At 64.9% G+C, this 115,343-nt stretch carries 94 protein-coding genes, 1 other RNA gene and 1 pseudogene (2 of these 96 only partly in view); 28 read left to right on the plus strand and 68 right to left on the minus strand.

Annotated features, from left to right (window positions below):
• The 3 genes in view from catA to ACA097_RS02395 are tightly spaced (at most 52 nt apart) and all read right to left on the minus strand, a layout consistent with a single transcriptional unit that may run on beyond the window.
• On the minus strand, positions 1-342 hold the 5' end (the start) of the coding sequence (gene catA / locus ACA097_RS02385) for a catechol 1,2-dioxygenase (protein ID WP_371368266.1). It extends 591 nt beyond the left edge of the window; the window shows 342 of its 933 coding nt (coding positions 1-342); its start codon is at positions 340-342; the stop codon falls past the left edge of the window.
• Positions 343-394: 52 nt separating this feature from the next.
• On the minus strand, positions 395-685 hold the full coding sequence (gene catC / locus ACA097_RS02390) for a muconolactone Delta-isomerase (protein ID WP_043251437.1): 291 nt from the start codon (positions 683-685) through the stop codon (positions 395-397).
• Positions 686-710: 25 nt separating this feature from the next.
• Positions 711-1,832, minus strand: coding sequence for a muconate cycloisomerase family protein (locus ACA097_RS02395; protein WP_371368268.1), 1,122 nt, complete (start codon positions 1,830-1,832; stop codon positions 711-713).
• A 153-nt stretch (positions 1,833-1,985) separates the two neighbouring features.
• Between ACA097_RS02395 and ACA097_RS02400 the strand changes: the two genes are divergently transcribed.
• Positions 1,986-2,858 carry a LysR family transcriptional regulator gene (locus ACA097_RS02400; RefSeq protein ID WP_160286640.1) on the plus strand — a complete coding sequence of 291 codons (873 nt, stop codon included), beginning with the start codon at positions 1,986-1,988 and terminating at the stop codon, positions 2,856-2,858.
• Between the two features lie 14 nt (positions 2,859-2,872).
• Here the strand turns inward: ACA097_RS02400 and ACA097_RS02405 are convergent, their stop codons facing one another.
• The 9 genes from ACA097_RS02405 to ACA097_RS02445 form a co-directional block, all read right to left on the minus strand.
• Positions 2,873-3,646, minus strand: coding sequence for a 1,6-dihydroxycyclohexa-2,4-diene-1-carboxylate dehydrogenase (locus tag ACA097_RS02405; RefSeq protein WP_371368271.1), 774 nt, complete (start codon positions 3,644-3,646; stop codon positions 2,873-2,875).
• A gap of 152 nt (positions 3,647-3,798) precedes the next feature.
• Positions 3,799-4,812 (minus strand): benzoate 1,2-dioxygenase electron transfer component BenC, encoded by a 1,014-nt coding sequence (benC, locus tag ACA097_RS02410; protein WP_371368273.1) that lies wholly within the window; start codon positions 4,810-4,812, stop codon positions 3,799-3,801.
• 10 nt (positions 4,813-4,822) lie between these two features.
• Positions 4,823-5,308 (minus strand): benzoate 1,2-dioxygenase small subunit, encoded by a 486-nt coding sequence (benB, locus tag ACA097_RS02415; protein WP_043251430.1) that lies wholly within the window; start codon positions 5,306-5,308, stop codon positions 4,823-4,825.
• Positions 5,308-6,675, minus strand: a complete 1,368-nt coding sequence (gene benA, locus ACA097_RS02420; protein WP_043251427.1) for a benzoate 1,2-dioxygenase large subunit — start codon at positions 6,673-6,675, stop codon at positions 5,308-5,310. The genes benB and benA overlap by 1 nt, the downstream gene beginning before the upstream one ends.
• A gap of 150 nt (positions 6,676-6,825) precedes the next feature.
• The gene (locus tag ACA097_RS02425) at positions 6,826-7,269 is read right to left on the minus strand and encodes a cupin domain-containing protein (RefSeq protein ID WP_371368276.1); all 444 of its coding nucleotides are present in this window, start codon (positions 7,267-7,269) and stop codon (positions 6,826-6,828) included.
• A 405-nt stretch (positions 7,270-7,674) separates the two neighbouring features.
• Entirely contained in the window at positions 7,675-8,628 is a 954-nt protein-coding gene (locus ACA097_RS02430) for an AraC family transcriptional regulator (protein WP_160286635.1), read from the minus strand.
• A gap of 235 nt (positions 8,629-8,863) precedes the next feature.
• Positions 8,864-10,213 (minus strand): MFS transporter, encoded by a 1,350-nt coding sequence (locus ACA097_RS02435; RefSeq protein WP_160286634.1) that lies wholly within the window; start codon positions 10,211-10,213, stop codon positions 8,864-8,866.
• Between the two features lie 182 nt (positions 10,214-10,395).
• The gene (locus tag ACA097_RS02440; protein ID WP_043251417.1) at positions 10,396-11,811 is read right to left on the minus strand and encodes a sigma-54 dependent transcriptional regulator; all 1,416 of its coding nucleotides are present in this window, start codon (positions 11,809-11,811) and stop codon (positions 10,396-10,398) included.
• Positions 11,801-13,288: a sensor histidine kinase gene (locus ACA097_RS02445; RefSeq protein ID WP_371368279.1), complete on the minus strand. Its 1,488-nt coding sequence runs from the start codon at positions 13,286-13,288 to the stop codon at positions 11,801-11,803. Before ACA097_RS02445 ends, ACA097_RS02440 begins: the two co-directional genes overlap by 11 nt.
• A gap of 441 nt (positions 13,289-13,729) precedes the next feature.
• Between ACA097_RS02445 and ACA097_RS02450 the strand changes: the two genes are divergently transcribed.
• The 4 genes from ACA097_RS02450 to ACA097_RS02465 are packed head-to-tail and all read left to right on the plus strand — an operon-like array spanning position 13,730 to position 19,353.
• Entirely contained in the window at positions 13,730-15,070 is a 1,341-nt protein-coding gene (locus ACA097_RS02450) for a hypothetical protein (RefSeq protein ID WP_371368281.1), read from the plus strand.
• 31 nt (positions 15,071-15,101) lie between these two features.
• Positions 15,102-17,333 carry an Ig-like domain-containing protein gene (locus ACA097_RS02455; RefSeq protein WP_371368283.1) on the plus strand — a complete coding sequence of 744 codons (2,232 nt, stop codon included), beginning with the start codon at positions 15,102-15,104 and terminating at the stop codon, positions 17,331-17,333.
• Between the two features lie 51 nt (positions 17,334-17,384).
• Positions 17,385-17,849, plus strand: a complete 465-nt coding sequence (locus ACA097_RS02460; protein WP_371368285.1) for a curlin — start codon at positions 17,385-17,387, stop codon at positions 17,847-17,849.
• A gap of 34 nt (positions 17,850-17,883) precedes the next feature.
• A complete protein-coding gene (locus ACA097_RS02465; protein WP_371368287.1) occupies positions 17,884-19,353 on the plus strand; it encodes a curlin in 1,470 nt (489 codons plus the stop codon).
• A 1,358-nt stretch (positions 19,354-20,711) separates the two neighbouring features.
• Here the strand turns inward: ACA097_RS02465 and ACA097_RS02470 are convergent.
• From ACA097_RS02470 to mnxG, 19 genes are all read right to left on the minus strand, one after another.
• Positions 20,712-21,578 carry a CsgG/HfaB family protein gene (locus ACA097_RS02470; protein ID WP_371368289.1) on the minus strand — a complete coding sequence of 289 codons (867 nt, stop codon included), beginning with the start codon at positions 21,576-21,578 and terminating at the stop codon, positions 20,712-20,714.
• Between the two features lie 37 nt (positions 21,579-21,615).
• Positions 21,616-22,026, minus strand: coding sequence for a curli assembly protein CsgF (locus ACA097_RS02475; RefSeq protein WP_043251406.1), 411 nt, complete (start codon positions 22,024-22,026; stop codon positions 21,616-21,618).
• Positions 22,023-22,415, minus strand: a complete 393-nt coding sequence (gene csgE / locus ACA097_RS02480) for a curli production assembly/transport protein CsgE (RefSeq protein ID WP_371368292.1) — start codon at positions 22,413-22,415, stop codon at positions 22,023-22,025. Before csgE ends, ACA097_RS02475 begins: the two co-directional genes overlap by 4 nt.
• Positions 22,412-22,927: a type II secretion system protein gene (locus ACA097_RS02485; RefSeq protein WP_371368294.1), complete on the minus strand. Its 516-nt coding sequence runs from the start codon at positions 22,925-22,927 to the stop codon at positions 22,412-22,414. The genes csgE and ACA097_RS02485 overlap by 4 nt, the downstream gene beginning before the upstream one ends.
• Complete coding sequence (locus ACA097_RS02490) at positions 22,902-23,276, minus strand: type II secretion system protein (RefSeq protein ID WP_160286628.1); 375 nt, start codon at positions 23,274-23,276, stop codon at positions 22,902-22,904. Before ACA097_RS02490 ends, ACA097_RS02485 begins: the two co-directional genes overlap by 26 nt.
• 2 nt (positions 23,277-23,278) lie before the next feature.
• Complete coding sequence (locus ACA097_RS02495; protein ID WP_371368297.1) at positions 23,279-23,755, minus strand: type II secretion system protein; 477 nt, start codon at positions 23,753-23,755, stop codon at positions 23,279-23,281.
• Positions 23,752-25,578, minus strand: a complete 1,827-nt coding sequence (locus tag ACA097_RS02500; RefSeq protein ID WP_043251398.1) for a type II secretion system protein GspD — start codon at positions 25,576-25,578, stop codon at positions 23,752-23,754. The genes ACA097_RS02495 and ACA097_RS02500 overlap by 4 nt, the downstream gene beginning before the upstream one ends.
• The gene (locus tag ACA097_RS02505) at positions 25,575-26,096 is read right to left on the minus strand and encodes a secretion system X translation initiation factor (protein WP_371368299.1); all 522 of its coding nucleotides are present in this window, start codon (positions 26,094-26,096) and stop codon (positions 25,575-25,577) included. The genes ACA097_RS02500 and ACA097_RS02505 overlap by 4 nt, the downstream gene beginning before the upstream one ends.
• The gene (locus ACA097_RS02510; protein ID WP_371368301.1) at positions 26,096-26,650 is read right to left on the minus strand and encodes a GspMb/PilO family protein; all 555 of its coding nucleotides are present in this window, start codon (positions 26,648-26,650) and stop codon (positions 26,096-26,098) included. The genes ACA097_RS02505 and ACA097_RS02510 overlap by 1 nt, the downstream gene beginning before the upstream one ends.
• A complete protein-coding gene (locus ACA097_RS02515) occupies positions 26,637-27,179 on the minus strand; it encodes a pilus assembly protein (protein WP_371368303.1) in 543 nt (180 codons plus the stop codon). Before ACA097_RS02515 ends, ACA097_RS02510 begins: the two co-directional genes overlap by 14 nt.
• A 1-nt stretch (position 27,180) precedes the next feature.
• Positions 27,181-27,966: a hypothetical protein gene (locus ACA097_RS02520; RefSeq protein ID WP_371368305.1), complete on the minus strand. Its 786-nt coding sequence runs from the start codon at positions 27,964-27,966 to the stop codon at positions 27,181-27,183.
• Entirely contained in the window at positions 27,947-29,659 is a 1,713-nt protein-coding gene (locus tag ACA097_RS02525) for a GspE/PulE family protein (protein ID WP_371368307.1), read from the minus strand. Before ACA097_RS02525 ends, ACA097_RS02520 begins: the two co-directional genes overlap by 20 nt.
• 75 nt (positions 29,660-29,734) lie before the next feature.
• A complete protein-coding gene (locus ACA097_RS02530; protein ID WP_371368309.1) occupies positions 29,735-30,277 on the minus strand; it encodes a response regulator in 543 nt (180 codons plus the stop codon).
• 109 nt (positions 30,278-30,386) lie between these two features.
• Positions 30,387-31,418, minus strand: a complete 1,032-nt coding sequence (locus ACA097_RS02535; protein WP_371368311.1) for a peptidylprolyl isomerase — start codon at positions 31,416-31,418, stop codon at positions 30,387-30,389.
• Positions 31,415-32,965: an ABC transporter substrate-binding protein gene (locus tag ACA097_RS02540; RefSeq protein WP_371368313.1), complete on the minus strand. Its 1,551-nt coding sequence runs from the start codon at positions 32,963-32,965 to the stop codon at positions 31,415-31,417. The genes ACA097_RS02535 and ACA097_RS02540 overlap by 4 nt, the downstream gene beginning before the upstream one ends.
• 2 nt (positions 32,966-32,967) lie before the next feature.
• Complete coding sequence (locus tag ACA097_RS02545; protein ID WP_371368315.1) at positions 32,968-33,603, minus strand: SCO family protein; 636 nt, start codon at positions 33,601-33,603, stop codon at positions 32,968-32,970.
• Entirely contained in the window at positions 33,600-34,238 is a 639-nt protein-coding gene (locus tag ACA097_RS02550) for an SCO family protein (RefSeq protein WP_043251382.1), read from the minus strand. The genes ACA097_RS02545 and ACA097_RS02550 overlap by 4 nt, the downstream gene beginning before the upstream one ends.
• 33 nt (positions 34,239-34,271) lie before the next feature.
• The gene (locus ACA097_RS02555; RefSeq protein ID WP_371368318.1) at positions 34,272-36,161 is read right to left on the minus strand and encodes a cytochrome D1 domain-containing protein; all 1,890 of its coding nucleotides are present in this window, start codon (positions 36,159-36,161) and stop codon (positions 34,272-34,274) included.
• A 17-nt stretch (positions 36,162-36,178) separates the two neighbouring features.
• Positions 36,179-42,046 carry a manganese-oxidizing multicopper oxidase MnxG gene (gene mnxG / locus ACA097_RS02560; protein WP_371368320.1) on the minus strand — a complete coding sequence of 1,956 codons (5,868 nt, stop codon included), beginning with the start codon at positions 42,044-42,046 and terminating at the stop codon, positions 36,179-36,181.
• 528 nt (positions 42,047-42,574) lie between these two features.
• Here mnxG and ACA097_RS02565 point away from each other — a divergent pair.
• On the plus strand, positions 42,575-43,504 hold the full coding sequence (locus ACA097_RS02565; RefSeq protein WP_371365817.1) for an IS110 family transposase: 930 nt from the start codon (positions 42,575-42,577) through the stop codon (positions 43,502-43,504).
• A gap of 411 nt (positions 43,505-43,915) precedes the next feature.
• On the opposite strand, the gene ACA097_RS02570 is transcribed toward ACA097_RS02565, so the two are convergent.
• Positions 43,916-44,536, minus strand: coding sequence for a lytic transglycosylase domain-containing protein (locus ACA097_RS02570; RefSeq protein ID WP_371368322.1), 621 nt, complete (start codon positions 44,534-44,536; stop codon positions 43,916-43,918).
• Between the two features lie 193 nt (positions 44,537-44,729).
• Here ACA097_RS02570 and gspG point away from each other — a divergent pair, with 193 nt between their 5' ends.
• Both gspG and ACA097_RS02580 read left to right on the plus strand, forming a co-directional pair.
• A complete protein-coding gene (gene gspG / locus ACA097_RS02575) occupies positions 44,730-45,164 on the plus strand; it encodes a type II secretion system major pseudopilin GspG (RefSeq protein WP_160286617.1) in 435 nt (144 codons plus the stop codon).
• A gap of 6 nt (positions 45,165-45,170) precedes the next feature.
• Positions 45,171-46,361: a type II secretion system F family protein gene (locus tag ACA097_RS02580; protein ID WP_371368325.1), complete on the plus strand. Its 1,191-nt coding sequence runs from the start codon at positions 45,171-45,173 to the stop codon at positions 46,359-46,361.
• Positions 46,362-46,363: 2 nt separating this feature from the next.
• Here ACA097_RS02580 and ACA097_RS02585 read toward each other — a convergent pair whose 3' ends face one another.
• A complete protein-coding gene (locus ACA097_RS02585) occupies positions 46,364-46,633 on the minus strand; it encodes a hypothetical protein (protein ID WP_160286615.1) in 270 nt (89 codons plus the stop codon).
• 105 nt (positions 46,634-46,738) lie between these two features.
• On the minus strand, positions 46,739-47,581 hold the full coding sequence (locus ACA097_RS02590) for an IclR family transcriptional regulator C-terminal domain-containing protein (RefSeq protein ID WP_043251368.1): 843 nt from the start codon (positions 47,579-47,581) through the stop codon (positions 46,739-46,741).
• Between the two features lie 190 nt (positions 47,582-47,771).
• On the opposite strand from ACA097_RS02590, the gene ACA097_RS02595 reads away from it, so the two are divergent.
• A complete protein-coding gene (locus tag ACA097_RS02595; protein ID WP_371368328.1) occupies positions 47,772-48,317 on the plus strand; it encodes a transposase in 546 nt (181 codons plus the stop codon).
• Between the two features lie 336 nt (positions 48,318-48,653).
• On the opposite strand, the gene zapE is transcribed toward ACA097_RS02595, so the two are convergent.
• Positions 48,654-49,724, minus strand: a complete 1,071-nt coding sequence (zapE, locus tag ACA097_RS02600; protein WP_371368330.1) for a cell division protein ZapE — start codon at positions 49,722-49,724, stop codon at positions 48,654-48,656.
• A 177-nt stretch (positions 49,725-49,901) separates the two neighbouring features.
• On the opposite strand from zapE, the gene ACA097_RS02605 reads away from it, so the two are divergent.
• The 5 genes from ACA097_RS02605 (at position 49,902) to ACA097_RS02625 (ending at position 57,972) form a co-directional block, all read left to right on the plus strand.
• Positions 49,902-51,797 carry a di-heme-cytochrome C peroxidase gene (locus ACA097_RS02605; protein WP_371368332.1) on the plus strand — a complete coding sequence of 632 codons (1,896 nt, stop codon included), beginning with the start codon at positions 49,902-49,904 and terminating at the stop codon, positions 51,795-51,797.
• A gap of 147 nt (positions 51,798-51,944) precedes the next feature.
• Positions 51,945-53,099, plus strand: coding sequence for a catalase family protein (locus ACA097_RS02610; protein ID WP_371368334.1), 1,155 nt, complete (start codon positions 51,945-51,947; stop codon positions 53,097-53,099).
• A gap of 273 nt (positions 53,100-53,372) precedes the next feature.
• Positions 53,373-55,691, plus strand: a complete 2,319-nt coding sequence (locus ACA097_RS02615; RefSeq protein ID WP_371368336.1) for an AAA family ATPase — start codon at positions 53,373-53,375, stop codon at positions 55,689-55,691.
• A gap of 195 nt (positions 55,692-55,886) precedes the next feature.
• The gene (locus ACA097_RS02620; protein ID WP_371368338.1) at positions 55,887-57,086 is read left to right on the plus strand and encodes a DUF4365 domain-containing protein; all 1,200 of its coding nucleotides are present in this window, start codon (positions 55,887-55,889) and stop codon (positions 57,084-57,086) included.
• Between the two features lie 382 nt (positions 57,087-57,468).
• Positions 57,469-57,972 (plus strand): Bro-N domain-containing protein, encoded by a 504-nt coding sequence (locus ACA097_RS02625; protein WP_371368340.1) that lies wholly within the window; start codon positions 57,469-57,471, stop codon positions 57,970-57,972.
• Between the two features lie 210 nt (positions 57,973-58,182).
• On the opposite strand, the gene ACA097_RS02630 is transcribed toward ACA097_RS02625, so the two are convergent.
• The 6 genes from ACA097_RS02630 to ACA097_RS02655 all read right to left on the minus strand — a co-directional run bounded on the left by ACA097_RS02630 (position 58,183) and on the right by ACA097_RS02655 (position 63,603).
• Positions 58,183-58,341 (minus strand): hypothetical protein, encoded by a 159-nt coding sequence (locus ACA097_RS02630; protein ID WP_371370468.1) that lies wholly within the window; start codon positions 58,339-58,341, stop codon positions 58,183-58,185.
• Positions 58,342-58,874: 533 nt separating this feature from the next.
• Positions 58,875-59,285: a DUF943 family protein gene (locus ACA097_RS02635; protein ID WP_371368342.1), complete on the minus strand. Its 411-nt coding sequence runs from the start codon at positions 59,283-59,285 to the stop codon at positions 58,875-58,877.
• A gap of 131 nt (positions 59,286-59,416) precedes the next feature.
• Entirely contained in the window at positions 59,417-59,929 is a 513-nt protein-coding gene (locus ACA097_RS02640) for a DUF943 family protein (RefSeq protein ID WP_371368344.1), read from the minus strand.
• Between the two features lie 134 nt (positions 59,930-60,063).
• Positions 60,064-60,579, minus strand: coding sequence for a DUF943 family protein (locus ACA097_RS02645; RefSeq protein WP_371368346.1), 516 nt, complete (start codon positions 60,577-60,579; stop codon positions 60,064-60,066).
• 2 nt (positions 60,580-60,581) lie between these two features.
• Positions 60,582-61,823, minus strand: coding sequence for a PAAR domain-containing protein (locus ACA097_RS02650; protein ID WP_371368348.1), 1,242 nt, complete (start codon positions 61,821-61,823; stop codon positions 60,582-60,584).
• Positions 61,824-62,331: 508 nt separating this feature from the next.
• Entirely contained in the window at positions 62,332-63,603 is a 1,272-nt protein-coding gene (locus ACA097_RS02655; protein WP_371368350.1) for a Rid family detoxifying hydrolase, read from the minus strand.
• 762 nt (positions 63,604-64,365) lie between these two features.
• Here ACA097_RS02655 and ACA097_RS02660 point away from each other — a divergent pair.
• Together ACA097_RS02660 and ACA097_RS02665 are read left to right on the plus strand one after the other, a co-directional pair.
• Entirely contained in the window at positions 64,366-65,169 is an 804-nt protein-coding gene (locus ACA097_RS02660; protein WP_371368352.1) for a transcriptional regulator, read from the plus strand.
• Positions 65,166-65,648, plus strand: a complete 483-nt coding sequence (locus ACA097_RS02665) for a hypothetical protein (RefSeq protein WP_371368354.1) — start codon at positions 65,166-65,168, stop codon at positions 65,646-65,648. The genes ACA097_RS02660 and ACA097_RS02665 overlap by 4 nt, the downstream gene beginning before the upstream one ends.
• A 17-nt stretch (positions 65,649-65,665) precedes the next feature.
• Here the strand turns inward: ACA097_RS02665 and ACA097_RS02670 are convergent, their stop codons facing one another.
• From ACA097_RS02670 to sdhC, 16 genes are all read right to left on the minus strand, one after another.
• A complete protein-coding gene (locus tag ACA097_RS02670; protein WP_371368356.1) occupies positions 65,666-66,640 on the minus strand; it encodes a fimbrial protein in 975 nt (324 codons plus the stop codon).
• A gap of 62 nt (positions 66,641-66,702) precedes the next feature.
• Positions 66,703-69,207 carry a fimbria/pilus outer membrane usher protein gene (locus ACA097_RS02675; RefSeq protein ID WP_371368358.1) on the minus strand — a complete coding sequence of 835 codons (2,505 nt, stop codon included), beginning with the start codon at positions 69,205-69,207 and terminating at the stop codon, positions 66,703-66,705.
• A 77-nt stretch (positions 69,208-69,284) separates the two neighbouring features.
• Positions 69,285-70,028: a molecular chaperone gene (locus tag ACA097_RS02680; RefSeq protein WP_371368360.1), complete on the minus strand. Its 744-nt coding sequence runs from the start codon at positions 70,026-70,028 to the stop codon at positions 69,285-69,287.
• Positions 70,029-70,097: 69 nt separating this feature from the next.
• Positions 70,098-70,667 (minus strand): fimbrial protein, encoded by a 570-nt coding sequence (locus ACA097_RS02685; protein WP_371368362.1) that lies wholly within the window; start codon positions 70,665-70,667, stop codon positions 70,098-70,100.
• A 293-nt stretch (positions 70,668-70,960) separates the two neighbouring features.
• Positions 70,961-71,626, minus strand: a complete 666-nt coding sequence (locus ACA097_RS02690; RefSeq protein WP_371368364.1) for a TIGR04211 family SH3 domain-containing protein — start codon at positions 71,624-71,626, stop codon at positions 70,961-70,963.
• A 236-nt stretch (positions 71,627-71,862) separates the two neighbouring features.
• Positions 71,863-72,960 (minus strand): GGDEF domain-containing protein, encoded by a 1,098-nt coding sequence (locus ACA097_RS02695; protein ID WP_052355227.1) that lies wholly within the window; start codon positions 72,958-72,960, stop codon positions 71,863-71,865.
• Positions 72,961-73,186: 226 nt separating this feature from the next.
• Complete coding sequence (gene brnQ, locus ACA097_RS02700) at positions 73,187-74,494, minus strand: branched-chain amino acid transport system II carrier protein (RefSeq protein WP_043251342.1); 1,308 nt, start codon at positions 74,492-74,494, stop codon at positions 73,187-73,189.
• A gap of 477 nt (positions 74,495-74,971) precedes the next feature.
• A complete protein-coding gene (gene sucD, locus ACA097_RS02705) occupies positions 74,972-75,853 on the minus strand; it encodes a succinate--CoA ligase subunit alpha (protein ID WP_043251341.1) in 882 nt (293 codons plus the stop codon).
• Positions 75,853-77,019, minus strand: a complete 1,167-nt coding sequence (sucC, locus tag ACA097_RS02710) for an ADP-forming succinate--CoA ligase subunit beta (RefSeq protein ID WP_043251340.1) — start codon at positions 77,017-77,019, stop codon at positions 75,853-75,855. Before sucC ends, sucD begins: the two co-directional genes overlap by 1 nt.
• Before the next feature lie 161 nt (positions 77,020-77,180).
• The gene (gene lpdA / locus ACA097_RS02715) at positions 77,181-78,617 is read right to left on the minus strand and encodes a dihydrolipoyl dehydrogenase (RefSeq protein ID WP_043251339.1); all 1,437 of its coding nucleotides are present in this window, start codon (positions 78,615-78,617) and stop codon (positions 77,181-77,183) included.
• Between the two features lie 81 nt (positions 78,618-78,698).
• Complete coding sequence (odhB, locus tag ACA097_RS02720) at positions 78,699-79,928, minus strand: 2-oxoglutarate dehydrogenase complex dihydrolipoyllysine-residue succinyltransferase (RefSeq protein WP_160286595.1); 1,230 nt, start codon at positions 79,926-79,928, stop codon at positions 78,699-78,701.
• A 42-nt stretch (positions 79,929-79,970) separates the two neighbouring features.
• Positions 79,971-82,802 carry a 2-oxoglutarate dehydrogenase E1 component gene (locus ACA097_RS02725; protein ID WP_371368368.1) on the minus strand — a complete coding sequence of 944 codons (2,832 nt, stop codon included), beginning with the start codon at positions 82,800-82,802 and terminating at the stop codon, positions 79,971-79,973.
• A 249-nt stretch (positions 82,803-83,051) separates the two neighbouring features.
• A complete protein-coding gene (locus ACA097_RS02730; RefSeq protein ID WP_043251336.1) occupies positions 83,052-83,759 on the minus strand; it encodes a succinate dehydrogenase iron-sulfur subunit in 708 nt (235 codons plus the stop codon).
• An 11-nt stretch (positions 83,760-83,770) separates the two neighbouring features.
• Complete coding sequence (sdhA, locus tag ACA097_RS02735; protein ID WP_371368370.1) at positions 83,771-85,546, minus strand: succinate dehydrogenase flavoprotein subunit; 1,776 nt, start codon at positions 85,544-85,546, stop codon at positions 83,771-83,773.
• A gap of 3 nt (positions 85,547-85,549) precedes the next feature.
• Entirely contained in the window at positions 85,550-85,918 is a 369-nt protein-coding gene (gene sdhD, locus ACA097_RS02740) for a succinate dehydrogenase, hydrophobic membrane anchor protein (protein WP_043251334.1), read from the minus strand.
• Positions 85,912-86,298 carry a succinate dehydrogenase, cytochrome b556 subunit gene (gene sdhC / locus ACA097_RS02745; protein ID WP_197539248.1) on the minus strand — a complete coding sequence of 129 codons (387 nt, stop codon included), beginning with the start codon at positions 86,296-86,298 and terminating at the stop codon, positions 85,912-85,914. Before sdhC ends, sdhD begins: the two co-directional genes overlap by 7 nt.
• A 355-nt stretch (positions 86,299-86,653) precedes the next feature.
• On the opposite strand from sdhC, the gene gltA reads away from it, so the two are divergent.
• Positions 86,654-87,940: a citrate synthase gene (gltA, locus tag ACA097_RS02750; RefSeq protein ID WP_043251331.1), complete on the plus strand. Its 1,287-nt coding sequence runs from the start codon at positions 86,654-86,656 to the stop codon at positions 87,938-87,940.
• Positions 87,941-88,165: 225 nt separating this feature from the next.
• Here gltA and ffs read toward each other — a convergent pair.
• The 7 genes from ffs to ACA097_RS02785 all read right to left on the minus strand — a co-directional run bounded on the left by ffs (position 88,166) and on the right by ACA097_RS02785 (position 96,937).
• Positions 88,166-88,262, minus strand: an RNA gene (gene ffs / locus ACA097_RS02755) — signal recognition particle sRNA small type.
• A gap of 118 nt (positions 88,263-88,380) precedes the next feature.
• Positions 88,381-88,758 carry a hypothetical protein gene (locus tag ACA097_RS02760; RefSeq protein ID WP_371368373.1) on the minus strand — a complete coding sequence of 126 codons (378 nt, stop codon included), beginning with the start codon at positions 88,756-88,758 and terminating at the stop codon, positions 88,381-88,383.
• Positions 88,759-88,770: 12 nt separating this feature from the next.
• Positions 88,771-89,049 carry an HU family DNA-binding protein gene (locus ACA097_RS02765; RefSeq protein ID WP_160286593.1) on the minus strand — a complete coding sequence of 93 codons (279 nt, stop codon included), beginning with the start codon at positions 89,047-89,049 and terminating at the stop codon, positions 88,771-88,773.
• A gap of 38 nt (positions 89,050-89,087) precedes the next feature.
• Positions 89,088-91,475 (minus strand): NAD-dependent DNA ligase LigA, encoded by a 2,388-nt coding sequence (ligA, locus tag ACA097_RS02770; protein WP_371368375.1) that lies wholly within the window; start codon positions 91,473-91,475, stop codon positions 89,088-89,090.
• A gap of 102 nt (positions 91,476-91,577) precedes the next feature.
• Positions 91,578-92,477 carry a cell division protein ZipA gene (gene zipA, locus ACA097_RS02775; protein ID WP_371368377.1) on the minus strand — a complete coding sequence of 300 codons (900 nt, stop codon included), beginning with the start codon at positions 92,475-92,477 and terminating at the stop codon, positions 91,578-91,580.
• 301 nt (positions 92,478-92,778) lie between these two features.
• The gene (gene smc, locus ACA097_RS02780; RefSeq protein WP_371368379.1) at positions 92,779-96,267 is read right to left on the minus strand and encodes a chromosome segregation protein SMC; all 3,489 of its coding nucleotides are present in this window, start codon (positions 96,265-96,267) and stop codon (positions 92,779-92,781) included.
• A 10-nt stretch (positions 96,268-96,277) separates the two neighbouring features.
• Positions 96,278-96,937 (minus strand): GntR family transcriptional regulator, encoded by a 660-nt coding sequence (locus ACA097_RS02785; RefSeq protein ID WP_160286590.1) that lies wholly within the window; start codon positions 96,935-96,937, stop codon positions 96,278-96,280.
• A 176-nt stretch (positions 96,938-97,113) separates the two neighbouring features.
• On the opposite strand from ACA097_RS02785, the gene ACA097_RS02790 reads away from it, so the two are divergent.
• The 5 genes from ACA097_RS02790 (at position 97,114) to guaD (ending at position 104,858) form a co-directional block, all read left to right on the plus strand.
• A complete protein-coding gene (locus ACA097_RS02790; RefSeq protein WP_043251315.1) occupies positions 97,114-98,247 on the plus strand; it encodes an alkane 1-monooxygenase in 1,134 nt (377 codons plus the stop codon).
• A 431-nt stretch (positions 98,248-98,678) separates the two neighbouring features.
• Positions 98,679-100,142 carry a xanthine dehydrogenase small subunit gene (gene xdhA, locus ACA097_RS02795; protein ID WP_371368382.1) on the plus strand — a complete coding sequence of 488 codons (1,464 nt, stop codon included), beginning with the start codon at positions 98,679-98,681 and terminating at the stop codon, positions 100,140-100,142.
• On the plus strand, positions 100,135-102,525 hold the full coding sequence (xdhB, locus tag ACA097_RS02800; protein ID WP_371368384.1) for a xanthine dehydrogenase molybdopterin binding subunit: 2,391 nt from the start codon (positions 100,135-100,137) through the stop codon (positions 102,523-102,525). The genes xdhA and xdhB overlap by 8 nt, the downstream gene beginning before the upstream one ends.
• Positions 102,526-102,627: 102 nt before the next feature.
• Positions 102,628-103,479, plus strand: a complete 852-nt coding sequence (xdhC, locus tag ACA097_RS02805; protein ID WP_371368386.1) for a xanthine dehydrogenase accessory protein XdhC — start codon at positions 102,628-102,630, stop codon at positions 103,477-103,479.
• Between the two features lie 80 nt (positions 103,480-103,559).
• Positions 103,560-104,858: a guanine deaminase gene (guaD, locus tag ACA097_RS02810; RefSeq protein ID WP_371368389.1), complete on the plus strand. Its 1,299-nt coding sequence runs from the start codon at positions 103,560-103,562 to the stop codon at positions 104,856-104,858.
• Between the two features lie 276 nt (positions 104,859-105,134).
• On the opposite strand, the gene ACA097_RS02815 is transcribed toward guaD, so the two are convergent.
• Both ACA097_RS02815 and ACA097_RS02820 read right to left on the minus strand, forming a co-directional pair.
• Positions 105,135-106,505 (minus strand): DUF1329 domain-containing protein, encoded by a 1,371-nt coding sequence (locus tag ACA097_RS02815; protein WP_371368391.1) that lies wholly within the window; start codon positions 106,503-106,505, stop codon positions 105,135-105,137.
• Between the two features lie 23 nt (positions 106,506-106,528).
• Positions 106,529-108,502: a DUF1302 domain-containing protein gene (locus tag ACA097_RS02820; RefSeq protein WP_371368393.1), complete on the minus strand. Its 1,974-nt coding sequence runs from the start codon at positions 108,500-108,502 to the stop codon at positions 106,529-106,531.
• 650 nt (positions 108,503-109,152) lie between these two features.
• Between ACA097_RS02820 and ACA097_RS02825 the strand changes: the two are divergent.
• The 4 genes and pseudogenes from ACA097_RS02825 to ACA097_RS02840 form a co-directional block, all read left to right on the plus strand.
• Positions 109,153-109,830: pseudogene (locus ACA097_RS02825) on the plus strand (methyl-accepting chemotaxis protein); the annotation flags it as partial.
• A gap of 312 nt (positions 109,831-110,142) precedes the next feature.
• Entirely contained in the window at positions 110,143-110,394 is a 252-nt protein-coding gene (locus tag ACA097_RS02830; protein ID WP_371370469.1) for a PDC sensor domain-containing protein, read from the plus strand.
• 62 nt (positions 110,395-110,456) lie between these two features.
• Positions 110,457-111,323, plus strand: coding sequence for a pirin family protein (locus ACA097_RS02835; RefSeq protein WP_160286581.1), 867 nt, complete (start codon positions 110,457-110,459; stop codon positions 111,321-111,323).
• A 39-nt stretch (positions 111,324-111,362) separates the two neighbouring features.
• Complete coding sequence (locus tag ACA097_RS02840; RefSeq protein WP_371368395.1) at positions 111,363-112,613, plus strand: sugar MFS transporter; 1,251 nt, start codon at positions 111,363-111,365, stop codon at positions 112,611-112,613.
• 45 nt (positions 112,614-112,658) lie between these two features.
• Here the strand turns inward: ACA097_RS02840 and ACA097_RS02845 are convergent, their stop codons facing one another.
• On the minus strand, positions 112,659-113,237 hold the full coding sequence (locus ACA097_RS02845; RefSeq protein ID WP_043251294.1) for a TetR/AcrR family transcriptional regulator: 579 nt from the start codon (positions 113,235-113,237) through the stop codon (positions 112,659-112,661).
• 111 nt (positions 113,238-113,348) lie between these two features.
• Here ACA097_RS02845 and ACA097_RS02850 point away from each other — a divergent pair, with 111 nt between their 5' ends.
• Together ACA097_RS02850 and ACA097_RS02855 are read left to right on the plus strand one after the other, a co-directional pair.
• Positions 113,349-113,786, plus strand: coding sequence for a hotdog fold domain-containing protein (locus tag ACA097_RS02850; RefSeq protein WP_371368397.1), 438 nt, complete (start codon positions 113,349-113,351; stop codon positions 113,784-113,786).
• A 32-nt stretch (positions 113,787-113,818) separates the two neighbouring features.
• Positions 113,819-114,670 (plus strand): alpha/beta fold hydrolase, encoded by an 852-nt coding sequence (locus tag ACA097_RS02855; protein WP_371368399.1) that lies wholly within the window; start codon positions 113,819-113,821, stop codon positions 114,668-114,670.
• A 22-nt stretch (positions 114,671-114,692) separates the two neighbouring features.
• Here ACA097_RS02855 and ACA097_RS02860 read toward each other — a convergent pair whose 3' ends face one another.
• On the minus strand, positions 114,693-115,343 hold the 3' portion of the coding sequence (locus ACA097_RS02860) for a YhdH/YhfP family quinone oxidoreductase (protein WP_043251288.1). 342 nt of this gene lie beyond the right edge of the window; the window shows 651 of its 993 coding nt (coding positions 343-993); its start codon lies beyond the right edge, outside the window — the gene reads right to left on this strand; it ends in the stop codon at positions 114,693-114,695.

Here is a 115,343-nt window from a genome sequence, read left to right on the forward strand (position 1 = left end):
CGCGCCGGCCACGTACAGCGGGCCTTCGATGGTGCGCGGGGTGCCGCCGGTCTTGCCGATCTCGGCATCCTTGGCTTCGTTGAGCAGGTCGAGGAAGTGCTCGATGCCCAGGCCCGGCACCAGCAGGCCGGCTTCACTGCTCGCACCCAGGCGGTTCAGGTAGTCGATGGCGGTCCAGAACTCGTCATCGGTGATTTCCAGGTCTTCGATCAGCCGGGCGGTGTCCTGCAATACGCGCAGCACGATCTGCTTCAGGCGCGGGTTGCCGTCGTCGTTGCCGTAGCCGGCGGCCTGTTCGAAGAACTTCTGGATTTCAGCAGTCTGGGAAATTTTCACGGTCATGGCGTTCACCTCATCTTGTTCTTGTACAAGGAATCTATGGGAGGTTCAGGGTTCAACGATCATCGGCATGGATCGACGAGGGATGGCGGCAGAGCCCGTCGATCTCGATATCCATGTAGGGGAACAGCGGCAGCTGCATCAGGGTGTCGTGCAGTTCCTCGACGCTGGCGAGGTCGAACACGCTGAAGTTGGCGTAATGCCCAGCGATGCGCCATAGGTGTCGCCACTTACCCTCGCGCTGCAGGCGCTGGGCCAGTTCCTTCTCGTCGGCCTTGAGTTGCGCGGCCTTGGCCGGGTCCATGTCGACGGGCAGTTTCACCGTCATCTTCACGTGGAAGAGCATCGAAGTTCTCCTCTTGCGGCAGGTATCAGGGGCGGCGGAAGCGCTTGACGCGCTCCTCGTCCAGGGTCAGGCCGAGGCCGGGCAGGTTCGGCACCATCAGTTGGAAGTCGCGGTAGACCGGCGCCTGGGTAACGATTTCTTCGGTCAGCAGCAGCGGGCCGAACAGTTCGGTGTGCCAGGTCAGCTGCTTCAGGGTCAGGAAGGCGTGGGCCGAGGCCAGGGTGCCGACGGCGCCTTCGAGCATGGTCCCGCCGTACAGGGCGATGCCGGCGGCCTCGGCGATCTGCGCGGTGCGCAGCACGGCACGCGGGCCACCGTTCTTGGCGATCTTCAGGGCGAAGATGCTGGCGGCGCCGTCGGCGGCCAGGCTGAAGGCGTCCTCGACGCTCTCGATGGATTCGTCGGCCATGATCGGCGCCGGGCTGCGCTGGTTCAGGCGTACCTGGCCGGAGCGGTTGATCCGCGAGATGGGCTGTTCGATCAGGTCGATGCCGTTCTCGCCGAGCACCTGGCAACCGCGGATGGCCTGGGACTCGTCCCAGTACTGGTTGACGTCGACACGCACGCTGGCGCGGTCGCCCAGGGCCTTCTTGATCGCCACCACGTGCTTGAGATCCTGCTCCAGCGGGTTGGCGCCGATTTTCAGCTTGAAGATGCGGTGGCGGCGCAAGTCGAGCATGCGCTCGGCCTCTTCGATGTCCCGGGCGGTGTCGCCGCTGGCCAGGGTCCAGGCCACTTCCAGGCTGTCGCGCACACGGCCGCCGAGCAGTTCGCTGACCGCAAGACCGAGGCGCTTGCCCTGGGCGTCGAGCAGCGCGGTTTCCACCGCCGAGCGGGCGAAGGTGTTGCCCTTGATGGCCTTGTCCAGGCGCTGCATGGCAGCGTTGATGTTGCTGGCGTCCTGGCCGATCAGCAGGGGCGCGAAATGCGCGTCCAGGTTGGCCTTGATGCTTTCCGGGCTCTCGTTGCCGTAGGCCAGGCCGCCGATGGTGGTGGCCTCGCCGAGGCCCTCGATGCCGTCGCTGCAGCGCAGGCGCAGGATCACCAGGGTCTGCTTCTGCATGGTGTGCATCGCCAGCTTGTGCGGACGGATGGTCGGCAGGTCGACGATGATCGCCTCTAGGCTTTCGATCAGGACTTGGGTCATGTCAGGTTCCATTCACGCGGGGCTTGTTCCGGAGGACCTTCCGCCGCCTGCGGCCGATACCTTCCGGGTCTGTTCTTGTCTGACGAAGGATTGCGCCAGCGTATGTATTGAGTCCAATATCATTGCCCTCTCATTCCATACTCTGGAGGTATCATGGAGCTTCGCCATCTGCGGTACTTCCAGGCGGTCGCGGAAACCCTCAACTTCACCCGCGCCGCCGAGCGCCTGCACATCGCCCAGCCACCGCTGAGCCGGCAGATCCAGCAGCTGGAAGAGCTGCTCGGCGTCGAGCTGCTGGAGCGCGGCCGGCCGCTGCGCCTGACCGAGGCCGGGCGCTTCTTCTACGAGCAGAGCGGCACCCTGCTCAAACAGCTGGAGAACATCTGCGACAACACCCGGCGCATCGGCCTCGGCCAGCGCCAGTGGCTGGGCATCGGCTTCGCCCCTTCCACTCTTTATGCGGTGCTGCCCGAACTGATCCGCGAACTGCGCGCCGACAGCGAACTCGAACTGGGCCTGCAGGAAATGACCACCCTGCAGCAGGTCGAGGCGCTGAAGGCCGGGCGCATCGACATCGGCTTCGGCCGCATCCGCATCGACGACCCGGCGATCCACCAGCAAGTCCTGCGCGAGGACCCGCTGGTGGCCGTGCTGCCCACCGGGCACCCTTTGCTGGGCGCACCGGTCAGCCTTGAGCAACTGTCCCGCGAGCCCTTCATTCTGTACCCGGCCAATCCGCGGCCGAGCTATGCCGACCACGTGCTGGCGCTGTTCGCCAACCACGGCCTGAGCATCCGCGTGGCGCAGTGGAGCAACGAGCTGCAGACCGCCATCGGCCTGGTCGCCGCCGGCCTGGGCGTGGCGCTGGTGCCGGCTTCGGTGCAACAGCAGCATCGTCCGGATATCGGCTACACAAGCCTTCTTGAACCCGAGGCGGTATCGCCCATCGTGCTCAGCCGCCGCGCCGGCGACGTCAGCGCCATGGTCCAGCGCTGCCTGGCGCTGATCGACCAGGTAAACCGCTGACACGGTCGCGTTCCTCAGCCCAGGTCGCCGCCACCCACCGGCAGCGTCACGCCGGTGATGTAGCTGGCGTCGTCGGAAGCCAGGAAGAGGATCGCCCCGGCCTGTTCGTCGATGGTCCCGTAGCGCTTCATCAGGCTGCTCTGCACGGTCTGGTCGACGATCTGCTGGTACCAGACCTTCTCTTCAGGACTCTGCTCGGCAGCGTTGCGCGGGATGCGCCGGGGCGGCGCCTCGGTGCCGCCGGGTGCAGTGGCGTTGACGCGGATGCCGCGCTCGGCGGTCTCGAAGGCCAGGCATGCGGTGAGTGCATTCACACCGCCCTTGGCCGCGCCATAAGGCACGCGATTGACCCCGCGGGTAGCGACTGAGGAGACGTTGACGATGGCGCCCGCACCTTGCTCCAGCATCGGCACCAGCGCGGCGCGGCAGCACCACAGCGTGGGGAACAGCGAGCGGCGCACTTCCGCCTCGATCTCGTGCTCGGCGTAGTGCTCGAACGGCTTGGCCCAGATGGTGCCGCCGACGTTGTTGACCAGGATGTCCAGGCGGCCGAATCGGGTCACGCCTTCGTGGACCACACGCTGGGCCTCGGCGAACTGCTCGAGGTCGGCGGTGAGGGTCAGCACCTCGCCGCGCTGGCCCAGTTCGTCCTGCAGTTCGTGGACCAGATCGGAGCGGTCGACAGCGACCAGGCGCGCCCCTTCGGCGACCAGGCGCTCGGCGACGCGGCGGCCGATGCCCTGGGCGGCGCCGGTGACGAGGGCGACTTTGTGGGTGAATCTGTTCATGACTACCTCACGGAATCGGGAAAGCTTTTTGTAGGAGCGCGCCATGCGCGCGATCGCGGGCATGGCCCGCTCCTACAGGGGGCTTCGATCAGCCGGCGGATAACCGTTCCGGTTATTCGTCCTACGTAACAGGACCAGCCTCCGAAGTGTGTTCAGGCCGCGCTGGCCGCGAACTTCTCGTAGTAGAAGTTCGCCGGCGTGATCCCCTGCTCGCGGATGTAGGCGCTCACCGCCTCGACCATCGGCGGCGGGCCGCACAGGTAGATGTCCACTTCGCCCTCGTTGAGGTGCTTGGGCTCGATGTGCTGGGTGACGTAGCCCTTCTGCGGATAGCTGCTTTCCGGGTTCGCCACGCAGGCGCTGTAGGTGAGGTTGGGGATGCGCGCGGCCAGGTCGGCGAGCTTGTCCATCTCCACCAGGTCGAAGTCGTTGGTCACCCCGTAGATCAGGTGCAGCGGGTGCTCGCTGCCCTGCGCGGCGATCTTCTCGAGCATCGCGGTGAAAGGCGCCAGGCCGGTTCCGCCGGCGAGCAGCAGCAGCGGACGCTTGATCTCACGGAGGTAGAAGCTGCCCAGCGGGCCGGTCAGGTTCAGGCTGTCACCGGCTTTTGCCAGGCCCGTGAGGAAGCTGCTCATCAGCCCGCCCGGCACGTTGCGGATCAGGAAGCTGACCTCGCCGTCCTTCTGCAGCGAGCTGAAGGAATAGGCGCGAGTCTGGTCGCTGCCCGGCACCTGCAGGTTGACGTACTGCCCCGGAAGGAACGCCAGCTTGCTCAGCGACTCGCCCTTGATCGACAGCGCGATGGTGCTTTCGGAGAGCTGGCGGACCGAGCTGATGGCCGCCTGGTAGCTGGCCTGCTGGGTCTTGCAGACATCGGACGAAGCCGGCACGCGCACCACGCAATCGCTCTGGGCGCGCATCTGGCAGGTCAGCACATAGCCCTGTTCGGCTTCTTCCTCGGTCAGTGCGTCTTCGATGTACTCCTGGCCCAGGTCATAGCGACCGGCCTCGGCGAAGCACTTGCAGGTGCCGCAGGCGCCGTCGCGGCAGTCCAGCGGGATGTTCACGCCCTGGCGGTAGGCCGCGTCGGCCACGGTTTCGCCGGCGTTGGCGTCGATGAAACGGGTGACGCCGTCTTCGAAGTTCAGTGCGATCGAATAGCTCATGGCTGCCACCTCAGATGTGATAGACGTCGATGACCTGGCGGACGTAGTCGTTCTTCAGAACCACCTTCTTCGCCAGGATCAGCGGGTTCTCGCCGCGCAGGTCCAGGGTGTAGAAGCTGGTGCCGAAGTAACTGTCGGTGGTCTTGTAGCGGAAGCTCAGGGTGTGCCAGTTGAAGCGCACGCGCAGCAGGCCGTCTTCCTCGCCCAGCAGCTCGATGTTGCTGATGTTGTGCGAGGTGCGGGTGTCCGGCATGGTCGCGCTGGAGCGCTCGGTCTTGATGCGGAACACGCGGTCTTCCAGGCCGCCACGGCTGCCGTACCAGATCAGCGAGATTTCCCGCTGCGGGTCTTCGGTCAGCTCGTCGCGGTCGTCCCAGGCCGGCATCCAGAAGGTGGCGTCGTGGGCGTACAGCTCCAGCCAGGAGTCCCAGTCCTTGTCGTCGAGGTAGCGCGCTTCGCGGTAGAGGAAGTCGCGCACGGTTTCGTAGCGGCTCATCACACGGTCTCCTCTTGCAGCGGAATGCGCTTGGCTTGCTCGGCGCGCAGGGCGGCGATCATCGCGTCCTGCCAGTACTTGTGCTGCAGGACGAAGAGACCTTCATCCTCGGTGCGCACACCGGAAAGAGCCGGTTTGAGATCGATCTCCTGCGCGGCTTCGTCGGCGCCCTGGATCCAGTGCGCGGCCCCGCGCGACATGTCGTTCCAGGCGCCGGCGCTGCCCTGGTAGGCCTGCTGGCAGGAGCGGAACTCCTCCAGGTCGTCCGGGGTGGCCATGCCGCTGACGTTGAAGAAGTCCTCGTACTGGCGGATGCGCTGGGCACGGGCCTCGGCGCTCTCGCCCTTGGGCGCGATGCAGTAGATGGTGATCTCGGTGCGGTTGACGTCGATCGGCCGGGCGATGCGGATCTGCGAGCTGAACTGGTCCATCAGGTACACGTTCGGGTACAGGCAGAGGTTGCGCGAGTTCTGGATCATCCAGTCGGCGCGGGCCTGGCCGAAGTCGGCGGCGAGCTGCTCGCGACGCTCGAAGGCCGGGCGGTCCTCGGGGTTGGCCCAGCGGGTCCAGAGCAGCATGTGGCCGTGCTCGAAGGAGTAGAAACCGCCGCCATGCTTGGCCCAGCCGCCGGCGCTCATGGTCTTCACTTCCTCGCCGGCCTCGCGCTGCTTGCGCTGGTTCTGGGTGGCGGCGTAGTTCCAGTGCACGGAGCTGACGTGGTAGCCGTCGGCGCCGTTCTCGGCGGTCAGCTTCCAGTTGCCCTCGTAAATGTAGGTGGAGGAGCCGCGCAGCACTTCCAGGCCCTCGGGGGACTGGTCGACGATCATGTCGATGATCTTCGCCGACTCGCCCAGGTGCTCGACCAGCGGCTTGACGTCTGCGTTCAGGCTGCCGAAGAGGAAGCCGCGGTAGGACTCGAAGCGCGCGACCTTGGTCAGGTCGTGGGAGCCGTCGCAGTTGAAGCCTTCGGGGTAGCCGGCTTCGGCCGGGTCCTTGACCTTGAGCAGCTTGCCGGAGTTGTTGAAGGTCCAGCCGTGGAACGGGCAGGTGTAGCTGGAGCGGTTGCCCGACTTGTGCCGGCAGAGCATGGCGCCCTTGTGGCTGCAGGCGTTGAGGAAGGCATTGAGCACGCCGTCCTTGTTGCGCGCGATGAAGATCGACTGGCGGCCGATCATGGTCGTCAGGAAGTCGTTCTTCTCGGGAATCTGGCTTTCGTGGGCGAGGTAGACCCAGTTGCCTTCGAAGATGTGCTTCATCTCCAGTTCGAACAGGCGCGGGTCGGTGAACATTTCCCGCTTGCAGCGGTAGACGCCCTTGGCGGGGTCTTCTTCAAGCAGCGAATGCAGGTAGTCGATACCCAGGGTCATGGCCGGGGCCTCCGTTGTTTTTGTTCAGGCAGGCTCAGGTTATGGCTGGGTGCGCGGGCGCAATATCCGCTTTGTGCAGAGCGCTATCCGCTTTTTGCAGAAGTGCGAATCGAAGGCTGGACGGCCCGGCTGGCGGGCCGTCGGCAGGGATCAGCGGCGGAAGATCAGGCCGTAGCCGTTCGCGACCTGGATGGTCTTCTCGACATCCACGGGGCCGGGCGGGATCTCCCGGTCGAGCGCGCGGAACATCTCGATGGCGCGGCTGCCGGCGCCCGTCACTTCGAGCATCTCACCGCCGCCAGGCCCGAAGCTGAAGGCGTGCACGGTGCCGGCGGGAACGTGCACCAGGGTGCCCGCCTCGCAGACGGAAGTCTGCCCGTCGCAGGTAAACAGGAGCTGGCCGCGGGTGACGTAGAAGGACTCGTCCCAGTCATGGCAATGCGGCGGCGGTCCGGCCCCCTCTTCGCCCGTCTGCAAGGTGATGCGCTGGGATTGGGAATCGGTGTCGGAGACGAGCACGTTGATGCGGATGCCGACGACATTCAGCGGCGGACTGCGGTCGTTGGGCTTGAGGACGAACGAGGTGGAGCTCATGGGCGTGGCCTCCCGCGGTGCGGCTTTCCCACAAGTAGAGCCCAAGCGGGTACGCACGGCGGGGAATCCGAAGAACGGCAGAGGCGCCTTCGCGTGATGCAGGTAGGTTTTCCGTAGGAGCGGACCTTGTCCGCGATTTCGCGGGCGTGGCCCGCTCCTACAAAGGGTCGCGGAGTTCGCCCAAACGCCGGCGCAAGGCCTGACGCCGTTCCCCCTCCCTAACCCTCCCCCGCAAGCGGGAGAGGGGACTGTTCGGCGTGGGCGAGGACGATCGGCGCAATCCTGTAGGAGCGGATTCATCCGCGAAAATACCCGCACCGATTCCCACCTGTAGGAGCGCGCCATGCGCGCGATTCGCGGCCATGGGCCGCTCCTACAGGGACAGACCATGCATGGAATTTGCCCCTACCCCCTTCGCTTGAAGGTCTCCGACGGCAGCTCGCCGAACTGCTGGCGGTAGCTCTCGGAGAACCGCCCCAGGTGCAGGAAGCCGTAGTCCAGCGCCAGCTCGGTGACGTTGCGGACGTTGCAGGTGGGGTCGGCGAGGCTCGCGCGGATGCGCTCCAGCTTGCGCTGGCGGATGTACTGGCGCGGCGTGCTCTGGGCGTGGCGCTCGAACAGCGCGTAGAGCGAGCGCAGGCTCATCTTCGATTGCCGGGCCAGTTCCTCGATGTCGATGTCCAGCTTGAGGTTGCGCTCGATGTAGTCGTCGATGCGCTCGAAGGCGGCCAGCGGCGAGGCCAGGCATTCGCGGCTGACGTTGGTGCTGAGCAGGGTCAGCAGCTTGCTCGCGACTATCTGCTGGTAGTGCTCCTCGACGCGCGGCAGGCGCTCGCTGGCTTCGGCCTCCATGCAGACCATGCCCAGCAGGTTGACGAAGCCTTCCAGCTCGCCCAGGCGGTAGCGGTTTTCGGTGAAGCGCACGCCCTGGCGCGGGTGCAGCCAGCGCTGCTCGGCGCAGATGCCTTCGAGCACCGCGGTGGGAATCTTGAGGATGAACTTCTCGCAGTCGGCCGAGTAGGTCAGGTCGACCTCGTCGTCCGGGTTGATCAGCAGCAGCTCGCCCGGCTCCAGGTAGTGCTCCTGCCCTGCCCCGCGCCAGAGGCAGTGGCCGTTGAGCAGCACCTGCAGGTGGAAGATGCTCTCCAGCGCCGGCGAGGTGACGCGCACGGCACCGCCGTAGCTGATGCGGCAGAGGTCGAGGCTGGCGAACTTGCGGTGGTTGAGGCTGGCCTCGGGGTGGCCGTGGCTGGGCATGCGCAGGCAGTGGTTGCCGACGTGCAGGTTCACGTAGCCGGAAACCGCATGGGGATCGGCGCGCTCGAAAACGCGGCTGCGCTCGCTCAGCAGGATCTGCATACAGGCATTCACTCTTGTAGTTGTCGGCCACGCTCTGCGGCGTGGCTCATGCGTGCAGTCTATGCCGTAGCGTTTCAGGCAAGGCCCGGCAAAGACAGACGGTCGCGCGGGCCTCCCTACGTGGAGGGACTGCAGACCCGCGTACCGTTGGGCCAACCCTAGGGGGGGCTGGCCGGCAGCGCAATTCGACCTGTGGCGGAGTGTGCGCCTATCGCACGCTTTCCATACCGGCGCCTCAGGTGGCGTCGGCGTGGCTGACCAGGCCCTTGATCACCACCGCCGTGCTGGCGATGGCCGCCGGCAGCACCAGCGCGGTGAGCACCTGCTCGAAGCTCCAGCCCAGGCCCAGCAGGGTCGCACCGATCCAGGCGCCGAGGATGGCGCCGAAGCGGCCGATGCCGAGCATCCAGGACACCCCGGTCGCGCGGCCCTGGGTCGGATAGAAGCGCGCCGCCAGCGAAGGCATCGCCGACTGCGCGCCGTTCACGCACATGCCGGCTGCCAGCACCAGCGTTGCCAGCAGGCCGAGGGTGCCCAGGCTCTGGCCCACGCAATAGGCGAAGACGCCTGCCAGGGCGTAGAAGATGCCGATCACCTTGTGCGGGTTGAAACGATCCATGGCCCAGCCGACGGCCACCGAGCTGAGCACCCCGCCAAGCTGGAAGAGCGCGCCGATGAAGGCGGCCTGCTCCAGGCTCGCGCCGCCTTCACGCATCAGCGTCGGCAGCCAACTGGTCAGCAGGTAGACGATCACCAGGCCCATGAAATAGGTCAGCCAAAGCAGCACGGTGCCGGCGCTGTAGTTGGCCGAGAACACCACGCGCAGGACGTTGCCGGACTGCACCGTCTTCTGCTCCGGTACGCTGAAACCGCCGGCCAGCGCGACTTCCGCCGGGGCGATGGGCGCCAGCGCCTTGCGCACGCTTTCGTCACCGCGATTGCGCACGACGAGGAAGCGCGCCGACTCCGGCAGCCAGACCAGCAGCACCAGCGCCAGCACCAGCGGCAGCACGCCGCCCAGAAGCAACAGGCTGTGCCAGCCGAACGCCGGGATCAGCTTGGCGGAGATGAAGCCGCCGCCAGCCATGCCCAGGTTGAAGCCGCAGAACATGCTGGTCACCAGCAGCGACTTGAGGCGTTCGGGGGTGTACTCGGCGAGCAGCGTGGTGGCGTTGGGCATGGCCGCGCCCAGGCCGATGCCGGTGAGCAGGCGCAGGGCCATGAGTTGGTCGAGGTTGCCGCTGAAGGCGGACAGCACGCTGAACACGCCGAACAAGGTGACCGCGCACACCAGCACGACCTTGCGGCCGAAGCGGTCGGCCAGCGGCCCGGAGCCGAGGGCGCCGAAGACCATGCCGATCAGCGCGGCGCTCATCACCGGGCCGAGGCTGGCGCGGTCGATGCCCCAGTCCTGGGTCAGCGCCGGGGCGATGAAGCCCATGGCCGCGGTATCCAGGCCGTCGAGGAAAACGATGAGGAAGCACAGCAGGACGATGCGCAACTGGTAGCGCGAAAGCGGCTGGGCATTGATGAAGGACTGGACGTCCAGGGTGCCGGTGGACGGCAGGGGGGTAGAGCTGGTCATGGGCAATTCCTGTAGGCGGACAGGAATGAGGCACGAACCGGCGCTTGGGCCGGGCGTTGTCACTCATTGTTGTTATGGACCACCTGGTTAGGGCGGCCGGCCCACAGTACGAATTGTCCTACAGGGCTTCAATTCGATAATCGACTATGCGGGCGATTACCGAACCAAAACCGCCGTCCGGCTCAACGCTCCGGGCGCACCAGGCCGAGCTTCTCGATCTTGTAGCGCAGCATGTCGCGGGTCAGGCCGAGCAGGCGCGCGGACTTGGTGACGTTCCAGTCGGTGCGGTCGAGCATCTTCACCACCGCCTCGCGTTCGATTTCCGGCAGGCTCATGCTGTGCGCGTCGCCCAGCATGGACGTGGCGGCTGGTGCCGGAGAGCCGGCGTGCAAGCCCGGCTCGCCCAGCCCCATGCAGATGTTCAGCTGGTGCGGCGCGATCAGCGGCTGCTGCGCGAGCAGCACGGTCTGTTCGAGCATGTTGCGCAGTTCGCGGACGTTGCCCGGCCAGCTGTAGCTTTTCAGCAGCGCCTCGGCATCGACGTTGAACCTCAGGTCCGGCTTGCCGTAGCGCTTGCCATGCTGCGCGAGGAAATGCCGCGCCAGCAGCAGCACGTCGTCGCCACGCTGGTACAGGCGCGGCATCTGGATGGCGATGATGCGCAGGCGGAAGAACAGGTCGCGGCGGAACTTGCCCTGCTGGACCATCTGTTCGAGGTTGCAGTTGGTCGCGCTGATGATGCGCAGGTCGACCTTGCGCTCCTTCACCGAACCCACGCGGCGAATGCTGCGGTCCTCCAGCAGCTTGAGCAGCTTGGCCTGCAGCACCAGGTCCATCTCGCCGACCTCGTCGAGGAACAGGGTGCCGCCATCGGCCGCCTCGACCAGGCCGACCCGACGCTCCTTGGCATCGGTGAAGGCGCCCTTTTCATGACCGAACAGCTCGGCCTCCAGCAGGTGCGCGGGAATCGAGGCGCAGTTGAATTCGACGAAAGGCCCCTTGGCGCGCGGACCGTCGAAATGCAGGGCGCGGGCGACCAGTTCCTTGCCGGTGCCGGTCTCGCCTTCGATCAGCACCGGCGGCAGGTCGCTGCTGGTCATGCGCCGCTCGGCGTCGAGAATCTGCCGGATCACGCCTTTCACCGCCTGCATCGCCGGCGATTCGCCGATCAGGTTCTGCAGGCCGGCGTCATGCGCGGCGCGCTCCTGGAAGAACGACAGCTTGCGTTCCAGGCGCTCGGCGTCCAGCGCCTTGTCCAGCAGCAACTTGAGCTCGGGCAACGCCACCGGCTTGGTCAGGTAGTGGAAGGCGCCCTCCTTCATCGCGGTAACCGCGTCTTCGACATTGCCGTAGCCGGTCATCATGATCAGCTTGATGTCCGGGGTCTCCACGCTCAGGCGCTTGAGCAGCTCATGGCCGCTCATGCCCGGCAGCGAGTTGTCGGTCAGCAGCACGTCAGGCTGGTAGCTGCGCAGGGTCTGCAGGGCCTCTTCGGCCGAATGGCAGACCTGCACCTCGAAATCCTTGCGCTCCAGGTACGTCTGGATATTGCTGGCCAGCAGCTCGTCGTCCTCAACCAGCAGAACACTATGCTCCATAGCTGCCGCCCTCCGCGACGCTCGCCACTTTGAACACCAGGTTCACGCTGGTGCCTTCCTGCTCCCGGCTGCTGAGGCCGACCTCGCCGCCGAAGCGCTCCATGATCCGCTTGACCATCACCAGCCCCACGCCCAGGCCGCCCTGCTTGGTGGTGAAGAACGGCTTGAACGCGTTCGCCTCCTGCTGCGGGCTCATGCCCCGGCCGCTGTCGGTGATGGTCAGGCGCACCCGCGCAGCTTTCTCGTCGGGTTGCACCGCCAGCGCCAGGCGTCCGCCGCCGGGCATGGCCTCCACTGCGTTGGCCAGCAGGCTGTTGAGCACCTGCGACAGCAGCACCGGCTGGCACACCACGTTCGGTGCGTTGACCGGGTCGAACTCCAGGCTGACGTTGTTGGCGCGCATCTGCTGTTCGTAACCGGCCACGGCTTCTTGCAAGGCCGCCAGCAGGTCTACCGCTTCGGCATCGCCGCTCAAGGGTCGGGAAGAGACAAGCAACTCGCGTACCCACTTCGACATGCGGTCGACCTGACCGATGATGTCGCGCAGGTTCTTGCGTGCCGGTTCGCCCGCCACTTCCTCGGCCAGCTCGGCGCTCGAACGGATGGTCGCCAGCGGATTGCGCAGGCTGTGGGCGATGGCCGAGGACATCTCGCCGAGGAGCACGAAGGTCTCGTTGGTGACCAGTTGGCGCTGCTGCTCGGCGAGCAGCGCCGAGGCGCGGCGGATGATCCAGAACAGGCCCAGGTAGATCAGCCCGCCGCCCAGCGCCGTGGCCAGCCAGATCAGCTGGTAGCCACGCTCGATGCGGGCGATCAGGTCCTTGGGTTCCTTGTAGACCTCCACCACCGCCAGCACGTCGTCGCGGTCGGCGTCGAACAGCGGGATGTAGTTCTCGATGAACAGGTACTCCGGCGGGTGATTGAAGCGTTGCTCCACCTTGCCAGGCTTGACCTTGTGGTAGCTGGAGGCGACCAGCTCGCGGCTGCTGAAGGCTTCCTCCAGCTCGTCGTTGTTCTTCATCACCTTGCCGATCAGGTCGGCGTTGGTCGACCAGATCACCCGGCGGTCCTCGCCATAAACGTTGATCAGCAAGGCATCGGGCAAGTGCGCGATGTGATCGAGGAATTCACCGCGGGCACGTTCGCGCTGGTACTCGGTGACTTCGGGCATGCCGCTGAGCGGTTTGCGGATGTCCAGCAGGTCACCCATGGTGTGCACCGCCGGAATTTCCACGTGGCGCAGCTCGGCAGTGCCGATGGCGGTGACGAACTGCGCGGTGAGCAAGGCGTCGCGGGTGATGCTCTCGTTGACCACGTAGCGCGTGGAGATGGTCCCCAAGCCCAGCGCCACCAGCGAAATGACCAGCAAACTGACCAGCGAGAACCAGCGCTGCAGATTGAAGCGCCTGCGCCCTTTCCGGCCCCCATTCTCCTGCCCCGACAGCAGGAGCCCTTTGAACGGCACGCCCTTGAACATCGGATTACTTCCTTTTTTTGAAAAGGTTATAGCGCAGCCCGACAGCGCCGCCTAAATCACCAAAACGCATTAACCGTGCCCAACTCCCCGCTTCCTCGACGGGCTGCCAAGGGCCCCCTCGCAGGCACGCGGGCGTAAGCGTTCAGGCTTGCCTCGACAGGCGAGCGCGGCTGCCGACGAACGGCAGCCCACGCGCCTCCTCGATTCCCCGTTTTGCTCGCTTTTCCCCGTCCCACCCCTGGGGGTTTCACCCAACTTCGGGGACGAAGCCCCAGCCTCCCCACCCTCTTCCCCGAACCGCCCCGGTTCCCTGGCAACGCCTGTGGCACTAGGCGCTCAGCCCGTCCGCAAAAGCCTGGTACGGAAGTTGCCGAGGGCCTCATGAGCCGATCCGTTGCTGGGGCCGGCGCTGAGCTTGGTCCACTGCTGGAGGGAATTCACATGCATCGCATACCGTCCGCACTGCTGCTTTTCGCCATGACCACGGGAGGCACGCAGGCCGCGCTGTTCGACGTCGACCCCGGCCCCTACCTCGCACCGAACGGAAAATTCGCCGCCTGGTACCAGGACACCCACGGCCGCACGCTCGACCTCTGCCTGTCACGGGCGGTCAGCTCCCGCGTGCCCGGTGCGCCCGGCACCCCCTCGTACATGTGCGTGCTGCTGCCCAACCCCGGGGTGTACGACGACACCCAGCCGCTGAACTTCCCCACCAACTTCCCCGACGAGGCCTTCTGGTTCAGCGCCGACGCCACCCTGGTGGACGCCACCCGCGGCATCGACCTGACCTACGTGTCCGCCGTCGAGGCCGCCTTCGGCTCCGGGTTGCCGGCGGAAGGCGACCAACTGAGCTTCGCGCGCATCCGCATTCGCGTCGACGTGCCCACGGCCGGGATCTACACCATCACCCACCCCTACGGCGTGGATGTCTTCAACGTACCCGCCGGTGGGCGCCGGGCGATCAACATGACCCGCGACATCGGCATAGGCGCGCCCATGACCTACACCGGCGCGCTGAAAGGCGACATCGGGCCGTTCCTGCGCAGCCGCAACGGCCCCTACGTGGAAACCAACCCCGATACCGGCGCCCAGGAAACCTTCATCGGCGACCCCAACCTCACCGAAGCGGTCACCGGCAGTCCGTTCAACACCAACTACGTGCGCATCGAGGGGCCCAACGGCCTGGACCTGCGCACCGAGCTGTTCGCCGTATCGGGCAAGCTCTCCACCGTCGTCCGGCCGACCCCGCAGATCGTCCAGCGCGCCACCTACTCGCGGGAATCGGTCAGCGGCGTGCCGCATGCCCAGCAGGACGTCTTCACCCTCGCCCCGCCGCCGCCCGGGACCGCCAGCTTCCTGGACAGTGCCGGGGCGAGCGTCGCCATGACCGAGGCCAACGCCACCGGCAACTGGTACGGCCAGTCCGGCGGCAACCCGATCCTGCCGGCGCAGGTGCAGATCACGGCCAACAACAGCGTGGCCATCCCGGCAAGCACCCCGACCACCCACGCCCAGCCGCTGGTGGACCTGGTCAGCATCCAGCGGGCCACGTACAGCATCGCCTCCGGCCAACTGACCATCGAAGCCAGCACCAGCGACAAGATCTCGCCGCCGGCATTGACCGCGGTGGCCGGGGAAAGCGGCGCCAGCATCGGCAGCCTGACCGGCGACGGCCCGGCGAAGAGCCTGAGCACCGGCATCTCGCCGATCCCGCCGGCGACCGTGCGGGTGATCTCCGCCAATGGCGGCAGCGATAGCGAAGAAGTGGAACTGGTCCCCTGACCGCCCCTACCGACCTCAGCCAGGAGGCAACATGAACAAGTGGCCACGCATTCTCAGCGCCCTGGGTCTGACCCTGGGCCTAGCCAGCGCCGCCGACGCCGCCCTCACGGCAGTCGACCCGGGGCCTTACACCCTCGCGACCGGGCGCTTCCCCATGTGGTACCAGGACGCCAACGACCGCAAGCTCGAGCTGTGCCAGTCGCGCGCACTCAGCTCGCGGGTCGCCTCCGCACCCGGTGCCCCTTCCTACATGTGCACGCTGCTGCCTGAGCCGGGCATCTTCGACGACGCCCAGCCGATGGTCTTCCCCGACAACTGGCCGCCGGAGATGTTCTGGATGCTCGCCGAGGCGACCATTCCGGCGGTGGGCAACAGCGGTTATGAAATGGATGCCTACGTTGCCGGCATCGAGGCCGCCTTCGCCGGCGGCAACCCGGTCGACGGCGACCAGCAGAGCTTCGCGCGGATCCGCATCCGCGTCTCGGTGCCGCAGGCCGGCACCTATACCATCACCCACCCGTACGGCGTCGAGACGGTCCAGGTCACTACGCCCGGGCGGCGCGCCATCAATATCACCCGCGACATCGGCATAGGCGCACCCGGCAACTTCTCCGGCGCCCTCGCCGGCCAGGTCGGCCCGTTCCTGCAAAGCGCCAACGGCCCGTACGTGGAGATCAACCCGGACACCGGCGCCAGCGAAACCTTCATCGGCGACCCGAACCTCACGGAGCCGGTGATCGGCAGCCCGAACCTGACCAACTTCGTGCGCATCGAAGGCCCGGCCGGGACCATCCAGACCAACCTGTTCACCCTCTCCGGCAAGCTCTACGACGAGCGCCAGCAGACTGCCGTGGAGATCCAGCGCAGCAGCTATGCCCGCACCTCGGCAGGCATCCGCTACGAGCTCTTCGCCAGCGCGCCGAACACCGCTGCCCTGTGCATGCGCGATACCCTCGCCCTGGTCCCCGGCACACCGCCCTCGCCTTGCCAGGTGAACCTGATCGGCGACAACAACGGCCGCTTCTTCGCCAAGCACGACAGCACCGGAGCGCTGCCGCCGTTCCTGGTGGTCACCGCCAGCGATCCGAGCGGGACGACCAAACCGACCTCGATCTCGCGCAAGCTCGTCGACCTGGTGAAGATCAGCAGCGCCAGCTACTCCTGGGACACCCACAAGCTCACCGTGACCGCCAGTTCCAGTGACCAGGTGGCGATTCCCGACCTGGTCGCCGAAGGCTTCGGCCGGCTGTCGAAGAGCGGCACTCAGCAGACCCTGACGGTCAGCGACCTGGCACAGCCGCCGGCGAGCGTCACCGTCAAGTCGTCCGCCGGCGGCAGCGACCAGGAGCCTGTCAACGTCACAGGGCAAGGTCCCGGCCAGCCGGACAACCAGGCGCCGAAAGCCGTCGCCGACAGCGCCAGCACCGCCTTCAACACCCCGGTGCAGATCAACCTGCTGGGCAACGACAGCGACCCGGACAACAACACCCCGTTGACCGTCGTCGACCTGGTGCAACCGGCCACCGGTACCGGCAGCGTCACCCTCGGCGCCAACGGCGTGGCTACCTTCACGCCGCCGACGGGCGTGCTCACCGCGTTCACTTCGGTGTTCAGCTATCGCGTCCAGGATGCCCTCGGCATGCGTTCGGAGCCGGCCACGGTGACCGTCAGCGTCGCCGCCGACCAGGTGCCGCTTGCCGGCAACGACAGCGGCACGGTGAACGTCGGCCAGACCCTCACCCTCAACGTGCTGGCCAACGACAGCGATCCGGACGGCCACAACCCGCTGACGGTCGCCAACCTGACGCAACCGGCAACCGGCGGCGGCAGCGTGACCACCAACGGCACCAGCATCACCTACACGCCGCCGCTCAACCTGCTCACGCCGCTCAACGTCAGCTTCACCTACCAGGCCCGCGATGCCTTCGGCGCGCTGTCCGCACCGGCCACGGTGAGCATCCAGGTGACCCCGCTGACGGTGCCGGAGAACCTGGTGATCAGCGCCGCCACCGTCACGGTGCGCGCCGGCAACCGCCTCACCTGGGACATCAGCGGCACCACCTCGGCGCTCGTCGGCAACAGCATGCGCGTGACCGTGACCACGCCCACCGGACCGGTACTGCTGGGCACCGCCACCGTGCCGATCACCGGGCGCTGGCGGCTCAACCTGACGACCACCACGGTCACCATCGGCGCCAGCCCGACCGTGGAAGTCCGCTCGGCGTTGGGCAACGTCCGCACCGCGACGGTCACCGTGCAGTGAAAGCGAGGTCCCGTCCCCTCGGGGGCGGGACCTTCCCGACAGGAGAACGCCATGCATCCGCTCGGCTTCCTGGTCCTGGCCACCGCTCTGCTTGCAGGCACGGCCATGGCCGACGACCTGCAGGACAACGCCGACCTGGCCGGCACCGGCGACCTGGGCGACCCGCTGCCCCTGGTGGCACCGCCCGGGCAACTGGCGGCGACCAGCCAGAGTGGCAGCGCCAACGCTGCGCGCGTGCAGCAGGACGGCCAGTCGCTGCTCGGGCGCATCGTCCAGGCCGGCAGCGCGCAGGAAGCCTGGATTCTCCAGCAAGGCAACAACCTGATGGCCTCCATCGACCAGCAGGGATATGGCAACAGCGCCGGCATCGTCCAGCGCGGCAGCGACAACCGGGCGCAGATCAGCCAGTACGGCAATGCCAACAGTGCACTGATCGAGCAGACCGGCAGCGGACTGGACAGCAGCATCGCCCAGTCCGGAAACGGCCAGAGCGTAACGGTCCGGCAATACCACTAGCACACCAGAACCTCGAACGAAGGGAGCCATCATCATGTTCAGACTCACCCCCATCAGCGCAGCCTTGCTGCTGCTCGCCGCGGGCCAGGCGATGGCCGACGACAGCAGCGCCAACCAGGTCCAGAACGGCGAGCAGAACATCGCCAACGTCAGCCAGAAACAGGCCAGCCAGAGCACCGCCAGCCAGACCCAGAACGGCACCGGCAACGACGCCATGGCGGTGCAGCAGGAGTCCACCGGCAGCATCGTGCAGAGCCTCTCGGGCGACCACAACGCCGCCTACGGCGAGCAGAACTACGGCGAGATGAACAGCAGCATCAACCAGCACGGCAACGGCGACTGGAACGACAACTTCGCCAGCCAGTACTACGGCAGCGACAACCAGGCGTTGCAGATCCAGGACGGTAGCGGCAGCTTCTCGATGGTCTACCAGGAAGGCCAGACCGGCAGCCAGGGCACCACCCAGCAAGCGGGCAGCACCCACGAGGCCAACATCGAGCAGATCGGCTTCGGCGAAGGCAACCGCGCCCTGATCATCCAGAGCGGCGACGCCAACCGCGGTTCGATCAAGCAATCCGACCAGGTCAACGGGCAGCAGGAGGTCTACCAGCAAGGCACGGGCAACATCGCCAACGGCTGGCAGAACCTCGGCCTCGGCGGCAGCGTGCTGTTCAACCAGGGCGGCGACAACAACTACGCCGAGGTCTGGCAGGACAGCCAGGACAGCAGCCAGGCCAGCATCGCCCAGTTCGGCTCGACCAACGAAGCGGTGATCGACCAGAGCTTCGGCATGGCCATGGACCCGTACGGCATCGGCAACGTCGCCAGCATCAACCAGTCCGGCGACCGCAACGCCGCCTGGGCCGACCAGTACCAATCCAAGGGCTCCAACACCGCGCTGTACCAGAACGGCACGGACAACCTGCAGCTGACCTACCAGACCGGCAGCGGCCACAGCCTGGTGGTCACCTCCAACGGCACCGGCAACAAGGTCTACATGAGCGACTGGCAAGGCGCCCGCCGTGGCGGCCAGTCCGGCCAGGGCAACAACGCCGCCATCGCGCAGAACGGCGGCGGAAACGTGGCCCAGGTGAAGCAGCAGGACACCGGCAACAAGACCCAGCTGACCCAGAACGGCACCAACAACGACCTCAACGTCAGCCAGGCGGAAAGCTACAACGAGCTGTACTTCGAGCAGAACGGCAGCGACAACATCCTCGTCGCCGACCAGCGCGGCACCGGAAACTACGCCACCGGCACCAGCAACGGCGACTTCAACAAGGTCGAACTCGACCAGTCCGGCGCCGGCAACCAGGCCTACGTCAACCAGCTCTACGGCGACCACAACCTGGCCAGCGTGACCCAGACCGACGGCGTCAACCTCGCCTACATCACCCAGGGCGGCACGGCCAACCAGGCCACCGTCAGCCAGGCTGGCGTGAACATGAACGCCAACGTGCAGCAGTTCGGCACCGGCAACCAGTCGACCATTACCCAGCAATAAGCACGCGAAGCCCTTTGACCGCCTCGCCAACCCCAGGGCCAGGCGGTCTTTTTTTGCCCGCACCCACCGCACGGTGTTTCGCCCGGTAGGAGCGGATCTCATCCGCGAAAATCCTGGTACGGAATACGCCTGTAGGAGCGGGCCATGCCCGCGATCTTTCGCGGACAAGGTCCGCTCTTGCACACCACCCTCATCCGCGTCTTCTCCGCGAACGCGGGGATTCAGAAAACGGTGTAGCGCGCCGCTCTTGTGTGTTCGGAGAGATTTTGTTTCGCCTCTCGGCGAGTCCCTTTTGTCAAACGCCACAAAAGGAACCAAAAAGGCTTGCCCCACCATACGGGCCCGATAGAGCCGGGCTACCCTCACGAACTCCCCCGCACCGGAGGCCCGAACTAGGCGTCCCCCCCACGAAAGTACGTCCCTGTACAAATCGGGGCTTGTGCGACATCCATGTCGCCCGACCTCCTCTACGGGGGTTTCGCTCGGCCTTCTGAAAGGGGCGTTCGGCGCGTGCGGATATTCCTCTGGAAGTCCCAAGAGCGAAGCGCGTATGCGCTTTTCGTAGGGCGAATAACCCCGAGGGGTTATCCGCCATCGTGCCGGGCTGCCAATCCGTTCTCTGGGTGACTCGCTCCGCTCGCCGTTTGGGCCGCGCTAAAGCGCGTTCGCGGGGATGACGGGGATGACGGGGATGACGGGGAATCGTAGGAGCGGATTTATCCGCGAACGCGGGCATTGGGCCTGAGTCAGCCCCCTCCCTAACCCTCCCCCGCAAGCGGGAGAGGGGACCGTTGGGCAGAACGAGTGGTTCTGCGGTCAGCCGGTTACCTGGGTTCGCGAGCAAGCTCGCTCCTACGAAACGCATTGGTACCGCTCTGGCTCTGGCTCCGGCTCCGGCTCTGGCTATTGGGACTTCCAGTGAAACCTCCGCGCCCCCCGAACCGCCCCTTACAGGAGGCCGAGCGAAACCCGGGCTGAGGAGGTCATGCGACATGGATGTCGCTAGAGCCCCGATCTGTACAGGGACGTACTGTCGGGGCGTGCCTCCGGTGCGCGGGAGTTCGCGAGGGTAGCCCGGCTTCATCGGGCCCGTATGTCGGGGCAAGCCTTTTTGGTTCCTTTTGTGGCGTTTGACAAAAGGGACTCGCCGAGAGGCGAAACAAGAACCATCCGAACACACCGAAGCGGCGCGCTACACCCTTCAATTGGATCCCCGCGTTCGCGGGGAAGACGTGAAAGGGAGGCGCCGCTCAAGACTCTAGGAGCGACGGGGTGCCTAGCCCTTGTCCGCGAAAGATCGCGGGCATGGCCCGCTCCTACAGGGGCACTCCGGTGCAACGCTTGAATCCGACGGCGAATCACTGCGTGCCGCCCTCCCCTTGCAGGCTGCTCTGGTACTGCCCCACGTACTTGGGCAGCGAGCTGCCGTCCTTCTGCGACTCGTCCGCCACCTGCCACAGGTGGCGTTCGATGCCCTGGGCTACCAGGTGCGCCACCGCCGCCTCGATGGCCGAGAGCACGCACAGCTGCGCCGGCTCGTTGGTGGTGTAGCCCACCTCGGCTTCGAGCAGTTTGCGGAACTCGATGAACTTGAACACGCTCGCGCTCTGGGCAAAGGAGTAGATGGTCTTGCTGGTCATCACGTTGGCCAGCACCTGGCCGCTGCGCACGTCCACCGCGCGCAGGTTCACCGAGACCTGGTCGATGCGGTACTCGATCGAGGTGCCGATGCCCAGGTAGCGGGCGCCGTCGCCGCCGGTGCGGATGTTGGTGTCGTAGGCAATGATGCCGCCCTCGAGCATCACGTTGGCCGCCTGCAGCGGCGGCAGCTCGGCCTGGATGTTCGCCGGCGTGTTGGGTTTCTTCTGCGAGGCGCGGATGATCTTGCGCTCGGTCAGCAGGTTCTGCAGACCCTCGCGTTCGAGGACCATGAACCAACCGCTGGCCGCGAGCGAATCCATCAGCATGCTCGCCGCGCCCTGGGTCACGCTGGTGGAGAAGGAACTGGCCGGGGTCGGCTTGTACTGCCCGGTCTGGTCGCGGAAGTTGTACACCGCGGCGACCAGCCGGCCCTTGGGCCGAGGCAGCTCGAGCAGGTCCTTGTAGGTGGAGGCCCGCGGGGTCAGCGTCGGGGTCTCCACGTCCTGTGTGGCCGGCATGGGCTCGCGCAATCCGCAGCCCGCCAGAGCGACCGCCAGCATCATTATCTTCAGTGCTGCGTTCATGGCCCGTCTCCCTGAATACTCGAATGCCTGGATGGCCCTACTGCTGCGGGCCCAGTCCGTTGACCTGGATTTCCGAGACCTCGCCGCTGACCTTGTCGGTGATCTGGATGCTCAGCGCCCCGGAGTCGTCGATGATGTCGATGAGGAAGGAATCGGTGCTCAGGCTGCCGGTGTTGCCGTTCTCGATGTTGGTCAGCAGCTGCGACAGCAGGCGTGACTCCAGCTGGCTGCTGAAGCGCTGCAGCGCCGTGGTGCCGGTGAAGGCCGAGCTTCTGCGGGCGTCGGGATCCTCATGGTCGTTCTGCGCCTGGGCGTTGTTCAGCAGCCAGGTGCCGTTGAGCGGGTTGCCGCCGAACGACGGGTTCACCGGCGTGTACACCAGTTCCGTGGCCTCGGCGCTGCCGAGCAGGAAAAGCAGGCTGGCGAGCGATAGCGTGCTGCGCTTCATAGTTCGTCCCTCTCGATGTCGCTGGTGTCCTGGAGCAACATTTCCAGGCGTTGACGGACCACCGCCTCGGCCACCTGGTTGGCGGCGGCGTAGGCAACGGGCTTGAGTTCGGCGGTGTTCGGCGGCAGGAACTCGCGGTACACCACGCGCTGCTGGTTCTCCACCCAGACCAGGCTGCCCCAGCGCGCCGACGGGCGTTCGCGCACCACCAGGTTGAAGTCCAGGGGCGTGCTGTCGCGCAGGCGTTCGCTGAAGTAGCGATAGAAGTCGTGGCCGATATGGGAAATGGTTTCGTCGACGATGAAGCCCTTCATCTCGTCCTCGGCGTCGGCATGGGCCTGGCCGAGCGCGAGCGCGCTCAGCAGCACGGCGAGCAGCAGGCGGCTCATTGTTCTTCCCCCCTGCCCGTGGCGATGCCGGCGTCGTTGCCCTCGAAGGCCTTCTCGGCGACGAAGCGCCAGTCGGCGTAGCTGCCCATGCCCTCGAATTCGCGCCATTGCTCGGGGAAGTTGGCGCGCAGCAGCGGCTGGCCGCCGGCCTGGCTGTAGACCCCGGCGATGCGGCCGTCGATGGTGCGCACCAGGCCCCAGTCGGTGCCGCCGGTCAGCGGGTCGGCATAGAGGCGGCGCAGGTAGCGGCGCGGCGTCGGGAAGCGCGGGTCTTCGAGCAGGTCCTCCAGGCGCGCCGGGTACTGCGCCAGGCCCGGCGAGCTGCGGTAGTAGCCGCGCAGCGCCTGGGCGTACTGGCCACCGACCCAGAGCAGCTGGCGCTCGCGTTCGCGCTGGCCGCTGGTGGCCCAGAGCTGCCCGGTGGTAGCCAGCAGCGCGCCCATCAGCGTGACCACGAAGAGCACGCCGAGGAAGCTGAAGCCGCGCTCACCACTGCCCATACTGGCTGCCATCGCGCGCCCTCCCGCTTGCCCCGCTCTTCACGTCGGCCACGCTGCCGGCCACGCCGTCCGGCGGCGGCAGGGTCACCCAGAGGTCGTTGCGCTCGGTGATCGGGTCCACCGGCAGGCTGCGCAGGTAGCGCTGGCTGACCAGCTCGTCGAGGCTCTCCGGGTAGTGCCCGGTGTCGCCGTAGAAGTGGTCCAGCGCCTCGCGCATCACCGCCAGGCTCTGCCGCAGGGTGGTCTCCTTCGACTGCTCCAGGCTGTTGAAATAGCGCGGCACGGCGATGGTCATCAGGGTGGCGATGATGGCCATGACCACCAGCAGCTCGATGAGGGTGAATCCGCGCGCGCGAGTCATCTTCACCACTCCTTGTAGGCGATGCCGTTGAGGCCCTTGCCGCGGGCCAGGGAGTACACGTCGAAGACGTCCTCGCCCTCGCGCGGGTCGTCCGCGGGGCTTGCGTAGGAGCGCAGGCCCCACTGCTCGCTGAGGTCGCGGCGCGGGTCGGCCAGCGGGTCGAGCGGAATGCGCCGCAGGAAGTACAGCTTGGCGCCCTTCACGCTGCGCACGTCGCGCACGCCGTCGACCAGCACCTTGAGGTCCGGCGGATAGCCGCTGGCGGTCGCCGATTTCTCGATGCGCCCGGCGTCGGCGGCGCGCTTGTAGGCGTCGATGGCATCGCGGATCTGGTAGAGCGCGGTGCGCAGCTCCTGCTCCTTGCCGCGGCGCACCAGGGTCTCGCCCAGGGGCGCGGCCATGCTCGCCAGCAGGCCGATGATGGCCAGGGTGATGACCACCTCGATCAGGGTGAAGCCCTGCCCGCGCCGCGCGTTCACCGGCCCACCTCGACATGCACCTCAGGCGCGGCGGCCAGCGGCGGGCGCTCGGCCGGCAGCGCCATGGCCGAATCGTCGCGGGTGTCCAGCGGGCGCATCTGCATGCTGCTCTCGGTGCCGGTGGAGAACTCCATGTCGTCCGGGCTCTGGTACGGCAGGTTGCGCACGATGCGCGGGGTGATCGAGAGCACCAGCTCGGACTTGCCGTAGGTGTCCTTGTTGCTGCCGAACAGCCGGCCGACGCCGGGAAGGTCGCCCAGGCCCGGGATCTTGTTGCCGGTGGCCGCGTGGTCGTTGCGCATCAGCCCGGCGAGGATCTGCGTTTCGCCGTCGTGCAGGCGCAGGGTGGTGATGGCGTTGCGGGTGTCGACCTGGACCGGAATGGTGCCCTGCTGGGTCGGCGGCAGCGACGTGGCGTTGCTCACCTCGAGGGCGATCTTGATCGCCACTTCGTTGTTCAGGTGGACGATGGGCGTCACCTCCAGCTTCAGGCCCACGTCCAGGTAGGTGATGCTCTCGGTGATCACCGGGCCCTGGGTCGAGGGCATCGAGGTCGCGCTGATCACCGGCACCCGCTGGCCGATGTGGATGCGCGCCTGCTCGCGGTTGCTGACGCGGATCACCGGGCTCGCCAGGGTGTTCACGTCGTTGTCCTGGGCGTTGATCTTCAGCTGCGGCGACGGCGAGATGGTGATGCGGCTGGCGTCGATGCCCTTGAGCTGGTCGAGGATGGTCACCGCGCTGCCGTCGTCGTTGACCACGCCGAAGGTGTTCGGCCACTGCAGGCCGAGGTCGAGGATGCGCTGGCGGGCCACTTCCAGCACCTCCACCTCCAGTACCACCTCGGGGTTGGACTGGTCCTGCGCCTGCAGCAGCTTCTCGGCCATGCGGATGGCGTCGGGGCTGTCGCGCATGCTCAGGGTGTTGAGGCGTTCGTCGACGAACACATCGCGGGTCTTGAGCATGGTCTTGAGCAGGTTCATCGCGGTGTTGGCGTCGATGTTGGTCAGGTAGAAGGTGCGCATCACCAGGTCCTGGTAATCCTTCAGCTTCTGCGGCGAGTCCGGATAGATGAGCACGGTGTTGTCGTTCACCATCTTCTGGTGCAGCTGGTTCTGCTGCAGCAGCAGGCCGACGGCGTCCTCGACGCGCACCTGGCGCACGAAGATGGTCGCCTTGAGGTCTGGGCGCACATCCTTGTCGAAGATGAAGTTCAGCCCCGCCGCGCGCGACAGCACCTCGAAGATCATCTTCAGGCTGGCGTCGCGGAACTCCAGGGTCACCGGGCGATCCAGGCGCGAGCGCAGCTGCGGGTAGAGGCTGGCGTTGCGGCCGCGGATGGCTTCTATGTTGCGCTGCAATTCGGCGGCGTCGAGGTTGCCCGGATCGAGGGCGAGCATCGCCCGCACCCGGCGCTCGGCGCCGGCCAGGTCGCCACGGCGCAGGTCGGTCTGGCCCTGGACCAGCATGGCGCCGATGTTGCGCAGCTGCTCCAGCTCACGCAGCCCTTCCTGGGCGCGGCTGTTGGTCGGCTCGATGCGCAGCGCGCGCTGGTAGCCGTTGTGCGCCGAGGTGAAGTCGCGCTGGGCGCGGTCGAGGTCAGCCTGGGCCAGGAGCATCTTCACCGAGCGCGCACGGGCCGTGTTCAGGGTGATCTTGCGCTCGGGGTCCTGCGGGTCGTCCTCGACCGCCTGCTGCAGGCGCGCCAGGCCCGCTTCGTACTTGCCATCCTCGATCAGCAGCAGGCCCTGGTCGCGCGCCAGGTTGGCGGCGCAGGCACACAGCAGCAGACAGCCCAGCAGGGCCAGCCAACGAGTCCTCATGGTGTTTCCTCCATGACCAGCGACTGCGCCGTCTTCAGCGGCAGGTAGACCAGGGTCAGGCGGTCGTCGCCGATGCCCTCGACCCGGTAGGTGTCATCGATCACATCGCCCTTGCGGACGATCAGCACGCGCTCGCCCTCGCGCAGGAACACCTGGCGATCGCGGTCAGCGTCCATCCGCCCGAGGAACTGGAACGGCAGCGCCGGTGCGCTCGGCGGTGGGGGCGCGACCGCAGCTGCAGCAGCGGCCAGGGCTGCGGCGCTGGGTGGCGGCGGCGCCTTGCGCCAGCTCTGCACCGGGAACAGGTCCGGGCCGGGCTGCCAGTTCACAGCGACAGCGGGCGCGGCGGAAGCAGCGCTCGCCTTGGCAGCGGCCGGCGTGGTTTTCGGGGTCGCCTGTTGCGCGGGCTCGGGGCGCACCGCCAGCGTCGGCTCGGCGTCGCCGAAGAACTCCGGCCCCAGCGCCAGGGCACCGGCACCGCCGAGGAAAAGCATCCAGAACAGCAGGCGCCGGTTCATCACGACCTCGACAGGTAAAGGGTCATACGGATGCGTCCGCTCAGCTGCGCATCGGCGATGCGCTTGCGTTGCAGGTCGAGGTCTTCCAGCACCAGCGCCGGCAGCTCGCGGCCGACGGCGTGGAGGAAGCGCCGCAGCTGGGCGTAGCTGCCGCTGACCGGCAGGACGATCTGGTAGCGCGCCAGGCGGGTCTGCGGGTCTATGCCCAGGGCGTACTCGCCGCGCGCCAGGGTGATGTGCTCACGCCCGGCGAGGACGTAGATGCGGTCCAGTGCCTGGGTGGCCTGCAGCTGCGCCGGGAGGCGCTGATGGAAGTCGTCGAGCTGGCGTCCGGGCAGCGCCTGGGCCGGCGCCGGGGCGATACCGCGCTCCACGTCGCGCAGCAGGCGTTCGGCCTGCTGGCTGCGGCTGGCCAGTTCCGCGTCGGTGCGCCAGGCCGGCCACAACCCGGCGAGGGCATAGAGCAGGCTGGCGAGGATCAGCCCGGCGCCGGCCAGCGCAGGCCAGCCGAATGCGCGCAGGCGCTCCTGGAGCAGCAGGCTATGGACGCGCATCGCCCACCTCCCAGGTCGCCAGCAGGTTGAACAGGATCGGCCGCTCGGCCTGCTTGACCTTGACCTCGTGGTTGAGCAGCGACACGTCGCTCAGCTCGGCACTGGCCTCCAGGCGCTGGTGGAAGGCCAGCATGGCTTCCAGGTCGCGCGCCTCGGCGGTGATGCGCACCTGCCCCTTGCGGGCGTCCGGCGCCAGGGCCAGCAGGGCGATGTCCTCGCGCGGCAGTGTCTCGAGCATGCCGAACAGCTGCTCCCAGGGCCGCCGCAACTGCGCCGAAACGCGCTTCATCTCGGCCAGCGCGGCCTGCTGCGCACGACTGTCGGCGGCCGACAGGGGCGCGGACATGGCATCGCCGCCGTTGAGCCGCCGCTCGCTGTGCTGCAGGCGCTGTTCGTGGCCTTGCGAGCGATGCTGCAACCAGAACCCGGCGGCACCCACGGTGAGCACCACGAATACGCCCAGCGCGAGGGTCGCCCAGGCGGCCAAGGCGGGCCGGCGCGGTTGGAAATCCAGGGCCAGGGCGCGCATCTCAGTGCACCGCCCGCGCCATCAGCAGGCGCAGGTCCCAGTCGGCGTCCGGGGCGGTTTCGGCGAGCACGCGGAACAGCCCCTCCAGTTGCGGCACCTGCCGGCGCCCAGGCGCATGCAGGTAAAGCGGCAGGCGGTCGGCGCCCTCCTCCATCAGGCGGCGCTGGCGCTGCAGCAGTGCCGCGAGCTCCTCGTCACCGTCGCCACTGCCCTGGCTGAACACCCGCAGCCATTGCCCCTCGCGGGCGACCAGGCCGGTGCTGCGCTCGGGCTCGGCGACCAGGAAGATGAAATCGTCGCCCTGCAATTGCCCACGGTAGTGATTGAAGGCAGCCATCACGTACGGCTGCACCGAGACCAGCCGCAGGCCGTGCGCATCGGTCAGCGCGCGCAGGCGCTCGAGCAGCGCTTGCGGTAGCGCCGCAGCCAGGCGCGGCAGGCCGTGGGGCTCGGCGCTGACGCTGAGCTGCCAGGCCATTTCGCTATTGCCGAAGATGCGTTCCAGGCAGGCGCCGGCATACTCCAGCAGCTCGGCCGGGCTGCCGATCTCCTCGCACCAGGGCACCCGGCAGAAGCGGCAGTACTGGCTGGAGAGCACCACCCAGAGGTCGGCGCGGGCGCGGCGGCGCTCGCCGAGCAGGCCGTCCAGGGCGTCCAGCGCCGAGCTCCAGCCGCCGATGCAGGCGACGTCGCCGAGCCACTCCAGGCCCCGGTTACCGCGACGGTACAGGCCGACGCCCGAGGCGCCGAGCACTGCCACGTATCGCTCACGCCACGAAAGTGACACGGTTGATCTCCTCGAGCGTCGTGCGCCCTTCGCGTACCAGTTCCAGGGCGGAGGCGCGCAGCAGGCGCAGGCCGCGGCTGCACGCCAGCTCGCGGATGCGCGAGATCGGCTGGCGCTCGACGATCATCTGCCGCAGGTCGTCGTCCAGGCGCAGCAGTTCGGCGATGGCCGTACGCCCGCGGTAGCCGCTGCCCCGGCAGCGCCCGCAGCCGACCGCGCGGACGAAACGGTGGTCCTGCAGCGCGCGCCCATCGAGGCCGGCCTCGTGCAGCTCGGCGAGCGTCGGCGTGTAGGGCTGCGCACAGTCCGGACAGGCCTGGCGCACCAGGCGCTGGGCGAGCACGGCGTTGAGCGCGGAAACGAAGCTGTACGGGTCGACCTCCATCTGCGTGAAGCGGCCGATGACGTCGAAGACGTTGTTGGCGTGGATGGTGGTGAACACCAGGTGCCCGGTGAGCGCGGACTGCACGGCGATCTGCGCGGTGTCCGGGTCGCGGATCTCGCCGACCATGATCTTGTCCGGGTCGTGGCGCAGGATCGAACGCAGGCCGCGGGCGAAGGTCAGGCCCTTCTTCTCGTTCACCGGGATCTGCAGCACGCCCGGCAACTGGTACTCCACCGGGTCCTCGATGGTGATGATCTTGTCCACGCCGTGGTTGATCTCGGTGATCATCGCGTACAGCGTGGTGGTCTTGCCGCTGCCGGTGGGGCCGGTCACCAGCACCATGCCGTAGGGCTCGCAGGCCAGCCGGCGCAGCGCCACCAGGGTCTCGTCGGCGAAGCCCAGGGCTTCCAGGCGCACGCCCTGCACGCGGTCGGCCAGGTCCTGCTTGTCGAGCACGCGCAGCACCGCGTCCTCGCCGAAGATGCTCGGCATGATCGACACGCGGAAGTCGATCTGCCGGCCGTTGATGGCGATCTTGAAGCGGCCGTCCTGGGGTACGCGCTTCTCGCCGATGTCCAGCTCGGCCATCACCTTCACCCGCGACAGCACCTGGTCGGCGAGCTCCTGGCCGGCCACCTTGCCGATGGCGGCGAGCACGCCGTCGACCCGGTACTTGATCGCCAGGCCGCTGCCGGTCATGCCCAGGTGGATGTCGCTGGCGTGCATCTTCAGCGCGTCGTAGAGCGTCGAGTTGACCAGCTTGATGACCACGCTGGAGTCCTCGGCGATGCTGGTCAGCGACAGCGATTCGAGGCTCTCGTGCTCACCGCCGGCGCCGGCTTCGGCCTGCAGCGAGGCGACCGCGTGGAAGCCCTCCTCGTGCTTGGCGAGGAAGGCGCGCAGGTCGTCGGCCAGCACCAGGTACAGGGGCGCGCCTTGCAGGCACTCGTCGATCCAGGCCAGGCGGGCGTCGTCGAAGGGGTCGGCGAATACGCCGATGTCGCGCTCGCCGTGGCGCAGCATGACGAACTCGCGCTTGAGCGCCTGGGCGAGGCTCACGCGCTCGAACAGCGGGGTCGCGGCGAACAGCGCCGCGCCATCGAGGATCGGGTAATGCAAGGTAGCGCCGAGGCTGGCGAGGAAGGCCTCGGCGGGCAGGCCTGCCAGGGCCTGCAGGGCTTCCAGGGAGGATTCGTCGTGGCTCGCCGCGCGTTGTCGGGCGGCATGCAACAGCTCGTCCGCGAATGCCTGCGGCGGCACAGGAGCCACCGCGACCACCGCCTCGACCGCCAGCGAGAGACTGTCCATGTGCGGACCTCCTGGTCCCTGGAGCAATCATTCACCGGCAAAGCCCCGGCATCCAGCCGGCTATCCGTTCGCCCCTCAGGGCTTGCGGGTGTTCTCTCCACTGGCCATCGGATCGTCGTCCGTGTCCTGTTCCGGTGGCTCCACCTGTCGGCGCTCACCCAGGACCCAACTGCCGTCGTACAGCCGCAGAGGGAATGACTCTGCCTTCACCCGGCGCCGCTCGACGAACCCTTGCTGCTTGTCGACCCGTCCCCGATGGGGGACCTGTAGTAGTTCGAGGACCGTACGAGCCAGTTCCGCCAGCGGGAAAGGCTTGAACAGGATGTGGCTGATCCCCAGTTGCGCCGCCCGGTCCCGGACCTGGCTGGTCGGGTGGCCGGTGATCAGCACGCAGTGGCAGCTCCTGTCGCGGCGGATGGCTTCCAGTACCTCGAACCCCTCCATGTCGGGCAGACGGTAGTCGAGCACGATCAGGTCCGGCTGGAAGCTCGCGGCAGCGGCGATGGCGGATGCGCCATCGTTGCTCACCTGGACTTCCAGGCACTTCGCCTCGAGGAAATTGCCGAGGTTCTGCGCAAGGATCAGTTCGTCTTCGACCACCAATACTTTGTTCGCCAAGGTGGACTCCTGCTAGCCGTACAACTTGTCAGCAGAGCCTGGAGCGCGCCTCGATTGGGCTAACGCACGCTTCATGCCAGGCTCGCCTCCCCCTGCACGACCTCCTATGTCATTGATTTTCCATGGCCGGTTTGGTCATGCCGGCGACTTTCCCCAACTCCGGTGGGGATGCCCCGGAGGTTTGCCCCAGTGCTTCCCCACTTGCGGGGAATCCTCCCCGTTCGGCTCGCTCGATGTGCGCCTGCTCGCGCAGATGACGCAATCCGAGTTGCCCGGCCTCCCGTGTGCGCTGGCGTTCCAGCCAGGTTCGCACCGCCGCCAGGGCCTGCTTTTCGTCCGGCTCCCGTGCCGCACGATGCTCCTCGACGCGGATCAGGTGCCAGCCATAGCGACTGTGCACGGGACCTGCGAGTTCCCCCGGCGTGCCGGCGAAGGCCACGTGTTCGAATTCTGGAACCATCGCTCCACGTGGAAAATAGCCCAGATCGCCACCCGCGCCAGCACTGGCGTCCCGCGAACGCTGCCGCGCCAGGGCGGCGAAGTCGGCGCCGGCACGCAGTTGCGCGGCCAGGTTGCGTGCCCGGCGCTCGTCTTCCGCACTTTCGGCCGGCAGCAGGATATGCCGTGCGCGCAGCGTCTCCGGACTGCGCAGCTGCTCGCGCCGCGCCGCGTAGAAGCTGCGCACGTCCGCCTCGCTGGGTGCGTCAGCCTTGCTGAGCTCGGCGTACATCCGCTGCGCCGCCAGCTCATGGCGCAGGTATTCACGGTAGGACGCCTCGTCGAATCCGGCGTCGCCCAGGCGCCGGGAAAAATTCTCCGCCCCGCCGAAGCCGAGCCGCCGTTCCTCCACAGCCGCGTCCAGGGTTGCTTCGTCGATCAGCAGGCCGCGCCGCCCGGCCTCCTGCCACAGCAGCTCGCGGTCGATCAGCTGCTCCAGGGCCTCGTCGCGCAGGCGGCCGTACAGCGTCGGGCTGCGGATCGCGCCGAGGCTGCGGCCCTGGGTCGCCAGGTATTCCTCGAAATAGCGTTGCAGGCGCCAGTCGCTGATGCCCACGCCGTTGACCCGCGCGGCCAGCGGCTCGTCGGCCTGCGCCGCAAGTACGCCGAGCAGCGCCAGCAGGCCGAGCCACAGGCGTTTCATAGCGCCGACTCCAGGCGCACGTAGTTGCCCACGCCGACGAAGTTCCGCTTCGGCAGCTCGACCCGGACGATGTGCGCGCCGTTGGCGCCGATGCGCCGGCCGGGGCCGAAGCCCAGCGCCGGGGTCAGCCCGGTCGGCAGGTTGTCGATGCCCTCCAGCGCGCGCACCAGGCCTTCGCGGCTGAGGTTGCGGCCGCTGCGGCGGAGCCCTTCGGCCAGCAGCTGCACCGAGCAATAGGCGCTAACCTGCAGCAGCGCGTGGCGCCCGTCGAGGCCGCTGGCCTGGCGTGCCGCCTGCAGCCCGGCGACGCCCGCCGCGGTCCAGTCCCCGGGGACGAAGGGGAACGCCAGGTAGAGCTGGCCGTCGAAGCTCGTCGGCAAGGCGCCGGTGCTGCTGGCGACCTGGCCGGCGATGGCGAACAGGAAGGGATCGGCGCCTGCCCGCTGCAGTTGCTCCACCACCCGGGTGAAAGGCGCGCCGCTACCCAGGAAGAACACGCTGCGCGGCGGCGGATCGCCGGCCAGCGGGGCCTCGCCGCCGGCGAAGGGATGCAGGCTCAGGCGGCTCCAGCCATCGTCGCCCAGGCGCCGCGCCAGGCGCTGGGCCAGGCCGCCGTCGCCCTGCGGATAGACCAGCCAGCTCTCTTCGGCGCCCAGGCGCAGGTCGTCGCGGGCGTAGCGCGCCAGCGCCAGCATCTGTTCGCCCAGGCCCGGCAGCGGCTGGAACACCAGCGGCCCGCTGGGCGTAGTGTCCCCCAGCGGCAAGGCGCCGACCAGCGGCACGCCGCGGCGTTGCAGCTCGGCGGCCAGCTCGTCGTCCAGCGCCGGCGCCAGCGAGGTCAGCAGGCCGAACACGCGACGCTCGTCGAGCAGCTCCGTCAAGGCGCGGTGCGCGCTGTCGCGATCACTGCCGGCATCGACTATCACCAGCTCCAGCTGCCGGCCATGGATGCCGCCCTCGGCGTTCAGCGCCGCCACCGCGCCCTGCAGTACGCCGGCCAGGGTATGGCCGAGGTCGGCCAGCGGGCCGCTCAGCGGCAGCAGGCTGCCTACGAGCAGGCGGTCGTCCGCGATGCCAGGGTCGCGATCCTGGTCGAGCACCTGGATGTAGCTCGCCAGGCTGGCCATGTCGCGCTCGGACAGGGCGAAGCGCGGCATAGCCGGGTCCAGCGGATTGCCTGCCGGATCACGCCCCTCGCGGACGGCGCGGGCCAGGCTGCGGACGTCGTAGGCCGGGTAGCGGCGGCCGTTTACGTCCTGCCCATAAGCCGTGGTCAGGCGCTGCCAGGTAATGTCCGGCGGCCGCACCCCGCCCTCGCTGCGGCCGCGACCGTCGGGGCCATGGCAGTTGGCGCAGGGCATGGACTGGGCATCCATCAGCAGGTCGGCGGCACCGATCCGCGCGCCGATCTGCGCGCCGGAGGGCGACTTGCCCTCGCGGTAGATCAGCCGGCCCTCGACCCGCTCGTTGGCAATCAGCTCGGCGCCCACCGGCCCCAACCAGGCCAACAGCACCAAGCCGGCCGCGCCCCACCACAGGCGGCGCACGATCAGCGCCCCGCCAGGGGCATGGCGAGCAGTTGCAGGCGCTGGGCGATGGCGTTGGCCGGCGCGTCCGGGCGGATCTTGCTCCAGCGCTTGTTGGCCACGTCACCGGCGATCAGCAGCGTGGAATGCTGCTCGGGGCTCTGCACCAGGTGCCCCAGGCGGCCGAGCACCAGGGCCATGTCCTGTGGCGTGCCGGTGAGGAACAGCCAGCGCTGGCCGGCCACGCCGTGCTTCTGGGTGAAGGCCTTGAGCACTTCGGGGGTGTCGTTGACCGGGTCGCTGGTCAGGGACACGAACAGCACCTTCTCGGCCTGCTCCGGCCCCAGCGCCTCGCGCACCTCGCGCAGCTTGCGGGTGATCAGCGGGCAGGCGTCGTTGCAGTGGGTGAAGACCACGTTGAGCAGCACCACCTGGTCCTTCAGCACGTCGCTGTAGAAGCGCAGGCGGCGGCCGTCCTGGTCGAGCAGGACGGTATCGGTGAAGTAGGTCCGCGCATCGTGCGTACCGGTGGTCGGCGGCGGTGCTGGCGGCGTCATCGCCGCGGGCGCCGCGCCGCCGTGCTCGCCTTCGTGAGCGAGCGCCACGGTGCCGGCCAGGCCCAGGGTGCATAGCAGCGCCAAGCGCTGCCAGGCGTTCACGGTTGCACCTCGGCGGTCAGCGCCCCGCCGTGGCCGGCATCGCCGCGCGCGGCCTGCAACTCGGCGACCTTGGCCAGCAGCACGCTGGGATCGGTGAAGCCATAGAAGCGCGTCCAGCGGTCGCTGCGCCCGTCGCCGACCATGATCAGCGGCGGATGGCTCTCGTAGTCGGCGCTCCAGGCGCCCAGCGCCTTGAGGGTGTCGTCCACCGCCAGCGGCTCGCCGGTCAGCCAGCGCCAGCCGGGGCCGGCCTGGTAGCGCCGGGAGTAGTCCTGCAGGCGCTGCGGGGTGTCGCGCTGCGGATCGACGCTGATCGACACCAGGCTGACCTCGCGGCCGACCTGCTCGCCCAACTGCTTCTGCAGCTTGCCCATGATCGAGGACACCAGCGGGCAGACCGTGGTGCAGCTGGTGTAGACGAAGCCCATGACCACGATGCGGTCGGCCACCAGGTCGTTGCGCAGGTTGACCGTGCGGCCGTCCTGGTCGAGCAGCGGGCGGTCGACGAAGGCCACCTCGCTGGTCTCGCTGTGCTTTTGCGGCTGGCCGTGGCCGGCGTGCTCGCCGGTGGAGTGGGCGGCAGCTGAAGTCGCCAGGATCAGGGACATGCAGAACACCAGCGGTTTGAGGCTCATGGCGTACTCCTTGTCTCACGGAAGATAAAAGTCTCAACGGGAAGTGAGGGCCCTGGGTGGCAGCACACGCAGGCTCGCCGAGCCTTCGCTGCCGCCCAGGCCGAGGGATGGCGAGCGCACGTGCAGGTACCAGGCGCCGGGCTGGTCGAGGTACAGGCAGGCCTCGTAGACGCCCTCGCCCACCTCGCGCACGGATACTTCGCGCGGCAGGCTGGACGGCGCCAGGAAGTAGCGCACGCGCAGGTCGCCGATGCCCTTGCGCGGCGCCCCGCTGCGGCCGTCGACGATGCGGAAGCGCGCCTTCGCCTCGCCCGTTCCCGGCAGCGGGGTTCGCTGCACGAGGAACTCCACCTTCGGCCCGCCGTAGCGCGCCTCCAATTGCGGATCGACCGCCACCTCGGCGCTGAAGCAGTGGATCAGCTGTGGCTGGTTGAGCATGAAGGCGACGTCGAACCTGCCCGCTGCCGGCAGGCGTACCCGCGCGCTGTACAGGCCCGGCTCGACCTCGCGCAGGCTGCGGTCGATCACCCGCACCGCGCGCGCCGCATGGCCCCGGTTGGGGTACGCGGACATGGGCGCGTTCATCCCCTCGGCATAGAAGTAGGTGCTGTTGTCCACCGGATTGACCACGAACACCGACTGCGAGTCGCGGCCGATGCCCAGGCTCTCGGCCAGCGGCAGGTCGCCGGCCTGGCGCGGCGCGGCGGGCCCGGCTTCGAAGCCCTGCATGATGGGCACCCGGCCGGCGCTGAGCGAGCTCAGGTTGAGCATCGTCACGCGTGGCGTGGAGAGCCCGCGGATATAGGCGTACTGGCGGCTGAAGGTCACCTGGAAGGGCTCGCCCGGCACCGCGAGGTCGTGGACCAGCTTGTCGCTGCCTGCATCCACGATCAGCACGCGGTCGTCGAGCGTGTTCAGCGCGATGCCGTAGCGCCCGTCGTCGCTGAAGCGCATCGGCCCCAGGCCGCGGCCGACGGTGAGCACGCTGCGCAACGTGTGGCTGCGCGCGTCGATCACGCTGATGTTGCCCGTCTCGCCATCGGTGACGTAGACCGCCTCGGACAACGCCGAGTAGGCCACTGCCAGCGGTTGCGGCCCGGTCTTCAGGGTTTCGAGCAGCTTCAACCCGGCGATGTCGTAGATGCTCAGGGTGCCGCTGTCGCGGTTGCTGACGAAGGCGAAGCGCGAGGCGCGGTCGAAGGCGATCTCATGGTGGCCCAGGCCGCTGGGCAGGTGCGCGACGAGCTTCCGGGTCTGCGTATCGATCACGCTGACGCCGCTTTCGTCGGCCTTCTCGGCATTGTTGCCGACCCACAGGTAGCGCCCGTCGGGCTGCAGCGCCACGCGCACCGGCCGGACGCCGGCGTCGAGGTTGCCGAGCACCTGGAAGCGCTCGGCGTCGATCAGCGCCACCTGCCCCGCCTCCGGCATGGACACGTAGATGCGCTTGCCATCGGCGGAGGCCGTCCAGTCCATCGGCGGGCGCTTCAGGCCGATGCGCGCGAGCGTGCTGGTAACCCCGGCGAGGGAGACATTGGGGTCGATCACCGTGAGGCTGGCGTCGCGGTTCATCAGCAGCAGGAAGTAGCTGTTCAGGTCCACCAGCGGGCGCGCGCCCAGGCTGCTCTTGAGGTACATGCCGACCCGCGCCTTGCAGCTCATCTCGCCGTGCTGCAGGGAATGGTCGAGCCAGGCGCCGGGGTTGGCCGCGCCCAGCGGCTGCCCCGACGCCAGGTCGCGGATGCGGAAGCTCAGGTCGGCGAAGCCGCCCTCCTGCAGGCGCTGGCCGCTCACCGGGCGCGCCTGGAACTCGATGCGCAGGCCGTCGCGCTCGAGGCTCCCGGACGTCCCCGGCGCCTCCTCCGCCTGGGCGGCGGCGCCGAGCAGCACGGCCAGTACCAGCAACGTCATCCTTGCCTTCATGCTCGTCTCCTCGCCACTCAGGGCTCGTCGCTGACCCGCAGGATGCCCCACAGCCCGCCGGCGTTTCCGAAGCCGGCGTAGTCGCGGAACAGGTAGTCCCCCGGCACCGCGTTGGCGCCGCCGGCACTGGGGATGGCGAAGGTGAAGTGCGCCGCCGGCAGCACGCTTTCCTGGGCCCCCGAGTACATCGCCATGGGGTTCAGGCCGAAGCGCACCGAGCCGATTCCCGATTGGTCCATGGGGTAGCCGCCGGCATCGGATTTCTCCGCCAGGAAGCCGCCCAGCGGCCACAGGTGCCCGTCGAGCTGGAAGGTCGAGCTGCGCGCGCCGCCGGAAGTCATCAGCACGTGCAGGCGCAGCGGCTGCCCCGGACGCGCCTTGAGCACCGGGGTCTGCGGATCGCCGCCGACCAGCGCGTTGCTGTAGGCCATGTGCGCGTTGTCCAGGTCGGCCCAGCCGTGCCCGTCGGCGTGGCCGAAGGGCGCGTTGGGGGCCATGCCGAAGCGGTACCAGAGCGGTTCGCTGCGGTAGTTGATGGCCATGCCGGAGTTGTCCTCCGGGTCCACCGGCACGCCGAAGCCTTCGGACGCCATGTTCTCCACCGGGCGGCCGTTGGCCCAGCGCAGGTTCAGGGCTTTCTGCCAGAGCAGCGAGAAGTCGCGGTAGGCGACGCCGCTGCTGGGCTGCACCGTGGCCGAGGCGCGCGAGGCGGCATCCTCGGTCCAGCTGGCGCCGGCCGGGAGGATGCTCATCGAGCCGCCCAGGCCCTTCTGGCCCTGCTTGATGACGTCCGCGGCGATCAGGTTCAGGCCGCCGAACTCGATGGGCGTGGCGTTGATGTTGTCCACGCGCCGGCCCAGCTGGGTGATCGGCTTGCCTTCGCGCTCCAGGTGCCCGGCGTAGTACTGGTAGGTCCGGGTCGGCCAGGCGCCGCTGTTGCCGGCGCGCGGGGCCACGGTCTGCACCGGGTTGCGGCCGACGTTGAAGCCGTCGGAACGGGTCACGTCGAAGGACAGCAGCTGCGCGTGCAGGCCGACGTGGCTGGAGGGCCGCATCAGGTTGTTGTTGAAGGCGGTGGCGCCGTCCTGGTCGAAGCGGTTGCGTTTCACCGTGTCCTGCATCACCGCGTAGTTGGTGAGGTCCGGCATCACCAGCGGCAGGCGGTTCTCCAGGGTGATGCTGATGCAGTCGCCGGCATTGGCGCGCAGCACCAGCGGCTCGATCGGCACGCCGGGCTTGAGCTTGCCGGTCTGCGCATCGAGGTCGGCCTTGCGCACGTAGAGGATCGCGGTCGGGTCGTGCAACGGCCCGGCCTGCCCGCCAACGGTGAGGGTGGTGACGGTGCCGTTTTCCACCTCGGTCACGGTGGCCTGCGGGATGCTCGTCGCCCGCGAGTTGTAGACCAGGGTGCCACCGGCCGCATTCAGCGGTCCGCCGACGTGCTGGCCGGCACCGGCCGGGTCGCCGATGGTCAGGTTCAACGGGTTGCTCAGGATGTCGTTGGCCAGCGCCGCGACGATTTCGTAGCTGCGCTTGGGCGTGGGCCGCGTACCGATGCCGTTGAGGTTAGGGCTGGTGCGCGGGCAGGCGCCGTCGTAGGCCGTGGTGTTGCGCGCGGCCAGCGGCGAGGGGTTGTTCGGCAGCGGGAAGAGGTCGCTGCGCGCCGCCGTGTAGTTGCGCATCACGCCCCAGATGCCGCTCCAGTAGCCTTCGATGGAGGCATCCATGGTGTACAGGTAGTCGGCGGTGTCGCTGGCCGAACTGGAGAGCATGTTGATCGGCGCGACGAAGCCCAGCTGCTCGGAGATCCCGGCCATCTGCGAGGCGCGCCAGCCGGAGTTGGAGCTGTTGCCGTAGCCGGTGCCGGTCTGCAGCCACTTCAGCCCGTGCAGGGTGACGTTGTGCGCCTCCTCGTAGCCGCCGGCGTTGACCCGCAGGCGCACGTTGTCGCCGCTGTAGGTGCGCAGCATCGGCGTGAAGGGGTCGCCCGGTTCGTCGCCGCGGTTGATGTGCGGCGGGAACAGCGTGGCCGCGCCGGTCGGGCCGACCGCCGAGGTGATCGCGCTGGGCGCCAGGTTCATCGCCGGGACCTTGCGGTCGGTGCGGCTCTGCAGGGCATAGGCGAGGTCGCCGGCATAGCCGTCGGCCTGCATGCCCGGACGGCCGTCGGGCCCGGTGCGGGTCGGGTCGTAGACGCGCAGTCCCACCGGCTCCTGGCGGTAGTTGACGACGAAGATGCCCGGGTCATCGACCGAAATCGCCTGCGGGCAAGGCCGGCTCGGGCAACCCGGCACGGCGCCACCCTGCACTTCGACGATGCCGTCGAGCGGGTTGGACGCCGCCTCGCGCACCGGCGGGTTGATCGCGTAGCGGAAGCTGTCGGTGCCGGCCGGATAGGCGTCGGCGTTGGGCACGCCGTCGGGACCGGCGCCGACATAGACGCCCGCCTCGTAGGCATGCTGGAAGTCGCTGTACTCCAGGAAGAACTCGCGGAAGCTGTCGTTGTTGCCGTCGCCGTCCATGTCGCCGGTGGCGATCACCGCCTGCCACGAGGTCGGCCCGCCGTCCTGGCGACCGCCACCGTTGTACAGCGGCTCGCCGCTCTCGGCGTGGTACCAGGTGGAGCCGGCCGGCTCGGTCAGCACGGTGGCGTAGAGGCCCAGCTGCTGGTGGGTGGATGGGCCGAGGTGGTCATGGGTGAAGATGTTGCCCAGGCCACGGTCGATGTTGCGGGTGTTCACCAGCGGGTCGGCGAACCAGCGCTGCATCTGCGTGCGCGCGCCGAGCCAGTCGGCGCGGCCGTAGCGGCCGAAGAACGGGTGCTGCTTGGCTTTCGGACACTGCTCGCTCTCGTCGTTGTCGGCACAGCCGTTGAATTCGCGGATGGCGTGGATGCGCTCGACCACCGCGCCGGGGGAGAGAATGCCGTCCTCGTAGTTCCAGCCGTTGGCCGAGCCGTCGGCGGCGGTCAGGTCCCACTTGGGCAGGTGGATGTGCTGGCCGATCACGTCGGTGGGGGTGCGGATCTGGTAGTCGTCCAGCTCGTAGTACGACGGAATCAGGTTGGTGTGCTGGTACATGGTGCAGTCGAAGGTGTTCATCCGCATCACCAGCGGTTCCGGCGCCTTCTGCTTGTTGATCACCGGCCAGGCGTCCTCCCACAGGGCGATGATCCGGGCCTGCGGGAAGTGGTAGCCGACCTTGTTGAACACGGCGTCGAACTGGATGTTGGCGCCCTTGTAGATGCGCGGGCGGTCGGCGGTGAACTGCGAGGCGCCGCTGAAGGACAGGCCATTGCCGCCGAAGAAACTGCCGCTGCCGGCATCGCGGGTCAGGCGCTTGCCACGGTCATCCATGCAGGGCTCGAAGAAGGGTGCGCCCCCCACCGGCGGTGCGCCGTTGGTGCGGAAGGCACGCGGCTCGGGCGCGCGCCCCGGCAGCAAGGCATAGCTGGGGTGCTCGGCCATCGCGTGATAGGCCATCGCAGCCTGCTCGACGTCGGTGCCCTCCTCCGGGAAGAACACCGCCTTGGCCTTGTGCACGGACTTGGAGAAGTCCAGCGGCGTGGTCGTGGTCTCCGCCTCGCCGCCGGCGGCTACGCCGTCCAGCGTGTGGCGCGACAGGCCGCCGTCCCAGCCGGCGACCTGGTTCGCATCGAGGTTGGCCCACAGCGCCTTGCCGGTGGCCTTGAGCGCAGTGGCCTTGGCCGGGTCGAGCATGTCCAGCGGCGGGGTCGGCGGACGCTGGCCGACGGTGCTCTCGATGCCGCCGATCCAGAACGGATAGCCGGGGTTCTTCAGGCTGCCATCGGCATTGCGGTTGATGTCGCTGCGGTCGACCAGCGCGACCGAGCCGACCACTTTCGCCTCGCCCGCACCGTTGTTCGGATGATCGTCGTCGCCCTCGTCTTCCTCCTCTTCCTCCTCGTTCTGCGCAACCAGCGTTTGCTCGAGCTTGGGCACCACGCTGACCAGGCCGGGCATCGGCGCCATGGCCTTGCCGGGCAGCGGAACGATGGCCGGGATCGGCGTGCCGGCGACGATCTCGCCGTCGGGCAGCGCCCGCGCGCCTTGCGCCGGCTTGCCGCTGCGCAGGGCGAAGGGCTGGGTATGGAAGCCGTCGGCGCCCTGCCCCGAAACCTCCAGGCGGGTGCCTTCCTCGAACACGTCGTGGACCCGCCACATGGCCCACATGCCCTGGGCGAAGTGCGGGTAGAAGTGGCAGTGGTAGATGGCGTCGCCAGCCACGCGGTTGCGGTTGCCCGAACCGCCGTTGGCGATCTCGTAGGTGTAGCCCGAGCCCGGGCCTATGCCCTGGGCGTCGATGTAGTCGGAGTTGTCGTCGTTGGGGTTGTACAGCCACTGGTGGCCGTGCAGGTGGAAGATGTGCTGTTCCTTGCCGTTGTGCGTATTGCGGAACTTCACGAAGTCGCCGATGTAGCTGTGCGCGACGTTCGACGGCTCGGCCGGGTACAGGGCCATGCTCGCCTTGATCCCGGTGGCATCCGCATCGGGCACCTCGCCGGGGCGGATGTTCTCCAGGCCGACGTTGGCCGGCACGTCCACCAGCATCGCCACGTCGCCCACGGTGTGCGCGCTGAGGAAGAACTCCTCGTAGGCGCAGGACAGGCAGTCGTGCATCGGCCCCACGCCGAGGCGGTTGGCGATCACCTCGGCGCCGATGCCGCCGGAGCCGTAGTTGATCATGAAGCCGTCGCGGGTCGGCTCCAGCACGTGGCCGAACACCGGGTCGTCCCAGTAGCCGGGGAAGGCCTGGGTGGCGACCGCCTCGTCATTGAATACCGCGGCGAAATCGCGGAAGGCCTCCAGGCGATTGGGCAGCGCCGGGTTGCGCTTGCCGACGCTCTCCAGCGGATAGGTATCGGGAGTGAAGCTGCCGTCGGGGTTGGAGCCCATGACGATGGCATCGGCATCGCTGGCGACGATCTCGTTGCCATCGACCATGGCCAGTACCGGGCGCCCGGCCTTGCCTTCGGCGATCCAAGGCTCGCGCTGCGGATAGCGCGCCTCGTAGTCGATCACCGGCTGGCCGGTCGGCGTGCGGCCGGTGGTGGCCAGGCGCAGCTCCTCCTCGGTGACCACGCTGCGGTAGGTGCGACCGCTCTTCGGCACCACGATCACCTGGGCATACAGGCCGTTGGCGACGTTGCCGCTGGAGCCCTCGCCGCCAAAGGTGGCGCCCTGGCTGGTAGCGGCGAAGACGCCCTCGCGCTCGGCGAACAGGGTGTAGGACCGGCTGGCGCCGGGCGGCACCAGGAAGTTGCCGTTGCGGCCGACGTTGGAAGCGATGTCCTGGATCGAGTTGACCGCCTGCATGCCGCTGACGCTGAAGCCAACGTGCCGGTCGGTGACCTGGTCGTCGGCCTGGCCCAACGGGCCTTCGGCATGCCCGCCGCCCCCGGTCGCATCGCCCTCCGCACCGTCCGCGCCTTCGGCACCGTCCGGGGCCTCGGCGAGGTCATCCGCCGAATGCGGGTTGGCCTGGTAGGCCAGCAGGTTCTGCAGGTTGACCGTCAGGCAGTCGCCGGCCGCCACCCTTAGCACCAGCGGGCGCGGGCGCTTGTCCGGGCGCAGGCTGACCTTGCCCGGCGCAGCGGCGCCACCCCGGGTGAGCGGCACCAACTGATCGTCCACCACGTCCTCGCGCAGGGCGAAGATCATGCCGTTGACGTTCTGCGCGCCCAGGCGGTTGAACATCAGCGGCTGGTCGAAAGCGACCACGTTGGCCACCAGGCTGCGCTTGCACTGAACGGCGGCCTCGGCGGCCTGCTCGGCGCCGCCGGCCAGCACCAGCAGCGCGGCGGCAAGCCATGGACGGGATTGCCGGCAAGGCCGGCAGGCGGACGGGTGTTGGGGCCGGGTCATGGTCATGCGCTCCCTGGTTGGGACCTTCAGAGCGCATCGAGCAAAGCCTGTGCCAGTAAATTAATCGTTATTCATCAATACTTTGCGAATACACCCCGGCGGTTGCCGGGGGTTATTCCCCGGCGTTGGGGACAGCTTCCCCGGCGTTGTGGCGGGCGTAGGAGCGAGCTTGCTCGCGAACCTCACGGCACGAACACCGAACCTGTAGGGCGAATAACCCCGAGGGGGTTATCCGCCGTTTTCGTGCCGGGCGGCGGCGCATAACCGCGAACGCGGTTATGCGCCCTACGGGAATCGGCGCGGGGATTTTCGCGGACAAGGTCCGCTTGTGTCTGCAGACATCGATAAGATCGAAGGTGAGAGCGGCGGGAGGCAAGCTGCAGGTCCGCGGTGTTCGAGCACGGGTAGGAGCCCAAGCTGCCTCCCGCCGTCCTCTGACCAAGCCCGAACAGTTGAACGAGTCAAACCTCGAACCACAAGCGTGGGCAGTCAGAGTGCTCTCGCCATGGATTTTACGAGGGTTTGATCATGACGTGTTGGGTAGGTATCGATGTGGCCAAGGACTCGCTGGCCGTATGGCTTCGGCCGCAGGGCAAGAGCTTCAGCGTCTCCAATGATGAGGCGGGGCATCAGCAACTCATAGCGCTGCTCGCCGAAGACAAGCCTGCTCGGATCGTACTGGAGGCTACTGGCGGCTATGAGACTCCGGTCATGTTCGCCTTGTCCCGGGCCAACCACGCCATCTCGCGGCTGAACCCCGTGCGGGTGCGGGCGTTTGCCACCGCCATGGGCAAGCAGGCCAAGACCGACCCCATCGATGCGGCCGTGCTGGCACACCTGGCCCAGACGCTGGAGGAGGCCCCTAGCACTGTCCCTTCACCAGAGCGCGATCGGCTACGCGAGCTGGTACAGCGCCGGGAACAGCTGGTCAGCCAGCGTGATGACGAGCGTCGTCGTTTGCCTCAGGCCAGGGACGCATTTGTGCGGAAATGCCTGGAGGATGCCATCAAGGCCTTGAAAGACATGATTCGCCGCTATGACCGGGAAATTGCCAAGGCCATGGCTGCCGTGGACTCCGAGCAGGCCCAGCAGCTTGCTCAGGTCAAGGGCATCGGCCCTGTCACTGTTGCTGGGTTGCTGGCGTATTTGCCGGAGCTGGGGCAACTGAATCGGCGCCAGATCGCCGCTCTGGTGGGACTCGCGCCCTACAACAGCGACAGCGGCCAGAAGTCAGGCCAGCGTCGTATCCGCGGCGGGCGCGGCATGATGCGGCGCATCCTGTACATGGCGACCTGGTCGGTCATTCGCTACCAGAACGACTTCTCCCAGCGTTACCACTGCCTGCGCGAGAACGGGCGCTGCGCGAAGGTCGCTCTGGTGGCCTGCATGCGCGTACTCATCGTACGGTTGAATGCCATGGTCAGAGACGGCACCTGCTGGAGAACAGGTGCCGAGTGAAAGACAGTTGCTCCTACACCCACGCACCGCGCCCCCATTCACGTCTTCCCCGCGAACGCAGGGATCCAATGTCTTGTACAAATCGGGGCTTGTGCGACATCCCTGTCGCCCGACCTCCTCAACGGGGGTTTCGCTCGGCCTTCTGAAAGGAGCGTTCGGCGTGTGCGGATGTTTCGCTGGAAGACCTAAGAGCCAGAGCGAAGCGATGCTGTTCTTCGTAGGAGCGAGCTTGCTCGCGAACCGCACGGCACGGTGTTCCCCTGTAGGAGCGGCCCATGGCCGCGATCGCGCGCATGGCGCGCTCCTACACGCTGGAATCGGCGAGGGGATTTTCGCGGATGCAATCCGCGCTTTCGGGGCAAACCGGGGCTGCCCCCACCCACGGGGAAATTCCCCACTCCCGGGGTTGGCTCAGAGGGGGGCGGCTTTCGACAGGCGCTTGTAGCTCTCCAGCACGTTCGGTACGTAGCGCTGGGTTTCCGCGTAGGCCGGCACCTTGCCGGCCTTGCTGACCGCTTCGGGGCCGGCGTTGTAGGCGGCTACCGCCAGGGCCAGGTCGTTGTCGAAGCGCTGCAGCAGCTGCTTGAGGTAGCGCGCGCCGCCGCGGATGTTCGCCGCCGGGTCCCAGACGTCGCCCACGCCCATCTGCCTTGCGGTGTCGGGCATCAGCTGCATCAATCCCGCGGCGCCTTTGTGCGAGCGGGCACGCGCGTCGTAGCCCGATTCCACCTGGATGAGTGCGTGCAGCAGCGCCGGCGGCAGGTCGTTGGCCGCGGCGGCGGTTTCGATCAGTTCGGCGTAGGGGCGCTGTTTCAGGTCCTCGCTCCAGCCGCCGAGCACCAGCTTGCCAGGGCCCGGCGCCGGCATCGGCTCCGGGTACACCTGCGTATAGCGGCGCCCCGGCTGCTGCAGGTTGGAGAGTTCCAGGCTGCCGTCGGCGCCCTCGGACACGTAGATATCCGCCCGTGCCCCATCCGCTGCGGCCAGCAGCAACGCCAGCCAGGCCACTGCCAAGGATTTCGCCCGCGCCATGCTCGACTCCCGGCGCCGGTGCTGAACGGGGGAAATTCCCCACTCCCGGCGCCCTTTGCCCCCTTCACGCAAAGCCCGTGCCCGCCCGCGAAACCCAGCTGCCATGCGGCCTGGCTGCATGGGTGCGACTTTGCACAGGGCTTGCATAGCCCCTCTCGACCAGGGCTCGGCCCGTCCGCTCAGGAGATCGTCGATGAACGCTCGCCCCGCTTTCGCCCGCCCTCGCATGGCGGGCTTCACCCTCCTGGAACTGCTGGTAGTACTGGTGGTGCTCGGCCTGCTCGCCGGCCTGGTGGCGCCGAAATACTTCAGCCAGCTGGGGCGCTCCGAGGCCAAGGTGGCGCGGGCGCAGATCGAGGGCCTGGGCAAGGCCCTGGACCTGTATCGCCTGGAGACCGGCCACTACCCCTCCTCCGAGCAAGGCCTGCAGGCCCTGGTGAATGCGCCCAGCGGCGAGGCGCGCTGGAAGGGTCCGTACCTGGCGAAAGCCGTGCCGCAGGACCCTTGGGGCCGCGACTACATCTACCGCTCGCCGGGCGAGAACGGCGACTACGACCTGATGTCGATGGGCAAGGACGGCCAACCCGGCGGCGACGGCGAGAACGCCGAAGTCACCAGTTGGCAGTGACCGGCCATGCGCTTCCGGATCAAGGCGCTCGACGCCCAGGCCGCCGTTGTGCACTGCCAGATCGAGGCCGCGAGCCCGACCGAGGCGCGCCGCCAGGCCGAGCAGCAGGGCCTGCGCGTGCTCGCCCTGCGCGGTGCCGGCGGTTTGTCGCTGCGCGGTCTGCAACGGCGCGAGCAGTTCCCCCTGGTGCTGTTCAGCCAGGAACTAACCACCCTGCTCGACGCCGGCCTGCCGCTGATCGATGCGCTGGAAAGCCTGGCCGAGAAGGAAGGCGCGAACCTCGCCCGCAAGACCCTGGAGGAGCTGGTGCGCCTGCTCTACGAAGGCAAGTCGCTGTCGCAGGCGCTGACGCTGCTGCCGCAAGTCTTCCCGCCGCTGTACGTGGCGCTGGTGCAATCGAGTGAAAAGACCGGCGCGGTGAGCGCCGCGCTCAGCCGCTACGTGGCCTACCGGCAGCGCATCGACGAGGTACGCCAGAAGGTCACCAGCGCCTCGGTCTACCCGGCGCTGCTGTTGATAGTCGGCGGTGGCGTGCTGCTGTTCCTCATGGGCTACGTGGTGCCGCGCTTCAGCCTGGTGTTCGAGGGGCTGGGCACCAACCTGCCGTGGCTGTCGCGGGTGCTGATGAGCGGCGGCCTGTTCTTCCACGACCACCAGCAGACGCTGATGGCCACCGCGCTGGCGTTGGTCCTGGGCTTCACCCTGTTGCTGCGCCAGCCACGCTTCCGCGCCCTGCTCGGCGAGCTGCTCGAACACCTGCCAGCCATTCACCGGCGCCTGGTGATGTACGAGCTGGCGCGCTTCTACCGCTCGCTGGGCATCCTGCTGCAGGGCGGCATTCCGCTGCTGACTGCCATGGAGATGGCCCGCAACCTGCTCGGCGCCGCCTCGCGCACGCGGCTGGACGAGGCCTGCCGGCTGATCCGCGAAGGGCGTGCCTTGTCGGCCGCACTCGAGGTCAATCGATTGGCCACGCCCGTGTCGCTGCGCCTGCTGCGCGCGGGTGAACAGTCGGGGAATCTAGGGGAAATGATGGAGCGCACGGCGGACTTCTACGACGAAGAGCTGAGCCGCTGGATGGACTGGTTCATGCGCCTGTTCGAGCCGCTGCTGATGACCGGCATCGGCATCCTCATCGGGGTCATCGTGATCCTGATGTACATCCCGATCTTTGAACTCGCCTCGAGCATTCGCTGAGTTCAGGCGAGGTCGTCGTCATGCGGCGGGCCGATGCGCGCCACCACCTCGCGGGCGATCAGGCAGACCAGGCCGAACAGGAACGGCAGGAACACGTGCAGCAGGCCGCCCTCGAACTCCAGCAGATGCCGCGTCCAGTCGCTCCAGTGATGGGAGGTAACAAAGATTATCGTTTGCAATCCATTTACGATCAGTACCAGGGATACACCGAGACCGCAGACTGCCAGGAGATCGAGGGACTTGATCAGCAGCTTCTTGCGGCCAGGCGTCATGCGGTTCCGGGTCCTGCTGGTGGAGGTATCAAAACCATAGCAAACAGCCAGCAAATGTATCCGCGACGGATACTTGCAGACGGACGAGCGTGGAAAGTTGAGCGCTCAGTGGAACAGCCGGGTGCCCAACTCGCGGCTGGCCTCCAGCAGCACCGGCAGGAAGCGCGTCTCCAGCTCCTGGCGCGATACGCGGCCGACGTGGGTGCCGACGTTCAGCGCGGCCAGCACCTGGCCGGCGGAGTCCTTCAGCGGCACCGCCACCGAACGCAGGCCCATCTCCAGCTCCTGGTCGATGATCACCCAGCCCTGCCGGCGAATTTCGCCGATGCTCGCGCGCAGCCCCTCGGGCGTGCACACGGTGCGGCTGGTCTTCACCTGCAGGTCGGCGTGGGCCAGGTAATCCTCCAGCGCCTGGTCGTCCAGCCCGGCGAGCAGGATGCGGCCCATGGACGTGCAGTAAGCCGGCAGCCGGCTGCCGACGCTCAGGTCCACCGAAATCAGCCGCTGCGGCGTCGCCGAGCGAGCGATGTAGAGGATCTCCTCGCCTTCGAGCGTGGCCATCGAGCAGGCCTCGCGCAGCTGCTCGCTGATGCGGTCGAGGATCGGCTGCGCGGTGACCGCCAGCGGCGTCGAGGACAGGTACGCATGGCCCAGGGTGAGCACCTTGGGCAGCAGCGAATAGGTGCGCCCGTCGGTGGTCACGTAACCCAGCTTCATCAGCGTGTGCAGGCAACGGCGTACGGCCGCGCGGGGAATCTCGGTGCGGTGGCTGATCTGCGCGATGGTCAGGTGGCGCTTGCGCTCCTGGAACGCATGGATCACCGCCAGCCCCCGGGCGAGCGAGGTCATGAAGTTCGGATCGCCGGTGAAAGCCTCGATGCGCTTGGCGGGCGATGCAATGATCGGCGGCGCCAAAGGCGTCGGGCTGTGATGGAGTTCATCGGTCATGGCGAAACCCTGCAAGCAGACGGTGCGGCCGATTATCGAAGCGCCGGGCGATAATCGCAAACACAATTAGCCGATTATCGAACGACAGGTCGGGCTGGGCTGAGATTCCTGTAGGGCGAATAACCCTACGGGTTATCCGCCGCTCGGCCGGGATACGCTCCGAGGCCCCCGGCTACATGGATGCCTCCCAATGCCGAACTACCGACGCGCCTGGGTGCCGGGCGGCACCTATTTCTTCACCGTCACCCTGCGCAATCGCAATGCCGATCTGCTCGTGCGCGAAATCGACCTGCTCCGCCAGGTGATCGGCAGGACCAAACGCCGTCATCCATTCCGCATCGACGCCTGGGTCGTGCTCCCGGAACACATGCACTGCCTCTGGACACTGCCGCCGGGCGACGCCGACTTCGCCACGCGCTGGAAGGCCATCAAATCCGGCTTCGCGCGGGACACATTCCTACCGCAGGGTGACCATCTCACCGACTCGGAATGGCTCAGAGGGCGGCGCGGTATCTGGCAATCCCGCTATTGGGAACACCTGATCCGTGACGAGACGGATTACCGGCGGCATTTCGATTACATCCACATCAACCCGGTGAAGCATGGACTGGTAACGGCGGTAAAAGACTGGCCGTACTCGACTTTTCACCGCGCGGTCACCCAAGGCATCTATCCGGTGGACTGGGCGGGCGACCCGAGCCTGGATGTCCGTGCCGCGGAACGCCCCGGCGCATAACCGCCTCGCGGTTAGGCGCCCTACGCCAAACCCGTAGGGCGAATAAGCCTACGGCTTATCCGCCGCATGCCCGGCCGCCGCGCCGGACCGCCACCAAACGCCCCGGCACATAACCGCCTCGCGGTTATGCACCCTACGTCGAACCCGTAGGGCGAATAAGCCTACGGCTTATCCGCCACATGCCCGGCCGCCGCGCCGGACCGCCACCAAACGCCCCGGCGCATAACCGCCTTGCGGTTAGGCGCCCTACACCGAACCCGTAGGGCGAATAAGCCTACGGCTTATCCGCCGCATGGCCGACCGCCGCGCCGGGCTATCGCCAGACGCGCGTCCTAGTCACAACGGCTCCAGCTTCAACTGCCGCAACCGGCTGAGCGTACGGGCGAAGTCCGTGGCCGCGCCGCCCTCGGCGAGCTTTTCCAGGGACACCTTGGCGAACAGCTGCAGGCGCAGCTGGCGGTCGTAGGCGATGTCGATGAAGTTGAGGAAGCGCATGCTCACGTCCGGCGGGTAGTTGCCCAGCGGGCCGAGGCCGCTGACCGCCATGCGCGGGAAGTTCTCGATCAGCCACAGGTAGTCCGAGGCCGAGCGCGGGCGCTCGAAGAGTTCGCTGAAGTCGAGCCAGGCTCGCCCCTCCTCCAGCGCGTGGACACGCAGCGGGTGGTGGTTGACGTCCAGCACCTGCTGGAAGCTCGCCTGCTCGTCCAGCCCCAGGCGGCCGCCGATCAGCTCCAGGTCGTCGGCCTCCGCCGGCCACAGGTAGCTGCCCCAGTGCTCCAGCGGCGAGGCGCGCAGGCGGTAGTCCTCGCCGCCGTCCAGCGGCACCACGTCGAAACGCTTCTCCAGCAGCTCGATGGCCGGGCGGAAGCGTTCGCGGTACAGCGGGTTCGGGCACAGGCCCTCGGGCGGGTAGTTGGAGGTGCAGACCATGCCCACGCCCTCGTCCACCAGCACCTTGAGCATGCGCCCGAGGAGCATGGCGTCGCCGATGTCGTGCACGTGGAATTCGTCGAAGCACAGCAGGCGGGTTTGCGTGGCGATTTCCTTGGCCACGCGCACCAGCGGGTCGGACTGCCCGGTGAAGGCCATCATCCGCCGCTGCAATTCCTGCAGGAAGGAGTGGAAATGCACGCGGCGCTTGGCCTCGACCGGCGCGGCGGCATAGAAGCAGTCCATCACGAAGCTCTTGCCGCGCCCCACGCTGCCGTGCAGGTAGACACCCGCCGGCGTCTTGCGCAGCCAGTGGCGGCGGCCTTCGAGGAACTCGTCCAGCCACTGCGCCAGATGGTCGATGCCGGCCTGCTGCGCCGGGTCGGCGCGATAGCCGCGCTCCTCGAGCACCACGCGGAAGTGCCGCAGCACCCTCCCCGCAGCGGATTCGTCGGGGAAAACCTGTTGATCGGTCAAGCAACACCTTCGGCATCGCGGCGGGCGATGCCCCTTCGTTCGCGGCTCCGGCGGCGCAACTCGGCCCGTTGGGCAGCTGATTCGGCCAAAGCCCTGAAATACGCGTGGCATCACCTTGCCAATACACCGCCGTATTGGCATAACGATGGCTCGCCCAATTAAAACAAGGAAGTTTCGATGCGTATCGTCAGACGTATCCTACTTGCAATCGCCATCCTTCTGCTCGCAGCCCTTGGCATTGCCCTCTGGTTCGTCGCGCATCCGAACATCCCCGAATACAGCCCGCCCAGCCAGTTCAACCCGCTCCCGCAGTGGACCGACGAGCAGCGCCAGACCTACTACTACACCCCGCAAGGCACCGTGGTGAAAGGCCTGCGCTACGACTGGTTCGTCCACCTGCGCCAGCCCTTCGGCGACGGCAAGTTCGCCGCCCCCGCCAACCTGGCGCGCTTCGGCTTCCTGATCGATCCGAAGCAGCTCACGCTCAAACCGGCGGACTACCCCAGCTACAACCCCGGCAACCTGCCGGTCGGCTTCACCCGCCACCCCGACAGCGACGGCGGCCCCGCCTACCTCGACATCACCTGCGCCGCCTGCCACACCGGCGAGTTGCACTTCAAGGGCCAGGCCATCCGCATCGACGGCGGCGCGGCCATGCACTCCATCGCCTCCACCGTGCCCACCCTGCGCGGCGGCGCCTTCGGCCAGGCGCTGGCGGCGAGCATGGGCAGCACCCTCCTGCCGTGGAACTTCGGCGACTTCGCCCAGGACGTGCTGAAGGAAAACAACACCCCCGAAGCCCGCTCCGAACTGCGCCGCGGCATGTGGAAAGTGCTCTGGACCATGCTGCGCACCGCCGGCGGCGACTGGTGGCGTGGCCTCTACCCCACCGAGGAAGGCCCCGGCCGCGCCGACGCCTTCGGCCGCATCGCCAACGGCGTGTTCGGCGACCACATCAGCCCCGACAACTACCGCATCGCCAACGCCCCGGTGAACTACCCGCAGCTGTGGGACATCTGGAAGTTCGACTGGGTGCAGTGGAACGGCTCGGCCATGCAGCCCATGGCCCGCAACATCGGCGAAGCCCTCGGCGTGGGCGCCACCCTCAAGCTCAAGGACGCCGACGGCCAGCCGCAGATGGGCGCCAAGCGCTACGACTCCAGCGTCCTGGTGCGCGAGCTCGACAAGATCGAAACCGACCTGCACGACCTCAAGCCGCCGACGTGGCCCGCCCAGGTGCTCGGCGAAATCGACCTCAAGCGCGCCTCCCAGGGCCGTGCGCTGTTCCAGAACAACTGCGTGTACTGCCACGGCCCGCACGTGAAGAAGATCGGCGACCCGGACTACGTGGCCCTGGGGCGCATCCCGGAATGGCGCATGAAGATGGTCGAGCTCGGCGAGATCGGCACCGACCCCAACACCGCCAGCAACATCGCCAACCACACCTACGACGTGACCTCGCTGAAGTGGCAGCTGGACCAGCTGAAGAAGATGGACGTGAAGTTCTACCCCTACTCCAGCGAGCCGCTCGACCTGACCAAGCTCTCGGCCGCCAAGGGCCTGGTGTACATCACCTCCTTCGTCGAGCAGAACACCTACGCCAAGGACCACATCAGCCCGGACGAGCAGAAACGCATGAACGGCTGGAACCTGCCTATCGGCGTGCGCGAAATGCTCGCCTACAAGGCGCGCCCGCTGGACGGCATCTGGGCCACCCCGCCCTTCCTGCACAACGGCTCGGTGCCCAACCTGTTCGAGCTGCTCTCGCCGGTGTCCGAGCGGGAAACCCAGTTCTACGTCGGCAGCTTCGAGTTCGACCCGAAATTCGTCGGCTACCGCACCGCCAAGTTCCCCGGCGGCTTCCTCTACAAGACCAGCGTGTCGGGCAACAGCAACCGCGGCCACGAATTCCGCGACGGCTGCCGCAAGGACGGCGTGATCGGCCGCGCCCTGAGCCCCGACGAGCGCTGGGCGCTGGTGGAATACCTCAAGGTGCTGGGCAACCCCGACTACGAAAGCCGCCTGACCGACGAGAAGACCCAGCCCTGGACCCCGGGCCCGAAATGCGACTGACGACGCAGCAGGGCTGACCGGCTAACGCCAAGGCCCCAAAGCGCACCGCTCGGCCCCCTCTCCCGCTTGCGGGAGAGGGCTGGGGAGAGGGCAAGCTGTTCGAACCGAACTCACAGAAGAAAACCAAGAAAGCAAAGGAACCGCCCCATGCGCGCAGTGCTCACCCGGATCTGGCTCTTCATCGGCAAATGGCTGCTGCGCATCGTCGGCGGCCTGGCCCTGCTGCTCGCCGTCGGCTTCGGCCTGGGCTGGGCCTACTACCAGGTCAAGTTCAGCGGCCCGGTCTCGGCCCAGGAAGAAATCCCCCCGGGCGAAGCCCAACAGACCCAGGCGATCATCGAAGACGCCATCCGCGTGGTCGAACAGCACCGCGACAACACCCGCGTCCTGCGCGACGCCCACGCCAAGGCCCACGGCTGCGTGAAGGCGGAAGTGAAAGTCGAAGCCGACATCCCCGCCGACCTGCGCAAAGGCGTGTTCGCCGAACCGGGCAAGGAATGGAACGCCTGGGTGCGCTTCTCCAACGGCAACGCCTACCCGCAGCAAGACAGCGATAGAGACGCGCGCGGCATGGCCATCAAACTGCTCGACGTCCCCGGCACCAAGCTGATGCCCGGCAAAGGCCACGACAGTGAGCAGGACTTCGTGATGTTCAACCATCCGAACTTCTTCGTCAGCGACGTCGCCGAATACCGCCAGAACTTCAACGCCCAGGCCAACGGCCAGAAGGTGCTGGCCTTCTTCCCCAGCTGGAACCCGATGACCTGGCAGATCCGCCACCTGCTGATCGCCCTGCAAACCCTGGCGGCAGCACCGGACAGCCCCATGCAGGCCACCTACTTCGGCATCGCCCCGTACAAGCTCGGCGAGCAGAACAACATCAAGTTCCGCGTCATCCCGTCCAAACAAAGCTGCCCCGGCTACCAACTGCCGAAACTCAACGAGAAACTGCCGAACTTCCTGCGCACAGCGATGTACCAGCAACTCTCGATCGACCGCGTACCGGCCTGCTTCGAACTGCAAGTGCAAAAACAGGACGCCAACAAATACATGCCCATCGAAGACGTCAGCGTGAAGTGGAGCGAAAAAGACTCCCCCTTCCAGACCGTCGCCCTGGTCAGCATCCCCCCGCAGGACTTCGACAGCCGCGAACAGAACGTGATGTGCGACAACCTGTCGTTTAACCCCTGGCACGCCCTACCGGAGCACCGCCCTATTGGCGGCATCAACCGGCTGCGCAAGGCGGTTTATGAGGCAGTGAGTGTTTATCGGCATGAGCGGAATGGGGTGGGCGGGGAGTAAGTCGCCCACTACCGAGTAAACGAAGTGCGTTAAAGGAACCAACGCCAGATGAAGTTCTACGACTGACTGCTAGGCCAGCAGTCTCAATTAGGGCAAGGTCATGGACGATATATCAACTTCCATTTTTGACCAGAAGCGGACATTCAACGGCCTTCAATGAAATAGGGGCGATTCACAAGATTGGTTGGGGTGATGAGCTACGCCGTTAGGCTAGGGGATTTTAAATAACCCAGCATCCGATTAAGGAAGATTCTGATGATAAAGTCTATAAACATGTCTGGTCTGGCTACCTATGGCGCCAATGCGGGATTAAGTGATCTTCAAAAGATAAACTTCATCTATGGCTCCAATGGTGCTGGCAAGACTAGCATTAGCCGAGCCATCGCAGCGACGGCCTCAGATGAAGGGGCGGACGGCAGAGTTATTTGGGACAAGGGAGTCGCCCTTAATGCTCTTGTCTATAATAGCGATTTCATTGAGCGGAACTTTACGATAGTGGCTGATTTGAAGGGGGTTTTTACCCTCGGCGAGGATCAGCAAGAAACTCTCACGAAAATCGAAGCCGCCAAGATTGAGCTTGGGAAGCTGAGCGTTAGACTGGAAAACCAGAGGCATACACTATACGGGGATGAAACAACCCCCAGTAAAGAGGCTGATAAAAGTGCCCTTGGTCGTGCTTTGAAAGATAAGTGCTGGGCGCAAAAGGTTAAGCATGATGACAAGTTCAAGAAAGCATTCGAAGGCCTGAGGGCAAGTTCAGATAGATTTAGGGATAGAGTTCTTGCTGAGCAGCTAAGCAATAAGGCGCCGTTACTTCCTTACGAAGACCTGATTGTGAAAGCCGAAACCTTGTACGGCGACGAGCCGCAATTGGTTCCATTGATTCCTGGCGTTCAGCATCCGCAGATATCCAACCTGGAAAAGTCAGCTCTATTAGCAAAGAAGATAATTGGGAAAGAAGATGTTGATATCGCCAAGCTAATCAGCAAGCTGAATAATAGCGACTGGGTTCGGCAGGGCATTAAGTACTTCAATCAAAGTGAAGGCTCGTGTCCATTTTGTCAGCAAAGTACCTCCGATAGCTTTGCGGCGAGTTTGGCTGAGTACTTTGATGAGACCTTTGAGGCTGAGACGTCGGCGCTTTCAAAGCTCCTTTCCGATTATAAGCTCGCTGTCGAGCAGCTTTTGCAGGCCGCCCAAGGTGTGGCCGATAGCTCTCCTAGGTTCTTGGCGTTGGATAAGTATAAATTATCGCTTGAACTACTTACTTCAAAGCTATTCGCGAACATTCAACGTATTGATGGAAAAGTCACCCAGCCAAGCGTGGCTGTTGCTCTCGAAGCCACAGGCGATTTGGTAGTTGAGATTCAGGGACTGATCTCAGCCGCGAACGAGAAGGCTAAGGCTCACAATGCAATTGTAAATAATTTCTCTGCTGAGCAAGCTGCTCTTACTTCTGGGGTCTGGCGATATATCTTGGAGGAATTGAAGCTCGACTTAACATCCCATAAGGAGCAAGTGGATAAGATTGATAAGACGATAGCCGCACTCAGCACACAGATAGAGAAAACGCAAGGTGAACTAGCGGATAAGGATCGTGAAATAAAGGAACTGGAGAAGAAGACCACTAGTGTCGAACCGACCGTGGTGGCAATCAATTCCCTGCTTTTCAGCTTCGGGTTCAAAGGTTTTAAGCTGGCCGTTACTGCTGATGGGAAGTCTTATAGTCTAATTAGGCCTGATGGGAAGGACGCAAAGAAAACACTTAGCGAAGGGGAGAAGTCTTTCGTGACCTTTCTCTATTTTTACCATCTGATCAAAGGGAGTCCCACTCCCTCTGGCGTGACGGAAAGTAGAGTGGTGGCTATTGATGACCCTGTGTCGAGCCTGGATAGCGATATATTGTTTATCGTCGGGAGTCTCATAAAAAGACTCTTCGATGAGGTTAGGATGAAAGGCTCCGGCCTGAAGCAGATATTTATTCTTACGCATAATGTCTACTTCCATAAGGAAGTCTCCTTCAACATGGCTCGGGTGAAGGAGGCTCTCGCAGAAGAGTCATTTTGGATTGTGCGCAAGCCAGATGGTGAGTCAGTTATCGAACGCCACAATTATAACCCCATAAAGACCTCTTATGAGTTGCTTTGGGCTGAGCTTAAACGGTCGGACATTTCTAGCCTGACCATTCAAAATACCATGCGAAGAATTCTGGAGAATTACTTTAAGATTCTTGGCGGGGTTAAGTTTGACGAGTTGATTGATAAATTCGAAGGGCAAGAGAAGCTTATCTGTAAGTCGCTTATCTCTTGGGTCAATGATGGGTCGCACTTTGTCCATGATGATCTGTACCTATCCATGGATCAGGCGATGGTGAATAAGTATGTCGCTGTGTTTTTCAGGATATTCAAAAAGTCGGAGCACCTGCCTCACTATAAAATGATGATGGGGGATAGCTTTGTTGACTACGATGCCGCTGATCGGTTGGTGGAAGAGGGGGCGGCAGCTCAAGATGCTCATACAATGGAGAACATAGGTCTCCAAGTGAAACCACCTGCAGCTAACGGTTCTGATCAGGATGATGTTCCATTCTGAGGCATCCCCGTGTCGTTGTCGTGCAGAAATAGGGGCAGTTTTATTAAACCGCTCTAACCCTGTCCAACCAGACATGCTTAGAGTATAAAAATAAATCTATTCCCTTTCCTAACTTCAAGATTCACAGGATAGAAAAACCCAACTATCCACGCTTTTAAATACACACCCAACACAAGCACCCAAAGACCTTAAACTATGAAAGAAAAAATCCTTCCAATATTGTTAGACTCATCACTCACAGGAGAACAGGGAGTCATAGCAGTACAGAAAATCGCTTATAAAATTGGATTCATTTTCAGAGACGCAACAAAGAATGATTTTGGCATTGACGCTTACCTCGAGCGATTCATCGCCACAGACACCCCTACCAAAAATCACGTGACTGGCAGGCTTTTAGCTGTACAGATCAAGTGCGGAGAGCTTATTGCAAGAGACAGTGGAAACGCATACAAACTGTCATGCACCGAGGCAAACATAAATTATTGGAAAGGCCATTCCTTACCAGTAATTGTTATTTACTGCCGCCCCAAAGATGAAAAATGCTTTTGGGTCATTGTAAATGACTCCAGTCTAAAAAAGGCAAAAACCAACTGGACCCTAAGCATCCCCAAAGAGAATGACTTAGAACATTTCTATCTTCCACTTACAAAACTTGCAGACGGTTTACCCACAACACACGACACCCCTATCAAACAAGGATTGACCTTTGAATTTGATGAGCACGAAGGCCTAACACTCCAAGATGACGAAGAGACTGGAGTACTTTGTAGCGAATATATCGCCCGCATCAGAAACGGCGAAGAACTGGCAATCAATATCAAAATCAAATATGAGGACGCCGTCAGAACCAAGCTAGATAATTACAAAAACTCCACCAACCTTTCTTTAGATGAGCGAAAGGAGTGGCTCCAATGGAGCGAAATTGACCGACGCTATCAAAAAAAGAAATCCGAACTTATAGATGGTCTACTCGCGATACTGTCAAGCGAACAAATTGGCCGCACATACTTCTGGCAATTAGATCACACAGCAAAAGGCCGCGCAGTAAGGAATCTATTCCTCCTGCACAGCCGTAACTCTTGGAGCGCACGCGGCGCATTATCACTAGATGTCTTCCCAAATCGAAAACCTTTTGAACCATGCATAAAACTTTCATTATCGCAACAGGAAAAGGAACATCTTTTTGAAACAGCCGACATCAAAGAAGCACAAATGCTTACGGCCCAATGGGGATATTTTGCCATAGACTTACCAAGAGATGTATTCAACGAAAAGCTCTTACCAGGGGTCGTATTCAAATGCCAAGTACACGCTGAGTTAAACTCAATTCCCGTGAGCGAATACATAGCCAATCTTAATTTACCGATTGATAGCTGGGTGATCGGACTTTCATGACATTCCCTCTACGCATTTGACTACCAATTCGACCGAATAGCGAATATTGTCGACTACCATGAGTAGCGCCGTGCCAGCCGTTTTATTTTCAATAACCCTCCGAAAGCTTGACCCCTGTCCTCTACATCCCTAACCTCCACCCGCCCCGTGAAAACGACGGGGCCGGGTTTAGCAGCCTGAAAATCACTAGAGAGCGGAAACGCATGGCGTTCTTCGGCGATATCACTCGTCTGCAGAATTGCCGTTATGGCGGGCCGCATGGGGAGACCTTCGGGTCTGCCGGTTCTCTAGTGCCGGTCTGCTAACCCTGTGCGGTTCCGCCTCCATCCGATTAGCAGCGGCTGGTTGCGGTCTGGAACTCACTAGAGACAGGACCTCCACCATGGACGATTCCCCCCTCCCAACCCCGCTCTACTTCTTCCGCCATCGCCGCCTCCTCCGCGCCGTCCTGCTCGACGACCAGGCCTGGTTCGTACTTGACGACCTGCGCCGGCTGATGGGCCATCCCTGTTCCGAGCGTTTGGCCAGCCGGCTGGACGACGACCAGGTGTGCGTGCGCTGGTTGCGCCAGGAGGATGGCGAGTTGATCGAGCGAGTGCTGGTGAGCGAATCCGGCGCTTATGCGGCGCTCTTCCTCTTCAACGCTTCGGACCTGTGCAGCCTGCGCCGCTGGATCAGCAACGAGGTGGTGCCGGAGTTGCGCAGCAACGCCTACGAGTTCGGCCCACGCCACAAGCACCTGCGCTGGCAGCGCCAGGCATTGCATGTGCTGGATTGGCAGGGCCAGTTCTGGGTCAGCCTCGCCGAGTTGCCGCGCGTGCTGGGTGACAGCCCCGCGCATGCCGGCCGCGCCGGTTGGCGGGAATGGGCGCGGCGGTTGCGCTGAGAGTTTGCCCTTCCCCATAAGAAAAAGGCCGCTCGTGAGCGACCTTCGTGTCTTGCGTGCCACGCTCCGCCATTCGCGGTAGCGATTTCATTGCGCGGCGGATTGCCCTGCCGGCCAAGCGTGCAATCACGCGATAGCTCATTGCGCCTGTGTTCGGCTCGACTCATTCAGCTTGCGGGATTCTTCTTTGCTTCGATCCCAGGCCTGCTCTCATTCTTCCTCCCAATCGAATCGCCGTTTCGGTTCGTCGCCCTCCTTGGCTTGGGAATAGAGTCTCGTTCCAACATAGAAGCTGTAGGACCCGTCACGGCGACGCGAGACCTCCAACGGGATATCGGCTTTTACAATGCAGTTGGCTTCCTCCTGCATATCTTGGAAACAACGCAGATCAGAATCCTCATCGGTTCCATGATCTATCCGATAAATGCCGTCCCAAGCCCGAAATACAATCCTGTATGAGCCATCTTCGTCTGGGGCGGGAATCCCATATTGCAGTTTTAGCCGTTCCTTGTTTTCTAACCACCAGTTGATGCGCCCTCGATCCGTCAAGGGAAAGTGAGTGACAAGAACTGCCGCGTAAGAAACGCTACCATCGCGGTGTACAGCGTCGACCTGAGTGGGCTGAGATAACCACCAAAGTGTGTACACACAAACGGGCAGTGTAAGAGCCGGCAGTAGCCCAAGCTTTAGCGTCCTATTCACAACCCGGTCCTCATGCCCTCGATTACCACCACGAAAAATGGGGACGAATATATTGAGCCACTCCAACGCCGATACCCAAGAAAGCTATAGAGTAGAAAAATAAAGTGACACCTTTTGGCTTTTCTTGGAGAAGCGCAATCAATCCGTCCTATTAAACTCACCACCTTCTTCCTGGATATATCTACCACCAGGATCAATATCTATATCAAAAACATAACTCCCATTTCTAAGCCTTCTGACCAGTATGGACGGTCACTCTTTTCAATACACCGAGCAGCAACCTTCATATCTTCAAAACAGCGCAGGTCTGAATCCTCGTCAGTACCGCTATCAACGCGATAGACACCATCCCAACTCCAAAATACGACCTCAAAATACCCATCGGCATCTGGCTCCGGAATGCCATGCTCAGCTTTCAGCCAAGCCTTGTTTCTCTCCCACCACTCAATCCGGCCCCTATCCGTTCTAGGGAAATTCCTGACCAGCACATCACTAAAACTACCGTCGCGATGCACCGCGTCAACTTGAACGGGTTGAGACAACCACCACATCCCATAGAGCGAAATACTCGCAACAGCCAGCCAAAATGCAGTTCTAATGAACACGTCCACCTCTTATCCGCGAAGAGAGGATGGATTTCATCCTCTGCCCTAAGGCTGACTTGACGGCGGGCTTAAAGCATTCAATTAAATCCGCCGCTTTTCTGGACTATTGAAACCTGTCTAACTCACGACTCAGATCCTTATTCTGAGCCCCTGATTTTCTCTCGTACTCTCTCCCAATCTTGTCGCCGACTTAATTCGCCACCACTCTCCTTCCGAGAATATAATCTCTCGCCGCGATTAATATCGAAAACAAACCCACCATCTCTTAAGTGCGTGACCTGGAGGGGAATGTTGCTTTTCACAATGCAGTTTGCTTTTCCTGGCATATCTGCAAAACAACGCAAGTCGGAATCCTCGTCTGTGCCGTGGTCTACCCGGTAAATTCCGTCCCAAGACCAAAATAGAATCTCAAAATAGCCATCAGGCTTTGGTTCGGGGATGCCATACTCGGCCTTGATATGCGCCTTATTATTCTCCCACCACTCGATACGCCCTGAGTCGGTCAACGGAAAGGGACTTACTAGCACATCGCTAAAATTCCCATTGCGGTGCACTGCGTCGATCTTTGTAGGAAGGGATGCCCACCAAACCCCACAATCAAAAAGGCATAACGAAATCACTACAGGAAGAATCAAAAACATCCTTTTCATCACGACTGACTCTTTATTCCGTCAACAGTCTTAATGGCGTTCATCTCAGGAAAAAGGGGACAGACTTATTAAACCACTCAAACCCTGACTACCAAGACAGCTTTAGAGTAGAAAAATAAATCCGCCCCCTCTTTTCACTCACCCTCATTTTCTGCCTTCTCCCAATCGCGCCGCCGCTTTGGCTCGTCGCCTTCCTTGGATTGGGAGTAGACTCTGCGGTCATCCCAGCCAATATCAAATATGGTAATTCCGCTCTTGAGTCGTGATACTTGTAGAGGGATGTCGCTTTTTACAATGCAATTAGCCTTTTCCTGCATATCATTGAAGCAGCGCAGATCGGAGTCTTCATCGGTACCGTGGTCTATTCGATAAGTTCCATCCCAAGCCCAAAATACAATTTCGAATGAGCCATCAGCATCCGGCGCAGGAATTCCAAATTGAATTTTTATTCGCTCCTTATTTTGCAACCACCAGTTTATTCGACCTCGATCGGTCCAAGGAAAATTGCTTACAAGCACGGACACGTGGGAGGCGCCACCCTCTCGATGCACAGCGTCTACTCGAACCGGTTGAGAAATGCACCATGCCACATATATTCCACACAACATGAGTACGGTGACTAGCAACCCAATCATCGGCTTTCTGGCCATAACTATTGGTCGCTCCTGAGCCCTTTAATGAGCTTGGTAGACTGCATCTCAGTAATAAATGGTCGATAATCGTATCCACTCCAACGTTGTAATACGAACCAAATTTGAAATAACGGAAGTTTTCCGTACAACGAGTGCGCAATGTCATTTTCGTCCAGGCCAAAATGATCCTGAATGCGATAATGAACTTCGGCGCAAAATTGATCTCCCTGTACGTGCAATGATTTCAAAATGATCTCGGTTCCAGCAGTATCATGTACAGCAAGACCCATTCCGTCGATGCGATTTATCAAACCATCGAACTTTGGCAGACGTGAATTTAACACTGCATTTGTAAGTAACTGCGCCTTAGCTTGTGGGTAATAGCCGCCATCCCATTCAATGTTTCTGGCTAGTACCTTACGGAGCTTCTCAAGCGAGTTTTCCATCGACTCATGCTCAGTCAACGCCTGATCCATCAACGGATGCCTGAACGGCGCCCCCGTATTGCCCTGCATATGGTCGATCAACCGGTCGATCAGTGAGCGGTACGGCCCATACCAGGAGAACGGTTTGGCGAGTCGGTGGAACTCCTCGAAGAGTTCTTGCGCATCGGCTTTCCGCTGTTCTTCTCGTGTGAGCGAGTCGACCTTGAAGCTGTTGAGCCAACGCTTCAGCCGGGACGGTTCGGCAATTTCGGAGATGTAGTTCGGCGCCCAGTCGTAGCGGCGCTTCAACTCCTTCGCGTCTAGGTCGCCATGCTTCATGTCTGGCGCGGCGTAGTCGTCCATCTTGCCTTGGCTCAGGAAGATGCGTGCCGGCAGCCGCAGGGGCTCTGGTGCGGGCGGATTGGGAGGTACTGGGCAGGATGCAGCCGCATTGCCGGAGGATACGGCGGCTGGGTTCGCGAGTGGGGAAGTGGGCGCCTTTTGCGGTGCGGTAGCGGGGGCGGCACTGCGTTGCGATGCAGTCGAGTCCGAGTCCGAGTCGTCCCGGTAGGTGTCGTCGAACAGCGAGGGAATCAGCCTGGCTTGGCACGGGCAGCTGCTGTAGCTGTCCAGGCTGCCGGCAACGGGGATGCCGCCGCTCCTGAAGTAATGAACGCCGCCGAGGATCTGGTAGACCTTGCCGTCTTTGCCGCACGACACCTTGTCGCCTTGGCGCGCCTGGGGCACACTGTCCATCGTGCAGTCGCTATCCCCTTCCAGGACGGTGCCACCACAGGTGGTCTTGTCCCCCATCCGAATGAAATATCCCACAGCCATTTACGAACTCCTTCCGCAAGAAAAGGCCGGAAGCTAGCACTCGTCTGACGGCTTACTTCGGGGCTTTTCGAGCTTCGGAAATTTCCTGCCTACAGGACGGAAATAGTTGCCAGGGACTTACCTCCTAAGGCGTAGGCTTGTGCGTCGACTGGCCGCACTTGCCCACGAGTTCGGCCCACGGCACAAGCACCTGCGCTGGCAGCGACAGGCATTGCATGTGCTGGACTGGCAGGGCCAGTTCTGGGTCAGCCTCGCCGAGCTGCCGCGCGCGCTGGGTGCCCCCCCCCGCGAACGCCGGCCGAAGCGGCTGGCGGGACTGGGCGCGGCGGTTGCGCTGAGGGTTTGCCCTTACCCACAAATGAAAAGGACGCCCTGGGGCGTCCTAGTGTCTTGCGTGCATTGAGCGAAAGAGGACAGACCTGTTCTTCCTGGGTGCCCTTTCGAGCCGAGCCAAATCGCTCGGGCCCTGCTCGAATAGAAAAACCGATCCTCCTCCTTTCTCAGCCCATCAGGCCTTGGGCGGCGTGCCTTCCGCGTTCGCCACGATGGCGTCGATCTGGATCAGGGCGCCTTTCGGCAGTGCGGATACGCCTAGGGTTCTGCGGGCCGGCACACCATCCGGGAAGAACTTCGTGTAGGCCTCATCCACTGCGGCGATATCTTCGATATTCCTCAGGAAGATATTCACCTTCACCACATCGGCCAGCGAGTGGTCGATGCTTTCGACAATCGCCTTGAGGTTTTGCAGGCACTGCGCGGTTTGCTCTTTTACGCCTGCGCCTAAGACTTCGCCGGTTTTCGCATCCAGCGGCAGTTGCGCCGAGATGTGGTTGTAGTGGGAGAACGCCACGGTTTGCGTGGAGAGCGGGCATTTCGGCGCACCGGCCGTATTGTTTGCCTTGATGACGATGCCATGCCGGTCTTCGACCAATTGCGGCGGGGTGCCGTCGCCGTGCGATACCACGGCTTCGATTTGCACCAGTGCGTTCATCGGCAACCCTGCAACTTCGACGACCGAGCGTGCCGGCACATAGCCTACGGCGCGGGCAATGGCCGAGTCCGGGAAGAAGGTTTTGTAGACCTCATTTAATGCTTCGGCATCCGCGAGGTTTTTCAGGAAGACGGTGATTTTCACCAGGTCATCGAAGGGCACGTCGATGGCTTCCAGAATCGCCTTGATGTTCTTCAGGCACTGCGCGGCCTGCTCTTTTGCGCCACCGGCTACCAGCTTTCCGGTTTTCGGGTCGATGGGCAGTTGGGCCGAGAGGTTGTTGTAGTGGGAGAAGGCAACGGATTGCGAAGACAGCGGGCTGATCGGGGCGTTCTCGGTGTTCCGCACGACCTTGACCAAATCCCTCGCCTGCGGCGCGCCGGGAATGGTGCCTGCGCCATTGGAGATCAGCGCATCGACTTGCACGAGTGCATCCAGCGGCAAGGCTGCAACCGCAATTGCGGTGGTGACGGGCACATAACCGGGGAAGAAGGCTTTATAAACTTCGTTTACCGCATCGAGGTCGGCGATGTTCTTGACGAAAAGGCTGATCCGGACAACATCTTCCATTCCATGATCGATGCTCTCCACAACTGCCTTGATGTTCTTGAAGCACTGTAGCGCCTGCTCTTTTATACCGCCGGCCACCAACTTTCCGGTTTTGGGATCAATCGGTAGTTGCGCCGAGAGATTGTTGTAGTGAGAGAAGGCGACGGTTTGTGAATATGGACCGACGCCTTGTGGGGCGTTTTCGGTATTTCTGGCCAGCACTGCGTTATAAATATTCACATCAACATTCCTATATTTTTACTGAGAATCGGCTAGTTGCCCGGATAGATTCACCCTCGGCAATTGCCGCCGCTCTCCCGAACGGCAGCCTTTAAATTTTTGAAGGCGAGCAGGCTAACAAGCACCCTGCGAATAATTCATTGACTAAGCGCAAGTCCTGCGGCTTCCGTGCACTGCGCCATTACTCGCCCGGCATTAAATACCTGGAATACAACGGAAAACTTTTCCGAATGCTGTAAGACTTTTCCCGCATATTTAGACCCCATCCGATAACGCCAGGCTTTTCGTTTCTGCCTGTCGCTGGGTGCTCTGGCCTTATCGAAGCGCTGCTAGCCGGAGTTGATCGTGGGGGAGTCGGCACGGATACGCCGATCCGGGCCTGGCTGTCCGAGGTATCACTACTAAGCCTCAGGTTCGGAATCGGCCTACAAGGCGCATCCTTAAATCTGAAAAATAACGCATTAAAATCAACGACTTGATTTTAACCCCAGGGCATTTTCGCTCCCGCGCCACAGCCGCGAGAGCGCCGCCGGGCGGCCCGGTTCGGGCGCCTGGGTTTGCCCCACGACAATAAGCACCGCTACCGATGACCTTGCTCCCCTTCCGCTCTCCGCTTCCCTCGTACTCGCCTCGCCGGCACCGCGTCGGATCGACGCCTGCCCGGGACACCCTCCGCCCTGGAACCGGCTGCCGCCGGCAATCGACAGCCGCTGCCGGCTGCCGGGCGCGGCGTGCCCTCACTTTCACGCGCGAGGTGATCCGATGATCCGTTTCGTTGCCATCGACCTCTGGGACTGCTCGCTGGACCCGGTCGAGCGTCTGCTTCGCGGCTCGCGCCAGGACGGCGCGGCGTTTTCCTGCAACCTGAGCAAGCCCGAGTACCGCTTGCTGCAGCGGCTGTTGATGGCGCCCGGCACGCCGGTCAGCCGTGACGAGTTGACCAGCCATGCCTGGCACGGCCGGCCGGTTACCGCCGGCAGCCTGAGCAATGCGGTGTTCAACGTGCGCCAGGCCTTCGGCGCCGAAGACGGCCACAAGGTGATTCGCACCGTGCCGAACCAGGGCTACCGCATCCAGGCCCGGGTCCTCGAGGGCCTGGTGGAGCAGCCAGCCCTCTCCGCGCTCGCAGCTCCGCCATTGCAGGAAAAGCGCGCTGCCGAGCGCGCGCCCATCGCCGCGATCAAGCGCCACAATCTGCGCGGATGGGTACTGGCCTTGGCTGCCGGGGCGCTGGCCAACCTGGCGGTCGTGCTGTGGTTCGCCCATTCGCGGGCCAGCCCCCTGGCTACCGAAACCGCGCATCGCGTGGCCTACGAGTACCTGGCGGATATCGGCGAGCGACACTTCTTCGCCCAGCTTGCGGCCGCGCCCTCCTCAAGGCGCATCGAGCAGGCATTGAAGGCGTTCGCCGACCACCCGCCGCAGCTTGCTGCCGACAAGTCCTTCGTCTATGTCAATCGGGGCGATTCGGACGACGAGTTCAGCTTCTTCCTCTGCCAGGACCGCCTCGAAGCGAAGGCGCCGGACTGCAGCGCCTACGTCATCCTGCAAGATCCCCACTCATGAAGCGCGCGCTCTACGTCGCCGCTGCCGGCCTGTTGCTGCTCGCGCCCTGGGCTCTGCACCGGCTGACCGCCGCACAGCCGAGTATCTGCAGTGGGGAAAGCGAGCTCTTTGCGCGCTCCTCGCGCGACGCCATTCACTACCACGGTTCGATGACCTACAGCCCGAAGCGGCAAGGCCGGGCGCTGATGCGTTTCGTGGGGGACTTCGACGTTGGCGACGGCAGGCATTACCACGTGAACCGCACGGCGGAAGTGCGCAGCGAGGTGGTCGACGGCGAGGCCCGGCTCGTCACGCTGAGCGCCTCGCGTTCCTTCGCCGACGACGCGCCGGACGACCTGGTCCGGCGCTATGTGCACCCGGCGCTGGAAACCGGGGCGCAGTACGACGTGAAGCTCTTCGATCTGGCGGCAGGCACCCTGGCCAGCGGTTCGGAACTGAGCCCGCGCAATGTCTGCCTGATCCGCGCTGCCGATGCCTGAGGCGCTCGACGCCGGGCTCAGTTGTACTTGAGGGTGTAGGTGAGCGCGGCGTTGGCCTGGCCGGCGACGATGGTCTTCGCGGTCTGGATGTAGCGCGCCTGGTATTTCAGGGTGTAGGAGCCTGCCTCGGAGGTCTGGCCATGGGACAGCTTGGTATTGAAGGCCACCGGCTCGCCGGATTCGTCGAGAATCTGTACGCCCACCCCGGAGGCCGTCTGCCCGGAGGGGGACAGTTTGAGCGTGCCGGGTTGCGAACTGTCGATGTCGCCGGAGAGCGTGATGAAGACGTTCGCGTTCTGCTCGCACTGCAGCGCGATGTCGATGGGCTTGGCCGCTGTAGTGCTGCCGACGCCGGAGAAGTCCGTGTTGCGCTTCTGGCCCATGTCGATGGTGAGGTCGCCCGGGGCCTGGCAACTGGGTACGACGAACTCGACGGACTCGAATTGGTAAGTCAGCAGGTCGGACATGACGACGGTGGTAGTGCCCTTGTTCACCTTGTCCATGGCTACCGGCCGCATGTTGAAGGTGCCCGGTGCCGGCAGATTGCCGGAACCGATCTTGATGAGCTCCCAGGTGTCGGTGAGCGTGGTCACGCCTTTTGCCAGCTGAAGCTTCGGCCCCGAGCCGTCGTGCAGAGGCGTACGGGTCATCAGGGTCGTTTCACCCGTTGCGGAGTTGTAGTTGGTCCAGCGCACTCCTACCGCTATGAAGCCGGACTGGACGACGCCCTCGACATCGCTCATGCCGTAGGCAGCGTTGGATCTGGACCGGCGCAGCTCGTAGTTCTTCGTATCGCCCGTGCAGTCGATGGTAGTGACCGATTGCGCGGTACCCAGCACCGTCCCCAGGGGAAAGTCCACCGATATCAGCAGCGGCGAAGGATAGCTGACGGTCGTCGTCACCTTGCTGGTGCAGGCGATCAGCCCCTCGGCGTGGAGGCTCGCCGCACCCAGCAGGGCGAGCGAGGCGAGACGGGTCTTGTTGCGCTTCACGTGTACAGACTCCGATTGATGGAAATGGCAGCCGGGCCGCTCGCCCGGCCGATGAAGGGCGCTCAGGCGCCGGCCAGGCAGCGCGCCGAGCGGCGCGGCATGTCACCGGGGCTGTCGGTGGCGATGGGCTCGCCCATGACCAGCCGGCACGACTGGCCGACCTCCCCGCCCCAGCGCACCTGCAGCGGGCCGGGGTCCTCGCCGATGCGCAGCAACGCCAGGCCGGCCTGGCCGATCATGCCGAGCGGCTCGCCGGCCGCGCTCAGCACTTCGGCGCCGAAGGGAGGGCTGCCGCCGTCTTCGCCGCTGACCTGCAGGAGCAGCGCGCGGCCGATGGTGGTCCGGTAGTCCAGCTTGACCACCGCGCCCTGCCGCGGCGTGACCACCTGGGAGCTGACCTTGAATTCCACGTCGTCGGAGGCGCCCTTGGGGTCGATCAGCACTTCGTTGCGGCGATAGGGCGACAGGCCGGTGACCAGCGCCTTGCCCTGCCCGTCGAGATGGCTGTTGTGCCCGCTGCCCACTCGCGCGCCCTGGCCGCCCGCGGCCTGGATCACGCCCATGGTCTCGCCCTGCCCCGCGCTGAACAGCACGCCATCGGCGTAGCCCAGCACGGTTCCGCGCGCCGAGGCGGTGTATTGGCTGTAGCCCTCGCCGCTGCTGGCGCTGAAGCCGAGCGCGACCGGCGAGGTGGTGTACTGCAGGCTGCCGCCACGGGTTTCACCGCGCTGCCCTTCGTCGCGGTTGCTGCTCTGGTAGAGGCTGTAGCCGAACTGGCCGGTCTCGCCGGCGCTGCCGCTCAGGCTGGTCTGCAGCGAGCGGTCGCGGCTGTCGGTGTAGGCGGCGCTGGTGCGCAGGTAGGCGCCGGTCAGGCGTTCGCCAAAGCTCAGCGGCACGCTCAGGGTCGCCAGGTACTGGGTCTGCTCATCGTCGCGCCGGTTGCCGCCGCCCTGCCGGGTGCGGCTGGCGCTGAAGCTGAGCGCGCCCCAGCCGAAGGTCTTGCCGATGCCGGCCTGGTAGGTGGTGTCTGTGCCGCTGCGGTCCCAGTAGTTCTGCCGCATGCCGTTGACGAAGAGGCTCAGCGAGTCGCCCAGCGGCTGGTCGAGGTCGAGCTGGATGCGGTTGCGTTCGCGGTACAGCGTGGGGAAGTCGCTGCCCTTGAGCGCAGCGAAGTTGGCCATGCTCAGGTAGCCCTCGCTGGAAAAGCGGTAGGCGGCGATGGCGAGGTTGGTGCCGGTGGCATCCAGGCGCTCGCTGTAGGTCAGCCGGTAGCTCTGACCACGCATGCGCGGCTCGATACCCTGGACCTGCGTCGGCAGCCCGCTGGCCTGGGAGCGGGTGACGTCCGCGCCCAGGGCGCCGAAGCGGGTATTGAGCGCCGCGCCGCCCAATACGGCGAGGTAGTTCTCGGCCAGGGTGCTGCCGGTGTACAGGGTCAGGTCATTGGACAGCCCGTAGCGGTAGGTGCCCTGCACGAAGGCCGGTGGAGCGTCGAGCTGGTCGTCGCGGTAGCGGCCGGCGGCCAGGCTGAAGCGCGAGTTGCCCGGGCGCAGCAGTTGGCTCACCGAGGCATAGGGCACGGTGAAGGTCTTCTCGCGGCCGTCGGCCTCGGTGATGGTCACCTCGAGGTCGCCGGCATAGCCGGTGTTGTACAGGTCGTCGATGACGAACGGGCCGGGCGCCACCGTGGTCTGGTAGACCAGGTTGCCGGCCTGGCGGATGCTCACCTGCGCATTGGTGTCGGCGCTGCCGCGCACCGTTGGCGCGAAGCCGCGCTGGGAGTCGGGCAGCATGCGCTCGTCGCTGGCCAGGGCCACGCCGGTGAAGGGCATGGCATCGAAGAGGTCGCCGGGGGTGAAGTACTCGCCGAGCGTGCCTTGCGCCTTCAGCGCGGTGAGGTCGTGCTGGGCGTAGGTGCTGCCGGCCTGGTATTCGCTGCCTTGTTCGTCGCGGCTGTAGGTGCCGTTGTGGCGCAAGCGCCAGCCGGCGACGTTGAGGCCGCCGTTGAGGCTCGCGTAGTAGCGCTCGTGGCCGCCGGTCTGGTCGAGCTGGTTGCGGAAGGCGCTGGCGTTGTAGCCGACGAAGCCCGCCGTGATGCCCTCGTCCCAGTCCTGCGGATCGACCATGCCGCGCACCAGGCGGCCGATGTACGCCTGGGGTATCGCCAGGTGCGCCGTGAGCGCGGAGACATCCACGTCCAGCGCGATGTTGGGGTCGAGTTGACGCAGGTCGACGCAGTCCGCGGCGAGCAAGTGCTGCACCCGCTCCTGCTCCGGCAGCCGGCGCAGGTCGAGGCCCAGTGCCGGCAAGTCGTCGCGGCGGAAGCAGGTTCGTGCAGGGCCGTGCTCGCTCTCGGCCTCGATGGTCACGTCGAAGCGGCCGACCGGTCGCTGGTTGACGAAGGTATCCAGGCGCTGGGTGCCCGGTGGCAGGACGGGCGCGGCTTCGAAGCGGGCAAGGTCGAGCGCCTGACCGCCGTCGCGGAGGAATCCGCGATCGAAGATCACGTCGCCGTCCGCCACTGCGCTGGAGCCCACCCAGGAGCCGCCGGCGATCCCGATGGACAAAGCCATCCACCTGACTGGCGATTTTCCATCACCCTTCATTTTGCTTGCGCTCCGCTGCTTCGAACGAGAGTCGGCGTTCAGTCGCCGAGGGAAGAGGACTGCCTGACCGCCGCGCCGTAGTCGGACACCCAGACGTAGTCGACGCCGGACACCCCAGGGGGCACGCTGGCCGTGGGTTTCAGCGGGAGTTCCAGTTCGCCGTGCGGCCCGATGGTTGCCGAGTCGTCGCTGGTGAAGCTCCTGCCGTTGGCCGTCACGCTTACGCTGGAAACGGAGACGTAAAAGGCGCTCGCATTGCTCGCCCGCAGTACCGGCTTGCCGCCGCGCTCGACCAGCTTCCAGCGCAGGCCCTCGGCCGCCGCCGCCGCGCTGCCTTCGAGCCCCTGGGGCCGGTAGAGCAGCTTGAGGCGCGAGCGGAAGGCGACCTGCAGGTGGTTCTCGCCGGCGCGCTTGCGATCCAGCGAAGGCACATCCAGCACGTTCAGCCAGAACAGCGATTCGCGGTCTTGCGGCAAGCCTCCGGAGGTCAGCAGCACGCGCAACGCCTGGCCCTTCATCGGGTCGAGGCGCGACATCACGGGCGTCACCAGGAAGGGCGCCTTCGAGCTGGACGGTGTCGCCCTCTCGTCGCCGTCGTCGACCCAGGCCTGCACCAGCGAGGGCGTGCTGCCCCGGTTGCTCAGCTGCACGGTGATCTCGCGCTCGCTGCCGGGAAACACCTGGCGGGTGCCGGCGATGACGACATTGGCCTGCGCCGCGGCCGCCTGCATCAGCAGCAGGGCCAGCAGCACGCAGGATCTGAATTGGGATGGCGCATTCACAGCCGGTTCTCCGTTGCGCTCTCGCGGGAATTGCCCGAACGGGCGTTCGGGCACTCCCCCGCCTGGAACTCAGAGGTATTCCAGCGAATACATCAGCTGAGCGTTGACGGTACCGGCCGTCACGGCCGGATCGATGGAGACGTACTGGGCGACGTAGGACATGGTCGCGCTGCCGTTCTCGGCATCGATGTCCGCGTAGTTGTTGTTCTTGTTGTCGCGGAGGTCGATCGGCTGGCCATCGGCGTTGGCGATCTGTACTTCGATGCCACTGGCGCCGTTGATCATGGCCATGTTGAGCAGATTGCCGGTGCTGACGTCGACGTTGATGGCTTCGAAGTGGGCGCGCACCTTGGTCGGTGCGGTGTCGGTACCGGTGCACTCGCTCAGGTTGAAGTTGAACTGGGTGGCGCCGGCGGAGTTGCCCACCGACTTGAAGGAACTGATACCCACCACCGGCAAGGCCAGGGTGTAGTCGCCACCGGTGCCGCCGTCGATATCGATGGTGCAGGAAGCATCGGTAATGGACCCGGTGATGGTCACGGTGCCGTCGACGGCATGGGCGCTCGTGGCGGACAACAGCGCCGCCAGCGGCAATACGGACGTGGCGAGGCCACGGCGTACACAACCTTTCACTTTCATTGGGGATTCTCCTTTTGTTTGTCGTGCAGAAGGCAGTGGCGACCGAAGCTCTCGGTGCAGCCGCGACGAAGCCTGTCTGCCGGCGAACGGCGGAGCGAATCCTTAATTCTCTTCTTTTGCTGATGATCGCTCTCAGCGCCGATCATCAGCCGCCGCGCGCGGCCTGCAGCGGCAGCGTGGGGCGTGTTGCGAGCGACCGCCGCGCACATCGCGGCGGATTAATCGCCGCAAATATCCTTCCCCGGACATGAAAAAGCCGCCCGAAGGCGGCCTTGTGGCAGTGCGCGGGCGGGTCAGACCCAGCCGTCGTTGCGCTTGCGCTTGACCCGCAGCAGGGTCGGCAGGAGCAGGCCGACGAACAAGCCGGCGCCGGCGATGCCGCCGCCGTAGGCCATGTAGCGCATCAGCACCTGTTTGTTCTCGTCGCCCAGTTGCGCCTGGGCGGCGCGCAGGTCGGAGCGGGCCTGGCTGAGTTCGCTGTCGAGGCTGCTGCGCGCGGCCTGCAGTTCGTCGATGAGTTTCTTGCGGGTGTCGAGGGTTTCCTGCATGCCCTGCACGCGGCTCTTCCAGCTGTCGTTGATGCCGTTGAGCTGGGCGGTCAGCTCGGCCACCTGTTTTTCCAGGTCGGGCAGGCGCTCGGCCTGGCCGGGCTTGTCCTGCAGGTCGCGGCTGGCGATCCAGACGCTGTTGCCGCTCTCGCTGCGCACCTGGCTGTAGTCGCCCTGGGTGCGTAGCAGCTCGACCTTCTGCCCCGAGACCAGGGTGCCGACGATGCGATAGCCGTCGGTGGGGCCGCTGCGTACGTAGGTGGTCAGGCTGTCGCTCACCCAGCGTGGGCCGCCGGCGGGCTCCTCGGCCTGGGCCGTCGCGGCCATGGCGAACAGGCCGCCGAGCAGGCAGGCGCCGAGGGCGCGGGGGCGGCGTGGGGTTGCAGCGGTGAGAGGGAGGGATTGGGTCATGGGCAATCTTCACATGGCGATGAACGAAACCCGCGGGCGGGCGCGATGGAAGTCGTCCAGGCGAATGGCTGCTGGGGCAGCGCGGTCAGGGCGAATGGCGGGCGTCCGGTCCTCCGGGTGGCGAACGGCCAGGCGATCCACCCACTGGGTCGACCGGAGACAGACCTGCCATTTAGGAATGGAGTTCAGTCGCGCCGGGCGATGCGCGATGGGCGGTAGCGGGTCGGCGGGCGGCCTCAGAGCACTTCGATGCGGTCGCGGCCGTTCTGCTTGGCGCGGTAGAGCGCGCGATCGACGCGCTCGAGCATGGCGCTTGCGCTGTCGTCGCCGCAGTACTGGGTGACGCCGAAGCTGGCGGTCTTGCGCCGCACGGTGTGGAAGTCGAAGCCGTTGATGCGCTGGCGCAGGGCGCGCGCGGCGGCCTGGGCGTGACGGTGATCGGTGCCTGGCAGCACGACCAGGAACTCCTCGCCGCCCAGGCGCCCTACCCGGTCGGTGCTGCGCACGTTCTCGCGCAGCAGCCGGGCGAACTGGCAGAGCACGCTGTCGCCGACCGTGTGGCCGTGGGTGTCGTTGACGCTCTTGAAGTGGTCGATGTCCATCAGGATCACCGAGAACGGCGTGCCGTAGCGCTGGGCGCGGGCGACTTCGTCGGCGAAGAACTGGTCGATGCGCGCGCGGTTCCATATCCCGGTGAGGCCGTCGACGCTGGCGCTCAGGGCCAGGCGGTTCTGGTGCAGGAACATGGTCTTGTGCGCGCGCTCCAGGAGGAAGGCGCTGAGCATGCCGAAGGAGTAGGAAGCGAGGATCCACAGCAGGTTCAGGCACTGCACGCCGGGCTGCAGAGAACTCTCCAGGGTGACGATCAGCATGAGCGCGGCCGAGGTGGATGCAGTGAATGTCGCCTGGCGCAGGGTCAACCCGGAGACGGAGAAGGTCCACATCAGGTTGAGGTACATCTCCGGCGCGTAGGCGGCGAAGTCCGGCTGGTCGTGGTTGAGGTAGAGGTTGGCCGCCACGGCGCCGATCGGCGCGCTCATCAGCAAGGCGCGCATTGGCCGGTAGTACCGGGGCTCGTTGCTCATCAGGCCGACGGCAAGCAGGGCGGCGGGGACCAGCACGCCATGGGCGAGCAGGCGCAGCTCGCGGTGCGTGGTGGCGATGTTGTACTCCATGAAGATGTAAACGAAGTACAGCGACAACGTCAGGAAGGCGACGTAGCGGATCTGTGGGGCCTTGGCCTGGCGATACCAGAGCACGAACTCCTGGCGGATGGAGTCCGGTACTCCCTGCAGCGGGTCGAGCGACCGCGTCAGCTTGTTGATCAACGACACCCCTGCCCCCTCTTCGATGGCTTTTTCGCGACGGCGTACATTGCCCGAGTTCCCGGCCCGTCGCGCTGTCCGCGCGTCAGAAAACCTGCATTTCGTCTGTATCGGCGGCACTCACGACCACTGAAGGCGAATTTCTGGCGCTTTCTCGCGTCGGGTCCACGCCACTCGGGCGAAAATGCAAAAAGGCCGCCCGAGGGCGGCCTATTGCATCGTCCGGGGTACGGACTCAGGCGAGGGCTTCGCTGGGTTTGCCCAGCAGACGGTCGATGACGACCATCAGCGCGAGGGTGGCGACTGAGGGGATCAGCCAGGCCAGGCCCTGTTCGGAGAGCGGCAGGTGGGCCATCCACTCCGGCAGGTTGAAGCCGGCGCCCTTGAGCGCGTCGACCAGGCCGAACAGCAGCGACACGGCCATCACCGGTGCGACGATGCGGGTCTGCGACTTCCACAGGCCGGCACAGAAGCTCAGCGCCACCAGCACGATGCACGGCGGGTAAATCGCGGTCAGCACCGGCACCGAGAACTGGATCAGCTTGGTCAGGCCGAGGTTGGACACCAGCAGCGAGAAGCCGGCCAGCAGCACCACCAGGGTCCGGTAGGACAGCGGCAGGATGCGGCAGAAGTACTCGGCGCAGGCGCAAGTCAGGCCGACCGCGGTGACCAGGCAGGCCAGGGCGATGAGCACGGCGAGGAAGCCGCTGCCCAGCCCACCGAATGTGTGCTGCACATAGGCATGCAGCACAGCCGCACCGTTGGTGGCGCCAGCGGCGATCTCGTGGCTGCCCGCGCCCAGGCGGAACAGGCTGATGTACACCAGCGCCAGCCCTACCCCGGCGATCAGCCCGGCGATGATGGCGTAGCGGGTGATCAGCCGCGGCGACTGCACGCCACGGGAGCGGATGGCGTTGACGATGACGATGCCGAAGACCAGCGCGCCCAGGGTGTCCATGGTCAGGTAGCCGTTGATGAAGCCCTGGGAGAAGGCCGCGTGCTCGTAGCTCGGCTCGGCCTGGCCGATGGTGCCGGCCGGCAGCATGAAGGCGGCGATGCCCAGTGCGGCGAGCGCGATGATCTTCAGCGGCGCGAGGAAGCGGCCGACGGTGTCGAGCAGCTTGCCGGGGTACAGCGAGATCACCAGCACGACGCAGAAGTACACCAGGCTGTAGATGAACAGCGGCAGCGGGCCGTCGCCGGTGAGCGGCGCAAGGCCGACCTCGAAGGACACGGTAGCGGTACGCGGGGTGGCGAACAGCGGGCCGACCGACAGGTAGCAGACCGCCGCCAGCAGGCCGCCGGCAACGCGCCCGATCGGGTGGCTGAGGGTGTCCATGGCGCCGCCGACCTTGGCCAGCGCGACCACGGTGATGACCGGCAGGCCGACCGCGGTGATCAGGAAGCCGAGGGCCGCCATCCACACGTGCGGGCCCGAGTGCAGGCCGACGATGGGCGGGAAGATGATGTTGCCTGCTCCGACGAACAGGGCGAAGGTCATAAAACCGAGTGCCAGGATGTCCTGGCCTTTCAAGACGTTCATGAAGGGAATACCACAGTGCTTGAGCGGGTTAACGTGCCCTTTGAATACTCCGGCATGGCGGTGGACGTGGCGGGATCGGGAGCGGCGTCGAACGGCAATGACGATGCGCTCCACGTCGATCGGGCGACGCAGCACGGGCTATGCAGGGTTCTTGTTCAAATGACAGACAGCAGAGGTTTTCCTAGCGGGCTCGTGGCCGGTTTGCTCCGTGCATCGTTGTTCGACCGCATCCGTGACGGCCTGGAATTACGCCGGCCCGGATAGGGACGACGGCACGCGGACATCACCCTTTTGGGGAGAGCGGTCCAAAGTAGTTGCTAGCCTAACGATTTTCTCGCCGAGCTGGCACTGACATGCGTCAGGGTGTCCGCGGAATGTCCGCGGCTGTCGCTTGCACGACAGGTAGTGCGACGGTGCCGTAATGAAGGAGGCCACCCGAGGGTGGCCTCCTTCCGACACAAGGTAAGTCGGGGAGACTTACTTGGTCGGCCAGCCGGTCAGCTCGGCCAGGGCCTTGCCGATGTCAGCCAGCGAACGCACGGTTTTCACGCCGGCGTCTTGCAGGGCAGCGAACTTCTCGTCCGCAGTGCCTTTGCCACCGGAGATGATGGCGCCGGCGTGGCCCATGCGCTTGCCGGGCGGTGCGGTCACACCAGCGATGTAGGACACCACCGGCTTGGTCACGTTGGCCTTGATGTAGGCAGCGGCTTCTTCTTCAGCCGAACCACCGATCTCGCCGATCATGACGATGGCTTCGGTTTTCGGGTCTTCCTGGAACAGCTTCAGGATGTCGATGAAGTTGGAGCCCGGGATCGGGTCGCCACCGATGCCCACGCATGTGGACTGGCCGAAGCCGGCGTCGGTGGTCTGCTTCACGGCTTCGTAGGTCAGGGTGCCGGAACGCGACACGATGCCCACTTTGCCCGGCAGGTGGATGTGACCCGGCATGATGCCGATCTTGCACTCGCCGGGAGTGATCACGCCCGGGCAGTTCGGGCCGATCAGGCGTACGCCCAGCTCGTCGCACTTGACCTTGGCGTCCAGCATGTCGAGGGTCGGAATGCCTTCGGTGATGCAGACGATCAGCTTGATGCCGCCGAAGGCCGCTTCCAGGATCGAGTCTTTGCAGAACGGAGCCGGAACGTAGATGACCGAGGCTTCAGCGCCGGTGGCTTCTACGGCTTCCTTGACGGTGTCGAACACCGGCAGGCCCAGGTGGGTGGTGCCGCCCTTGCCGGGGGTCACGCCGCCGACCATCTTGGTGCCGTAGGCGATGGCCTGTTCGGAGTGGAAGGTGCCCTGCGAGCCGGTGAAGCCCTGGCAGATTACCTTGGTGTCTTTGTTGATCAGGATGCTCATTACTTACCCTCCGCGGCCTTGACGACTTGCTGGGCAGCGTCGGTCAGGCTGGTCGCCGCGATGATGTTCAGACCGCTTTCGGCCAGTACCTTGGCGCCGAGTTCGGCGTTGTTGCCTTCCAGACGGACGACAACCGGCACTTTCACGCCAACTTCTTTAACGGCGCCGATGATGCCTTCGGCGATCATGTCGCAGCGAACGATGCCGCCGAAGATGTTCACCAGTACGGCAGCGACGTTGCTGTCGGAGAGGATGATCTTGAACGCTTCGGTCACGCGCTCTTTGGTCGCGCCGCCGCCAACGTCCAGGAAGTTGGCCGGCTTGCCGCCGTGCAGGTTGACGATGTCCATGGTGCCCATGGCCAGGCCAGCGCCGTTGACCATGCAGCCGATGTTGCCTTCCAGCGCGACGTAGTTCAGTTCCCACTTCTGCGCATGGGCTTCACGAGCGTCGTCCTGGGACGGGTCGTGCATGGCGCGCAGCTTGGGCTGACGGTACATGGCGTTGGAGTCGATGTTGATCTTGGCGTCCAGGCAGTGCAGGTTGCCGTCTTTCTTGATTACCAGCGGGTTCACTTCGAGCAGGGCCAGGTCGTAGTCCTGGAACAGCTTCGCCAGGCCGACGAAGATGTGCACGAACTGCTTGATCTGGTCGCCTTTGAGGCCCAGTTGGAAGGCCAGCTCGCGGCCCTGGAACGGCTGAGCGCCGACCAGCGGGTCGATGGTGGCTTTCAGAATCTTCTCGGGAGTGTCGTGAGCGACCTTCTCGATGTCCACGCCACCTTCGGTGGAGGCCATGAAGACGATGCGACGGCTGGAACGGTCGACGACGGCGCCGAGGTACAGCTCCTTGTCGATGTCGGTGCAGGATTCCACCAGGATCTTGCTGACCGGCTGGCCGTTGGCGTCAGTCTGGTAAGTCACCAGACGCTTGCCCAGCCAGTTGGCGGCGAACGCCTTGGCGTCCTCTTTGCTCTTGACCAGCTTCACACCGCCCGCTTTACCGCGGCCACCGGCGTGTACCTGGGCTTTCACGACCCACTCGGTACCACCGATTTTTTCACAGGCTTCTGCGGCCTCTTCGGGTGTGTCGACGGCAAAGCCCTTGGATACGGGCAGGCCGTACTCAGCGAACAGCTGCTTACCCTGATATTCGTGGAGATTCATGCTTGTCTACCGTTTTTCGTCTTGGGTATTGCGCATTCGGCGCGGCACTCGTGATACCGCGCCACCTGTGACGTCCGCTCCGAGGAGAAGACGTCCGGCGGGATGGTTACGGCAGTCCCTCGCGAATGACTGCCGCCCTGCCCCGCCGTGGTCCTACCGCCTTAGCGCTTCTTGCGATTGGCGATGTGGATGGCGTGGCCATTCACCGCCAGGGCCGCTTCGTGCAGCGCTTCGGACAGAGTCGGGTGGGAGAAGACCATCATGCCCAGGTCTTCGGCGCTGGTGCCGAATTCCATGGCGATCGCGCCTTGCTGAACCAGCTCGGCAGCGCTCGGGCCGATCACATGCACGCCCAGCACGCGGTCGGTCTTGGCATCGGCGATGACCTTGACCAGACCGGTGGTGTCGTTGGCAGCCATGGCGCGGCCGCTGGCGGCGAACGGGAAGGTGCCGACGTTGACTTCGACGCCTTCGCCCTTGAGCTGCTGCTCGGTTTTGCCGACCCACGCGATTTCCGGGTGGGTGTAGATGACCGACGGGATCAGGTCGTAGTTCATCTGGGCCTTGTGGCCGGCGATGCGCTCGGCAACCATCACGCCCTCTTCCGAGGCCTTGTGCGCCAGCATGGCGCCGCGGACCACGTCACCGATGGCGAAGACGCCCGGAACGCTGGTCTTGCAGTGGTCGTCGACGAAGATGAAGCCACGCTCGTCCAGGGTCACGCCGCTGTCGGCAGCCAGCAGGTCGGTGGTAACCGGACGACGGCCGACCGCAACGATCAGCTTGTCGAAGGTTTCCTTCTGCTCGCCGTTGGCGTCGGTGAAGGTCACGGTGACTTGCTTCTTCTTCACTTCCGAACCGGTGACGCGAGCGCCCAGGCGGATGTTCAGACCTTGCTTGCTCAGGGTCTTCAGGGCTTCCTTGGCGACCTGCTCGTCGGCAGCCGGCAGGAACTTGTCCAGGGCTTCCAGGACGGTGACTTCGGCACCCAGGCGGGCCCAGACCGAGCCCAGCTCCAGGCCGATGACGCCAGCGCCAATCACGCCAAGCTTCTTCGGCACGGCCTGGAATTCCAGGGCGCCGGTGGAGTCGACGATGATGTCTTCGGTCAGCGGGGCCGGCGGGATTTCGACCGGCTTGGAACCGGAGGCGATGATCACGTTGTCGGCTTCCAGGACCTGAACGGTGCCGTCCAGACCGGTGACTTCGACCTGCTTGTTGGCCAGCAGCTTGCCGTGGCCTTCGAAGGAGGTGACGCCGTTGGCCTTGAACAGGGTGGCGATGCCGCCCGTCAGGTTCTTAACGATGTTGGCCTTGCGGGCAACCATCGCGGGAACGTCCATCTTCACTTCGCCAGTGGAGATACCGTGGACGTTGAAGCTCTCTTTGGCTTCCTTGTACTTCCAGGAGCTGTCCAGCAGCGCCTTGGACGGAATGCAGCCTACGTTCAGGCAGGTACCGCCGAGGGCGACTTTGCCCTCCTTGCCGATGTACTTCTCGATGCAAGCGGTCTTCAGGCCGAGTTGTGCGGCACGGATGGCAGCTACGTAGCCGCCGGGGCCAGCACCAATCACAACCACGTCGAATTTCTGGCTCATGTCTCAATCCTTATTCCGGTGAAGCGGACGGCCCCTCGCGGGGCCGTCGTGTAGTACGGGGCCGTCGTGTGAACGGACGAATCAGACGTCGAGCAGCAGGCGAGCCGGATCTTCCAGCAGATCCTTCATGGTCACCAGGAAGCTGACCGCTTCCTTGCCGTCGATCATGCGGTGGTCGTAGGACAGCGCCAGATACATCATCGGCAGGATCACGACCTGGCCGTTAACGGCCATCGGGCGCTCCTGGATCTTGTGCATGCCGAGGATGGCGGTCTGCGGCGGGTTGACGATCGGGGTCGACAGGAGCGATCCGAATACGCCGCCGTTGGAAATGGTGAAAGTACCGCCGGTCATGTCTTCGATGGACAGCTTGCCGTCCTTCGCCTTGCGGCCGAAGGTGGCGATGCCGTTTTCGATTTCGGCCAGGCTCATGAACTCGGCGTTACGCAGTACCGGTACCACCAGGCCACGATCGCTGGAGACGGCAACACCGATGTCCTGGTAGCCGTGGTAGACGATGTCGTTGCCGTCGATCGAGGCGTTGACGCCCGGGAAGCGTTTCAGCGCTTCGGTGGCAGCCTTGACGAAGAAGGACATGAAGCCCAGGCGGACGCCGTTGTGCTTCTTCTCGAACAGGTCCTTGTACTTGTTGCGCAGGTCCATGACCGGCTTCATGTTGACCTCGTTGAAGGTGGTCAGCATGGCCATGGAGGACTGGGCTTCGACCAGACGCTCGGCGACCTTGGCGCGCAGGCGGGTCATCGGGACGCGCTTCTCGACGCGGTCGCCAGCGGCGAACACCGGAGCAGCGGCAGCCGGAGCAGCAGCAGGCTTGGCGGCCGGAGCGGCAGCCGGGGCGTTCTTCTTGGCTTCAACGGCGGCAACCACGTCTTCCTTGGTTACACGACCGCCCTTGCCGGTGCCGGCGATGCTATTCGGGTCGATGCCGTTTTCTTCGGCGAGCTTGCGAGCGGCCGGCGACAGGATGTTGTCGTCGGCAGCGGCAGCAGCCGGAGCAGCGGCGGCCGGGGCAGCAGCCGGAGCAGCAGCGGCCGGAGCGGCGGCGGCAGCACCGCCTTCGCTCAGCTTGCCGAGCAGTTCGTTGGAGAGAACGGTGTCGCCTTCGTTCTTGACGATCTCGGCCAGTACGCCATCGGCTTCGGCGAGAACCTCGATGACGACCTTGTCGGTCTCGATGTCGACGATCAGTTCGTCACGCTTGACGGCTTCACCGACCTTCTTGTGCCAGGTGGCGACGGTGCCGTCGGCAACCGATTCCGGGAAGGTTGGGGCTTTGATTTCGATAGCCATTCTGTGTGTTTCCTTAAATTCGGTATCTACTGCGCGTTGGCGTTAAACAGTGAAGGCGTCTTGCAGCAGTTTTTCCTGCTGCTCGGCGTGCATCGAAGCGTAGCCGCAAGCCGGAGCTGCCGAGCCTTCGCGGCCGGCGTATTCCAGGTTGAGGCCTTTCTTGTGCGCGGCGATGACACGGCGCATGTGGTGCTGCGAGCAGTACCAGGCACCTTGGTTCATCGGCTCTTCCTGACACCAGACGATGTGCTTGAGGTTCTTGTACTGCGAAAGAACTTCGGCCAGGTCGTCTTCCGGGAACGGATAGAGCTGCTCGATACGGACGATCGCGATGTCTTCGCGACCTTCGGCACGACGCTTCTCCAGCAGGTCGTAGTAGACCTTGCCGCTGCACAGCACGATGCGCTCGACTTTCTTCGGATCGAGGCTGTCGATCTCGCCGATCACGGTCTGGAAGGAGCCATTGGCCAGTTCTTCCAGGGTCGAGATGGCCAGCTTGTGACGCAACAGCGATTTCGGAGTCATCACGATCAGCGGCTTGCGCAGCGGACGGATCACCTGGCGGCGCAGCATGTGGTAGACCTGAGCCGGGGTGGTCGGCACGCAGACCTGGATGTTCTGCTCAGCGCACAGTTGCAGGTAACGCTCCAGGCGCGCGGAGGAGTGCTCCGGACCCTGGCCTTCGTAACCGTGCGGCAGCAGCATGGTCAGGCCGCAGAGGCGCTGCCACTTGGTCTCGCCACTGGTGATGAACTGGTCGATGACCACTTGCGCACCGTTGGCGAAGTCACCGAACTGGGCTTCCCAGATCACCAGCGCGTTCGGCATGGTGGTGGCGTAGCCATATTCGAAGGCCAGTACCGCTTCTTCCGAGAGGTAGGAGTCGTACAGGCTGACGCGCGGCTGGTTGTCGAACAGGTGAGCCAGCGGGATGTAGACCGAGTCGTCCTTCTGGTTGTGCAGCGCCGCGTGGCGATGCGAGAAGGTGCCGCGGCCGACGTCCTGACCGGTCATGCGAACCGGATGGCCTTCGAACAGCAGGGTGGCGTAGGCCAGGTTCTCGGCGAAGCCCCAGTTGATCGGCATGCCGCCGGCCGACATCTTGGCGCGGTCTTCGTAGATCTTCTGCACCTGACGCTGCATGACGAAGCCGTCCGGAGTCTCCAGCAGCTTGTTGGACAGCTCCTGCAGGGTCTTCAGGTCGAAGCGGGTGTCGTGACGCGCGGTCCAGGCATGGCCGACGTACGGACGCCAATCGACGAAGAGCTCCTTGTTCGGCTCCTTGACCAGGCTCTTCACCACGTGCAGGCCGTTGTCCAGGGCGTCGCGGTATTCGTCGACCTTTTCCTGGGCCTGTTCGGCAGTCTGTACGCCGGCGGCGATCAGCGCGTCGGCATACAGGTCGCGAGTGGTGCGTTGCTTGGCGATCTGCTGGTACATCAGCGGCTGGGTGCCGCTCGGCTCGTCGGCCTCATTGTGGCCGCGACGGCGGTAGCAGACCAGGTCGATAACCACGTCACGCTTGAACTGCATGCGGTAATCGATGGCCAGCTGGGTAACGAACAGCACAGCTTCCGGATCATCGCCGTTCACGTGGAAGATCGGCGCCTGGATCATCTTGGCAACGTCGGTCGCGTACTCGGTGGAGCGCGCGTCGTCCTGGCGGCTGGTGGTGAAGCCGACCTGGTTGTTGATCACGATGTGGATGGTGCCGCCGGTCTTGTAGGCACGGGTCTGGGACATCTGGAAGGTCTCCATGACCACGCCCTGCCCCGCGAAAGCGGCATCGCCGTGGATGGAGATCGGCACGACCTTGTCGCCATTGCCGTCTTTGCGACGGTCCTGGCGGGCGCGTACCGAACCCTCGACCACCGGGGAGACGATCTCCAGGTGCGAGGGGTTGAACGCCAGAGCCAGGTGAACTTCGCCGCCGCTGGTCATGACGTTGGAGGAGAAGCCCTGGTGGTACTTGACGTCACCGGAGCCGAGCTCGACCAGTTTCTTGCCCTCGAACTCGTCGAACAGGTCGCGCGGGTTCTTGCCGAGGGTGTTTACCAGCACGTTCAGACGGCCACGGTGGGCCATGCCGATGACGATTTCCTTGACGCCGTAGGAGCCGGAGCGCTGGATGATCTCGTCGACCATCGGGATCAGGCTCTCGCCGCCTTCCAGACCGAAACGCTTGGTGCCCGGGTACTTCGTGCCCAGGTACTTCTCCAGGCCTTCGGCAGCGGTCAGACGCTCGAGCAGGTGCGAACGAGCCTCGGCGGAGTACGCCGGACGGCCACGCACACTTTCCAGGCGCTGGGCGAACCAGTGACGCTGCTCGGAATCGACGATGTGCATGAATTCGGCGCCGATGGTGCTGCAGTAGGTCTGCTTAAGGGCGTCGAGGATTTCACGCAGGGTCGCCTCTTCCTTGCCGATGTAGAGCTCACCGGTGCGGAAGGTGGTGTCGAGGTCGGCGGCAGTCAGGCCGTAGTGGTCGAGCGACAGGTCGGCGGGAGCGGTACGCACCCAGAGACCCAGCGGATCGAGCTTCGCGGCCTGATGTCCACGCAGCCGGTAGGCCAGGATCAGGCGCAGGACTTCGACCTGCTTCTTCTCGTGCTCGGAGCTCACGCTACCAGCGGACACCGGTTGGGCGCGGCGCTGGTTGTTGGCCAGGAGTACGAAATGATCGCGGATTGCGGAATGCGAGACGTCGGGAGCGGGATTGCCGTCGGCGGGGAGCTTCTGGAAGTACGTGCGCCACTCTTCTGGCACAGCGTTCGGGTCGTGCAGGTAGAGCTCGTAGAGCTCTTCGACGTAGGCAGCGTTTCCACCGGATAGATGGGCACTGTTCCACATCCGCTGCATTACGCTTTCGTGCATGCTTGGTCACCCTCGGTAAGGGGACTCCACCTGACGGAAGCCATGCGGATTTCCAGCCCCGTGTAGCGACTGGTAGCCACCAAGGTTCCCGCAGATAGTCCGGGTACCAGCCCGGATGCCCCTGCTGGTCATATATACGATTTCAAAATCGAGCCCCTGCTTTGTGAGCTGGGGTCCGTCGCAACCGCCCCGCCGGAAATGTCCCGGCGGGGCGGGTATTGCTCTTTACAGCGTATTGCTTGAAACGGATCAGGTACCGCTTTGCAGCAGCATGTTGCGCACGTGACCGATGGCCTTGGTCGGGTTCAGGCCTTTCGGGCATACGTTGACGCAGTTCATGATGCCGCGGCAGCGGAACACGCTGAACGGATCGTCCAGCGAGGCCAGACGTTCCTGGGTCTTGGTGTCACGGCTGTCGGCGAGGAAACGATAAGCCTGCAGCAGTGCAGCGGGACCGAGGAACTTGTCGGGGTTCCACCAGAACGACGGGCAGGAAGTCGAGCAGCAAGCGCACAGGATGCACTCGTACAGACCGTCCAGCTTCTCGCGCTCTTCCGGCGACTGCAGACGCTCGATGGCCGGAGCCGGCGTGTCGTTCTGCAGGAAGGGTTTCACCTTCTCGTACTGCTTGTAGAAGATGCTCATGTCCACGACGAGGTCACGGATCACCGGCAGACCCGGCAGCGGACGCAGCACCAGCTTGCCGCCTTTCAGGCCGGCGGCCGACAGCGGAGTGATGCAGGCCAGACCGTTCTTGCCGTTGATGTTCATGCCGTCGGAACCGCACACGCCTTCACGGCAGGAGCGACGATAGGAGAAGCCTTCGTCCTGCTCCTTGATCAGCGCCAGCACGTCCAGGACCATCACGTCCTTGCCGTGGGTATCGACCTCGAAGTCCTGCATGAAAGGTGCAGCGTCCTTCTCGGGGTTGTAGCGATAAACACTTACTTTCAACATGACGGGCACCCTTAGTAAGTACGAACCTTGGGTTCGAATGCCGGAACAGTCTTCGGCGCGAAGTTGACGGCTCGCTTGGCTACGCGCTTCTCACCCGGGAAGTACAGGGTGTGGCACAGCCAGTTCTCGTCATCGCGCTCCTCGAAGTCTTCACGGGCATGCGCGCCGCGGGACTCTTTGCGGGCTTCGGCCGCAATGGCAGTGGCTTCGGCCACTTCGAGGAGGTTCTGCAGTTCCAGCGCTTCGATGCGCGCGGTGTTGAAAGACTGGCTCTTGTCGTTGATCTTGACGTTCGCAATGCGCTCGCGCAGATCAGCCAGTTGAGTGATGCCCTTCTGCATGTATTCGCCGGTACGGAATACACCGAAGTAGTTCTGCATGCACTGCTGCAGCTCGCGCTTGAGCGGGGCGACTTCTTCGCCGCTGGTGCGCTCGTTCACGCCGTTCAGGCGCTTGTACGAAGCTTCCAGGTCGCTCTCGGAGGCGCCACGGTGCTCGATGCCCTCTTTCAGGGCCTTTTCCAGGTGCAGACCGGTCGCACGGCCGAAGACCACCAGGTCCAGCAGCGAGTTGCCGCCCAGACGGTTGGCACCATGTACCGATACGCAGGCTACTTCGCCGACTGCGAACAGACCTTCGACAATCTGGTCGTTACCGTTGGCGTCCATGGTCAGAGCCTGGCCATGAATGTTGGTGGCAACGCCGCCCATCATGTAGTGGCAGGTCGGGATAACCGGGATCGGAGCAACGACCGGGTCGACGTGAGCGAAGGTCTTGGACAGTTCGCAAATGCCAGGCAGGCGGCTGTGCAGAACCTCTTCACCCAAGTGGTCGAGCTTCAGCAGTACGTGGTCCTTGTTCGGGCCCACGCCGTTGCCGGCGATGACTTCCTTGACCATGGAGCGGGCAACTACGTCGCGGCCGGCCAGGTCCTTGGCGTTCGGAGCGTAACGCTCCATGAAGCGCTCGCCGTGGGCGTTGATCAGGTAACCACCTTCGCCGCGGCAGCCTTCGGTGACCAGTACACCAGCGCCGGCGATGCCGGTCGGGTGGAACTGCCACATTTCGATGTCCTGCACCGGCACACCAGCGCGCAGAGCCATGCCCACGCCGTCGCCGGTGTTGATCAGGGCGTTGGTGGTGGAGGCGTAGATACGGCCAGCACCGCCAGTGGCCAGGACCACGGCTTTGGAGCGGATGTAAACGGTTTCGCCGGTCTCGATGCAGATGGCGATGATGCCAACCACGTGACCGTCCTGGTTCTTCACCAGGTCGACGGCGTACCACTCATTAAGGAACGAGGAGCCGGCTTTCAGGTTGGCCTGGTACAGGGTGTGCAGCAGCGCGTGACCGGTACGGTCGGCAGCAGCGCAGGTACGAGCAGCCTGAACGGACGGATTGTCCGGGCCTTTGGACTGGCCACCGAACGGACGCTGATAGATGCGGCCTTGCTCGGTACGGGAGAACGGCAGCCCCATGTGTTCCAGCTCGAACACGGCTTCCGGGCCAACGGAGCACATGTATTCGATGGCGTCCTGGTCACCGATGTAGTCGGAGCCCTTGACGGTGTCGTACATGTGCCAGCGCCAATCGTCGTTCGGGTCGGCCGAGGCGATGGCACAGGTGATGCCGCCCTGGGCGGACACAGTGTGCGAACGAGTCGGGAAGACCTTGGTTACCACGGCAGTCTTGTGACCACCCTGGGCCAATTGCAGCGCAGCGCGCATGCCGGCGCCGCCACCACCAACGATAATGGCGTCGAAGGAGAGAGTACGATTGCTTGCCATGGATCAGTTACCCCAGAGAATCTGCACACCCCAGACGAAGAATGCGAACATGGCCATGCCGCATGCTGCCTGGACGAGGAAACGCACGACGGTCGCGGCTTTGCCGAGGGCCATCGGAGTCAGGTAGTCGGTGGTGATGGTCCACATGCCGACCCAGGCGTGAACGCTCAGGGCAACCAGCGTGAGAAGACTGAAGATCTTCATCAGGCTGTGGGAGAACAGACCATGCCACTCCTCGTAGGAGATGTTCGGGTGGGTAACCAGGTAACCCAGCAGGAAGAGCACGTAAGCCGCGAGAACGACCGCGGAAACGCGTTGGGCCATCCAGTCGTAGAGGCCAGAACGCGAGAAGTTAGTGACGTTAGTTACCATACCCAGACCCCCGCCAGAACAATCAGCACCACTGCGACAGCGATGACAATTTTCGAACCGCGCTTACCGCCTTCCAGTGTTTCGCCGATACCTGCGTCCATGACGAGGTGACGTACACCGGCTACCAGGTGGTACAGCAGCGCAGACAGCAGGCCCCAGATCACGAACTTGGCCAGCGGACTGGTCAGACACGCCTTCACCTGCTCGAAGCTGTCAGCCGATGCCAGGGATTTGTCGAGCGCAAACAGCAGCACGGCAATACCCAGGAAAAGAATGACGCCAGAGATGCGGTGGAGAATGGACGTGTAAGCGGTGACAGGGAGTTTGATGGTCCTAAGGTCTAGGTTTACAGGTCGTTGGCTATTCACGGCTTTTTTCACACTGAGAGCCCTTCGAAATAGCAGGGCTAGTTGTCGGGAGGTGCACTTGTCAGGTACCCATCACCTTCGGGAGTGACAACCGCCTGTAGCGCAGGCTCGGAGGCCTTTGGCGGCTGGTCGCCGAGTATAGACAGTTAGGCCCCTAATGACAACGGAAACCCCTTCGCCTAAGGACTTATTGCCGCACCCCCCAAAAAGGCGTAAACAAGCCGTTTTTTTTCGCCAAAACAGGGAGTTGGAGAGCCTGTTCGAAGCGCTTTTGCGCAAATTGACATTCGAATTTATCTCTCTATAGTGGTGCGGGCCCTGCGTGGGGGGTCGTACAGATGATTTCAAGCATTAATAGGAGGCCATAATGGCTGACAAAAAAGCGCAGTTGATCATCGAGGGCGCTGCCCCCGTCGAACTGCCTGTCCTCTCCGGCACGCTGGGCCCAGATGTCGTCGACGTGCGGGGCCTCACCTCCACAGGCAGCTACACCTTCGATCCGGGCTTCATGTCCACCGCCTCGTGCGAGTCGAAGATCACCTACATCGACGGCGACAAGGGCATCCTGCTGCACCGCGGCTACCCCATCGAACAGCTGGCCGAAAAGTCCGACTACCTGGAAACCTGCTTCCTGCTGCTCAAAGGCGAACTGCCTACCGCCGCAGAGAAAGAGCAGTTCGTCAGCACCATCAAGAACCACACCATGGTTCATGAGCAGTTGAAGAGCTTCTTCAACGGCTTCCGCCGCGACGCCCACCCGATGGCCGTGATGTGCGGCGTAGTCGGTGCGCTGTCGGCCTTCTACCACGACTCCCTGGACATCAATAATCCGCGTCATCGCGAGATCTCGGCCATGCGCCTGATCGCCAAGATGCCGACCATCGCCGCCATGGTTTACAAGTACTCCATGGGCCAGCCGATGATGTATCCGCGCAATGACCTGAATTATGCAGAAAACTTCCTGCACATGATGTTCAACACCCCCTGCGAGACCAAGCCGATCAGCCCCGTGCTGGCCAAGGCCATGGACCGCATCTTCGTCCTGCACGCCGATCACGAGCAGAACGCCTCGACCTCCACCGTACGCCTGGCAGGCTCCTCGGGCGCCAACCCGTTCGCCTGTATCGCCGCCGGCATCGCCGCCCTCTGGGGCCCGGCCCACGGCGGTGCGAACGAAGCCGTACTGCGCATGCTGGACGAGATCGGTGACGTTTCGAACATCGACAAGTTCGTGGCCAAGGCCAAGGACAAGAACGATCCGTTCAAACTGATGGGCTTCGGCCACCGCGTTTACAAGAACTTCGACCCGCGCGCCAAGGTCATGAAACAGACCTGCGACGAAGTGCTGAGCGAGCTAGGCATCAACGACCCGCAACTGGAACTGGCCATGAAGCTGGAAGAACTGGCACGCCAGGATCCGTACTTCAAGGAACGCAACCTGTACCCGAACGTGGACTTCTACTCGGGCATCATCCTGAAGGCCATCGGCATCCCGACCAGCATGTTCACCGTGATCTTCGCCCTGGCACGCACGGTGGGCTGGATCTCGCACTGGCAGGAGATGCTCTCCGGCCCGTACAAGATTGGCCGTCCGCGCCAGCTGTACACCGGCTACGAGCAGCGCGACTTCATCGAGCTCGGCGCTCGCAAGTAAGTCCCGCCTCGATAACGAAAAAGGTTGCTTCGGCAGCCTTTTTTGTTGCCCGCCCTTCCCCACCGATCCTCAAATTCCGCACGCACAACCGCACCCGCACGAGACAATCGAGCACTCACTCGATCGAATCGCCAGCCAGATAGCACGCACAGGAAATCACCGCGCACCGCCAGATGTTGCGCGCAGATGGGAATTGAGATTTTCGGGAGGCAGAAATGGAGGCGGCCCTGTCAGCCACACCCCGGCACACGACGTTCCCGCTATGGCTGCTTCCTTCCGGACCTGACCAGGTTAACGGGTAATCGTTGCGGGGGGACCGACAGGGCCACCATAACGAAGCCCGCCAGGTCAGCGGGCCGCGACATTGTAACGGCTTGAGCGCAAGTTACAAGCACTTCAAGCACTTAGCTCGATTTCTCAGCGGCTGGCGTCGCACTTCCTCAGCGCGCCTGGACAGCTGCGGCGGGAGTCGGCTGCGTGGAGACCTCGAGACCGGGACCCAGGTACAGGTCGCTCTTCTCGTAGCCCGGGCGGGTGCTGAAGCTGGCGTACTTCTCCTCGCCGCGATGGAAGGTGAAGGACACCATGTAGCCGCCACTGCGCCACAGGCGCAGCGGGAAGCTCAGCACGCCACCTGGCTGGATCTCGCCAGCCAGGGTCTCCTGGCCGTTTTCCTTGAAGCTGTAGCTCACCGGCCCGGAGCCATTGGCGTCGTAGTGCAGCAGGACCTGCGGACGCTGGGTCCAGGCCACGTACAGGGCGAACAGCAGGACCAGGGCGATCAGCCCCGATATCCGCTGCTTCATTGCCTTGTCCATAGCCGCCCCCAATCAGTTGAGGCTGTCGGCCAGGGCCTTGGCCGGGACGAAACGCACCACCTTCTTCGCCGCGATCTCGATGCTCTTGCCGGTCTGCGGGTTGCGCCCGGTGCGCGCTGCGCGCTCGCTGACCTTGAGCTTGCCAATGCCCGGCAGGGTCAGCTCGCCGTCGTTCTCCAGGGCGTCCTGGACGATACCCGCCAGTTGCTCGAAGACACCACGCACCGAGGCCTGGGTCAGGTCGAGCGAGTCGGCGATATCGCGCACCAGTTGTTCCTTGGTCATTGCCATGTTCTTTCTCCAGAGGGTCTTTCAGTCTTTGATTCGTTTCAGGCGCCGATGCCGTATCCGGCAAGCAGCTTGAGCAGCCCTTCTTCGTCCATTACCGGCACGTTGAGTTCCTGGGCCTTGGTCAGTTTCGAACCGGCACCGGGGCCCGCTACCACGCAATGGGTCTTCGCCGAGACCGAACCCGCCACCTTGGCGCCGAGGCTCTCCAGATGCTCCTTGGCGACGTCGCGGCTCATGGCCTCCAGGGTGCCGGTAAGCACCCAGGTCTGGCCAGCGAGCGGCAGGCCTTCGGCGACTTTCTTCTCGCTCGCCCAGTGCATGCCGAATTCACGCAACTGCGCCTCGATCGCCAGCGCGCGCTCGGCATTGCCGGCGGCATCGAAGAACTCGCGCAGGCTCTTGGCTGCACGTTCGGGCAGACGATCGACCTGGCGCAGATCGAGCCAATCGGCGTGGATGATGCCTTCGAGCGAGCCGAAACGGCTGGCCAGCTTCTCCGCACCCGTCGCAGCGATGAAGGGAATGTTCAGCTTGTCGATGAAACCCGGCAGCGTGGCGCATGCAGCGAACTCCGCAGCGACCTCGCCCTCCTCCTGCAGATGCACGCCATGCTCGGCATCGAGCAGCTCGGCAATCACCTTGCGGTTGTGTTCATCGGCAAAGAAGTTGTGGATCTCGTAAGCCACTTCGCCACCGACTTCCGGCAGGTAGGTGAGCACTTCCGGCAGTGCTTTCTGGATTCGCTGCAGCGAGCCCAGGGCACGCGCCAGCAGCTTGGCAGTCTCCTCGCCCACATCGGGAATGCCGAGCGCGTAGATGAAGCGCGCCAGGCTCGGCTTGCGACTGTCAGCAATGGCATTCAGCAGGTTCTGGGTGGACAGTTCTGCAAAACCTTCCAGCTCTATGACCTGCTCGTAGCGCAGGCGGTAGAGATCGGCCGGCGACTTGACCAGGCCCTTGTCGACCAATTGCTCGACGATCTTGTCGCCGAGGCCGTCGATGTCCATGGCGCGGCGCGAGACGAAGTGGATGATCGACTGCTTGAGCTGCGCCTGGCAGAACAGGCGGCCGACGCAGCGGTAGATGGCGCCCTCGCTGACCGACTCGCGCCCCTTGGCGCGCTTGACCAACTGAGTGCGCTCGACCAGCGAGCCGCACACCGGGCAATGCTCGGGCACATGAACCGGGCGCGCATCGGCCGGGCGGCGCTCGGTGACCACCTGCATGACCTGCGGGATGACATCACCAGCGCGGCGGATGATCACGGTATCGCCAATCATCAGGCCCAGGCGCGCAACTTCGTCCATGTTGTGCAAGGTGGCGTTGGACACGGTCACGCCCGCCACCTGGACCGGCTTCAGGCGCGCCACCGGCGTGACGGCACCGGTACGACCGACCTGGAACTCCACGTCCAGCAACTCGGTAAGCTCTTCGCGCGCCGGGAACTTGTGAGCCACCGCCCAGCGCGGCTCGCGGGCACGGAAGCCCAGCTCGCGCTGGAAGTCGATGCGATTGACCTTGAAGACCACGCCATCGATCTCGTAAGCGAGACTGTCGCGACGCGCGCCGATATCCGCGTAGTAAGCCTGGCAACCGCCGACGCCCTGCACGCGCTTGAGCTCGCGACTAACCGGAACACCCCAGGACTTGAACGCCTCGAGGATGCCGACCTGGGTATCCGGGAGACTGCCGCCCTCGACCCGGCCGAAGCCGTAGGCGCACAGCTCGAGCGGGCGGCTTGCGGTGATTTTCGGATCGAGTTGGCGCAGGCTGCCCGCTGCGGCATTGCGCGGGTTGGCGAAGGTCTTGGCGCCCGCCTCGGCCTGCCGCTGGTTGAGCGCCTCGAAACCGGCCTTGGACATGAACACTTCACCGCGCACTTCCAGCACGGCCGGCCAGCCCTCGCCCTGCAGGCGCAGCGGAATGTTGCGCACGGTTCGCACGTTGGCACTGATGTCTTCGCCAGTGGTGCCGTCGCCGCGCGTGGCGCCGCGAACCAACTGGCCATTCTCGTACAGCAGGCTGACCGCCAGGCCGTCCAGCTTGGGCTCGCAGCTGTACTCGACCTCGGCGCCACCACCGAACAGGTCGCCGGCCGGCAGCAGGTCGGCCAGGCCTTCGCGCACGCGACGGTCGAAGTCCAGCAGGTCCTGCTCCAGGAAGGCGTTGCCCAGGCTGAGCATGGGCACTTCATGGCGGACTTCGCCGAAAGCCGAAGCGGCAGCGCCGCCGACGCGCTGGGTCGGCGAGTCGATGCTCACCAGTTCCGGATGCTCGGCCTCCAGGGCCTGGAGTTCGCGGAACAGGCGGTCGTACTCGGCGTCCGGCACGCTCGGCTCGTCGAGGACGTAGTAACGGTGGTTGTGCGCATCCAGTTCGCTGCGAAGCTGGGCGATGCGCTGGGCGGCAGTCTGGGTGTCGGTCATGGGAGGCCTCAGGCGGCAAACTTCAAGCGGCAGGACAAGAAAAGCAAAGCCCCAAGCCAAGCGCTAGGGCTTGCAACTCGGGGCTTGTCGTTTATCGCCGGATCAGCGTTTCTGGGTCAGCGCGCGGCGCTCGAACTCGCTGATGCGTTGACGGTAGTGCTCGATGGTCTGCGCGGTCATCACACTGCGCTGCTCATCCTTCAGCTCGCCATTGAGCTCCTGGGCCAACTTGCGGGCTGCCGCGACCATCACATCGAAGGCTTGCTTCGGATGGCGCGGACCCGGCAGGCCGAGGAAGAAGCTCACGGCGCGGGTGCTGAACTGGTCGATGTTGTCGAGATCGAAGGTGCCCGGCTTGACCGCGTTGGCCATGGAGAACAGCACTTCGCCGTTACCCGCCATGCTCTCGTGGCGGTGGAAGATGTCCATCTCGCCGAAGCGCAGGCCGCTCTCGAGGATGTTCTGCAGCAGCGCCGGCCCCTTGAAGCCGCCTTCGTCGCGACAGATCACGTTGATGATCAGCACTTCCTCGACCGGAGCAGGCGCGGCATCCGCCGCAGGAGCCGAACGCTCGGCGTCCTTCTCCTTGTCTTTCTTGCGATCCTTGGCCTTGGGCTTTTCCTTGGCTACCGGGACGTCGTCGGCCAGGGGATCGTCCAGGACTTCCTCATCCAGCGGGCCGAGCAGGTTCGGCGCCGGATCGTCGAGGGCCAGGTCGCCCTGGCGCGGCTCGTTGCGGCGCTTGCCGCGCGATTCCTTGGCGGCAACCTTGGGCAGGTCGTGCTCGTCCAGCGACGGCTCCTGGTGGTCGACCACGCGTGAGGGCCCGAGCAATTCGGGGCTGCTGTCGTCTTCGTCGTCCAGCTGATTGGCGAAATGGCGGTCAAGCTTGAACTTCAGCTTGCCCTTGCCGCCCCGCATGCGTCGCCAGCCGTCGAACAGAATGCCGGCGATGACGATAAGCCCAATGACGATCAGCCATTCGCGCAGACCGATATCCATCTATTCCCAGTGCCCCTGATAAAAAGTCTGATGAAAAAAGGATGTCCTATCCCTGAGAACGTGGTGCCTTAGTTGTATGCCCACGCTTAACAAAAGTGGGCATTAAGCTAGCATGCCCGACACAACTTTTACACCGTCTCGGTGGCGCTCGCGGCGGGATATTTGTGCGCAACTCCGCACCCTTCCCTGCCCAGCCTCCCCCAAACGAATCAATCACTTACATAACAATCGCGGAGATAGCGCAAGTTTTTGCGAAACGCCTGCGAAGGACTGTACGGAATTTGTCCGGCGTGCACTTCACTCATGCCTCCGCCAGTGCCACCGCCTCTTCCACATCCACCGCCACCAGGCGCGAACAACCGGGTTCGTGCATGGTAACGCCCATCAACTGGTCAGCCATCTCCATGGCGATCTTGTTGTGGGTGATATAGATGAACTGCACTTTCTCCGACATCTCCTTGACCAGCCGGGCATAACGGCCGACGTTGGCGTCGTCCAGCGGCGCGTCGACTTCGTCGAGCATGCAGAACGGCGCCGGGTTGAGCTGGAAGATGGCGAATACCAGGGCTAGCGCGGTCAGCGCCTTCTCGCCGCCGGACAGCAGGTGGATGGTGCTGTTCTTCTTGCCCGGCGGGCGCGCCATGATCGCCACCCCTGTATCGAGTAGATCTTCGCCGGTAAGTTCCAGGTAGGCATGACCGCCGCCGAACACCTTGGGGAACAGCGCCTGAAGGCCAGCATTGATCTGGTCGAAAGTTTCCTTGAAGCGGTTGCGCGTCTCGCGGTCGATCTTGCGGATGACGTTTTCCAGCGTATCCAGGGCCTCGACCAGGTCGTCGTTCTGCTCGTCCAGGTAGCGCTTGCGCTCGGACTGCTGGCGGTATTCGTCGATTGCCGCGAGGTTGATCGCACCCAGGCGCTGGATACGCCCGCCGATCTCGTTCAGGCGCGCATCCCAGATCGCCTCGCTGGCGTCGTGGGGCAAGGTGCCGAGCACCGTATGCAGGTCGTAGCCGTCCTCGCCGAGCTGCTCCTGCAGCGCCTTGCGCCGCACGCTCAGGGCCTGCCACTCCATGCGCTGCTGCTCCAGCTGGCCACGCAGGAGTTGTGACTGCTGCTCGGCCTGGGAGCGGCGCTTCTCGGCGTCACGCAGCTGGCGGTCGGCATCTTCCAGGGTCAGGCGCGCGGTCTTCAGCTCGTCCTCGACGCCCATGCGCCGTTCCAGCAGTTCTTCCAGGCGCATGCGCAGCTCTTCCAGCGGCGCGGCGCCCTCCTCCAGATTGAGGCTGAGCTGCTCGCAGCGCTCGACCAGGCGGACGGCCTGCACATCCAGGCGCTCAAGGGCCTGGCGGGTGGACTCATGCTGCGCCTTGAGCGAGCCGACTCGCACCGCCAACTGATGGGCCTGGTCCTTGTGCTGACGCGCTTCCTGGCGGATGCGGTCGAGCCGCTCGCGCTGGGCGTCGCGCTCGGCGAGCAGGCCTTCGCGACGCTCGGTGTCCTGGGCCATGGCATCAAGGGCTTCCTGCAGACTCAGGCGAGCCTCGCCCAGTTGCTCCTGCTCCACGGCGCGTTGTTCGGCCAGTTCGGACAGTTCCTCATCGAGACGGCGGCGACGCAGGGTCAATTGCTCGACCTTGGCCTGCTGCGCCGAGAGCGAAGCCTTCAGTTCACCCTGGCGGCGCCCCTCTTCCTGGATGCGCCGGCGCAGCTGCTCGCGGCCGTCTTCGGCCTGGCGCTGGGCCTGGCGTTGCTGCTCGAGTTGCTCGTCGAGGCCGGCGAGGCGCTCTTCCAGCACTTCGCGCTCGGCGTGCAGGCTTTCCAGTTCCTGGCCGCGCGCCAGCACGCCGCTGTCGGCGGATTCGCCGCGGCGAGTGCGGAGGAAATGCCGCCCGACCCAATAGCCATCGCGGCTGACCAGGCTTTGCCCGGCCGCCAGCGAAGCGCGCTGCGCCAGGGCTTGTTCCAGCGTTTCGACCGGGCGCACGCCGGCCAGCCAGGGCGACAGGTCGAAGTCGCTGCTGACCTTGTCCAGCAGGCTCCCGGCCTGCGCGGCAGCGCCACGCGACAGGTCGAGCAGGCGCAGCTCGCCCTGCTCCAGGCTGTCGAACGACAGCCCATTGAAATCGTCAAGCAGGACGGCCTGCAGATCGGCGCCAAGCACCGCCTCCACTGCCTGCTCCCAGCCTGCCTCCACGCGCAGCCCTTCGGCCAAACGCGGGCGCTGCTCCAGCCCTTGCTCGCGCAACCAGTCAGCGGTGCCGGCGCCCGGATCGAGGGCCGCCTGCTGCAGCGCTTCGAGAGAGGCGATGCGGCCGTTCAGGCGCTGAAGTTCGCCCTGCGCCTGATGCTGCGCGACGTTGCCGTCCTGCAAGGCCTGACGCGCCAGCTCAAGACGCTCGACCAGCTCCAGCTCCTCGGCCTGCAGCTCTTCCAACTGCAACTCGACTGCCGCCATCTGCTCGCTCAGCTCGAGGATGGCCGCGCCTTCCGGATCGGCGGCCAGTTGCTGTCGCTCTTCGCCCAGGCGGCGCTCGCGCTCGCCCTGGCGCTCCAGGCTCTGCTCCAGGTGCTGGATGCGCGACTGCTGAACCTCCGCCTCGCGGCGCGGTTCAGCGCTCTGCTGGTTGAAGGCATCCCAGCGCTGCTGCCAGTCGTGCATGCCGGCTTCGGCCTGTTCCAGCGCGGCACCGGCCTCTTCGGCGGCGGCGGCGCTGATTTCCTGTTCCGGCGCGAGCATTTCCAGCTCTTCGCCGAGGGTCGACAGCAAGGTGCGGTCGTGGCCCAGGTGGGATTCGGTTTCCTGGCGCGCGCGCTCGGCTTCGCGCAGGTCGTCCTGCAACTGGCGCAGACGCTGCTGGCCGTGCTGGATGCTCTGCTCGACGCGGGCGATGTCGCCGCCGACCGAGTAGAAGCGGCCCTGCACCTGGTTGAAGCGCTCGGACAGCTCGTGGTGACCGTCGCGCAGGCGTTCGATGCTGGCGTCGGCGCTGCGCTGCTCGGCCACCAGCGCCTCGAAGGCGACTTCCTGGTCGCCGATTACCCGCTCCTTCTGCCCGACCTGCTCGTTCAGGTCACGCCAGCGCAGGGCGCCGAGCTGGGCCTTGAGCTGGCGCTCCTCGGCCTTGTATTCCTGGTACTTCTCCGCCGACTGGGCCTGGCGGTGCAGGCGTTCGAGCTGGCGCTCCAGCTCTTCGCGCAGGTCGGACAGGCGCGCCAGGTTCTCCTGGGTGCGGCGGATGCGATTCTCGGTCTCGCGGCGGCGCTCCTTGTACTTGGAGATGCCGGCGGCTTCCTCGATGAAATTGCGCAGGTCCTCCGGCTTGGCCTCGATCAGCTTGGAGATCATGCCCTGTTCGATGATCGAATAGCTGCGCGGGCCCAGGCCGGTGCCGAGGAAGATGTCGGTGATATCGCGGCGCCGGCACTTGGTGCCGTTGAGGAAGTAGGTGTTCTGGCCGTCGCGGGTGACTCGGCGGCGGATGGAGATTTCGGCATAGGCGGCGTATTCGCCGACCAGGGTGTTGTCCGAGTTGTCGAAGATCAGCTCGATGGACGCCTGGGTCACCGGCTTGCGCGTGTTGGAGCCGTTGAAGATGACATCGGTCATCGACTCGCCACGGAGGTTCTTCGCCGAACTCTCGCCCATTACCCAGCGAACGGCGTCGATGATGTTCGACTTGCCGCAGCCGTTGGGGCCGACCACGGCGGCCATGTTGCTCGGAAAGCTGACGGTGGTCGGATCGACGAAGGACTTGAAGCCGGCCAGCTTGATGCACTTCAGGCGCATGCCGGGCTCCTCAACGCTCGGCCAGGGCGGCCAGGACCAGCTGGCTGTTGTGGCGGCCGTACTCGTGCAGGGTGCTGCGGATCGACTCCTCGTCGCGGTCGATCACCGCCTGCAGCAGCCGGGCGAAACTGACGATGAACTGGCTCATTTCGCCTTTGCGCCGCTCCAGCGCCAGGTGGTAGGTGCGGCTGATCGCCGGCAGCAGGTTCTCCAGCGTTTCCTCGAGATAAGGATTGGCGGCGAACGGATAGGCAGCGCGCATGATGGCGAAGCTAGACTCGACGAAAGCGTTGATGTCGCCGCGCTGCAGGTCGCTCTGCAGACGCTGCTGGATTGCCAGGAAAGGCTGCAGGTCGGCCTGTTCACGCCAGCGCTTGGCCACCGCCACGGCGAGCAGGATGTACAGCTCCATGACCAGCGCGTAGAGGCTTTCCACGTGGCTTGCGGAGAGTTCGGAAACTTGCGCGCCGCGGCGCGGCAGGATGACGACCAGGTGGCGGCGCTCGAGGATCAGCAGGGCCTCGCGAACCGAGCCGCGGCTGACGTTCAGCGACTGGGTGACCTTCTGCTCCTGGATGCGCTCGCGCTCCTTGAGTTCCCCTCGGATGATGCGTTCGGCGAGGTGGTGGGCAATCTGTTCAGCCAGGCTGTCCGGGGCCTTGAACGTCATGGTTGTCCTTATCGCTGCGGGGCTGATCGGGAGGGGCTCGGGGGCGCCGAAGTGTAACACAGGGTGTTACCCGTCTTGGCTCCGGTCAAGGGGAAGGACTGTACGAAGGTTGGTGCGTGTCCTAGGCCATATCGGCGCAGGATTGTCCGACAATCCTACAAATAGAGAGTTGCGCCATGTTCGCCTTCCTTCCCCCTGCCTGGATGCTGAGCCTGAAGAAGGCCGGCTACTGGATCTGGCTGGTGCCGGTGTTCGGCATCCCCGTGAGCTACTGGTGGTCGTACGGCAGCGACCATCCCAACGCCTGGGGCTGGTTCGTCATCAGCGTGGTGTTCCTGGTGATCCCGATTCTCGATGCCATCGTCGGCCGCGACCCGGCCAACCCCGACGAGACCACCGAGGTGCCGGTGCTGGAGCGCGAGGGGTACTACCGTTTCCTCAGCCTGCTGACCGTGCCGCTGCTGCTGGGCATGCTCGTCTACGGCGGCTGGGTGCTCGCCCATTACGAGGCGTGGAACTGGGTCGGCAAGCTCGGCTGGATTCTTTCGGTGGGCACCGTGATGGGCGCCATCGGCATCACCGTGTCCCACGAGCTGATCCACAAGGACCCGCAACTGGAGCAGATGGCCGGCGGACTGCTGCTGGCGGCGGTGTGCTATGCCGGGTTCAAGGTCGAGCACGTCCGTGGCCACCACGTGAACGTCTCCACCCCCGACGACGCCTCCTCCTCGCGCTACGACCAGAGCCTGTACGCCTTCCTTCCCCACGCCTACAAGCACAACTTCCTCAACGCCTGGCGCCTGGAGGCCCAACGCCTGAAACGCAAGGGCCTGCCGGCGCTGCATTGGCGCAACGAGCTGATCTGGTGGTACGTCATCAGCGCGCTCTTCCTGGTCGGGTTCAGCGTCGCCTTCGGCTGGATCGGCGCGGTGTACTTCCTCGGCCAGTCAGCGATGGCCTTCACCCTGCTGGAAATCGTCAACTACGTCGAACACTACGGCCTGCACCGCCGGCGCCTGGACGACGGGCGCTACGAACGCACTACCCACGAGCACAGCTGGAACAGCAACTTCCTGCTGACCAACTTGTTCCTCTTCCACCTGCAGCGGCATTCCGACCACCACGCCTACGCCAAGCGCCGCTACCAGGTGCTGCGCCACTACGACGCCAGCCCGCAACTGCCCAACGGCTATGCCGGGATGATCGTCCTGGCGCTGTTCCCGCCACTCTGGCGAGCCGTTATGAATCCCCGCGTGCGGGCCTACTACGCCGGCGAGGAATACCAGCTCAGCGACACCCAGCGCGCCTGACCCCTTCCACGCTCCACGCCTTTACGGCAGCCGACATACCCCCGGCTGCCGTCTTTTTTTGTGCCCCCGCTTCACTCGAATCCCCTTTTAGGAGCAACTGTATTTTGGGCTCCCGCGTTCGCGGGAGTGACGGGATCAAGATTCGTCTTCTCTTGCGTCTTCCCCGCGAACGCGGGGACCCAGAAAACAGCGTAGGAGCAGACCTTGCCCGCGATGCGCGCCAATGGCGCGCATGTAGGCATGGCGAGTGGATTTTCGCGCATAAGATCCGCTCCTACGAAAAGCCCACGCCTCCGCCGTCGCCTTTTCCTGCCGGCCCTGCAGAAATAGCTGACCGAAAAATCAGAATTATATTGACTTGAAAGTCAGCTTTTCCTAGATTCGTCTCCATCGCGCCCCGCCCAAAACAAGAAACCGCCTGGAGGCATGCCTTGATCAGGTTCCTGCTCAATCGCGAGCTGCGTGTCGAAGACCGCCTCGACCCGAATCTCACCGTGCTCAACTACCTGCGCCAGCACCTCGGCAAGACCGGCACCAAGGAGGGCTGCGCCTCCGGTGACTGCGGTGCCTGCACCGTGGTGGTGGGCGAGCTGGTCGGCGACGAAGGCGCCGAGCACATCCGCTATCGCACCCTCAACTCCTGCCTGACCTTCGTTTCTGCCCTGCATGGCAAGCAGCTGATCGTGGTCGATGACCTCAGGCACCGCGGCGAACTGCACGGCGTGCAGCAAGCCATGGTCGACTGCCACGGTTCGCAGTGCGGCTTCTGCACCCCCGGCTTCGTCATGTCGCTGTTCGCCCTGCAGAAGAACAGCACCGGCGAAACCGCCGAAGCGCGCAAGGCCGAAGCCTATGAAGCGCTGGCCGGCAACCTCTGCCGCTGCACCGGCTACCGGCCGATCCTCGATGCCGCCGAGCAGTCCTGCTGCCAGAAGCAACCGGACCAGTACGACGCCGCCCAAGCCCAGACAATCGCCCAGCTCAAGGCCATCGCCCCGCGCGAGACCGCCGAGCTGAACAGCGGCGACAAGCGCTGCCTGCTGCCGCTGACCATCGCCGACCTGGCCGACCTCTACAGCGCCAACCCGCAGGCCCGCCTGCTCGCCGGCGGCACCGACCTGGCCCTAGAAGTCACCCAGTTCCACCGCGAACTGCCGGTGATGATCTATGTCGGCCATGTCGAGGAAATGAAGCGTGTCGAAGTCTTCGCCGACCGCATCGAACTGGGCGCAGCTGCCGCGCTGACCGACTGCTACGAAGTGCTGGCCAACGACTACCCGGACTTCGGCGAGCTGCTGCACCGCTTCGCCTCGCTGCAGATCCGCAACCAGGGCACCCTGGGCGGCAACATCGGCAACGCCTCTCCCATCGGCGACTCGCCGCCACTGCTGATCGCCCTGGGCGCGCGCATCGTGCTGCGCAAGGGCAACGACAGCCGCGAGCTGCCGATCGACGAATACTTCATCGACTACAAGGTCACCGCGCGCCAGGAAGGCGAGTTCATCGAGAAGATCATCGTCCCGCGCCCGCAGGCCAACCAGGCGTTCCGCGCCTACAAGGTCTCCAAGCGCCTGGACGACGACATCTCGGCCGTCTGCGCAGCCTTCAGCATCACCATCGAGGACTGCCGCATCACTGCCGTGCGCAGCGGCTTCGGCGGCATGGCCGCGATTCCGAAGCGTGCGCAAGCCTGCGAGGCCGCGCTGCTCGGCCAGCCGTTCAATGCCGGGACCTTCGAACGCGCAGCCGAGGCCCTGGGCGAGGACTTCACCCCGCTCTCGGACTTCCGCGCCAGCAAGGAATACCGCCTGCTCACCGCGCAGAACCTGCTGCGCAAATGCTTCCTCGAGCTGGAAGCGCCCCAGGCCGTTACTCGGGTGACCGCATATGCATAAGCACAAGAAAAGCCAGGAAGAACTCGCCGCCCTGTTCCGCGCCGACCTGACCACCGGCGTCGGCAAGAGCGTCAAGCACGAAAGCGCTCCGAAGCATGTCAGCGGCGAAGCGGTGTACATCGACGACCGCCTGGAATTCCCCAACCAGTTGCACGTCTACGCCCGCATGAGCGACCGCGCCCACGCGCGCATCACCAAGCTGGACGTCAGCCCCTGCTACGACTTCCCCGGCGTGGCCATTGCCATCACCAAAGACGACGTGCCCGGCCAGCTGGATATCGGCCCGGTGGTCGCCGGCGACCCGCTGCTGGCCGACGGCAAGGTCGAGTACGTCGGCCAGATGGTCATCGCGGTGGCCGCCGACAGCCTGGAGACCGCACGCAAGGCAGCCATGGCAGCGATCATTGAGTACGAGGACCTGGAACCGGTGCTCGACGTGGTCGAGGCACTGCGCAAGAAGCACTTCGTGCTCGACAGCCATCAACACAAGATCGGCGACTCGGCCGCCATGCTGGCCAGCGCACCGAACCGCATCCAGGGCACCCTGCACATCGGCGGCCAGGAGCACTTCTACCTGGAGACGCAGATTTCCTCGGTCATGCCCACCGAAGACGGCGGCGTGATCGTCTACACCTCCACGCAGAACCCCACTGAGGTGCAGAAGCTCGTCGCCGAAGTGCTCGGCATTTCCTTCAACAAGGTGGTGATCGACATGCGCCGCATGGGCGGCGGCTTCGGCGGCAAGGAAACCCAGGCAGCCGCGCCCGCCTGCCTGTGCGCCGTCATCGCGCGCCTGACCGGGCGCCCGGCGAAGATGCGCCTGCCGCGCGTCGAAGACATGCAGATGACCGGCAAGCGCCACCCCTTCTACGTCGAGTACGACGTCGGCTTCGACGATGACGGCCTGCTGCACGGCATCAACATCGACTTGGCCGGCAACTGCGGCTACTCGCCGGACCTCTCCGGCTCCATCGTCGACCGCGCGATGTTCCACTCCGACAACGCCTACTTCCTCGGCAACGCCACGGTCAACGGCCACCGCTGCAAGACCAACACCGCCTCGAACACCGCCTACCGCGGCTTCGGCGGCCCGCAAGGGATGGTCGCCATCGAGGAAATCATGGACGCCGTCGCCCGCCACCTGGGCAAGGACCCGCTGGAGGTGCGCAAGCGCAACTACTACGGCAAGGAAGACCGCAACGTCACCCACTACTACCAGCAGGTGGAGCACAACCTGCTGGAGGAAATGACTGCCGAACTGGAGGCCAGCGCCGAATACACCAAGCGCCGCGCCGAGATACGCGAATTCAACGCCAAGAGCCCGGTGCTGAAGAAAGGCCTGGCGCTGACCCCGGTTAAATTCGGCATCAGCTTCACCGCCACCTTCCTCAACCAGGCCGGCGCGCTGATCCACATCTACACCGACGGCAGCATCCACCTGAACCACGGTGGCACCGAGATGGGCCAGGGCCTGAACACCAAGGTCGCGCAGGTGGTGGCAGAAGTCTTCCAGGTCGACATCGAACGCGTGCAGATCACCGCGACCAACACCGACAAGGTGCCGAACACCTCGCCGACCGCCGCGTCCTCCGGTGCCGACTTGAACGGCAAGGCCGCGCAGAACGCCGCGGAGATCATCAAGCAGCGCCTGGTCGAGTTCGCCGCCAGGCACTGGAAGGTCACCGAGGAAGACGTCGAGTTCCGCAACAACCAGGTGCGCGTGCGCGACCAGATCCTGCCCTTCGAGGAGCTGATTCAGCAGGCCTACTTCGGCCAGGTGTCGCTCTCCTCCACCGGTTTCTACCGCACGCCGAAGATCTTCTACGACCGCGACAAGGCGCGCGGCCGGCCGTTCTACTACTACGCCTTTGGCGTGTCCTGCTCGGAAGTGCTGGTCGACACCCTGACCGGCGAGTACCGCATGCTGCGCACGGATATTCTCCATGACGTCGGCGACTCGCTGAACCCGGCCATCGATATCGGCCAGGTGGAAGGCGGCTTCGTCCAGGGCATGGGCTGGCTGACCATGGAAGAGCTGGTGTGGAACGCCAAGGGCAAGCTGATGACCAACGGCCCGGCGAGCTACAAGATCCCGGCCATCGCCGACATGCCGCTGGACCTGCGGGTGAAGCTGGTGGAGAACCGCAAGAACCCGGAGCAGACGGTGTTCCACTCCAAGGCCGTCGGCGAGCCGCCGTTCATGCTCGGCATCTCGGTGTTCTGCGCGATCAAGGACGCCGTGGCGAGCCTGGCGGACTACCGCGTGCAGCCGCAGATCGACGCCCCGGCGACGCCGGAGCGGGTGCTCTGGGGCGTGGAGCAGATGCGCAAGCTGAAAGCCGAACAGTCCGCCCAACCGCTAACCCAGGCCGAACCGGCATGAACCTGTAGGAGCGGACCTTGTCCGCGATCAGCCGGAAGCGCCGGCGCGATTCGCGAATGAGATCCGCTCCTACACACCGCCCCCTTGAACCGAGGTGAACCCATGAACTGGATCAGTGCCCTCGCCGACCTGCAGCAACGCGGCGAAGCCGCCGTGCTGGTGACCATCATCGAGGAGCGCGGCTCCACGCCGCGCAATGCCGGCTCGAAGATGGTCGTCAGCGCCGAGAAGCTGTACGACACCATCGGCGGCGGCCACCTGGAGTACAAGGCCCAGCAGATCGCCCGCGAGATGCTCGAGCAGCGCAGCCGCGAGCCGCGCCTGGAGCGCTTCAGCCTGGGCGCGAGCCTCGGCCAGTGCTGCGGCGGCGCCACCGTGCTGCTGTTCGAGCCGATGGGCCAGCCGCAGGCTCATATAGCGGTGTTCGGCGCCGGCCACGTCGGCCGCGCGCTGGTGCCGCTGCTCGCCAGCCTGCCGTGCAAGGTGAGCTGGATCGACTCGCGCGAGGCGGAGTTCCCCGAGAGCATCCCCGCCGGCGTGGAAAAGGTGTTGAATGACGAGGTGGTCGACGAGGTCGAGAACATGCCGGCCGGCAGCTACTTCATCGTCATGACGCACAACCACGCGCTGGACCTGGAGCTGACCGCGGCCATCCTCAAGCGCAACGACTTCGCCTACTTCGGCCTGATCGGCTCGGACACCAAGCGCGCCAAGTTCGAGCACCGCCTGCGCGACCGCGGCTTCGCCAGCGAGACCGTACAGCGCATGCGCTGCCCCATGGGCATCGCCGAGGTGAAGGGCAAGCTGCCGGTGGAGATCGCCGTGTCCATCGCCGGCGAGGTGATCGCCACCTACAACGCCACCTTCGGCCAGGAAAAGGCCAGCGGCGAGAACAGCGTGGCCAAGCTGCTGCCCGTCAGCCGCCGGGCACGCACCGCCGAAAGCGGTGCCTGAAATCAAGGCCCGCCAACCGAATATTCGTAGGATGGGTTGAGCCCCGCGAGACCCGTCGTTTCCAGGATCGAGAGAACAGCATGACTACCAAAGCCTACCGCGCCGCCCTCCTGCATAGCGTCGCCGACCCCGCCGAAGTCGGCGTGGAGAAGTCCTACCAGTACTTCGAAGACGGCATCCTGGTCGTGGAGGACGGCAAGGTCGCGCGCCTCGGCCACGCCGCCGACCTGCTGCCGCAACTGGGCGGCGTGGATGTGGTGGAATACCGCGACGCGCTGATCACCCCCGGCTTCATCGACACCCACATCCACTACCCGCAGACCGGCATGATCGCCTCCTACGGCGAGCAACTGCTGGACTGGCTGAACACCTACACATTCCCCACCGAGAAGCAGTTCGCCGACCCGGCCCATGCCGCCGACGTCGCCGGCATCTTCCTCAAGGAACTGCTGCGCAACGGCACCACCACCGCACTGGTGTTCGGCACCGTGCATCCGCAGTCGGTGGATGCCTTCTTCGATGCCGCCGGCAAGCTCGACCTGCGCATGATCGCCGGCAAGGTGATGATGGACCGCAACGCCCCGGACTACCTGACCGACACCGCCGAAAGCAGCTACCGCGACAGCAAGGCGCTGATCGAGCGCTGGCACGGCAAGGGCCGCCTGCTCTACGCGGTGACCCCGCGCTTCGCCCCGACTAGCACGCCGGAACAGCTCGACGCCGCCGCGCGTCTGCTGAAGGAACACCCGGGCGTGTACATGCACACGCACCTGTCGGAGAACCGCAAGGAAATCGAGTGGGTCAAGGAACTGTTCCCCGAGCGCAGCGGCTACCTGGACGTCTACGACCACCACGGCCTGCTCGGCGCGCGCTCGGTGTTCGCCCACGGCGTGCACCTGTGCGACGGCGAATGCCAGCGCCTGGCGGAGACCGGCTCGGCCGTGGCCTTCTGCCCGACCTCCAACCTGTTCCTCGGCAGCGGCCTGTTCGACCTGGCGAAGCTGGAGAAGCACAAGGTCAAGGTCGGCCTGGGCACCGATGTCGGCGCCGGCACCAGCTTCTCGCAGCTGCAATCGCTGAACGAGGCGTACAAGGTGATGCAGCTGCAGGGCATCAAGCTCGACCCGTTCAAGTCGCTGTACCTCGCTACCCTCGGCGGCGCCCGCGCGCTGGAACTGCAGGACAAGATCGGCAGCTTCGCCCAGGGCAACGAGGCCGACTTCGTGGTCCTCGACTACAAGGCCACCCCGCTGATGGCGTACCGCATGCAGCAGGCACGAAGCCTGGAAGAGCGCCTGTTCGCCCTGATCATGCTCGGCGACGACCGCACGGTGCGCGAAACCTTCGCCCACGGCCGCTCGGTGCATCGCCGCGGCTGAGTCTTACGGTCGCGCCGGCCGGGCCCTCGCTCAGGACCACCCGCCGGCGCGGCCGCTTTTCTTCCCGCCCCTACACCCGGACGCTGCGGCGCACACCTGTAGGAGCGCGCCATGCGCGCGAATCGCGGACAAGGTCCGCTCCTACAGTTGCCGGACATGGCGGCGGTTGCCAGTAGGAGCGGATCTCATCCGCGAAATGCCCTGCACCGATCACTCCTACAAAAAGCAGAAAAGAAAAAGGGGGCCCGAAGGCCCCCTCTCTGCATTGCGAATGACTCAGCGCGAAGCCTTGCGGCGCAGGGCCGACGGGCTGAACTCGGCGGTATCCGGCGCCGGCTTGCTGAAGTCGGCGGTGCCGGCTTCCTCGTTGTCCAGCCACTGCACGCTGTAGCGGCGCGACTGCAGGTCGTGGAAGGTGTCCAGCGCGGTCCACACCATCGGCTGCTCGTAGAAGTTCTTCAGGTAGGCCATGGACACGCGCCACAGCTCGCCGCGACCGTCGTACTGATCGACCACCGCTGCGCCCCAGCTGTCTTCGTCGAGGTACAGGGTGCGGCGCGAGTAGATGTGGCGCGCGCCGGGCTTCAGCTTGCCGTCCACCACCCAGACGCGGTGCAGCTCGTAGCGGGTGTATTGCGGATTGACGTGGCCGGGCAGCAGCAGGTCCTTGTACTTCACGTCCGGGCTGGTGATCCGGTAGTTGTTGTACGGGATGTAGATTTCCTTCTTGCCCACCAGGGTCCAGTCGTAGCGGTCCGGCGCACCGTTGTACATGTCGGTGTCATCGGCGGTGCGCAGGCCGTCGGAGTCCTCGATCGGGGTGTCGTAGGCCAGCGTCGGCGCGCGGCGCACGCGGCGCTGACCCGGGCTGTAGCCCCAGGCCTGGCGCGGTTCCTTGACCTGGTCGAGGGTCTCCTGCACCAGCGCGCCCTCACCGGCCAGGCGGGCCGGGGCGGTGGTGAAGGTCATGTAGTAGAAGAGCGTGTTGTCGAGCTTGTCGAAGCTGCCCTTGGGATCGTAGAAGCGGAACAGCGCCGCATCCTGGGAGGTCACCAGCGAGTAGGCGCCGTTGCGCTGCACGCCAGTCTGCGCCGAACGACGTTCGATGTAGGTGCCGCGGTAGCGCGCGATGTGGTTCCACAGCGCTTCCACGCCGCTTTGCGGAATCGGGAAGGGAATGCCGCCGTAGGCGTCGGCGAAGCCGTTGCCGCCCTCTACCAGCTTGGCGGTAGTGGCATTGCGGTAGGTGTTGTCGTACACCCACTGCGGCGCCGCGCCGGAGCGTCGGGTCTCATAGACCGGAATCTTGAACGTATCCGGGTAGGTGTTGATAAGCGCGATCTGACCCGGCGTCAGGTGGTCCTTGTACTGATCCAGGTTGGCCTTGGAGATGGTGAACAGCGGCTTGTCGCTGGCATAGGGGTCGACGTGGTGGTAACCCGGCCCCTTATAGCCGGCGGGCGCCTGGGTCAGGCCGCCGGTCCAGGCCGGGATCTTGCCGTCGGCGCTCGCCGCCTTCTCCGCCCCCAGCGGGGTCAGGGTGCTCTTGAGCTGCTCCGCCTGCGACGGGCTGACCGCCGCACGCGCGTCGGTCGCCGCCAGGGCCGCGACGGCCAGCAGGGCGATCAGGGGTTTCTTCGTGAACATACGGCTCTCCGTAACCTGAGTGATCAGAACGAGTATTTGGCCGTGATCGAGACGTTGTCCCGGTCACGCATGGAGTTGTTGTCGCCGGCACCGTAGAAGTCGGTGTACTGCAGCCCCACCTGGAAGCTGTTCAGGTAGCTCGCGTCGGCGCCCAGGGTATAGGCCTTGCGTCCTTCGATGAAGTTGCCGGTGCGGTCCGAGTTGCCCTGGAAGTCGTCCTGGAAGACCGCGTAGGGCGAGAGCTTCACGCCGGCGAAGACGTCGTTCCAGGAGCCCGACAGCAGCAGCGTGTAGCCATAGCTGTCGCGGCTGATCTGTACGTCGTCGCCATTGCCGTTGACGTAAGCCTTGTCCTGCGCACCGACGAAGCGGCGGACGCTGCCGTCCCAGGCGGTGTACTTCAGGCTGCTGCCACGGATGAACTCGCCGGCCACCTCGGCGACGCCGATCACCGAGTCGAAGGTCATGTGCGGGCCGAAGTTGTAGATGCCGGTCAGCGATGCGTTGTAGGTCTCGGCGCGCTCGTAGTTCTCGAACACGCTGCCGCGGCACAGCTCCTTGCCGGCTACCGGCGCGCAGGCCTGAGTAGCCGCGACGCTGCCGTCGTAGAGGTTGGTTTGCCCCAGAACGCCTTGGGTCAGCAGGTCGCCAAGCAGGTCGTCGGTGGCGGAAATGCTGATCGGCATGTTCGGCCGGTAGGCGACCTCACCCGCCAGCGAGGCATCGCCCAGGGTGGTGTTGAAGCTGAAGCCGTACATACGGATGTCTTCGACGTAGTCGCGGCGCGCCTCGGCGTTGCTGGCCATGTCGAGGGTCGCCAGGCCAGGCACTGCGTCGCCGAGCCCCAGCGGGCTGAGCAAGCTGTTCAGCGCGGAGACGTTGACGCCCTGGTAGTTGCGCAGGTCGACGGCAACCTGCGGTTCCTTGGCGTGATAGTTCACGAAGTACAAGCCGAACTCGGTGGAGTTCAGCTGCTCGGCCACGTAGCGGAATGCGACGCCGTACTGGCCGCTGTCGCGGGCTTCGATGTCCTTGCCGATATTGGCCACCTTGAAGGTGCCGGTGGTGGGGTTGAGGTAGGCGTTGGGCCCGTGCGGACCGTTGCCCAGCAGCCCCAGCGAGGCCACCGTCGGGTAGCCGGCCAGCAGTTGCTTGATCAGCGGATTGGTTTCGGTGGTGTAGGCGGTGTTGCCGCCGTCGGCGAACAGGTCGGTGTCCGAGAAGTAGGTGCCCACCGGGTCCAGGCGGGTCTCCTTCCACTTCCACTGGTAGTAGCTTTCCATCGACAGGTTGTCGGTCAGGCCGAGGTTGAAGCTCAGCGCCTCCATCGGCACCAGGACTTCCTTGAGCTCGGAACCCGGCAGGTGGAAGCGCGAGGCGTCCACCGGGTTGATGGTGTTGATGCCGCCCCGGTAGAAGGTGCTCTCGCCCCAGTTCAACACCTGGCGGCCCACGCGGCCGGTCAGTGGGTGATTGGCAACGTCCCAGCTGCCCGACAGATAGGCATCAAGCAACTCGGCCTTGCGGCCGGCGATGTGCCGGGTGTCTTCGGTGAAGTGGTCGTCCTGCGGGAACGACTGGCTGGGCCGCTCGACGCCGTCGGTGGTGTCGAGGTAGTCGTTGCGCTTGTCCATGATCTGCGTGTCGTAGTACGCGGTGCCACGCATGAACAGGCCGTAGTTCTCGTATTTGGCGGAGAGGTCCGAGGTCAGCTTGTAGACCTCCGAGACCAGCCCGGTATCGAAGTTGCGGTTGCCGTCGTCGGCGTTGATATCGGTGATGTTGCTCGAGTCGCGGCTTTGTACGCGCCACATCGCGCCGTAGGACAGCGTGCTGTCCAGCGAACCGGTGACCTGTTGATCGGCGAGACTGAACTCGATGGCGTGTGCGGACCCGGCAACCAGCAGCGGCAACAGCCCGACCAGCGCGCCCGCGCGGCGAGGTGCCCAACGTAGCGGATTGCCCCACCCCCTCTCGATGCACAGATGAATGCTCATCGACGGTATTACCTCCATGACGGCCAAGATTTATCGCCCCGGGCATTGCGTCCGGCGCTGTTTTTATTCGTTTCTCGGCTGCTGGCTGGCGCCCATGCGGCGGGCCGCCCTGCAGTAATGCTCCCCTCAACTGGGGCGCTTGCCGGCGCCCCCTGGCTCCCCTGTCTCCTGTGCACGCAGGAATTTGGCACTATCGTACCGACAAGGTAACAAACTATTTTTCCCCCTGCCAAGCCATCCGAGAGCCGTTCGTCATGGTGGCGGCGCGTCCGGAGAGGGCCGCGCCAGACCGGATTGGACCCGAGTGCGGCAGCGCCAGCAATGACGCTTCGCGCCAGAGCGATTCACAAATCCGCCCCGCCTTGCACCGCTGCGGTGCATTTCCGGCCATCCCGTCTCCCGATTGGGCAAGGGCGCGTGCCGGGATCGCGGAGAATGGCATGCACACTGATGGCACTTCGCTTGCTTGCAGCCGAAGACCGTCGAAGGAGATCGCCATGCTGCAGCTGTTGCGCCAACCCGCCCGCCAGGCCGCCGAAGAAGCGAGCCTCGCAGCCCTGCTGGACCATCACGACCTGACCGTCCGCCTGCCGGAGCGGCAACCCTTGCAGGCGCGACTGAATCGCTTCACCGACAGCCTGCAGCAACGCATGCGCCTGAGCCTGGGCGCCGCCGTCGACATTGCCGCCCACGCGCCGCAACTGGCGCAGATCGCCGCCATCACCGAAAGCAGCGGCCAGGCGCTGGCGCAGAGCGCGGAGCTGATCGCCAGCGCCAGCGAGCAGGTCAGCACCAGCCTCGATGCCGAGCTGGTACCCAGCGCCGGCCAGGTGTCGCAGCTCTCCGGCCAGGTCGCCGCGACCCTGCGCGCCTGCCAGGACAGCGGCCGCCAGGTGCTCCGCCAGGTCGAGGCGATCGGCGACAGCGAGGCGCAACTGGAAGCGGTGATCCAGCGCCTGCTCGGCCAACTCGAGGAAGTCAGCCAGGTGATCGGGGTGATCGCCAGCATCAGCCAGCAAACCAACCTGCTGGCGCTCAACGCGGCCATCGAGGCGGCACGCGCCGGCGAGCACGGCCGTGGCTTCGCGGTCGTCGCCGATGAAGTACGCCGACTGGCGGGCCACACCACCCAGGCGACCGGCGATGTCGGGCGCATCATCGACGCCTTCCGCACTGGCATGGCCGAGCTGGGCGAAGCCGGTACGCGCATGCACCAGGCGGTAGCCGCCGGCCGTGAGGGCATGGCTGCGATGAGCGAGGGCCTGGAACGCACACGCCAGTCCATGGACAGCCTCGACGAGCGCGTCATTCATATCGCCAGCGGCACCGAGCAGATCGGCCAGGCCGTGCGCGCCATCAACGGCGACGTGCAGAGCATCGCGCAGGTGGCCGCCGATCTGCGCGGCAAGGCCGGCCAGGTGCAGCAACACAGCCAGGCCGTGCGCGGCAATGCCGACCGCCTGCTGGAGGGCCTCGGCGCCTTCCGCCTGCGCCTGCACCGCGAAGTGCTCGAGCACGTCCAGCAACTGGCCGGCGATTCGCGCCTGCTGGGCTCGATAGAGGATGCGGAACGCCTGCTGCGCCAGACGCTCGCCGAGGACGAGCGCTTCGAGCTGTTCTACCTGGTGGGCGGCAACGGAGTGCAGCTATCGGACAACCTGTTCGCCGCTGGCATTGCTGCCGGCGCCAGCAGTGATGCCCGTGGCCGCGACTGGTCGCAGCGCCCCTGGTTCCGCGCCGTGAAGGACAGCGGGCTGGGCCATGTCACGCCGGTGTACCGCTCCAGCGCCACCGACGACTATTGCCTGACCGTCTCGGTCCCGCTGTTCGACGCCAGCGGTGCGCTGGTCCGCGTGCTCGGCGCCGACGTGCGACTCTCAGCCCTGCTCTGAGCCGGGTGGCTCCGGCGGCGAGCGGCTATCCTATTGCCCATCGTCCCGCCGGAATCGCCGTCATGAATCCCGCTCCGCTCGCCATCCGTCCTCGCGCCGAAGACGTCGAAGGCATGTCCATCCTGCGCGCGCTGCCCGCCGCGCAGTGCCGCAGCGTCGGCCCCTTCGTGTTCTTCGACCACATGCTCGCCACCGACTTCGCGCCGGGCCAGGGCATGAACATCGACCAGCACCCGCACATCGGCCTGTCCACCCTCACCTACCTGCTCGAAGGCGAGGTGCAGCACAAGGACAGCCTCGGTTCGGACCAGTTGGTACGCCCCGGCGACGTCAGCTGGATGACCGCCGGCCGCGGAGTCGCCCATGTCGAGCGCACACCGCAGGCGCTTCGCGAAAGCGGTTCGCGGATGCACGGCCTGCAGGTCTGGCTGGCCTTGCCGCAGGCCGAAGAAGGCCGGGAGCCCAGCTACCAGCACGTGCCCGCCGCACAGTTGCCGCAGAGCGAAAGCCTCGGCGTGCGCATCCGCCTGATCGCTGGCAGCGGATTCTGCCTGGAGTCGCCGGTGAAGGTGCTTTCGCCAACGCTCTACGCCGATCTCGAGCTGGTAGCCGGGAGCACTCTGATTCTTTCGCCTGAAATTGCTGAAAGAGCACTTTACCTCTTGGAAGGCGAAGCCCTGCTCGACGACAATCCCGCGCCCTTGCGCGAGCTGCTCGTCCTGCCCTCCGGGGAAAGCCCGGTCTTGAGCGCCTGCAGCGATTGCCGCGCGGTGCTCATCGGCGGCGCGCCGCTGGATGCGCCACGGCGGATGAACTGGAACTTCGTAGCCAGCGATCCGGCGTTGATCGAGCAGGCCCGACAGCGCTGGGCCGCCGGTGACTGGCCGCGCGTGCCCGGCGAGCAGAGGCGCATCGAGCTGCCGCGCTGAACGCGCGTCCTCCCCATTCATCCACGTCCTGGAGCTTCCATGCCAGACAACAATCGTCATACCAGTGCGCTCACGGTGCTCACCGTGCTCTTCTTCATGTGGGGCCTGATCACCTCGCTGAATGACATCCTGGTGCCGCACCTGAAGGCGGTGTTCACCCTCAATTACGTGCAGGCGTCGCTGATCCAGTTCAGCTTCTTCACCGCCTACTTCGTGATGTCCTTCCCCTCCGGCCGCCTGGTCGAGCGCCTGGGCTACAAGAGCGGGATCATCCTCGGCCTGCTCACCGCCGGCGTCGGTTGCCTGCTGTTCGTGCCGGCGGCCAGTGCGCAGTCCTACGTGTTCTTCCTCGCCGCGCTGTTCATCCTCGCCTCCGGCATTACCCTGCTGCAGGTGGCGGCCAACCCCTACGTCAACATCCTCGGCAGCCCCGAATCGGCGGCCAGCCGGCTGAACATGACCCAGGCCTTCAACTCGCTGGGCACCACCGTCGGCCCGCTGGTGGGCTCGGTGACCATCCTGGCCATCGGCGCCGGCGCCGCCGGTGAAATCGGCAGCGCCGCCGCCGAGGCGGACTCGGTGAAAATGCCGTACCTGGTGCTGGCCGGCCTGCTGCTGGCCATCGCCGTGCTGATCGCCCTCTTCCGCCTGCCGAAGATCAACCACGGCGAACCCAGCGACGGCGCCGCGTCCGGCCAGCATTCGCTGTTCGCCCACCGCCATCTGGTCTTCGGCGTGATCGGCATCTTCGCCTACGTCGGCGCCGAAGTAGCCATCGGCAGCTACCTGGTCAGCCTGATGGGCCAGCCGGACATCGCCGGCCTGTCCAGCGAGAAGGCCAGCAAGTACCTGTCACTGTACTGGGGCGGCGCCATGGTCGGCCGCTTCATCGGCAGCGTGCTGATGCGCAGCATTCGCCCGAACCGCATGCTGGCGTTCAACGCGCTGGTCAACGCCGCATTGCTGGCGGTGGCCATCAGCATTGGCGGTCACGTGGCGATGTGGGCGCTGATCCTGATCGGCCTGTTCAACTCGATCATGTTCCCGACCATCTTCTCGCTGGCCCTCGAAGGCCTGGGCAACCTGACCAGCAAGGGCTCGGGCCTGCTCTGCATGGCCATCGTCGGTGGCGCGCTGATGCCGCTGCTGCAGGGCTTCTGCGCCGACCACATCGGCCTGCTCTACTCGTTCGCCATCCCGCTGGTCTGCTACCTCTACATCAGCTGGTTCGGCGCCCGCGGCTACCGCGCCGATGAGCTCCCCGCCAAGCGCACCGCAACCGCGCCCTGATCCGCTGCGGCGAACCGCTCCCCGCAGCGGTTCGCCCCATCCCTTCTACGCCCGCACGCTTTCCCAGGCGATCTGCGCCAGCAGATCGCGGCAATCCTTCAGCTCGATCCGGGTACGTCCGGCCAGCCAGTTGCGCACGAAATCGTGGGTCGGGCCTATCACCACCGAGTTGAACAGCTCCAGGGGCATGTCGCGCAGCGCCCCGGCTTCCCGGTGCATCCGCAGCAGTTCGGCAATGCGCCGGCCCTGCTGGCGGTTGGCCTCGCGCAATTCATCGCCCATCTCGCTGTGCTCGACCCGTCCGCGGTTGTGCAGGACGAAGCGCGCCCAGTCGGGGTTGGCCATCACCCAGTCGATGTAGCAGGTGACGAACAGCTTGATGCACGACTCGGCGCCCATGTCCTGCGCCAAGCCGGCTTCGAGCATCGCCGCGTACTGGCCAACGCCCTCCAGGTAGAGCGCGCCGATGATCCGCTCGCGGTTGCCGAAGTGGTGGTAGAGGCTGCCGATGCTGGCACCGGAACGGTCGCGGATCATCTCGATGGTGGTGGCATCCACCCCAAACTCGCTGAAACAGGCCAACGCGGCCTGGAGGATGTCGTCTTTGCGGGAAGCTCGGCCCATGGGATTCCTTGTGCGGATCGCTTCTAGAATATTTTTCTAGAATTAATTTCTAGTCTTCGTATACTGCCCTGGCGCGCAACCATCCTTCAATCCGAATCCCCTGGAGTTGCCATGAGTCAGATGATGCAGATGTACCGTCAGGTCGGTCCCGAGCAGTTCAGCGCCATGATCGGCCAGGTCGCGCCCTACTTCGCCAGCATCGCGCCGACCTTCGTCGAGCTGCGCCCGGGCTATGCCGAGGTGACTTTCGCCAAGCGCCGCGAAGTGCTCAATCATATCGGCACCGTGCATGCGATTGCGCTATGCAATGCCGCCGAACTGGCCGCCGGGACCATGACCGATGTGTCCATCCCCACCGGTCGGCGCTGGATTCCCCGCGGCATGACGGTGGAATACCTGGCCAAGGCCGACGGCGACATCCGCGCGGTGGCCGATGGCGGCGCCGTCGACTGGAGCGCCGAGGGCGACCTCAAGGTGCCGGTGCTGGCCTATGTCGGCGACAAGCCGGTGTTCCGCGCCGAAATCACCATGTACGTCAGCCAGGCCTGACCTTTTCCGAACGGACTCCGGAGCCAACAGCCATGATCACCCCGCAACCCCGTGACCTCGACAACGCCCAGGGACAAAGCCTGGCCAGCCTCTGGTACCAGCCGCTCGGCGAAATGCGCGGCGCCGCCCTGATCGTCCCGGCCATGGGTGTCGAGCAGCGTTTCTACGCTGCCTTCGCCGGCTGGCTGGCCGAGCGCGGCTACCTGGTCGTCACCTTCGACTACCACGGCATGGGCCAGTCGCGCCGCGGGTCGTTGCGGGAGGTGAAAGCGAACGTGGTCGACTGGGGCCGCCACGACTGCAGCGCGGTACTCGCGGCAGTCGCCGAAGCGGCGGGAGACAAGCCGCTGTACTGGATCGGCCACAGCCTGGGCGGGCAAATCCTGCCCTTCGTCGATGGCCGCGCGAGAATCACGCGTGCATTCAGCATCGCCAGCGGCAGCGGCTACTGGCGCGACAACACAGCCGGCCTGCGCGGCCGCGCCTGGCTACTCTGGCACCTGATTACGCCAGTGGTGACGCCGCTGCTGGGCTACTTCCCGGGACGTCGCCTGGGCATCGTCGGCGACCTGCCGCGCGGCGTGATCGAACAATGGCGGCGCTGGTGCCTGCATCCGCAGTACGCGCTGGGCGAGGGCGAGCAGATGCGCATCCGCTATTCGGCGGTGCACACACCCATCGTGTCGCTGTCGTTCACCGACGATGAAATGATGTCCCAGCGCAGCACCGAAGCCCTGCTGGGCTTCTACCAGAGCGCACCCAAGGTGAACCGGCGCATCGCCCCGGAACAACTGGGCGTGAAGCGCATCGGCCACTTCGGCTTCTTCCGGCCGCAGTTCGCCGAGTCGCTGTGGGAGCGTTATCTGCTACCGGAACTGGGCTGAGCGCCCAGCTCCAGTACGGCAGTCAGGCGAGGTCGACCAGCACCCGGCCGACCAGCTTGCCGGCGAGGATCTGGTTGATGGCGGCAGGCAGGTCGTCGAGGCTGATTTCGCGCACCAGCTCTTCCAGACGCGGCAGCTTCCACTGCAGGGACAGGCGATCCCACATCGACGCCTTGACCACCAGCGGCAGCTCGACCGAGTCCACGCCGAGCAGATTCACGCCACGCAGGATGAACGGCAGCACCGATGCCTTGAAACCGGCACCGGCGGTCAGCCCGCAGCAGGCCACGCTGCCGCCGTATTGCAGCGACTTGACCACGTTGAACAGGATATCGCCGCCCACGGTGTCGACTGCGCCGGCCCACTGCTCCTTGAGCAGCGGCTTGTCGACGCCATCGGCGACGGTGGCGCGATCGATGATCTGGCGCGCGCCCAGTCCATTGAGGAACTCCGCCTGCTCCAGCTTGCCGGTCGAGGCCGCCACGCTATAGCCCAGTTGCGCCAGCAGCATCACCGCGATGCTGCCGACGCCGCCGCTGGCGCCGGTGACCAGCACCGGGCCGGAAGCCGGGGTGAGGCCGGCCTGCTCCAGCTTGTCGATGCACAGCGCGGCGGTCAGGCCAGCGGTGCCGAGGATCATCGCCTCGCGCAGGCTCAGGCCTTGCGGGCGCTT

It is taken from the genome of Pseudomonas sp. QL9, from assembly GCF_041409665.1.
GTDB classification, from domain to species: domain Bacteria; phylum Pseudomonadota; class Gammaproteobacteria; order Pseudomonadales; family Pseudomonadaceae; genus Pseudomonas; species Pseudomonas knackmussii.

Coding starts and splice junctions, on each gene's coding strand:
- catC (WP_043251437.1), bottom strand. CDS start 685: ATGCTCTTCCACGTGAAGATGACGGTGAAACTGCCCGTCGACATGGAC.
- ACA097_RS02395 (WP_371368268.1), bottom strand. CDS start 1,832: ATGACCCAAGTCCTGATCGAAAGCCTAGAGGCGATCATCGTCGACCTG.
- ACA097_RS02400 (WP_160286640.1), top strand. CDS start 1,986: ATGGAGCTTCGCCATCTGCGGTACTTCCAGGCGGTCGCGGAAACCCTC.
- ACA097_RS02405 (WP_371368271.1), bottom strand. CDS start 3,646: ATGAACAGATTCACCCACAAAGTCGCCCTCGTCACCGGCGCCGCCCAG.
- benC (WP_371368273.1), bottom strand. CDS start 4,812: ATGAGCTATTCGATCGCACTGAACTTCGAAGACGGCGTCACCCGTTTC.
- benB (WP_043251430.1), bottom strand. CDS start 5,308: ATGAGCCGCTACGAAACCGTGCGCGACTTCCTCTACCGCGAAGCGCGC.
- benA (WP_043251427.1), bottom strand. CDS start 6,675: ATGACCCTGGGTATCGACTACCTGCATTCGCTGCTTGAAGAAGACCCC.
- ACA097_RS02425 (WP_371368276.1), bottom strand. CDS start 7,269: ATGAGCTCCACCTCGTTCGTCCTCAAGCCCAACGACCGCAGTCCGCCG.
- ACA097_RS02430 (WP_160286635.1), bottom strand. CDS start 8,628: ATGCAGATCCTGCTGAGCGAGCGCAGCCGCGTTTTCGAGCGCGCCGAT.
- ACA097_RS02435 (WP_160286634.1), bottom strand. CDS start 10,213: ATGACCAGCTCTACCCCCCTGCCGTCCACCGGCACCCTGGACGTCCAG.
- ACA097_RS02440 (WP_043251417.1), bottom strand. CDS start 11,811: ATGGAGCATAGTGTTCTGCTGGTTGAGGACGACGAGCTGCTGGCCAGC.
- ACA097_RS02445 (WP_371368279.1), bottom strand. CDS start 13,288: ATGTTCAAGGGCGTGCCGTTCAAAGGGCTCCTGCTGTCGGGGCAGGAG.
- ACA097_RS02450 (WP_371368281.1), top strand. CDS start 13,730: ATGCATCGCATACCGTCCGCACTGCTGCTTTTCGCCATGACCACGGGA.
- ACA097_RS02455 (WP_371368283.1), top strand. CDS start 15,102: ATGAACAAGTGGCCACGCATTCTCAGCGCCCTGGGTCTGACCCTGGGC.
- ACA097_RS02460 (WP_371368285.1), top strand. CDS start 17,385: ATGCATCCGCTCGGCTTCCTGGTCCTGGCCACCGCTCTGCTTGCAGGC.
- ACA097_RS02465 (WP_371368287.1), top strand. CDS start 17,884: ATGTTCAGACTCACCCCCATCAGCGCAGCCTTGCTGCTGCTCGCCGCG.
- ACA097_RS02470 (WP_371368289.1), bottom strand. CDS start 21,578: ATGAACGCAGCACTGAAGATAATGATGCTGGCGGTCGCTCTGGCGGGC.
- ACA097_RS02475 (WP_043251406.1), bottom strand. CDS start 22,026: ATGAAGCGCAGCACGCTATCGCTCGCCAGCCTGCTTTTCCTGCTCGGC.
- csgE (WP_371368292.1), bottom strand. CDS start 22,415: ATGAGCCGCCTGCTGCTCGCCGTGCTGCTGAGCGCGCTCGCGCTCGGC.
- ACA097_RS02485 (WP_371368294.1), bottom strand. CDS start 22,927: ATGGCAGCCAGTATGGGCAGTGGTGAGCGCGGCTTCAGCTTCCTCGGC.
- ACA097_RS02490 (WP_160286628.1), bottom strand. CDS start 23,276: ATGACTCGCGCGCGCGGATTCACCCTCATCGAGCTGCTGGTGGTCATG.
- ACA097_RS02500 (WP_043251398.1), bottom strand. CDS start 25,578: ATGAGGACTCGTTGGCTGGCCCTGCTGGGCTGTCTGCTGCTGTGTGCC.
- ACA097_RS02505 (WP_371368299.1), bottom strand. CDS start 26,096: ATGAACCGGCGCCTGCTGTTCTGGATGCTTTTCCTCGGCGGTGCCGGT.
- ACA097_RS02510 (WP_371368301.1), bottom strand. CDS start 26,650: ATGCGCGTCCATAGCCTGCTGCTCCAGGAGCGCCTGCGCGCATTCGGC.
- ACA097_RS02515 (WP_371368303.1), bottom strand. CDS start 27,179: ATGCGCGCCCTGGCCCTGGATTTCCAACCGCGCCGGCCCGCCTTGGCC.
- ACA097_RS02525 (WP_371368307.1), bottom strand. CDS start 29,659: ATGGACAGTCTCTCGCTGGCGGTCGAGGCGGTGGTCGCGGTGGCTCCT.
- ACA097_RS02535 (WP_371368311.1), bottom strand. CDS start 31,418: ATGAAACGCCTGTGGCTCGGCCTGCTGGCGCTGCTCGGCGTACTTGCG.
- ACA097_RS02550 (WP_043251382.1), bottom strand. CDS start 34,238: ATGAGCCTCAAACCGCTGGTGTTCTGCATGTCCCTGATCCTGGCGACT.
- ACA097_RS02555 (WP_371368318.1), bottom strand. CDS start 36,161: ATGAAGGCAAGGATGACGTTGCTGGTACTGGCCGTGCTGCTCGGCGCC.
- mnxG (WP_371368320.1), bottom strand. CDS start 42,046: ATGACCCGGCCCCAACACCCGTCCGCCTGCCGGCCTTGCCGGCAATCC.
- ACA097_RS02565 (WP_371365817.1), top strand. CDS start 42,575: ATGACGTGTTGGGTAGGTATCGATGTGGCCAAGGACTCGCTGGCCGTA.
- ACA097_RS02570 (WP_371368322.1), bottom strand. CDS start 44,536: ATGGCGCGGGCGAAATCCTTGGCAGTGGCCTGGCTGGCGTTGCTGCTG.
- gspG (WP_160286617.1), top strand. CDS start 44,730: ATGAACGCTCGCCCCGCTTTCGCCCGCCCTCGCATGGCGGGCTTCACC.
- ACA097_RS02580 (WP_371368325.1), top strand. CDS start 45,171: ATGCGCTTCCGGATCAAGGCGCTCGACGCCCAGGCCGCCGTTGTGCAC.
- ACA097_RS02585 (WP_160286615.1), bottom strand. CDS start 46,633: ATGACGCCTGGCCGCAAGAAGCTGCTGATCAAGTCCCTCGATCTCCTG.
- ACA097_RS02590 (WP_043251368.1), bottom strand. CDS start 47,581: ATGACCGATGAACTCCATCACAGCCCGACGCCTTTGGCGCCGCCGATC.
- ACA097_RS02595 (WP_371368328.1), top strand. CDS start 47,772: ATGCCGAACTACCGACGCGCCTGGGTGCCGGGCGGCACCTATTTCTTC.
- ACA097_RS02605 (WP_371368332.1), top strand. CDS start 49,902: ATGCGTATCGTCAGACGTATCCTACTTGCAATCGCCATCCTTCTGCTC.
- ACA097_RS02610 (WP_371368334.1), top strand. CDS start 51,945: ATGCGCGCAGTGCTCACCCGGATCTGGCTCTTCATCGGCAAATGGCTG.
- ACA097_RS02615 (WP_371368336.1), top strand. CDS start 53,373: ATGTCTGGTCTGGCTACCTATGGCGCCAATGCGGGATTAAGTGATCTT.
- ACA097_RS02620 (WP_371368338.1), top strand. CDS start 55,887: ATGAAAGAAAAAATCCTTCCAATATTGTTAGACTCATCACTCACAGGA.
- ACA097_RS02625 (WP_371368340.1), top strand. CDS start 57,469: ATGGACGATTCCCCCCTCCCAACCCCGCTCTACTTCTTCCGCCATCGC.
- ACA097_RS02630 (WP_371370468.1), bottom strand. CDS start 58,341: ATGCAGGAGGAAGCCAACTGCATTGTAAAAGCCGATATCCCGTTGGAG.
- ACA097_RS02640 (WP_371368344.1), bottom strand. CDS start 59,929: ATGAAAAGGATGTTTTTGATTCTTCCTGTAGTGATTTCGTTATGCCTT.
- ACA097_RS02645 (WP_371368346.1), bottom strand. CDS start 60,579: ATGGCCAGAAAGCCGATGATTGGGTTGCTAGTCACCGTACTCATGTTG.
- ACA097_RS02650 (WP_371368348.1), bottom strand. CDS start 61,823: ATGGCTGTGGGATATTTCATTCGGATGGGGGACAAGACCACCTGTGGT.
- ACA097_RS02660 (WP_371368352.1), top strand. CDS start 64,366: ATGATCCGTTTCGTTGCCATCGACCTCTGGGACTGCTCGCTGGACCCG.
- ACA097_RS02665 (WP_371368354.1), top strand. CDS start 65,166: ATGAAGCGCGCGCTCTACGTCGCCGCTGCCGGCCTGTTGCTGCTCGCG.
- ACA097_RS02685 (WP_371368362.1), bottom strand. CDS start 70,667: ATGAAAGTGAAAGGTTGTGTACGCCGTGGCCTCGCCACGTCCGTATTG.
- ACA097_RS02690 (WP_371368364.1), bottom strand. CDS start 71,626: ATGACCCAATCCCTCCCTCTCACCGCTGCAACCCCACGCCGCCCCCGC.
- brnQ (WP_043251342.1), bottom strand. CDS start 74,494: ATGAACGTCTTGAAAGGCCAGGACATCCTGGCACTCGGTTTTATGACC.
- sucD (WP_043251341.1), bottom strand. CDS start 75,853: ATGAGCATCCTGATCAACAAAGACACCAAGGTAATCTGCCAGGGCTTC.
- sucC (WP_043251340.1), bottom strand. CDS start 77,019: ATGAATCTCCACGAATATCAGGGTAAGCAGCTGTTCGCTGAGTACGGC.
- lpdA (WP_043251339.1), bottom strand. CDS start 78,617: ATGAGCCAGAAATTCGACGTGGTTGTGATTGGTGCTGGCCCCGGCGGC.
- odhB (WP_160286595.1), bottom strand. CDS start 79,928: ATGGCTATCGAAATCAAAGCCCCAACCTTCCCGGAATCGGTTGCCGAC.
- ACA097_RS02725 (WP_371368368.1), bottom strand. CDS start 82,802: ATGCACGAAAGCGTAATGCAGCGGATGTGGAACAGTGCCCATCTATCC.
- ACA097_RS02730 (WP_043251336.1), bottom strand. CDS start 83,759: ATGTTGAAAGTAAGTGTTTATCGCTACAACCCCGAGAAGGACGCTGCA.
- sdhA (WP_371368370.1), bottom strand. CDS start 85,546: ATGGCAAGCAATCGTACTCTCTCCTTCGACGCCATTATCGTTGGTGGT.
- sdhD (WP_043251334.1), bottom strand. CDS start 85,918: ATGGTAACTAACGTCACTAACTTCTCGCGTTCTGGCCTCTACGACTGG.
- gltA (WP_043251331.1), top strand. CDS start 86,654: ATGGCTGACAAAAAAGCGCAGTTGATCATCGAGGGCGCTGCCCCCGTC.
- ACA097_RS02760 (WP_371368373.1), bottom strand. CDS start 88,758: ATGGACAAGGCAATGAAGCAGCGGATATCGGGGCTGATCGCCCTGGTC.
- ACA097_RS02765 (WP_160286593.1), bottom strand. CDS start 89,049: ATGGCAATGACCAAGGAACAACTGGTGCGCGATATCGCCGACTCGCTC.
- ligA (WP_371368375.1), bottom strand. CDS start 91,475: ATGACCGACACCCAGACTGCCGCCCAGCGCATCGCCCAGCTTCGCAGC.
- zipA (WP_371368377.1), bottom strand. CDS start 92,477: ATGGATATCGGTCTGCGCGAATGGCTGATCGTCATTGGGCTTATCGTC.
- smc (WP_371368379.1), bottom strand. CDS start 96,267: ATGCGCCTGAAGTGCATCAAGCTGGCCGGCTTCAAGTCCTTCGTCGAT.
- ACA097_RS02785 (WP_160286590.1), bottom strand. CDS start 96,937: ATGACGTTCAAGGCCCCGGACAGCCTGGCTGAACAGATTGCCCACCAC.
- ACA097_RS02790 (WP_043251315.1), top strand. CDS start 97,114: ATGTTCGCCTTCCTTCCCCCTGCCTGGATGCTGAGCCTGAAGAAGGCC.
- xdhB (WP_371368384.1), top strand. CDS start 100,135: ATGCATAAGCACAAGAAAAGCCAGGAAGAACTCGCCGCCCTGTTCCGC.
- xdhC (WP_371368386.1), top strand. CDS start 102,628: ATGAACTGGATCAGTGCCCTCGCCGACCTGCAGCAACGCGGCGAAGCC.
- guaD (WP_371368389.1), top strand. CDS start 103,560: ATGACTACCAAAGCCTACCGCGCCGCCCTCCTGCATAGCGTCGCCGAC.
- ACA097_RS02815 (WP_371368391.1), bottom strand. CDS start 106,505: ATGTTCACGAAGAAACCCCTGATCGCCCTGCTGGCCGTCGCGGCCCTG.
- ACA097_RS02820 (WP_371368393.1), bottom strand. CDS start 108,502: ATGAGCATTCATCTGTGCATCGAGAGGGGGTGGGGCAATCCGCTACGT.
- ACA097_RS02835 (WP_160286581.1), top strand. CDS start 110,457: ATGAATCCCGCTCCGCTCGCCATCCGTCCTCGCGCCGAAGACGTCGAA.
- ACA097_RS02840 (WP_371368395.1), top strand. CDS start 111,363: ATGCCAGACAACAATCGTCATACCAGTGCGCTCACGGTGCTCACCGTG.
- ACA097_RS02845 (WP_043251294.1), bottom strand. CDS start 113,237: ATGGGCCGAGCTTCCCGCAAAGACGACATCCTCCAGGCCGCGTTGGCC.
- ACA097_RS02850 (WP_371368397.1), top strand. CDS start 113,349: ATGAGTCAGATGATGCAGATGTACCGTCAGGTCGGTCCCGAGCAGTTC.
- ACA097_RS02855 (WP_371368399.1), top strand. CDS start 113,819: ATGATCACCCCGCAACCCCGTGACCTCGACAACGCCCAGGGACAAAGC.